The sequence below is a fragment of the Nonomuraea sp. 3N208 genome (assembly GCF_052245935.1).
Lineage (GTDB): Bacteria > Actinomycetota > Actinomycetes > Streptosporangiales > Streptosporangiaceae > Nonomuraea.
Genome location: NZ_JBQQBR010000053.1, coordinates 1 through 83,431, shown reverse-complemented (window position 1 = coordinate 83,431; position 83,431 = coordinate 1). Strand labels below are relative to the sequence as shown.

The following is an 83,431-nucleotide window of genomic DNA, read 5'->3' as shown; positions in this document are numbered from 1 at the left end:
CTGCAGCAGGAGGCCAAGGAGGAGGTGCTGACCTTCGACCGGCCCCCGTACGTGCTGGACTACCACAACCCGCTGCAGACCGACCTGCTCCGCAACGGCGTGCGCTACCGCACCATCTACGTGCCGGAGGCGTTCGACCACACCGGGGCGCTCGACGAGGTGGGCAGCCTCATCAGGGCGGGCGAGGAGGCGCGGATCCTGCCCTCGCTGCCGTTCAAGATGGCGCTCGTCGACCGGTGGCGGGCGGTGGTGCCGCTGCACATGGACCCGCCGCTGACGCGCGGCGTGCTGATCAGAGGAACCACCATGGTCGTGGCGCTGGTGGAGCTGTTCGAGCGCCTGTGGCGAGAGGCCCTGCCGGTGCGCCCCGAGCTGTGGTCGCACGACAGCTCGCCGGAGCCCGCCCAGGAGGAGCCGGGGACGGACCTCGGCCTCGACGACCGCAGGCTGCTGGCACTGCTGGCGGCCGGGCTCAAGGACGACGCCATCGCCCGCCAGCTCGGCACCAGCCCGCGCAGCCTCCGCCGCCGCCTGCGTCACCTCCTCGACGAGCTGAACGCCGAGACCCGCTTCCAGGCCGGTGCCCAGGCCAGCCGTCGGGGTCTCGTCTGACCGCCCCGGTGCCGGCCCCCGTGCTCAGGGACGCAGGGTCGCGTACAGCTCCATGGTGCGGTGGGCGATGCGTTCCCAGGAGAAGTGCTCGACGGCCCTGGCGCGGCCCGCCTTCCCCATCGCGGCGGCCCGGTCCGGATCCGCCAGCAGGGTGTTGACACGGTCGGCCAGGTCGGCGGCGAAACGGTCCGGGTCGTGCGGCGTGCCGTCGGCGCCCTGATCGATCGGCACCAGCAGCCCCGTCTCGCCGTCGGCCACCACCTCGGGGATGCCGCCGGTGGCCGTCGCGACCACGGCCGTCTCGCAGGCCATGGCCTCCAGGTTCACGATCCCCATCGGCTCGTAGACCGACGGGCACACGAACACCGTCGCGTGCGTCAGCAGCTGGATCACCTCGGGCTTGGGCAACATCTCCTGGATCCAGAGGACGCCGTTGCGGTCGAGGTCGCGGACCAGCTGCGTCACCTCGGCCGCGATCTCCGTCGTGTCGGGTGCGCCCGCGCACAACACGAGCTGGGCGTCGGGGTCGAAGGAGCCGGCCGCGTGCAGGAGGTGGATCAGGCCCTTCTGGCGGGTGATGCGGCCCACGAAGACGACGTACGGCCGGCTCGGGTCGACGCCGTGCTTCCACAGGACGTCCCTGCCCGGGTCGGGGGCGTACTCGGCGGTGTCGATGCCGTTGTGGATGACGCTGACCTTCTCCGGCGGGATCTCGGGGTAAGCGGCCAGGACGTCACGGCGCATGCCCTCCGAGACCGCGATCACCGCGTCGGCGGCGGCCAGCGCGGTGCGCTCGGCCCACGACGAGATCGTGTAGCCGCCGCCGAGCTGCTCGGCCTTCCACGGCCGCAGCGGCTCCAGGCTGTGCGTGGTGACCACGTGCGGGATGCCGTGCAACATCTTGGCGACATGCCCGGCGAAGTTGGCGTACCAGGTGTGGGAGTGCACGACGTCGGCGCCCCCGCAGGCGGCGGCCATTTCCAGATCGACGCCGAGCACCTGCAGGGCCGCGTTGGCGTCCTGCAGCCCGCCCGGCACCCGGTAGGCGGCGACGCCGGGCTCGTCGCGGTCGGCGCCGAAGCAGCGCACCCGTACATCGGCGAGCTTACGCAGCTCTCTGGCCAGGTATTCCATGTGCACACCGGCGCCGCCGTACACCTCCGGCGGGTACTCCCTGCTGAGCAGATCAACACGCATGAGACGACCTTACGGTCAACGTGAGCATAGGGAACACAATCGACGAGCCCAGGGTCGGTAACCCCGCGCCGGGCCATTGAGCGGCAAATCGGGACACGAAGGAAGTACACCGTGCCGGGATTCGTCGATAGATCGGCCATTTGAGGGTAGCGTCTCGGGCATGAGGTCCCGGAGGGTGCTTGCGGTTGTGCTGGCAGGTGGAGAGGGTAAGAGGCTCATGCCGCTCACGGCGGATCGGGCGAAACCGGCGGTGCCGTTCGGGGGGATATATCGGCTCATAGATTTCGTGTTGTCGAACCTGGCGAACGGCGGGTTCCTGAAGATCGTCGTCCTGACCCAGTACAAGAACCACAGCCTGGACCGGCACGTCTCGCGTACCTGGCGGCTGTCGGCGATGCTGGGCAACTACGTCACGCCGGTGCCGGCGCAGCAGCGGCTCGGGCCGCGGTGGTTCTCCGGGTCCGCGGACGCGCTGTTCCAGAACCTCAACCTGATCTACGACGAGATGCCCGAGCACGTGATCGTGTTCGGGGCCGACCACATCTACCGCATGGATCCGCGGCAGATGGTCGAGCAGCACGAGGACTCCGGCGCCGACGTCACGGTGGCCGCGATCAGGCAGCCGCTGTCGCTGGCCGACCAGTTCGGCGTGATCGAGACCGACCCCCAGGGGCGCAGGATCGTCGCGTTCAGGGAGAAGCCCAAGGACGCGGTGGGGCTGGCGGACTCGCCCGACGAGGTGTTCGCCTCCATGGGCAACTACGTGTTCAAGACGCAGTCGATGATCGACGCGCTGCGAGAGGACGCGCTCGACCCGACCAGCAAGCACGACCTGGGCGGAAACATCATCCCGATGCTGGTCAAGTCGGGCGGCGCTGACGTGTACGACTTCGCCAATAACATCGTCCCGGGGTCGAGCGAGCGCGATCGGGGCTACTGGCGTGACGTGGGGACGCTGGACGCGTACTACGAGGCCCACATGGATCTCATCTCGGCGCACCCGGTGTTCAACCTGTACAACGACAAGTGGCCGATCTTCACCGGGCACGACCCGCTGCCGCCCGCCAAGTTCGTGCACAACGACGGTGATCGCGTGGGGCGGGCGATCGACTCGCTGGTGTCCCCCGGCGTGATCGTCTCCGGCGGCACGGCGATCAGGTCGGTCCTCTCCCCCAGGGTGGTGCTGCACTCGCACGCGCGGGTGGAGGACTCGGTGCTGATGGAGAACGTCAAGGTCGGGCGGGGCGCGATCGTGCGCAAGGCGATCATCGACAAGAACGTGGTGATCCCTGACGGGGCGCGGATCGGGTTCGACCTCGAGTACGACCGCACCCGGTTCGCGCTGACGCGGGGCGGGGTCGTGGTCATCGGCAAGAATGAGATCGTCGACCGGTAGTCGCGGGGTGCCCACGCTCAATCACTCTACGCAATCAGTCCTGTAACGTGCTGTAACGCCACGCGCAGAGCAGTGCCTCGCGTTGCGGAGGTTGTCGCACAAGATCGCGAGATATGGGCGGTTTGGTGCGGTATAGCCATCGGCTATGACGGCAGGTCTTGGACCTGGCGGCCGCCTGGCCAGGATCATCGTCGGCGTGAGCACGAAACCCTTCCTGTCTTTGATCATTGCCCTGGTGCTGGCGGTGAGCGCCTGCGGGGGCGCGCCCGAGTCCGCCGCGCCCACTCCCCCGGCGACGGCCACAGCCTCCCCCGTCGTCGTGGTGGCGGCCGCGCAGGCGTACGTGGCCGCCGTGAACGCCCGCGACCTGGACGCGCTCGTCGGGTCCTTCGCCGCCGACGCCGAGATCGTCGACGTCAGCCGCAGCATCCGCGGCCACGACGCGATCCGGACCTGGGCGGACAATGAGGTGATCGGCGGCACCCTGCGTGTCGTCTCCGTCGTGGAGAACCGAGCCGACGGGCAGAAACTCCTGGTCCACTGGGCTCCGGCGGGCTCCGGCGGATGGCAGGCGCACTACGACTTCACCGTCGGCCGTGGCCGCATCGTCAAGGCCGACCTCCAGTACGCCTGATCCGTCCTTCTGCCGATTGGGTCTTGATGCGGCCGTTGTTCGGGATCACGCTGAACGACAGGAGGCAGTGACATGTCGCACCCGCTCGGAGTCAGCCGCCCAGATCTCGAAGTCACCGACCTGCCCACGCCGGAGGAGGTCTTCAAGGTCTCCAAAATCGGCACCAAGGAACTCTTCAAGTACGCCGTCGGCCCCAGCCTGATCGCGCTCGGCATCTCGATCGGAAGCGGCGAGTGGCTGCTGGGCCCGCTGAGCGTCGGCCAGTACGGATTCGTCGGCGTCGGCTGGGTCATCCTGGTGTCGGCGCTGCTGCAGACCTTCTACAACGTCGAGTGCTCCCGGTACGTCCTCGCCACGGGCGAGACGCCGGTGGTCGGCTGGGGGCGGGTGCCGCCGGGCTGGCCGCTCTGGGTGCCGCTCTCCGTGTTCATCGTGATCTTCGCGTTCATCGCGGGCGGCTGGGCCGCGTCGGCGGGGCAGGGCGTGTACGCGCTGGTCCACGGCGTGCCCCCGGCGGCCGGGGACGCGGAGCCGCGCTGGTGGGCCATCGGCCTGCTGGTGCTGGTGTTCCTCATCACCGCCGCCGCGCGCCGCATCAGCCGCACGCTGGAGCTGGCGAACTGGGTGCTGGTCGGGACGATCCTGATCGCCCTGCTGGCCGTCGACCTGCTCGTGGTGCCGTTCAGCCAGTGGTGGGAGGGCATCCGCGGCTTCGTCACCCCCGCCGCCCCGCCCGCCGGGATCACCGCGACCCAGCTCGGCGCCCTGGCCGGCTTCACGGCGTTGGCGTCAGGACTCAACTGGTACGTCATGGGTCACTACCGTGACAAGGGCTATGGCATGGGCCACCGCGTCGGCTACATTTCGGGCCTGCGCGGCGAGCGGCGGCCGATCCTGGCGAGCGGCGTCACCTTCCCCGACGACGAGCGCAACCGGGGCCTGTGGCGCCGGTGGTACCGGCTGCTCATGGTGGACATGTGGGGCGTGTTCTTCGTCGGCGCCATCCTCGGCATGCTGCTCCCCACCATCCTCATGGCCCAGGCGGTGCAGATGTCGGGCGAGCGGCCGACACGCGCCAACGTCCCGACGTTCGTGGCCAGCGCGCTGGGCGGCGAGTACGGGCGCACGGTGTTCTACGTCGCACTGGTGGTGGGCGTGCTGATCCTGTTCTCCACGCAGCTCGGCATCTTCGAGGCGATGGTGCGGGTGACGACGGACGCCGCCAACGCCACCAGCCCCCGCCTGCGCCGGCTGATCGAGGGCGACCCGCGCAGGTTCTACTACCCGTTCATGCTCCTGCTGCTGGTGATCATCTCGATCATCATCTTCCAGTCGCTGCCGGTGGGGCTGGTGGAGTGGTCGGCCAACATGTCCAACCTGGGGGCGCTGTTCTATCCGTTCCTGCTGATGTATCTCAACAGCAAGCTCCCGCGCCCGGCGCGCCCCCGGCCGTGGCATTACGTCATCCTCGTCCTGAACTTCCTGTTCTTCGGATTCTTCTTCGTCAACTTCATCGCCGACTTCGTCGGCGACCCGCTGGTGACCTTCTGAGATCAGCTGATCAGGAAGACGTCGCCGTTGCCCAGTGCGGCGCCTCCGGTGGGGGCGCCGTACGTCAGGCCGGAGATCGCCACCCGGCCCGCGGAGGTCGTGGCGGCGTACAGGTTCGGCTCGGCGAAGGGGTCGACGGCGTCGTCCCTGGCGGTGCCGAGCTGGGCGGCGGCGCGCTGCGTGCCCCGGCCGTCCAGGCGGGCGGTCAGCACGTCCGCGCCGCCCGCCGGCACCTCGATCCGGCCGCGCGTGTAGCCCACGACCTCCACCTCGCCGCCCGGCAGCGCCGTCACGGCGGCGCCTTCGTCGGCGGCCGGGGTGGCGAGCGCGTGGTCCCAGCGGCGGCGGCCCTGGGCGGTGTAGGCCACCGTGTACGCGTCGCCGGCGGCAGCTCCCGTGGCCACGGCCAGGCCGGCGGTGGTGACGGTCACCGCGTTGAGCCGGTCGTCACCGGAACCGCCGGCGGTCGTGGCCCACGTCCTGCCGCCGTCGGCGGCGGCGAAGGCAGCGAGCCAGCCGTCGAGGCCGCCGAGCGCGCTCGTGCCGGGCAGGGCCGCGGTGGCACTGCCGGCGACGTAGAGGGTCGTGGCGTCCGCCGCGACGCCGTACGCCTTGTCCTCGCCCGCGCCGCCGTACTGCCTGAGCCAGGACAGCTCGCCCGCTGGAGTGAGCCTGGCGACGATGGCGTCCTTGTCGCCGTTGTTCGGCCCGTCCAGGGAGCCCCTGGTGTAGCCCGCCACGTAGGCGCCGCCGTCGGGCGCGGCGGCCAGCCCGTAAAGGCGGTCGGCGGCGTCCGGCGCGCCGAACTGGGTGATCCACCGGACCGTGCCGTCGGGACCGAGCCTGGCGACGAACGCGTCGTCGGCCGCGTTGCCCGGGTGCCGGCCGTCGAGGTCGCCCTTGGTGTAGCCGGCCGTGAGCACGCCGCCGTCGGGCAACGGCGCGACACCGTACAGGCGCTCGTCCGCCGGGGTGCCGAACTGCCTGGTCCAGCCGCCGATCCGGGTCACCACGGCATCGAGCCGGCCGGTGGAGGGCTGGCCCGCCGCGTACCCGATGGTCAGGGCCCCGTCCGGGTGGGCCGCGACGCCGCCCGCCCAGTCGGTGGCGGCCGTGCCGTGCAGCGGGGCGGGCAGGCCGGTCGGGGGTGTGACGCTCAGCCCGGGGCCGAGCTCGGCCATGGCCTGCTCGAAGGCCGGCGTCCAGACCGACCAGTCATGGCCCCCGTCCATGACGCGTAGCTGCGCGGAGATCGCGGGCGCCCGCCTGGCGGCGTTGTAGAGCGCGGCGGACTCGAAGTCCAGGTCGTGGCGGGCATCGGCGGGGTCGGGGTTGGCGTACTCGTCGTCGCCGACGGCCACGAACAGCCGCACCGGCAGGTCGGGGTTCAGGCCGGGCAGCAGCGCCGGATAGGCGAGTTCGCGGTAGACGTCGTCGGAGAACTTCTCCTCCCCTCGCCCGAAGGCGCCGTAGTCGCGGGTGGAGGAGTCGGACGGCGGCATCGGCGTGTAGACGGCCGGGCTCAGCACGGCGGCGGCGCTGAACACGTCCTGGTGGGCGAGCGCGAACCGCAGCGCGCCCGCACCGCCCATCGAATAGCCGCCGACCAGGCGGGCCTCCCGGATCGGCGCCGTACGGTACGTGGCGTCCACGTGGGCCACCAGGTCGCGGGTGAGGGCCGTCTCCACCGGACGTCCTGGCAGGTCGGCGCCGGTGTAGCGGGAGTCGACGTACCAGTTGCCGCGCTCGCTCCACGGCGCGTCCGGCATGACGGCGATGACCGGCGGGATGCGCTTGGTGCGGATCATGTCGTCGAGGACGGTCTTGACGCGGGTCCACGCCTGCATGGTGTCGCCGCGGCCGTGGAGCAGGTAGAGGACCGGGTGGCGGGCGGTGCCGCGGTCGTAGCCGTACGGGAGGTAGGCGGTGTAGGCGATGCGCTCCCCGTCCAGTGCGGGGGAAGGCGCGGAGCCCGTGGTGAGCGTACCGGCCGCGCGGATGTCCGTCTCGCCGGGGACGGCGAAGAGGCAGAGCGCGGTGAGGGCGGCCAGCGTGGCGGCGCCGAGGCGGCGGGGTAAGAGCATCGACCGCTCCTGTAAACGTTTACGGAAGGCACCTTGTGGTGTTTCGGGAGAGTTTCCAGGGAGGGGTGTTGCGATGTCAACCAAGGCGACTCGATAGGTTGGAGCGTCATGCGTGTGCACATCGACGCCGTAGCCACAGTCCGGCGGCCGGCCGACGACAGGGGCGGAGGCCGGGGCGGCGTCGGGCGCGGCGATGTCTGAGGGCTGTCGCGGCGTCGGGGGCGGCGATGTCTGAAGGCGGCCGCGGGAGGCGGGTGACCGCCGTGTTGCTGGCTCACGCCGCCGTCACGCAGGTCATCACGTTCGTGCTGCGTCCCACCATGTCGTACCGGGCGATCGAGCTCGACGTGCCCGCGGCGCTGCTCGGCCTGCTGGGCGCGAGCTTCGCGATCGCACCGCTGCTGCTGGCGCTGCCCGCCGGGCACGCCGCCGACCGGTACGGCGAGCGGCGCCTGGCCGTGGCGGGGGCGCTGCTGCTGACCGCCGCCAGCGTCGCCTTCCTGGCGATCGGGCACACCGTACCGGGCCTGCTCGCGGCCGGGGTCCTGCTGGGCACCGGGCATCTGGGCTGCGTGATCGCCCAGCAGGCGCTCGTGGCCAACACCACCCGGCGCGGCGGCCACGACACCGCCTTCGGCCATTACACCTTCGCCGCCTCGCTGGGCCAGGCCGCCGGTCCTGTGCTGATGGCGGCGTTCGGCGGGGAGCGGGCGATCCCGGACACCGATCGCATCTTCGCCTGGTCGTGCGGTCTGGCCGTGCTGCTCGTCGTGTTGTCGGCGCTGCTGGCCCGCAGCCCGCGCGCGGCGGGCGGGGACCGGGCGGAGGGAGGCAGCGTACGTTCCTTGCTGCGCCTGCCCGGCCTGGCGCACGCCCTGGTGACGAGTTGCGTGGTCCTGGCCGCGCTCGACATCACCATCGTGTACCTGCCCGCGTTCGGCACCGAGCGCGGCCTCACCTCTGGCACCGTCGGCCTGCTGCTGACCCTCCGGGGCGTGGCTTCGATGGCCTCGCGCTTCTTCCTCGGCCGCCTGTCGCGGGCCGTCGGCCGGCGCAGGCTGCTGGTGACCAGCACGGTCGCGGCGGCCGCGGCGCTGCTGGTCATCCCCGTGCCCATGCCGCTGTGGTCCCTGGCGTTCGTGCTGCTGGCGCTGGGGTTCGGGCTCGGGGTCGGGCAGCCGCTGACCATGTCGTGGCTGGCCGAGTCCGCGCCCGCGGGACTGCGTGGGCGGGCGATGTCGCTGCGCCTGGTCGGGAACCGCACCGGGCAGGTGCTCCTGCCCGGCCTGGCCGGGCTGGTGGCAGCCGGCATGGGCGCCGCCGGAGTGCTCCTCGTCACCGCGCTGGGGCTCGGCTGGGCGGGCGTGGCCGCCAGGCGGCTGCCCGTCGACCCGTGACCCGCGTGCTGCCGACTCCTTATGCCCTCAGAACGGTGACCTGCCGCCCCGCCGGGGTGCGGTCCTGATCGAACCTGACCCGCTCCTCCATCGGGGCTGCCTCGGGACGGCGATCGAAGATCACCAGATAGCCTGTGTCGAGATCGAGCCGGTCCAGATAGCGATCGAGCTGCGCGAGCCCCTCTTCTGCCGGATCCCGCTGGCCAGGCCGCCACACCGTGGCTTTGCTCTCCTCGTTCGAAGATCATTTGTGTGCCGCCGACCTCAACGAACGATGATCAGATCGAGTTCCTGACGCGGTCGACGAAGCAGCGCATGTGGTCGCGGAGCAGCTCGGCGGCCTGGTCGGCGGCGCCGGACGCGGCGGCCTGAAGGATGGCGCGGTGCTCGTCGGCCTCGCGCTCCCAGCTCGGCACGTGACCCCAGGCGGCGGCCGAGATCAGCGCGGTCTGGTCGCGCAGGGAGTCGAGAGTGCTGACGAGCAGGGGGTTGCCGCAGCCGGCGTACAGGGCGCGGTGGAAGTCGCGGTTGGCCAGGCTGCGCTCGGCGCGGTCGGCGGATCCGTCGGCGCGGCGCAGCGCCTCGGCGGCGGCGGTGAGGTCGGCGCCGTGCCGGACGGTGCGGGCGACCGCCTCGGGCTCCAGCAGCAGGCGCAGGTCGTAGACGGACTCCATCAGCGCGGCGTCGACCGTGCGGACCGACGCGCCCTTGTACTCGCTCATGGTGACCAGGCCCGCGCCGGCGAGGGTCTTGAGCGCCTCGCGTACGGGCGTCTTCGACACGCCGAGCTGCTGGGCCAGGTCCGTCTCGACGAGGGGCCGACCTGGTTCGAGGGCGCCGGTCAGGATGGCGTGCTTGATCGCCTCCAGGACGACCGCGCTCCGGGAGGACATCACTCGGGGCTGCCCGGCGAAGACACTCATAAGAGCCAAGATATCGGATATCGCATCTCGTATATGACCCGAAGTTACGTTACAGTCTCGTGAAATGGGATTCCGGACATCCCACCCAAGGAAGCCGTCCGGTGTGATCCGCGGCCGCGGACCACACCGGCGTGGCGGCTCCGCAACACTCGTCCGGACCGGGCGGAATCCCCGGTGACGCCGTTGGCGCGGCGTCGCTGGGACCTTGATCCGCCTGTCCGGCGTGCCACTGCACTGACCTGCAGCATGGAGCTCGAATGCAGTCTAACTCCGCCCTGCCCGCCGAAGCCGCGCCCGCGACGGCGCGGCGTGCCCGCTCACGCCTGCGCTGGACGATCATCGCGATGTCGGCGGCCGGGCTCACGATCGCCTACCTCGACCGGTCCGCCCTCAGCGTCGCCAGCACGTACATGCAGGACGACCTGGGCTTCGACCAGACCATGAAAGGGGTCCTGCTCTCCTCGTTCTTCTGGACCTACGCCATCTTCCAGCTGCCCTCCGGCTGGCTCCTCGACCGTTTCGGCCCCCGCGTCGTCTACCCGATCGCCGTCGTGTGGTGGTCGTTGTGGACGGCCGCGACCGCGCTGGCGCGCGGCTTCGGCTCGCTGCTGGTGTGCCGGCTCGGCCTCGGCATGGGCGAGGCGCCCGTGCAGCCGGCCAACATCAAAGTGGTCTCCGCCTGGTTCCCGCGTAAGGAACGCGCCCTGGCCTCCAGCCTGTTCGACACCGGCCAGCAGATCGGCGTCGCCCTGTCCGTGCCGGTCGTCACGGCGTTGATCGCGGCCTTCGGCTGGCGGGTGGCGTTCGTCGTGATCGGCGCGATCGGGCTGGTGTGGGTGGTCGGCTGGCTGATGATCTACCGGTCGCCGCGGGAGCATCCGCGCATGTCCCAGGCCGAGCTCGACTACATCGAGGGGGGCGACGCCGCCGTGCCGGAGACCGGGCCGAAGATGCGGTGGCGTGAGCTGCTGCGGTACTCCACGGTGTGGGGGCTGGTGCTCGGCTACATCTGCCGCTCGGCCAACGGTGCGTTCTTCCTGACCTGGTATCCGAGCTATCTCGTCGAGGACCGCGGCTTCACGATCCTGGAGCTCGGCGTGTTCGGCTCGATCCCGGCGCTGCTCGGCGTGGGCGCCACGATCGCGGGCGGCGCGTTCTCCGACTGGCTGGTACGGCGGGGCGTGCCGATCTCCCGCGCCCGAAAGCTGCCCATCATCACCGGCATGCTGCTGGCCTCCACGATCGCGCTGACCACGTTCGTGGACGGCAACGTGGCCGTCATGGTCCTTCTGTCGGTCAGCAACTGCGCCCATTCCTTCGCCGGCGCCGCCATCCTCAGCCTGCCGGCCGAGGTGGCCCCCGCGCCGTCCGTGGTCGGCTCGGTAGCGGGCTTCCAGAACTTCGGCTCGCAGATCGGCAACATCATCAGCCCGATCCTCATCGGCTTCTTCCTGACGCTGACCGGCGGCTCCTACACCGGCCCCATGCTGTTCGCCGGGGCGATGGCGATCCTGGGCACGCTCATCTACGGATTCGTGGTGAAGATCCGGCCGCTGAACGAGACCGTCCCCGCAGAGAGCAGAGGCTGACCGATGCGTTCCCTGACCGAGCGGCTGCAGGACGTCGTGGCCGTGACAGTGACCCCGTTCGACGCGGACGGCGCCGTCGACCTCGACACGAACGCCAAGCTGGTCCGGAGGCTGATCGAGGCGGGCGTGAACGTGATCACCCCGAACGGCAACACCGGCGAGTTCTACGCCCTGACCCCCGCCGAACGGCGCCAGGTCCTCGAGTCCACGGTGGCCGCGGCCGGCGAGGACGCCGCCGTGCTGGCCGGAGTCGGGCTGGACGCCGGCTCGGCGATCGAGTCCGCCAGGCACGCCCGCGACCTCGGGGTGCGGATGGTGATGGTGCACCAGCCCGTGCACCCGTACCTGTCGGCGGATGGCTGGGTGGCCTACCACCGGCAGATCGCCGACGCCGTGCCCGACGTGGGCGTCGTCCCCTACCTCCGCTCGCCGCGGATCAGCGGGGCCGAGCTGCGACTGCTGGGCGAGGCGTGCCCGAACGTGATCGGCGTCAAGTACGCCGTGCCCGACCCGGTGCGGTTCGCCTCCGTCGCCCGGGTCGCCGGGCTCGACCGGTTCGCCTGGTTGTGCGGGCTCGCCGAGCCGTACACGCCCGCGTACTGGGCGGTCGGCGCTCGCGGGTTCACCTCCGGCCTGGTCACCGCGGCGCCGCGGCTGACGCTCCGGATGCGCGACGCGCTGCGTGCCGGCGACTACCCGGACGCCATGCAGGTGTGGGAGCTGATCAGGCGGTTCGAGGAGCTGCGGGCGGCGGACGCCTCGGCCGACAACGTCTCGGTCGTCAAGGAGGCCCTGGCGCAGCTCGGTCTGTGCCGCCGCGACGTGCGGCCGCCCAGCAGGGCGCTGCCCGGCGCGGTCCGTGAGGAGGTGGCCTCCATCCTGGCCGCCTGGGCGTCGTCTGAAGGAGCAGCATGAAGATCACCGCGTTGCGCACGTACATGCAGCGGGTAGACGAGCGGCCACGGCTGCTGGTGAAGATCGAGACCGATGAGGGGCTGTCCGGCTGGGGCGAGGCCTACAACCACGGGCCCGACCACGCGCTGATCCCGGTGCTCGAGTACATGTTCCAGCAGATCCAGGGCGTGGATCCGCGACGCGTCGAATACGTGGTGCGCCGTCTGCTCCAGGAGGCCCGCTTCCCTCCTGGCGCGATCGGGCTGGCCGCGATCGCCGCCATCGACCAGGCGTTGTGGGATATTTCGGGCAAGGCGGCCGGGCTGCCCGTGTACATGCTGCTGGGCGGGAACGTGCGCGACCGCGTCCCCGTCTACTGCGGCGTCTACACCGCGCCCGACCCGGCCGCGTGCCGCGACCTGACGCAGGAGCTGAACGAGCGGTACGGGTTCACGGCGTTCAAGCTCAGCCCGTACCGCCGGGATCTGTATGCGGGGCGCTGGGGCAACGTGTGCAAGGAGGCGGCCGACTACTTCGCGGAGATCCGGGCGATTCATCCGCCGGAGTGGGAGTTCGCCTTCGAGGCGCATGCGCGGATCTTCGAGCCGCGGCAGGCGGTCCAACTCGGGAACGCGCTGGCACCGTACGACCCGTTGTGGTTCGAGGAGCCGATCCGGCCCGAGTACATCCCCGCCTGGGGCCACCTGCGTTCCCAGCTTGACGTGCCGCTGGCCACCGGGGAGTCGCTGTTCCTGCCGCAGGACTTCCTGGCGCTGCTGACGGCCGGGGGCGCGGACATCGTGCAGCCGGACGTGTGCGTGGTGGGCGGGCTGGCGCAGATGCGCAGGATCGCCGCCATCGCCGAGGCCCACTTCGTGAGCGTGGCCCCGCACAACCCGATGGGGCCGCTGGCGACGGCGGTGAACGCGCACTTCGGCGCCACGCATCACGGGCTGAAGCTGGTCGAGTACAAGCCGTGCGAGACGACCTGGTGCCCGGACCCGTACCTGCCGGTCGACGGCTACCTGGAGCTGCGGCCCGACCGGCCCGGCTGGGGTGTGGAGATCGACGAGTCGGCGCTGGAGACGGACGACTACGTGCGGTGGGAGCGGGTCCTGCCCATCCGGCCCGACGGCTCCACCGGGTACGTCTAGGGCACCACTCGAAGCGCTCGGTGTGCAGGCGCTCGCGCGGGACGCCGTGCGAGCGCAGGTCCGCGGCCATCCGGGCGGTCAAGGACGCGGACGATATTTCGGTCAGGTCTCGGGAGGGGCGCTCCAAGGCCGTTGCTCGGCTGGTGGATAGGGCATGCCGGCCGAATTCGGTTGCCTGGGTCGGCGGGTCAGGAGCAGCACGAATCCGCTGACAGCAGCGGCGATCAGCCCCACGACCAAAGGAAGTACCGTGATGAGGTATCCCCACCTCCACGACAACGCGCTCGACAGCCCTTGATTGATGAGCGGGCCAAGAATCAGGGCGAGGACACCAAGACCTGCCAGTATCGCGACCACCGCGCCCCAGCCGCGGCCCGCCCGCCGCGCGAATGCCACCGTCGCCCCCACCACGCCACCGGCACCGAGCCCGCTCAGCACCCGGCCGGTCAGATAAATTCCGGCGTCGGGGGCGAGCGCGTTCAGCAGCACACCGACGATCATGAAGGCGATGGCCGCCGTACCCACTGTCGTCAGCAAACGTCCACCCAGGACAACACCGAGCGCCCCACCCGCTGCCGCGCTGACTAGGTACGCAACGAGAATCGTGAGCAGGGCGGTTTGGCTGGACAAAGCCAGATCTAACTGCAGAGCAAGCCGCGCTGCGGGCCCGAACGGCATCGTCAGCAGGTACAGACCGGTAAGCGCAGCGATTCCTGGGCCGATCAACGCCCATGCCGGTCGCTCCCCGCCCGACGGGGCGGCATTCCTCTGCGGTTGATGATCGTGCATGGGGATCAGTTTGCATCGGGCTTGACTGCCTCGTCCATCCCGCTGCAAGGAGGAATACCGAACGCGGAGTGGGACCCCTTCCTCGGCCACTTCGAAACGCAAGCTGTCCACCGGCACCTGCGCCCGCGCCTTCGGCACCCCTGCATCCACGAACATGCCCCGTTGACTGAACGAAGCGCGCTGATTGTGCAGCGGGCTGCCGGGCACCTACACCGCCCGCCTGCAGAACGGCTTCACCTACGCCGCGCTGTTCAACCGGGGTGAGGAGACGGGGCGCCCGACTTCGACGCGCTCAGCCCGCGCATCAACGAGCGGATCGGCGAGGTGACCACCTGGCCGACCACGGACCTGTTCCCGCGCTACTTCTGACCGCCGAGCCTGACGGTCTCGGGCAGGGCGCCGTTCCAGGCGGGGCCGTGGACGTAGGCCAGGTCGGCCTCCATGCGGGCGGCGACGTCCTGGAGCGCCGGCAGGACGTCGCGCACCAGGTCGGCGGGGGTGGCGCGGCTGGCGTGCGTGGCGACGTTCACGGCCGCCACCACTCGCCCGGCCCGGTCCCTGATGGGCACCGCGAGTGAGCGCACGCCCTCCTCCAGCTCCTGGTCGACCAGGGCGTACCCGTCCGCGGCGGCCTGCCGCACCACCGCCTTGAGCTCGGCGGTGGTGGTGATGGTGTGCCGGGACAGCGGTCTGGGGGTGATGGCGTCCAGCCGCTCCTCCGGCTGGCCGGCCAGGAGCACCCGCCCCATCGAGGTCGCGTACGCGGGGAAGCGGGTGCCGACGGTGATGTCGACGCTCATGATGCGCTGGGTCGGCACGCGGGCCAGGTAGACGATGTCGTCACCCGACAACACGGCCACCGAGGCCGACTCGTGGACGCGGGCCACCAGGTCGGACAGGTGCGGCTGCACGACGGCGCGGAAGGCGCGCCCGGACAGGTGGGCGTACCCGAGTTCGAGGACCTTGGGCAGCAGCACGAAGCGGGAGCCGTCGGCGGCCACGTAGCCGAGCCGTTCCAGCGTCTGGATCGCGCGGCGCGCGGTCGCCCGGGGCTGCCCGGTGGCCCTGGCCGCGTCGGCCAGGGTCGAGCCGCCCGGCGCCGTGCCGAGTGACACCAGCACGGCCAGGCCGCGGGCCAGCGACTGCAGGTAGCCGGCGCCCAGCTCCTTCTTGGCGGCCCGCGAGACGTCCTCGGCTTCGACGTCCCTGCGCGGCTCGCGGGCCGGCCGGGCCAGCGCCGCCTCCATCTCGGCGACCGTCTTGAGCAGCCGCGGCAGGGCGTGCTCGCGCAGCCCGGCGGCGGTGTGCCTGCTGGTGTGGCTGACCACGCTGACCGCGCAGACCGGCGTGCCGTCCCGGTCCCGTACGGGCACCGCGACCGCCACCAGGCCCGGCTCGACGAGCTGGTCGTCCTCGGCCCACGACCCCGGCGGACCGAGCAGCGCGAGCCCGGCCGCGCACCGGTCGGCGGGCAGCAGGTCCCCGACCCGGAAGGCCACGGACATGGTGCGCCGCCGGGTGAACTGGCCGATGAAGCGCACCGCGTCGCCGTCCGGCACGGCCAGCGACACCGACTCGTCCAGGTCCTCGGCCAGCCGCTCGGCGAGCGGGGACAACACGTCACGCAGGCCGCCGCAGGCCAGGTACGCCTCCCCCAGCTCCATCAGCCGCGGCGCGAGCCGCACCTCCCGCTCTTCGAGGCGTACGTAGCCGAGGTGGGCGAAGGTGGCAAGCACGCGGTCCACCGTGGACCTGGCCAGGCCGGTCGCGCGGACCAGGTCCGTGGGACCCAGGCGGCGGCGCGGGTCGCAGGCCAGCACGCGCAGCACGGCCAGGCCGCGTTCCAGGGTTCCGGCCGGTTCCATCGCCCACCCCTCGAGATCCTTTGACAGGAGCGCCTCTCATTACAGATACTCGACCGCACAATAGTGGACAAAAGTTCACTATGCGAACACTCCCTCCGGTGAATGGAGCGTCGTGCGGAGAGACAAAGTGGTCGCGACCGCCGAGGAGGCGCTGGCCGGCGTGCGTGACGGCGCGTCGTTCGCGGTCGGCGGCTTCGGGCTGAGCGGCATCCCCAACGTGTTGATCCAGGCCCTCTACAACACCGGGGTGACCGGCGTCGCCGTGGTGTCGAACAACTGCGGCGTCGACGGCGGCGGCCTCGGCGTGCTGCTGGCGGCCGGGCGCATCGCCCGGGTGACGGCGTCGTACATCGGCGAGAACAAGGAGTTCGCCCGCCAGTACCTCGGGGGCGAGCTGGAGGTGGAGCTGACCCCGCAGGGCAGCCTCGCCGAACGGCTGCGCGCGGGCGGCAGCGGCATCCCCGCGTTCTACACCCCGGCCGGGGTCGGCACCCCGGTGGCCGACGGCGGCCTGCCGCTGCGCCACAACGCGGACGGCTCGATCGCGGTCGCCTCGCCTCCCAAGGAGGTGCGCGAGTTCGACGGCCGTCCGTACGTGCTCGAGCACGGCATCACGACGGACTTCGCGCTGGTGCGGGCGGCGAAGGGCGACCGGTACGGCAACCTGGTCTTCAGCAAGGCCTCCAGGAACTTCAACCCGCTCGCCGCCATGGCGGGGCGGGTCACGATCGCCGAGGTCGAAGAGCTGACCGAGCTGGACCCGGACGAGGTGCACCTGCCCGGCGTCTTCGTCCAGCGGGTGCTCGAGCTCACCCCCGAGCAGGCCGCCGACAAGGGCATCGAGCGGCGCACAATTTCCGCATCTTCGACACGAGGGACCGTGCGCTCATGAGCTGGACGCGTGACGAGATGGTGGCCCGCGCGGCGGCCGAGCTGCGTGACGGCGACTACGTGAACCTGGGCATCGGCCTGCCCACCCGCATCCCGTCGTTCCTGCCCGCCGACGTGGACGTGATCCTGCACTCGGAGAACGGCATCCTCGGCGTCGGCCCCTACCCGGCCGAGGACGAGGTCGACCCCGACCTGATCAACGCGGGCAAGGAGACGGTGACCGTACGGGACGGGGCTGCGTTCTTCGACTCGTCGCTGTCGTTCGGCATGATCCGCGGCGGGCACATCGACGTGGCGGTGCTGGGCGCGATGCAGGTCTCGGCCGGCGGCGACCTGGCCAACTGGATGGTTCCGGGGAAGCTGGTCAAGGGTATGGGCGGGGCGATGGACCTGGTCCACGGCGCGCGCAAGGTCATCGTGATCATGGACCACACCGCCAAGGACGGCGCACCGAAGATCGTCAAGGAGTGCTCGCTGCCGCTCACCGGCAAGGCGTGCGTACATCGGATCATCACCGACCTCGGCGTGCTCGACGTCACCGAGGACGGGCTGCGGCTGGTGGAGACGGCGCCGGGCGTGAGCGTGGAAGAGCTGCGGGACCGTACGGAAGCCGAGGTGCTGACATGAACACCGTCTACATCGTGGACGCCGTCCGCACGCCCTTCGGCCGGCACGGCGGGGCGTTGTCCGGCATCCGCCCGGACGACCTGGCCGCGCACGTCGTCGCGGCGATCGCCGAGCGCAACGACGTGGCGGCCCCGGATGAGGTGATCTTCGGCAACGCCAACGGCGCGGGCGAGGAGAACCGCAACGTCGCCCGCATGGCCGCGTTGCTGGCCGGCCTGCCGGTCACCACCCCGGGCGCGACCGTGAACCGGCTGTGCGGCTCCGGCATGGAGGCCGTGATCCAGGCGTACCGGATGATCGCGCTCGGCGACGCGTCCACCGTGATCGCCGGTGGCGTGGAGTCCATGACCCGCGCCCCCTGGGTGCTGCCCAAGCCGGACCGGGCCTTCCCGGCGGGCGGGCAGGAGCTGGTGTCCACCACGCTCGGCTGGCGGCTGGTCAACCCGAAGATGCCGGCCGAACACACGGTGCCGCTCGGCGAGGGCGCCGAGCTGATCGCCGACAAGCACGGCATCACACGGGCGGAGCAGGACGCGTACGCGCTGGCCAGCCACCAGAAGGCGGCCAAGGCGTCCTTCGACCGCGAGATCGTCCCGATCGGGGACGTGACCAGGGACGAGGGCATCCGCGAGGACACCTCACTGGAGAAGCTCGCCCGCCTCAAGCCGGTCTTCCGCAAGGACGGCACGGTCACCGCGGGCAACTCCTCCCCGCTCAACGACGGCGCGGCGGCGTTGCTGCTCACCGACGAAGCGGGGCTGCGCGGCCGCGAGCCGCTGGCGCGGATCACCGCGGGCGCCGCCAGCGCGCTCGAACCACGCTACTTCGGCCTGGGGCCGGTCGAAGCCGCGCAGAAGGCCCTGGCCAAGGCGGGCAAGACGCTCGGCGACCTGGACACGGTCGAGCTCAACGAGGCCTTCGCCGCCCAGGTGCTCGGCTGCCTGGCCGAGCTGCCCGATCTCGACCCCGCCATCGTCAACCCGAGCGGCGGGGCGATCGCGCTCGGCCACCCCCTCGGCGCCTCCGGCGCCCGCGTCACCGGCACAGTGGCGCACCGCCTGGCGGCGGCCGGCTCCGGCACCGGCCTGGCTTGTCTCTGCATCGGCGTCGGCCAGGGCCTGGCCGTCGTGCTCGAAAGGTAGGCGCAATGACCCCACCCCTCACCCAAGCGGACATAGACCGCGAGATCGCCGAGCTGCACAAGGCCGGCGACGGCCAGGCGGCGAACCACCCGCCGCGGGACTTCGCCCCCTACCGCAGCAGCGTGCTGCGCCACCCCAAGCAGCCGCTGATCGCGGTGAAGGACCCGGAGGCGGCCGAGCTGGCCGGGCCCGTCTTCGGCGTCACCGACGTCACCGCGCTCGACGCGGACCTGACCAAGCAGCACCTCGGCGAGCCGCTCGGCGAGCGGATCACCGTGCAGGGCCGGGTGCTCGACCGCACCGGGCGGCCGGTACGCGGCCAGCTGGTGGAGGTCTGGCAGGCCAACGCCTCCGGCCGGTACCTGCACCAGCGTGACGACCATCCCGCCCCGCTGGACCCCAACTTCACCGGGGTCGGCCGGTGCCTGACCGACGACGAAGGTCGCTACGCGTTCACCACGATCAAGCCGGGCGCGTACCCGTGGCGTAACCACGTCAACGCCTGGCGGCCCGCGCACATCCACTTCTCGGTGTTCGGCACGGCCTTCACACAGCGGCTGGTCACGCAGATGTACTTCCCCAACGATCCCCTGTTCGCCTACGACCCGGTGTTGCAGTCGGTGACGGACGAGCGCGCCAGGCAGCGGCTCGTGTCCGCCTACGATCACGACCTGTCCGTGCCCGAGTGGTCCCTGGGCTACCGGTGGGACATCGTGCTGGACGGCCCGGCGGCGACCTGGATGGAGGAGGGCCGATGAACCCGACGCCTTCGCAGACCGTGGGCCCGTTCTACGGCTACGCGCTGCCGTTCCCCGGCGGCGGCGACGTGGCCCCGCTGAACGACGGGGGCGGGATCACCGTCCACGGGTACGTGTACGACGGCGCGAGCGATCCGGTGCCGGACGCGCTGCTGGAATTCTGGCAGGCCGGCCCGTCCGGCGACCTGAGCGGCGCGCCGGGGACACTGCGGCGCGACCCGGTGACCGGGGCCGTCATCGGACGGCACGGGCTGGACTTCACCGGGTTCGGCCGGGTGCCGACCGACGCCGACGGCAGGTACGCGCTGCACACCCTCCCGCCCGGCAACGGCTACATCAGCGTGTGCGTGTTCGCCCGCGGCCTGCTCCACCACCTGTACACGCGCATCTACTTCGGCCAGGACGCCTTCCTCGACGAGCTGCCGCCGCACCGGCGGGAGACGCTGGTCGCGGTGCCGGAGCGCGAGGGCGTCTACCGGTTCGACATCCACCTGCAGGGCGAGAAGGAGACGGTCTTCCTTGACTTCGGGTGACGTGCCCGGCGCGGACCTCGGGCTGCTGTCGCCGATGCGGGGCGCGGCCGAGGAGACCGGTGACGTCGCCTTCCTGCAGGCCATGCTGGATGCCGAGGCGGCGCTGGCGCGGGCGCAGGCGGCGCTCGGGCTGGTGCCGCGGGAGGCGGCCGAGGCCGTGGCGGCCGCCGCGCGGGTCTCGGCGTTCGACCTGCCCGGGCTGGTCGAACGGGCTCGCTCCGGTGGCAATCCGGTCATTCCGCTGGTGGCGGACCTCCGCAAGGCCGCGGAGCCGTACGGCGCGTCCGTCCATCGGGGCGCGACCAGCCAGGACATCGTCGACACGGCGATCATGCTGGTCGCGTACCGCACGCTGGGCGCGGTCCTGGCGGACCTCGACCGGGTCGTGGCCGTGCTCGCCCGGCTGGCGGCCGAGCACCGCGACACCCCGATGGCCGCGCGGACGCTCACCCAGCAGGCGGTCCCGACGACGTTCGGGCTCAAGGTGGCGGGATGGCGCCTGCTGGCCGCCGACGCCCGCGCCCGCCTGCGCGCTGCCCGCGCCCTGCTGCCGGCTCAGCTCGGCGGCGCGGCCGGCACCCTGGCGGCCTTCCACCCCGGCCCAGGAACGGCCGGGCCTTCAGGCCCGCCGCAGGACGACAACGCGGCCGGCGGCGGTGGCGCGGCGGGCGGCGATGTCGGGATATTGCTCGTAGCTCGGTTCGCAGCTGAGACAGGGCTGGCCGAGCCGCGGCTGCCGTGGCACGTGTTGCGGACGCCCGTCGCCGATCTCGCCGGGTCGCTGGCGTTCACGGCCGGGGCGCTGGGCAAGATGGCGGCCGATGTGCTCGTCCTGTCGCGTACCGAGATCGGCGAGTTGTCCGAGGGCGTCGGCGGTGGATCGTCGTCCATGCCGCACAAGCACAACCCGGTCAGATCCACGATGATCGCCGCCGCGGCCCGCCAGCTGCCCTCGCTGGCCGCCGTCCTGTACGGCTCGCTCACCGCCGAGGACGAGCGCCCGTCCGGTGCCTGGCACGCGGAATGGCAGCCGCTGCGCGAGGCGCTGCGTCTGGTGGCGGGAGCCGCCCGTGACGCCGCCGAACTGGTCGCGGACCTGCGCGTACACCCGGACCGCATGCGCGCCAACCTGACCCTGTCCGGCTCGGCGGGCTCGGCACGGGCCCTCGTCGACCGGGCACTCGAGGAGGAATGACGATGTTGCAGCACCGGCTGGACGGCCCGGAGAACGGGGAGCCGCTGATCCTGGGCCCGTCGCTGGGCACGTCCGTGCGGGTGTGGGAGCCGCAGGTGGCCGCGCTCGCGCGGACGTTCCGGGTGCTCAGATTCGACCTGCCGGGCCATGGCGGTTCCCCGGCGACCGCCCTGAGCTCGATCGACGACCTGGCGCGCATGGTGCTGGAGGTCGCCGACGCGCGCGGCTTCGACGGCTTCCACTACGCGGGCATCTCCATCGGCGGCGCGATCGGCGCCACCCTGGCGCTCGGCCACCCCGACCGGGTCCGGTCGCTGGCGATGATCTGCTCCTCCGCCAGGTTCGGCGAGCCGCAGGCGTGGCGGGACCGGGCGCGGCTGGTCCGTGCCGAGGGCATGGGGCCGCTGCCGGAGGCCACGGCCAAGCGCTGGTTCGCCGGACTTGCCGACCAGGCCCTGCTCGACGACCTGGCAGCCACCGACCCCGAGGGGTACGCGGCCTGCTGCGACGCCCTGTCGGCCTACGACCTACGCGACTCGCTGACCGCGATCAAGGCCCCCACCCTGATCGTGGCCGGACGGGACGACCCGGCGACGCCGCCCGCCCACGCCAGGCAACTGGCCGACGGCATTCCCGGCGCCACGCTCGTCGAGATCGCCGGCGCCGCGCACCTGGCCAACGTCGACCAGCCCGGACGCGTCACGGCCGCGCTCCTCGCCCACCTGCCCGCCGTGCCCGGCATGCGGGTACGCCGGGAGGTGCTCGGTGACGCGCACGTGGACCGGGCGATCGCCCGCACCACCCCGTTCACCAGGGACTTCCAGGACTTCATCACCCGCTACGCCTGGGGCGAGATCTGGACCAGGCCGGGCCTGGACCGGCGTACCCGCAGCTGCGTGACGCTCACCGCGCTCGTCGCGCACGGCCACCTGGAGGAGCTGGCCATGCACGTACGCGCGGCGCTCCGCAACGGGCTGACCCCGGACGAGATCGGCGAGGTGCTCCTGCAGACAGCCGTCTACTGCGGCGTGCCCGCGGCCAACGCCGCCTTCGCCGTCGCCCAACGGGTCCTGGCCGAGGCCGACGCCGGAGGAGCGTAGCAGCGGTGGCCAGAGCATGAACACAACGTAAGCAATTCGCTCCATACCTGCGTGTATCCTGCCCATATGGGGGGTTTGGAGCTGCTTTTCCGTTCACGGTTCGTGAGCGCGAGGAAGGGCTGAGGCGGTGCGGGAGGAGGCCGCCTCATATTCCGGCTCGTCGCATTTGGACGAGCTGTTGATCGACGCCGTCGCCGGCACGGGAGCCCACATCGGCGCCGTCTATCTTCTGGCGGAGGACGGCCAGGTGCTGCTGATGGACGCGCAGGTGGGCATGCCCGCGCGGGCCGCTCGCACGTGGGCCAGGATCAGGACGAACGACCTGATGCCGGTCGCCGCGGCGGTGCGCGACCGGCACATGATCTGGCTGTCCGACCGCGAGCACATGGCCCGCGCGTTCCCCGCGGCGGCGCTCGCGCTGCCCTACCATTACGCGGCGGCGATCTCCCCGATCCGCACCGGGGACACCGTCTGGGGCGGGCTCGTCCTGCTGTTGCCGTCCGGCCCCGCGACCATGCTCAGCCGGCGCCTGCGTTCCATCATCGACGCGACCTGCGCCCGGATCGGGGAGGTGCTCCGGGAGGCGGCCGACGAAGGCCGTCCGATCACCCCTGGGCCTAGACCTCGGGTTCTGGATCCCCGTCTCATGCACGCGGCGGAACCGAACGGGCAACTGGTGGCCATGGAGTGCCTCAACCGGCTCCCCGAGGGATATTGCTCGCTGGACGTGGAGGGCCGCGTGACCTTCCTCACCACGTCGGCCGCGGACCTGCTCGGAATCTGCTCGTCCGAGCTGCTCGGCGAACGCCTGTGGAAGGCGCTGCCCTGGAGCCCGATCTTCGAGGACTGCCACCGTGCCGCGGTCTTCAGCCGGCAGGTCACCTCGTTCGCCGCCCGCAACCAGGCCGGACGGCCGCTGTCCTTCCGGCTCTTCCCCGGCCTGACCGGCATCACGGTACGCATCACGCCCGACAAGGCGGACCACGGCCTCGCCCGCCACGTGCCGGAGACCGGGGCGGACCGGCCCACCCAGGTGATCGCGCTGCACGAGATGCTGCACCTGGCGACCACCCTCGCCCGGGCGGTGACCGCCCAGGAGGTGGTCGACCTCGTCGCCGACCACGTCATGCCCGTCTACAACGTGCAGGCCCTGGCCATCCTCACCTCAGGAGCCGGCAGGCTGCGCGTGGCCGCCTCCCGGGGGTACAGCCGGCAGGCCGTCGAGGAGTTCGACGGCCGTCAGATGATTCCGCCGGCCCTCGAGCGGCACCCGTTCGAAGCCGGCCAGCCGGCCTTCTTCTCCTCCTGGGACGAGCTACGTGGGACCTACCCGGACGCCATCCGCTCCGATGACATGTCCGCCTGGGCGTTCCTGCCGCTGATCACGTCCGGACGCCCCATTGGCACCTGCGTCCTGGCCTACGACCGCCCCCACCGCTTCAGCACCGACGAGCGCGCCACGCTGACCGCGCTCGCCGGGCTGATCGCGCAGGCGTTCGAGCGGGCCCGGCTCTACGACGTCAAGCACCAGCTCGCCCAGTGCCTGCAGTCGAGCCTGCTGCCGCGCACCCTGCCCGAGGTGCCCGGCCTGGAGCTGGCCGCCCGGTACGTGCCCGCCAATCCCGGCATGGACATCGGCGGTGACTTCTACGACCTGATCCGGCTGAGCGACACCATGGCGGCCGCGGTCATCGGCGACGTCCAGGGCCACGACGTCACCGCCGCCGCGCTCATGGGGCAGGTGCGCACCGCCATCCGCGCCCACGCCACCGCCGGCGCCAACCCCGGCGAGGTGCTCGCGCACACCAACCGGCTGCTCATCGAGCTGGCCCCGGACCGGTTCACCAGCTGCCTGTACGTCAGCCTCGACCTGGAGCGGCACACCGCCTGCCTGGCCAGCGCGGGTCACCTGCCGCCGCTGCTCGGCCGGCCGGGCATGGCCGCGCAGATCATCGACACGTCGCCGGGACTGCTGCTCGGCATCGACCCGGAGGCCGAGTACGCCACCACGGAGCTCGACCTGCCGCCCGGCTCCGTGCTGACCCTCTACACCGACGGTCTCATCGAGCAGCCGGGCCTCGACCTGGGCAAATCGATCGCGGACCTGGCCGAGCGCTTCACCCCGATCCCCGGCCTGTCCCTGCACGACCTGGCGGACTCCCTCATCGAGGAGGCCCTCGTGGACCAGCGTGCGGACGACATCGCGGTGCTGCTCCTGCGTGACACCACCCACGAGGTCAGCGCGCGGGCGTGACGCGGAGCACCGCCGTGCGCGACGACAGCGACATGATGCGGCGGGAGCCGACCCGGAGCCTCATTCGCGGGTGCGGAGGCCTCCGGCGAGCACGGCGACCGGGGCGATGACCAGCAGGAGGGCGAGCGCGGCGTAGCCGTGGGCGAGGGTGGCGACCGTGGCGACGGCGGCGACCAGGAGCGGGCCGCCCGCGTCGCCCAGCTCGCGGCCGAGCTCGGCCGTTCCCATGGTCTGGCCGAGGCGCTCCTGCGGGGTGGAGGCCGCCAGGGCGGCGAAGCCCAGCGGGGTGATCAGTCCGGTGCCCGCCCCGATGAGCACGGCCGACGCCAGCACTCCCGCCAGCCCAGGCACCATCGCCATGGCCAGGCCGGCGGCGGTGATCGCGAGACCGGCGGCGAGGCCCGCACGGGTGGTGATCCGGCCGGCGTCCAGGGCCCGTCCGGCGGCCGGTTGCACAGCGGCGGCGCAGGCGGCCAGCACGGACACCGCGGCCCCGGTGGCGACGGGGCCCAGGCCGGCGGCCGCACCGGAGACCGGCAGGAAGCCGACGCCGACCGACAGCGCGGCGGTGGCGGCGGCCAGCGCGGCCGTGGGCTGCCAGAACGTCCGCTCGGCCAGGCGGCGCGCGAGGTCCAGCACGGTCTGGCGGGTCCTGGGCAGTGGCGGCACCCGGGGCACGGCGAGCGCGGCCCACACCGCGACGGCCGCCGCGAGCACCGCCATCACCGCGAACAGCAGCCGTAGCCCGCCCGCCCACACCAGCACGCCGCCGAGCAGCGGGCCCAGCGTGTAGCCGATGCTCTTGTAGAAGCCGTAGCCGCCGAACGCGCGGCCGTGCGTGCCGGCCGGGTTGAGCCTGGCGACCAGGGCGGAGGCCGACGGGGAGAACGCGGAGGCGGCGGCGCCCTGGCCGAGCCGGGCCGCCCACAGCCCGCCTGGGTTGTCGGCGAGCGCGTACACGGCCGAGGCGCAGGCGAAGGCGACCAGCCCGCCCACCAGCACCGGGCGGGCGCCGATCCGGTCGGCCAGGGTGCCGAACACCGGCTTGAGCAGCACCTCGGCGCCGTCGTACAGCGCCAGCAGGCCGCCCAGGACCAGCAGCGACGTCACCGCGTCCGGCGAGGAACCGCCGAGGCTGGCCGCGACGCCGTGCGCGCCGAACGCGGTGGTGAAGCCGGCCGCGTACAGCGGCCACATCCGCCCGCGCGGCGTGACCGGCGCCTGCGCGTCAGGCGCCGTCATCCGCGCCCGCCCGACGACGGCGTCCGCCGGTGGCGGCCAGGTGTTCGTGCACTCATTCCGGCGCTCCCGGCGTCTGGTGGAGGGCGGCGAAGACGCGTTCGGCGTAGTCCTCGCAGGCCGCCGTGCACGCCTTCAGCCGCTGGGCGGCCTGTTGGGCCTCCGGGGTGCCGAACACGTCGCGTGCGGTCAGGGCGCGGTGCCAGCGCCGCAGCCGCTCCAGCGACTGCTCCTCCTCTTCCAGCTCCGCCAGCGTGAACTTGGCCTGCCGGATCTCCTTGGCCAGCTCCTCCTCGTATTTGCCGCAGTCGGCGAGGAACTCGGCCCAGTCGTCCCGGCGGGCGGCCGCGAACATGGCCTGCAGGCGCTCGGAGTCGGCCGGCGTGCGACCGGCCGCCTCCAGCACCACCGCCTCTCCCCCGGCCGTGCCGGCGAGCTCCACGGCACGTGCCAGCCCGTCGGCGAAGACCGGCACGTCGGGCACCGTCCAGGCGCCCAGCCCCAGGGACACGGCTCCGAGCCTGCGCAGCTCCCGCCACAACGCGACCCGGTGCCGCGACGGACCGGCGGGCAGCCGGACGAGGAGCACCACCCACTGCGTTGTCACACTAGCGAATGTAGCAGCCGTTACATCGAGCTTGCTAGACCGTGTCGGCGATGTGGTTGGCGGCGACGTAGCCGAAGGTCATGGCGGGTCCGAGGGTCGAGCCCGAGCCGGCGTAGCTGTGGCCCATGACGGCGGCGCTGGCGTTGCCGGCGGCGTACAGGCCGGCGATGACCGAGCCGTCCGCCCGCAGCACGCGCGCCCGCGCGTCCGTGACCATCCCGCCCTTCGTCCCGAGATCGCCCGGTACGATCTTGAACGCGTAGAACGGCGGCAGCCACAGGGGCGCCAGGCAGGGGTTCGGCTTGACACCCGGGTCGGCGTAGTAACGGTCGTAGGCGCTGTCGCCGCGGTGGAAGTCGAGGTCCTTCCCGGTCGTCGCGAATCCGTTGAAGCGCGTGACCGTGCCGCGCAACGCCGCCGCCGGCACGCCGATCTGCTGCGCCAGCTGCTCGATCGTCCAGGCCTTGTACACGGCGCCGCTGTCGTACCAGGAGGCGGGCAGCGGCAGGAGCGGGGCGACGTCCTTGAACAGGTAACGGTTGCGGTACTGCTGGTCGACGATCAGCCAGGACGGGATGTGCTGGTCGGCGGGGGTGTTGCGGTCGTACATGACGTGCACGACGTCGCTGTAGGGCGCGCCCTCGTTGACGAAGCGCACGCCGTCGCCGTTGACGATGATGCTGCCGGGCAGCGTGCGCTCGGCCAGGCAGAAGTACGGCTGGCCAGGCAGCGGGATGGCGGGCCCCCACCAGGCGTCGTCCATCAGCCCGAGCGCCGCCCCGGCACGCTCGCCGGCCTCGATGCCGTCGCCGGTGTTCTCCTTGGCGCCGACGGTCCAGCTCGTCCCGATGGGCTGGCGCTGGAACTCGGCCCGCATGGCAGCACTGTGCTCGAACCCGCCCGAGCCGACGATGACGCCGCGGGTAGCCCTGACCAGGGTCTCGGTACCGTTCCTCGACACCACCACGCCGGTCGCGCGCCCGCCCTCGAGGTGGAGGCCGGTGAGCGGGGTGTTGAGCCACACCGGCACCCCGGCCGCCAGCAGCCCGGCACGCAGTCCGGCGGCCAGGGCCTGGCCCATGGTCAGCGGTTTCTCGCCGCGCAGCGCGGCCTCGGTGCCCCGCAGCAGGCATTCGGCGGCGACCGCCGTGCCCTTCGCGTTGACGGCGGCCAGCGTCAGCCACTTGTAGTCGGCGCTGAAGACGACCATGCCGGCCGGGCTGGGGATGTATGGGGCGTTCAGCCGGTCCAGTTCGGCGCCCAGGATGCGGCCGTTGAGCTGGGCGGGCTCGATGGAGCGCCCGTTCGGCATGCCGCCGGGGAACTCCGGATAGTAGTCGGAGTAGCCCTCCATGAACCTGAACCGCAGCGGGCTGTTGCGCATCACGAGCGAGATCATGGCCGGACCTGCCGCGAGGAACGCCTGCTGCCGTTCGACCGGCACGTCGTCGCCGACCACCCGGGCGAGGTAGGCGGCGGCCTTGGCGGGGGTGTCCGGCACCCCGGCGGCCAGGATGACCTCGTTGTTCGGGATCCAGATCCCGGCGCCGGACCGGGCGGCCGACCCGCCGAAGGTCGGCGCCTTCTCCACCACGACCGTGCGCAGGCCGCGCTTGGCCGCGGTCAGCGCCGCGGTCATGCCCGCGGCGCCGGCCCCCACCACGACGACGTCGTACTCGATCTCGGCCCGGGCCGGGGCGGCGCCCAGCGCCGCGCCCGTCACCAGCGCGCCGCCGGCGACGGCGGCCCCACGCAGCAGCGTGCGCCGGCTGGGGCCCCCGGGGGCAGGGTTGGTGTGCGTCGCATCGGCCATGGCGAGTCGATCCCTTCGCTTGTGGGGCGTTCACATGGCGTACGAAAGAAGGCCATGGGGCGCTGGGGCCCCGGCCGTGATCGCCATCTGAAGGATCACACCGCATCGTGATCGAAGCAAGCGCTTGGGCAATACTCAGTGAGCCGGACGGACGGAAAGGGCGTGGCGGAAGACGTTCCGCGGGTCCCAGCGGGCCTTCACGCGCTGCAGGCGGGCGTAGTTGTCCCCGTAGTAGATCGTGGACCAGGGCACGCCGGAGGTGTTCCACGCGGGGTCGGCGTGGTCGATGTCCGGGTAGTTGATGTAGGCGCCGCCGCAGTCGCCCCCGGGCACGGGCACGCCGCCCGTCGCCGCGAACGTCCGCTGGTGCAGCCGGCGCACCCATTCCAGGTGGGCCTCGCCGTCCTGACTCTCGTCCCACGTGACCAGGTGGAGCGCCTTCAGGATGGACTGGCGTTCCACGGTGGCGGTCGCGGCCGACGTCACCGTGTTGACCTGCCCGCCGTACGACAGGAGCCACAACACGCCGTTCGAGGAGACGTCGCCGGCCTGGTGGAGGGCGTCGAAAGCCACGTCGGCCTGCTCGTCGGTGAACGGCTTGCGCAGGTAGGCGGACTTGCCCTTGTAGCGGCCCGACTCCGCCTCGGCGCCGAGCGACAGCGTACGCACCGCCTGGAACCACGGCTCGCGCGTGATCGGCGACACGTACACCTCGGGGGTGACGCCGTCGGCCACGGCGGCGAAGTGGTCCCGCAGCACCCGCTCCGCGTCCGGCACGGAAGCGTCGATCTGGGCGGGCAGGATCATGCCGCCGGGGTCGTCGCCCGCCTGGCGGCCGGGGATGAGCAGGGAGCCCCAGAGCGAGGCCTGCGGGCTCCCCGGGGTGCTGTTGCGCTGGTGCCATTCGGCGTAGTTACGCAGCAGCATGCGGAACGGTTCCCTGGTCATGCCCGCCCACGACCAGGCGGCCAGGCCGGACAACACCTCGGCGGGCGGCTTGGGCAGGAGCTTGGCCGGGTCACCGCCCCGGGCGGCCGGGTCGCGCATCCAGTAGCGGGTGACGATGCCGAAGTTGCCGCCGCCCCCGCCTGTGTGCGCCCACCACAGGTCGTGGTTCGGGTCGGCCGGGTTCCTGGTCGCCACCACGGCGCGGGCCCGGCCTGTGCGGTCGACCACCACGACCTCCACGGCGTGCAGGTAGTCGACCGTGAGGCCGTGGCGGCGCGACAGCGGGCCGTACCCGCCGCCCGCGATGTGCCCCCCGGCGGCCACGCCCCCGCATTGGCCGCCGGGGATGGTGACGCCCCACCCCAGGTAGAGCGTGCGATACGCCTGCATGAGCGTGGCGCCGGCCTCGATGGCGAACGCGGTGCGCTCGTGGTCGAAATACACCTCGGACATCTCGCACATGTCGATCACGACCTGGGCGCCGTCACCGACGAAGTCCTCGTAGCAATGGCCGCCGCTGCGGACGGTGACGCGGCGGCCGGCGCGGACCGCCTCGTTGACGGCCGCGACGACCTGCTCCGTGGAGCCGACCACGTGGAAGTAGTCGGGTTGGGGGCGGAAACGCTGGTTCGTCCTGCGTACCGCCAGGTCGTCGTAGCGGGGGTCGGCGGGGCGCACGACGACGGGGCCTAAAGGCGGCCCACCGGTCGACTCCGCCGGCGTCCCTGATCCCGTGAGCTCCGCCGTCATCGCCGCGCCGCCGAGCGCGACCGTGCCGCCGAGAAATCCACGGCGTGTGACCTTGCCCATGATCCACTCCCCCTGCCGTTCGTCCGCCAATCTGCGTCTTCGACGCTAGGAGCGCGGACGCGGCCGGAGAATGCATCCAGATGTACGCGAGGGTGGAGGTAACTCCACCACTACGCCCTGCCGGCCGGTCCTGTCGCGGCCACATCAGGAAACGACGACGGTCATGTCCGAATCCAGCCAGACAGCCCGGGATCCTGGCCACGATGCTCTGGTCTCGGAAGCGCACCGGCGAAAGGGAGATCATCATGAGTGACCAGGCGGCCCTGTTCCGCGACTTGCACCGCAGTGGAGCGGTGCTGGTGTTGCCCAACGCCTGGGACGCCGCCTCCGCGGCCGTGATCGAGGCCGGGGCGGTCGGCGTCAACCTGGAGGACTCTGGCGGGGCGCCCCTGCTTTCGCCGAAGGATCAGGCACGGCGCATCGTCGAGGCACGGGCGGCGGCCGATGCCGCCGGCGTCGACGTGTTCATCAACGCCCGCACCGACGTCTACCTGGTCGGCATCCCAGGGGACCAGCCGGCCGAGGTGGAGGAGCGGGCGCGGGTCTACGCCGATGCCGGCGCGGACGGGCTCTTCGTGCCGGGTCTGCTCGATCTGGACGTCATCGCCCGACTGGCCGGCGGGCCGCTGCCGCTGAACGTGATGGCCGGGCCCGGCGCGCCGGCCGTGGCCGAGCTGGCGGCGGCCGGGGTCGCGCGGGTCAGCGTCGGCTCCGCGATCGCCCAGTCCGCGTACGCGTGCGCCGCGCGAGCGGCCGCCGAGCTGCTGGGCGCCGGCACGTACGACACGCTCGCGGACGGTCTCGACTACGGCGGGCTCAACGCCGCGCTGTCTACTTGAGCCCGTAGGTGTGGACCACGATGCCCGAGTTGAACCGCGTCGTGCCGAGAAGGTTCAGGTGAGTGAGGTCCAGGCCGTCCAGCAGCCGCTCGCCGCCGCCCGCGATGGTGGGGAACACCCAGAAGTGGAACTCGTCGACCAGCTTGTTGTCGATCAGTGTGCGGTCGAGCCGGCCGGTCCCGAACTTCAGGATGTTCTCCCCCGGCTGCCGCTTCAGCTCGGCCACCGCCGTGGCGACGTCGCCTTCGATCAGGGTGCCGTTCCAGGCGCTCGCCTCCTTCAGCGAGTACGGCCGGCCCCAGACGTGCGGGTCGCTGATGACGCCGTCGAGGGTGACGAACGTCGACTCGATGAGCTTCCTCATGGCAGATCTCCTTCACCTTGCGGTCGTGCTTCCTGGGCACAACTGGCCGGTGCTGCTTACGGATTCCTGCTCATGCGCTTAAGGTCGCGCCGCCGGCCGGCCGGGAGCATGACTCAGAGCGCGAAGGCGGCCAGCACCGCCTGTCCGATCTGCCGCTGCACGGGATCGGAGTCCGGGCCGAACATGCGCTCGTCCACCTCGGCCACCGCCTGCTTGGCCCGCTCCAGCAGGCGGGCCCCCTCGGGCGTGACCTCGATCGCCGAGGCGGAGCCCGCGCGGGCGGTGTGATCGTGCACCAGTCCCGCGCCGACCAGCGCCTTCACCGCGGTGTGCACGCTCTGCACCGTGGTGCCCGACATCCGGGCCAGGTCGCTGAACGACACCCCGGGCACCACGGCGATGTGGCCGAGCAGCCCGAGCCTGCTGACGGTGAGCTCCAGCGGCGCGAGAGCGGCGTTGAGCTCGGTCTCGATGCGGCGGGCCAGCGTCAGCAGGATGATCGAGGGGCTCGTCACAGGCGGGGCGGGACGGTCGTTACTCACCTCCTTAGTCTCCCCCACCGAACCATGCGGCCCGTCAGCGCGGATCGCGGCGCAGGGGGTGGTCGGGCGGCACCTGGACCAGGACGATGCGGTGGCCGTCGGGGTCCGCGATCCACGACTCGACGAGCCCCCACGGCTCCAGGCGGGCCTCCCGCAGCACGGTGACGCCCGCCTGGCGCAGGCGTTCCTCCTCGCCTGCCACATCGCGTACCTGCAGCCAGAGCGACACACCCGGGCTGGCCCCGTCCTCACAGTGCCCCGACAGCTCCAGGAATCCCTGGCCCAGGAAGAACACCGTCCCCGGCTGGTCGGCCGGGCCGAACTCGCGATAGACGGCCAGGCCGAGTGTCTCGGCGTAGAAGCGGCGGCTGCGCACGAGATCGTTCGGACGCAGCAGCACGCGGCTGCTCAGCACTTCCATGCCGCACCTGTTCCCCGGCAGACCACCGAAGACGCACGGCCCGGCTCGTCATTGCACCACCTCGAGGTAGTCCAGGTTCGGCTTGCCGCCGGCGGTGTTGGCAGTGATCCGCACCGTGTTGGCGCCCGAGCGCAGGGTGACGGGCACGGTGGCGGTCGCCCACGTGGCCCAGGCGCCGGTGCCGTTGAAGGGCTGGTCGGCGGCGACCGTGGCGCCGTTGACGGTGATCGTCGCGGGGCGGCCGATGGTGGTGCCGTTGGCGTACCGGATCCTGAGGGTGGCCGCTCCGGCGGCGCCGTTGACGGTCCACTCGACGTACGAGCCCGCCGCGTTGTCGCCGTTGACGAAGCCCGTACCGGAGTATCCCGCGTGGTTGGACTCGACCACGCCCTGCGAGATCGTGGCGTTCTCCGCCTCGTACCGCGTGACGCCCCCGCCGCCGCCCGGGACGGCCTTGTACGACCTGAGTCTCGTCAGCAGCAGGTGGCAGTCCTGCAGCGAGCCCGACGTGTCGCCCAGCGACCGATAGATCCCCCACTTAGGGCGCACCCGGTCACCGAGGAACGTGTCCACGCCCGTCGTCGTCGCGTCCACCACCGTGGTGCCGCCGTTCCTGACGACCCACCGGACCGCGCCGGCCGAGCCGTCGCCGATCTTGATCTCGTAGTCGATGTCGATCCACTTGTTGTGCAGCGGCTCCAGGTCGGTCCGCCCGACCAGGATGTTCGGCTCGAAGATCTTGTGCTCGATGGTCTGCCTGCCGTCCACCCGGCGCAGCGAGGTGACCGTGATCGGCGACGTTCCCGAACCGGGCATCTTGGTCTGGAAGATGTGGGTGAAGGTCGTGGTGGCCTTGAGCGTGCTCGGGATGTACATCGAGTAGGTGACCCGCCATAACTCGCCCGTCCGCCAGGACAGGTAACTGCTGCTGGAGGTACGGTTGCCGGTCACCTCGTGCCGCTGCCGGTCCGTGCTGGTGTCACGGTCGACCATGTGCATGGTGAAGCGGTAGTTGTCGCCGTCGGGGCGGATGTGGGGCGCGCCCGCCGGGTGGGAGTCGGCGCGGTCGTCCTCGATGGTCTCCCACGCCCCCATGCCGTTGGCCGACGCCGACGGCGACCACATCAGCTGCCACGTCATCCCGGACGGGAGCAGGGTGGGCGCCGCGAACGCGGGACGCGCCGGCAGGAGCGGCACGGCGGCGACCGCGCCGAGGAGGAGTCCGAAGCGGCGCCGGGACAAGGGTTGTGTCATGTGGTCACTTCCTGGGGTGATTACTGGATGGTGGAGCGGCGGATCGTGTCGGCGGAGCCGTCGCCGTTGTTGTCGGAGTTGGTGGAGCCGAACCAGATGGCGGCGGCGCCGGGCACCTTCTCGACCGCGCGGAGCCTGCCGTAGGTGCCGTTGAAGTAGGAGTTGACCGTCGTGACGTTCTCGCCGTTGAGCACGATGCGCCACAGCCGCTGGCCGCGCAGCGCCGCCATGAAGACGGTGTTGCCGACGATGGCGATGCCGCTCGGGGAGGCCTCGGCGACGCCCCAGGTGTACTTGGGGTTGGTCATGCCGGACACGCTGCAGGTGCCCTCGCAGGTGGGCCAGCCGTAGTTGCGGCCCGGCAGGATGAGGTTGAGCTCGTCGCGTGAGGAGTTGCCCAGCTCCGACGACCACAGCCGGCCGGCCGAGTCCCAGGCCAGGCCCTGCGGGTTGCGATGGCCGTAGCTGTAGACGCGGGTGCCGAACGGGTTGCCCGGCGCGGCGGCGCCGGTCCTGGTGATGCGCAGGATCTTGCCGTTGAGCGAGTCCAGGTCCGGGGCGTTGCTCGACTGCTGGGCATCGCCGGTGGCGACGTAGAGATAGCCGTCGGGGCCGAACCTGATCCGTCCGCCGTTGTGGTAGCGGTTCTTGTCGATGCCCTGCAGGACACTGGCGTAGCCGCTGAGCGTGGTGCCGTTGAAGCTCATCTTGGCGATGCGGTTGCCCTCGGAGGCGGTGTGCATGAAGAACACGTCCTGGTCGGTGGTGCCGTTCCAGGTGGGCGAGAAGTCCAGGCCCATCAGGCCGCCCTCGCCGTTGGTCGTCTGCGTGTTGGGGACGGTCCCGACCTGCGTCTTCGTGCCGGAGGTGGTCACCTTGAAGACCCGGAACGTGTCCCGCTCAGTCACCAGCGCGTACGTCCCGTCCGGCGCCCAGGAGATGTCCCACGGGACGTCCCAGCCGCCGGCGACATTGGTCGGCGGCTGCGGCACCGTGCCGCAGGTGCTGGTGGTGAACGACGCGGACGGCGCGCTCGGCATGGACAGCTGGTTGGCGCTGTCGCGCGCCACGACGTGCACCTGGTAGGTGCGGGCGCATTCCAGCGGCACCGTGGCCGTGGTCGCGGGCGGGGTCCCGGTGACGGTGGCCAGCACGGCGTTGGTGGCGTGGTCGCGGACCAGGTAGGCGCGCACGCCGTTGTCGTCGGTGGAGGCTGCCCAGGTCACGGTCGCGGAGGTGGCCTGCACGCCGCTGACCGTCGGCTGCCCGGGTGGCGAGGGCGGGTCGTCGGCGGGGGCGGGCAGCGTGCGGCAGTTCGCCTCGGGGCTGCTCAGCGACACGTTGCCGGAGGCGTCCCGGGCGAACACCGACAGCTGGTAGCCGAAGTCGGGGGTGAGCCCGGTCAGCCGGTGCGGTGGCGCGGTCGCGGTCGCGATCTGCTGGCCCTGGTGGTAGATGTCGTACGCCACCACGCCGATGTTGTCGGTGGCCGGCGGCCAGTCCAGCGTCAGGGCGTTGTGCGCGATGGCCGAGCAGACCGGCTGCCCTGGCGAGGTGGGCTTCTCGGTGTCGCCGGCGCCGGTGACGCGCAGCCGGTCGAGGTTCGGCCCGCCGCCTTCGGTGGTGGCCGTGGCCCGGACCGTGTTGGCGCCCGCGGTCAGCGGCGCGTCCAGGGTGACCTCCTGCCAAGTGGCCCAGGCACCGGTGCTCGGGAAGGACCGGGCGGTGGCCACGGCGGTGCCGTTGACGGTGATGGTCATGGGCCGGTCGGCGGTGGTGCCGTTGGCGTAGCGGAAGGTCAGGGTCTGGGTGCCGGCCGCGGCGGCGCTGACGGAGAACTCGACGTACGAGCCGGTCACGTTGGCGTAGTTGACGAAGCCCGAGCCGGTGAACCCGGCGTGGTTCGACTCGACGACGCCTTGGGAGATCGTCGCCGTCTCCGCCTGGTAGTCGGTGAACGCGCCGGCCGGGACGTCGGCGTCGAGGTAGTCGAAGTTGGGGTTGCCTCCCGCGGTCGTGGCGGTGGCCCTGACCTTGTTCGCGCCCGCGACGACCGGCGCGGTCAGCGTGACCGTGGCCCAGGTGGCCCAGCTCGCGGTGGCGGGGAAGGACCGGCTCGCCGCCACGGTCGTGCCGTTGACCGAGATGTCGCTGGGGCGGTCCGCGCCGGTGCCGTTGGCGTAGCGGAAGGCCAGCGTGGCGGTGCCGGCGCCGGGCGCGGTGATCGTCCATTCGATGGAGGAGCCGGCGACGTTGGTGCCGTTGACGAAGCCGGTGCCGGAATAGCCGGCGTGGTTCGACTCCACGGCTCCTTGGGAGATCGTCGCGTTCTCGGCCTCGTACCTTGTCGGCGCCGCGGCGGCGGGGAGGGCGGCCATTCCCATGATGAGTAAGCAGGCGATGGCGCAGGCCCGGGACTTGCTGAAGTTCATCGGGCGCTCCTGGCTGAGAGTGATGCCTTGGGTAAGAGATTGGAGCTTTAGAACGTGTTCCCACAAACAGCCACAGGCGTCAACACCTGGAACGCACCATTCTTTAGGAAAGTTTCCTAACCCGGATCCGATGGGCGCACGTGAGCCGCCCGCGTTACCCGCAGGGTGGCGCGGGCGGCGTCATTGGCCTCGTCAGAGCCCGGAAACAGACATGGGATGTCTCAGCACTCCCTACACCACGTCCGTGCCGGCCACCCTGCGAGCAGGGGCCAACACCATCAAGATCCACAACGATACGGCCGCAGCCCCGGACCTGGACCGCCTCTCTCTGGGCTGAGGCGTTAAACGGGGAAAAATGGCCGCTTTCGTCACGTTCCAATTCAATTCTTGAGGAAGTTAATTAGTGCTACGATTGCCGCCATGCATCCTCGGCTCACCACCACCCGCGCTGAGGCCACCGTCTTCACCATGGTGCTCACCCAAGGTCCGGTGACCCGAGTGGAGATCGCCAGGCGCAGCGGCCTGTCGTCGGCCGCCGTGACCAAGGCCGCCCGCCCGTTCATCGACGCAGGTTACCTGGAGGAGCTGGAGGCCACCGAGCGTACGGCGCCCGGCGCCGGACGGCCGGCCAGCCCGCTGACGATCAGGGCGAACCGGGAGTTCTTCGCCGGCGTGAAGATCACCGATGACGAGCTCATCGGCGTCATCACCGACCTGCGGGCCAAGCCCCTGGTGTCGGCGCACCGCCGCCTGACGACCACGTCGCCCGAGGGCGTGGTCGAGGCGCTGGCCGAGCTGGTCGCCGCCCTGCGGGCGGACGATCCGGCCTACGACGAGCGCTGCCATTGGCTGGGCCTGGCCGTGTCGGGGGACGTGGACAAGGCGCTCGGCCTGGTGCGGTACTCCCCCTTTCTGGGCTGGCGGCAGGTCCCGCTGGCGCGGCTGGCCGGCGCGGCGACGGGACTCAACGTCACGGTCGAGAACGATGTCAGGTCGCTCACCGTGGCCGAGCAGTGGTTCGGCGACGGCGTGGGGGCGTCGTCGTTCGCGCTGGTCACGGTGGGGGCCGGCATCGGCTGCGGGCTGGTGGCCAACGACCGGGTGGTGGCCGGCTCGCACGGCGTGGCCGGGGAGATCGGCCACATCCCGGTGGGCGGTGAGGAGCCTGAGTGCCACTGCGGCGGGCGCGGTTGCGTGGAGGCCATCGCCGGGACCGCGCCCATCGTGGCCGCCGTACGCGCGGCCACCGGCGACGCGTCGCTGACCATCGACGCGGCCATCGACGTCGCCCACGCGGGGAACACGGCGGCGCGGGAGGTCTTCGCCCGGGCGGGGCACGCCATCGGGCTGGGCATCGCGGCGATGGCCAATCTGTTCGGGCCCGAGCGGATCATCGTGACCGGTGACGTACAGGGGCTCGCGGCGTACGACCTGTTCGAGGAGCAGATCAACCGGTCGTTCGCCAGCCAGGCGTTCGGCGCGGCGGCCGACTGCCGTCTGCTGCTGCGGCCGCGGACGTTCGAGCAGTGGGCGCGCGGCGCGGCCGCGGTCGCCATCCAGACCCTCTTCACCTCCCAGGAGCGCTGATTTGACCGCCGCCCCCGGCATCTGGCAGCCGCACGACGGAAAGCCGCGACACGAGCCGGAGGAGGTGCGCTTCCAGGCGGCCGGCCTCACCTTCACCTGCACGGCCACCCCGACCCCGGCCACACCACCAACCTCCACCGGCGACCCGGCCCCTGCGTCGGCCCCCAATCCCACTACCGTCGCCACCCTCGAGCCGACTGCAAGCGACACGGGCGGGGTGGCCGGTGCTGCGAGCGCCGCCACCGTCCCCGCCTCGGGCCTCGCTGCACCGGAGCCGGGCGACGCAGCCGGGGTCTTGGGGAGCGGTGCGGGCGGTGGGGTGAGGTGGGCGGTTACCGAGACCGCTCCAGGCGTGCTGGAGGTGCGGGTCACGCCCGAGGGGGCGGCCACGGTGCGGGTGGCGTGGCGCGTGCCGTGCGTGGACGCGAGCGCGTTCTGGGCCGCCGACGGGGGCGAGCATCGCGGGTTGCCGCCGTTCTGGCGGCGTCCCCGCACCGCGGCCCTGGAGAAGAACGCCCCGGTCGGGTGCCTGGTGGGGACCGGTGACGCGGCCGTGTGCACGTACGCGGCCGGCGAGGTCGTCAGGCCCGTACGCAGTCGGACGGGAGTCGTGGAGGAGACCGGCGAGTTCGGGTTCTGGGTGGAGCACGAGGCCGAACCGGGGAACGGACTCGTGCTGCGGCTCGACCTCACCCGGCGGCACTTCGCACAGACGCTGGCCGAGGTGGCCGAATGGTGGGGCGCGCGGCACGGCCTGGGCCGGGACGTCCCACGGGCGGCGCGGATGCCCGCCTACTCCACCTGGTACGCCATGCAGCAGCACGTCGACGCCGCGAGCGTGGAGCGGCAGGCGGCGCCGGCGGCCGAGCTCGGCTGCGAGGCGATCATCGTGGACGACGGCTGGCACAGCGACGACCGGGGGCGGGGTTACGGGTACGTCGGCGAGTGGGAGCCGTCACCCACCGCCTTTCCTGATATTTCGGGACATGTGGCTAAGGTCCGCAGTGAAGGGCTCGCGTACCTGCTCTGGTACGCCCTGCCGTTCGTCGGCCGCCACACCGCGCTCTGGGACCGCGTGCGGCCGTACACGCTGGCCTACAAGGAGCACATGAACGCCGCCATCGTCGACCCTCGCTACCCCGCCATCCGTGACCTGCTCGCCGAGCAGCTCACGCGGGCGGTCACGGAGTGGGGCATGGACGGGCTGAAGATCGACTTCATCGACCAGTTCGCGGTCGAGGACCCGCCGCCGCCGGGCCCCGAGGCCGACTGCGCCACCGTGAACGAGGGCGTGCGCAGGCTCCTCGCGCAGCTGCCTGGGGACTGCCTGGTCGAGCTGCGCCAGCCGTACGTGAGCCCGGGCCTGTGGCCGTACGCCACGATGATCCGCGCCTCCGACTGCCCGCTCAGCCCCGCGCACAACCGGCAGCGCACCGTGGACCTGCGCCTGATCGCCGGCCCGCTGGCGGTGCACGCCGACATGCTGATGTGGCACCCGGACGAGAGCCCGCAGCGGGTCGCCACGCAGCTGATCAACGTGTTGTTCGCGGTCCCGCAGATCTCGGTGGATCTGACCGCGCTGTCGCCGGCGCAGGAGGAGGCGCTGCGGTTCTGGTTGTCGTTCTTCAGGGAGCACGCCGAGGTGCTCCAGCGGGGCCGGTTCGAGCCTGCCCGGCCGGACCTGGCCTACCCGCAGGTGACGGCGCGTTCCGGGGACACGGTCATCACCGCCAGGTACGCGCCGATGCCCGTCCACGTCCCCGAGGCCGGCATGTTGTGGCTGGCCAATGGCGACGCCTCCGCCGACGTGCTGCTCCAGGTCGCCTCGCCGGGCAGGGCCCGGGCCACCGTGGTCGACTGCCGGGGCCGCACCGAAGGCGACGAGCTGGTGGACCTCGCCCCCGGGCTGGTGGAGGTCACCGTGCCCGAGGGCGGGCTGTTGCGGTTGGAGCGGGAGGATCAGGCGGGGCGCAGCCGGTCCCGCAGCTGGGCCTCGTAGAGTGAGGGCGGGAAGAGGCCGGGCTGACCGGCGCCCTCGATGTAGCCAGCGGGCTGCTGGAAGGGCCCGTCGCCGGTGACCGTCCCGCGACAGCCGATCGCGTAGTTCTGTGCGGTCGGCGGCTTCTGCACGATGAGCCTGCTGGTGGCGACGTCGCAGTTCCAGGCCACCGAGTGGGCCGCGGACCAGCCGTGCGAGGTGCCGTAGCGGCCGCGGTTGTACAGGCCGAGCGTGTAGCCGTAGTGCGGGTCCACGTCCCGGTGGCCGTCGAACAGCAGGGCCTGTGACCAGCGGCGGTGGCCCTCGCTGGAGTTGAGCGCGTATTCGGCGGTGCCGCGCAGGAACACCACACCGGAGACCGTGCTGTGGCCGTTGGAGACGAAGGCGTGCCTGGCCTTGTAGGCGTAGCAGTCGCGGAAGAGCACCTGCTGGGAGTACACGTAGGTGTTGAAGTTGTAGCGCCTGCTGCCGGTCACGATGCTGACCGGGTCGATGGCCCGGCAGTTCTCGACCGTGGCCCGGGTGGTCTCCTGGGTGGCGACGCCGGCCTGGGTGAAGTGCAGCATGGTGCAGTCGCGTACCCATGAGTCCTCGGTACGCAGCAGGACGATCGCGTTGTAGGCGTGGTCCTCGTCCTGCTCGGGATCGCCGTGGTATTCGATGTCCACGCGCAGCCGTTCCACGCCCACGTGGGTGACGAGCCCGGCCCGGTCCCACTTGTAGAGGAAGGAGGTGGCGTGGGCGCGGTTGAGGTGGTTGAAGACCGGCACGTCGATCGTGACGACGTTCCCGGACACGTCGCGGACGTAGCGGTTGTAGACGATGGGGTGCTCGCCGACCTTCCAGGGCGGCCCCACGTCGTGGCCGCCGTAGTCGATGGCCTTGAGCCACTCCTCGGTGCAGGGGTGGGTGATGACGATGTTGTCGCCAGGGCGCAGCGCCCCCGGGTTCGCCACCTCGAACGCGCGCGACCCCACCTGCACGAACCCGGTGGTGATCTCGGTACGGGTGCCCGGGACCTCGCCCGTCCAGCCGCCGCCCGCGACCCCGCCGGCCACGATCACGTTGCGGTCCTTGGGGTTGTTCCCGGTCGCCTTGACGATCGTGTTGCTCGACGGGTCCTCGCCGTCGCCGACGCCGCGTAACACGGTGCCGCTCGCCCGCACGTACAACGTGCCCGCCACCGGGTACACGCCGGGCAGCAGCAGCAACGCGCCGCGGCGGGCGCGCGGCAGGGCCCCGATCGCGTCGAGCGCCGCCTGGATGTGGGCGGTGTTGTCACCCTCGACCGGCCGGATCGTCCTGACGACCGGCACGTGCGGGATCGGCCGCTCGCCGTTGCGGTAGCCGGCGTGGCTGAAGTCGGGGACGCGGTTGGCTTCGGCGTCCTGCTCGTAGGCGAGCCGCCCCTGCCCGTCGTAGTGAACTAGCCGGGACTGCCAGGGCGGTGTGGCGGCGGCGGGGCGCGCGCCGGCCGCCGCGGTCAGCGCCAGCGCGCCTCCCGCGGTCAGCACGGCGCGCCTGCTGAGGTCATGTGCCATGGGGGTCCCTTACTTGATGACGATCTTGTCGAGCTCGGGCGAGCGGGCGGTGTGGCTGTAGAAGCGGACCGTGTTGACCCCGGCCACCAGGTCCACCGGCACGGTCGTGGTCGTGACCGTGTCCTTGGTCCCGGTCATGGGCACCTGGATCGCGTCGCCGCCGTTGACGCTGACCGCGTACGTCTGGGAGCCGTCCACCAGCGCGTGCACGGTCATCTGCCTGGCCCCGGTGGTCTCCGACAGCACGCCCTTGACCACGGCGTAGTCGTAGACGTTGCCGCCGATGAGGATCACCTTCCGCCCACCGGAGCACACGGCGCAGTAGGCGGGTTCTGCCGCGCCCTCCCAGACGTTGCCGACCCGCTCGGCCTCGTACGTGCCGGGGCTCCGGTCCGGCGGCGGCAGCGTGATCGGTGGCGTCGCGGGCCCGAGCTGCTCCGCCTTGAGGTCCTTGACCAGCAGGTACGTCTCCTGCAGCCCGGCGCTCCTGATGCTGCGGTAGATGCCCCACTTGGGCCGGTTGTACTGCTCCGGCGTCCACCACAGGTCGATGTTCTCCACCTTCTGGTCAACGATGGTCCGCGACCCGTCCCGCAACACCCATCGCATGTAGCCGTCGTCGGCGGACTTGAGCTCGATGGTGACGCTCACCCACTTGTTCTGGATCGGCTCCAGATCGGCGGTGGCGAAGTCGTGGGACTTGTTGTCCTCCAGCGTCCAGTAGCGGGCCGCGATCTTCGGCACGCCGTTGACGACCGGCAGCGACACCTGCGCGACCGGGGTGCCGATGTCGGACGTCTTCAGCTGCCAGATGTGGGTGAAGCTGGTGGTCGCGTCAAGCGTGTCGGGAATGTACATCTGGTACGTGATCCGCCACGTCTCGTCCTTACGCATCTCCAGCGCCCGGCCGTCGGCGGCCCGCATGCCGCGTACCTCGTTCCGCATGCGGTCGGAGCCGTCGCGGTCCTCCAGGTGCGCGTCGAACCGCCAGGCGTTGCCCTGGACGTAAACGTGCGGCTGGCCCTCCGGGTGGGAGCCGCGCCGGTCGTCTTCCAGCGCCTCGAACGCGTTCACGCCGTGCCGCCACGGGCTCGGATTCCACCGGGTCTCCCAGCGCGGCTCCCCTGCCCCGGCTCCAGCCTGGGCCGGCGGCGCGGCGGCGAGGAGCAGCGCGAGCGCCGAGAGCGCGCCGGCCAGGCGCAGGCTCCTCATCAGGACGTCACCCCACTGCCGGTGAGCTGAAAGGCCCGGAGGTTCCTGATCAGCAGGTAGGTGTCCTGGAGGCCGGCGCTGTTGATGCTGCGGTAGATCCCCCACTTGGGCCGCAGGTACTCGTCGTCGCCCCGCCACAGGTCGGTGTCGTCCATGCGCCGGTCGACGAGCGTGGTGGCACCGTCCTTGAGCGTCCAGCGCAGGTAGCCGCTGTCGGCGGCCTTGAACTCGAAGGTGGTGTCGAGCCACTTGCCCTGGATGGGGCCGAGGTTCGTGCTGCCCACCTCGTGGGTCTGCTCGGCCTCGTCCCAGTAGCGGACGTTGATCTTCGGGGTGCCGCCGGAGACCGGCAGCGACATCGTGTAGAGCGGCGCGCCGGAGCCGGGCGTCTTCATCTGGGCGATGTGGGTGAAGCTGGTGGTGGCGTCCAGCGTGTCGGGAATGTACATCTGGTAGGAGATCCGCCAGGTCTGATTCTTCAGGATCTTCAGGTACGAGCTGCTGCTCGTGCGCATGCCCTTGACCTCGTTGCGCTGCCTGTCGGAGCCGTCGCGGTCCTGGGTGTGCATGTCGAAGCGGTAGGCGTTGCCGGAGACGTAGATGTGCGTGACGCCGGGATGGGAGTCGGCGCGGTCGTCCTCGATGCCCTCGAACGCCTCGGCCACGGTCTCGTTCGGCGCGGTGGGGTTCCAGCGCAGCGTCCACGCGGCGGCCGTCGCGGGCGAGGCGGGTAACGCGACCGCCGTGAGTGCCAGGGCGGCTAAGACGCCGCCCGCTCGTCTGGTCGTCATGAGAGTGCTCTCCTGAGGTGAAGGGTGAATCCGCCGTTCAGGGCGACGGCGAGGTCGAGCTTGCCCCCGGCCGGAACCGTGACGGTCTCGACCGCGATCCGGTCACCGGGGGCGTCCTGGTAGATCTCGGCCGTCCACTCCCCTTCGTCGAGGAAGTTGAGCGGCACGGTGAGCGTGCGGGCCTCACCGGACACGCCGGCGCCGACGTACCACTCGCCGCCGCTCCTCCTGGCCAGCACGATGTGATCGGCGGGGTCGCCGGACACCAGCCGCGTGTCGTCCCACGCGACCGGCACGGTGGACAGCAGCCGCAGCGCCTCCGGCCTGGCCTGGTAGGCCTCGATGGAGTCGGCGAAGTGCTGGATCCCGGACTCGAAGAGCACCGACAGGGCGAGCTCGAACCCGGCCGAGATGGCGCGCACCGCGGTGAACGTGCACGGCGTGAAGTCCATCGGGCCCTGCACGTTGCGGGTGAACGCGAGGGACAGGTAGTGGGTGGCCGGGTAGAGCGGTTCCTTGCCGGGCTTCGGCTTGATCCATTCGGCGCCCTTGACCGCCTCGGCGGTCATGAACTGCGGCCAGGTGCGCTCGGTGCCGCGCGGGATCGTGCCGCCGTGGAAGACCACCATGAGCTCCAGCCGGGCGGTCGCGGCGAGGATGGCGTCGAACCAGCGCATCCGGTCCTGGCCGTCCGACTCGGTGAAGTCGATCTTCACGCCGACGGCGCCCCACTCCTTCCATAGCGCGAGCTTCTCGCGGTGCTCCAGCTCGGTGTCGACGTGCTGCCAGTGCGACCAGAGCCACACGCCGACGCCGTGGTCGCGGGCGTAGGCGATGAGGTCGGGCATCCACTCCTTGTTCCAGCCGGCGTCCGCCAGCAGGTACGGCCAGCCGTTCGCGGCGGCGAAGTCCACCCAGCGCTTCTGGGCCTCCAGGTCCCGCGTGGAGGGCCCGTCGGACCACCACGACCAGGCGGCGGCTCCGGGCCGGATCCAGGACGTGTCCTCGACCTCGGACGGTGCGGCGAGGCTGGTGACCAGGTCGCTCTCGACGATGGTGGCCAGGTCGCCGACGATCGTCGTGCGCCACGGGGTGACGAGCGGGCTGGCCGCGGTCACGTACGGGTCCGGCAGGTCGAGGCGGAAGGCGCGGCCGTCGAAGCGCAGGCGGGAGCCGGCGTATCCGGCGTCCAGGTTCGACTCGGTGATCAGCAGCCAGGCGTCGCCGGCCTGGAAGAGCGACGGGTAGCCGTACAGGATGGGCTCGGCGCCGGCCACCGTGGTGTGCCGGTGGATCTCCTCGTAGTCGCAGCGCCCGTTCTCGTACGGCAGCAGGACCGCGCGAGCGTCACCCGGCACGACGTACTCCGAGATCTCCTCCACCACGGTCACCGGGCCGGTCCAGGGAATCACGTAGCGGTAGGCCACGCCGTGGTCGCCGACCCGGATCTGCAGGTCGAGCCGGTGCCCGCCCGTGGTGAACGACAACGTCCATTCGCCGGCCGTGTACCGGTGCTCGCGCCGTTTCCCGGTCACCGTCCGGTAGGACTCCTCGACCTGCCGCTCTGACATCCCGGCCGGGACGAGGCCCGTGCTCAGGTCCGCGTGGGCGGTGCGGACTCCGAGCCTGGACGACTCGAGCACGACCCGCCCGGCGTGCCGCAACTCCAGCGTGAGCTCGCCCCCCGGAGACAGGTCGAGCACCGCCTTCAGATCCCCGTCGCTGAACGTCCAATTCGGCACGTGACCCTCCATGGAGAAAGAGATAGGAGGAGTCGATCGCGTCCTGCAGCCCGGCGACGGCCGTTCCCGCTCCGGCCACGCAAGGTGCCCGACTCTCCTCACATTGCGCAAGAGCCTAGGTTGCGACGGGTTTCAATTCAATTCTTGACGAAGTTAATTAGTCGGTCTACGGTACGGCCATGCCTCACGGAAAGTCGCCAGACGACCGCACCACTCCGGCTATACATCCGACCTCTACCGCCCGGCTGGCGGAGTTCCGTGAGCAACGGTTCGGGTTGTTCATCCACTGGGGCCTCTATGCGCTCGCCGCCCGCCACGAGTGGGTCAAGCAGCGTGAGCGGCTCACGGACGAGCAGTATCAGCCCTACTTCGACCACTTCGACCCCGACCTGTTCGACCCGGACGCGTGGGCGGAGGCGGCGGCCGGCGCGGGCATGCGCTACATGGTGCTGACGACCAAGCACCACGACGGTTTCTGCCTGTGGGACTCGGCCTACACCGACTACTCGGTCGCGAACACGCCGTACGGCAAGGACCTCGTCGGCCCGATCGTGGAGGCCTTCCGCGCCCGCGGGCTCGGGGTGGGCTTCTACCACTCGCTGATCGATTGGCACCACCCGCACTTCCCGATCGACGGCCTGCACCCGGCGTACGTCGAGGGCGCGTCCCCCGATGACCGAAACATCGAGAAATACCAGTCGTATTTGCACAACCAGGTCGAAGAGCTGCTTACCCGCTATGGCCGAATCGACACGATGTGGTTTGACTTCTCCTACTCGAAGCGGGTCAGGAACGGCAAGCGCACGCCCGGTGGCAAGGGAGCGGCGGACTGGCGTTCGGAGGAGCTGGCGGCCATGGTCCGCAGGCTGCAGCCGGACACCCTGATCAACGACCGCCTGGAGATCCCCGGCGACTTCACCACGCCCGAGCAGTTCCAGCCGCCCGCCTCGCCGGCCGAGGCGTGGGAGGCCTGCCAGACGCTCAACGGCAGCTGGGGCTACGACCGCGACAACCTCGACTACAAGCCGGTGGACCTGCTCGTGCGGATGCTGGTCGACACCGTCTCCAAGAACGGCAACCTGCTGCTCAACGTGGGACCCAACGGGCGCGGCGCGTTCGACCCGCGTGCGCTGGAGACGCTGCGCGGCATCGGCGAGTGGACGCGGCTGCACGGCCGGTCAATCTACGGCGCCGGGCCGAGCACGTACGAGGCGCCGGAGGACTGCCGTTACACCCAGCGCGGCGACCGGCTCTACGTGCACCTGTTCGCCTGGCCGTACAAGCATCTGCACCTGCCAGGCCTGGCGGGCAAGGTGCGGTACGCGCAGTTGCTCAACGACGCCTCGGAGATCCGCGTCCTGGTCACCGACCCGGCCGTGGACAGCGGGCACACGAAGCTGGGCGCGCTGCCGCCCGGCACCCTGACCCTGCAGCTCCCGGTGCAGCGCCCCGACGTGGCCGTGCCGGTGATCGAGCTCTTCCTGTGAAAGGCCCACCCCCATGGAGATGAACCGTCGGCAGATGCTGGCCCTGGCGGTGGCGGCCGCAGCGCTGTCCGCCTGCGGCGACAGCCGCCAGCAGAAGCAGGCCGCGGCCCCGGTCAAGTCCGGTGCGCAGGTGATCGACCCGAACCGCCCCAGCAGCGACGCCTGGCCGTTCGAGGAGGCCGAGCAGCTCAACAACTCGCTGACCTGGCCGAAGACGAACGTGGCCGACCCGGCGTCCAAGGTCGTGATCACGGTGGCGCTCACCACGGACGCCGTCACCGAGGTCCGCAACGCGCAGTTCGACTTCTTCTTCAAGAAGCGGCACCCGAACATCGAGATCAAGCGCGAGTCCGCGCCCTTCGACCAGTTCCTCACGAAGTACATGGCGCAGGCGGCCGGCGGCACGCTGCCCGACGTGCTCTACAACCACTACTCCTGGACGCAGAACCTCATCGCCAACAAGGTCCTGCAGTCGCTGGACGACTACATCGCCAAGACGCCCGAGTTCGACATGGACGACATCCCGCAGCCCGGGCTCGCCTACTTCAAGCGGGACGGCGCCCTGTACGGGCTGCCCACCGACATGGCGCCCAAGCTGCTCTTCTACAACAAGGACCTGTTCGACAAGGCCGGGCTGAAATACCCGGACGAGAGCTGGACGTTCGACCAGGTCTTCGAGACGGCCAGGAAGACGACCAGCGGGTCGGGCGTGGACAAGGTCTACGGGTTCACGCCGATGCCGAAGCCGGCGCCCGACCTGAGCCCCGTGTACCTGATGCCGTTCGGCGGCCGCTTCCTGGACGAGACCGAGTCCAAGGTGCTGATCACCGAGCCGAACGCCAGTCAAGTCATGGGCCGCTGGCTGGACCTGCTGGTCAAGGACAAGGCGGTGCCGAGCCTGGCCGAGATGCAGGCGCTGGAGAAGGTCGATCCGTTCAGGGCCGGGCACGCGGCCATGACGATCAACGGCGCGTGGATCATGCTGGAGCTGTCCAAGCTGAAGGATCTCAAGTGGGGCGTCACGGAGGTGCCCAAGGGGCCGGAGGGCCGCACGACCCCGGCCGTGGGCAGCGCGCTGGTGATGGCGTCCTCGTCCCAGAACAAGGACGCCGCCTGGATCTACATGCACGAATACCTGTCGGCCTCCGGCTACAAGTTCCGCCGGATCGCCGCCCCGGCCCGTCAGTCGGCGTGGGAGGACAACGCCCAGGCGCTCGGCATCCCGGCGGACTCGGCCGACCTGGTCAAGAAGGTCATGGCCGACTACGCCTCCGGCGACGGCGTGCTGCGGCTGCCGGCCAACAAGAAGGTCGTGGACACCGCCCTGCCGATCTGGGAGCGGGCGCAGCTCGGCAAGATCAACCTGGCTGACGCGCTGAAGGAGATCGCCGACAAGGTCACCCCCGTGCTGAGCGAGAACAAGATCGCATGACTGCCGTCAGTCCGCTGGCGCGTCGGGAGGCCCGGCGTTTCCACCTGTTCGTCTCGCCGTGGCTGATCGGGTTCGTGCTGTTCAGCGCGGGCCCGATCCTCGCCGCCGTGGTCCTGAGCTTCATGCAGTGGAACCTGCTGCAGACGCCGACGTGGGTGGGGTTCGGCAACTACGTGCGCATGTTCAACGATCCCGAGTTCTGGGAGTCGATCGAGAACACCGTGCAGTACGGCCTGGGCTCGGTGGCGCTCGGCGTGACGTTCACGTTCCTGCTGGCATTGCTGCTCAACCAGCCGCTGCGCTTCCAGGGCCTGTTCCGCACGGTGATGTACCTGCCGTCGGTGGTGTCGGGCCTCGCCACCGCGCTGCTGTGGCTGAACATCCTGCACCCCGACTACGGGCTGATCAACAAGGTGCTGGCATCGGTCGGCATCCAGGGGCCCGGCTGGCTCGCCTCCCAGGAGTGGGCCATCCCCGGGCTGGTGCTGATGAGCGTGTGGGGCGCGGGCAACACCATCGTCATCTACCTGGCCGGCCTGCAGGGCATCCCGAAGACGTTGTACGAGGCGGCGGAGATCGACGGGGCCGGCTGGTGGCGCAGGTTCTGGAGCGTGACCGTGCCGATGATGTCGCCGGTCATCTTCTTCAACGTGGTGACGGGGTTCATCGCCGCACTCCAGAGCTACGTGCTCATCCTCGTCATGACCGAAGGCGGTCCCGGCAACGCGACCATGGTGCTGGGGCTCTACATCTACCGGCACGCCTTCGTCTACTTCGACATGGGGTACGCGGCCACGCTGTCGTGGGCCATGTTCGTGCTGGTCATCGTCGTGACCGCGATCCAGTTCAGCCTGGCCAGGCGCTGGGTGCACTACGAGTTCAAGTGAGGTCCCCGATGCTCCTCGAGACCGCGGCCCGGCCCGCGCGTACGAAGCCGGGCCCGTCCCTGACGTCCGATCAGGCCGAGCGCATCAGGCGGATCCGGCGTAGCGGGGCGTACATCCTGCTGATCATCAGCTCGGCGGTGTTCCTGCTGCCGTTCCTGTGGATGCTGACCACCTCGCTCAAGTCCGACGCCGACAACCTCGCCTTCCCGCCGCAATGGTTCCCGGACTCCTTCCACTTCGAGAACTATGTCAAGGGCTGGTCGGGGTCGCTGCCGTTCACCAGGTTCCTGCTGAACACGATCCTGATCACCGCGCTGTCCATGATCGGGAACCTCATCTCGTGCATCCTGCCCGCCTACGCCTTCGCGCGGATGCGGGCGCGGGCGGCCGGCATCATGTTCACGGCGTTGCTGGCCACGATGATGATCCCGCGTGAGATCACGCTGGTGCCGAAGTTCATCATGTTCTCGAAGCTCGGCTGGGTGGACACGTATCTGCCGCTGATCGTGCCGGAGTTCTTCGGCGTGGCGCTCTACATCTTCCTGCTGCGGCAGTTCTTCACCACGATCCCGCAGGAGCTCATCGACGCCGCCCGCATCGACGGGGCCTCGGAGCTGCGCATCCTGTGGACCGTCATGCTGCCGCTGGCCAAGCCGGCGATCGCGGCGATCTGCCTGTTCTCCTTCGTCGGCAACTGGAACCAGTATCTGGAGAACACCATCTACCTGCGCTCGGTGGAGAAGCTCACGCTCGCGCAGGGTCTGGGCATGTTCAACGGCCAGTTCGTCACCCAGTACAACCAGATGATGGCCGTCGCGATCATGTCGATGCTGCCCATCCTCGTCATCTTTTTCCTGGCCCAGAAGACGTTCATCCGGGGTGTCACGCTCACGGGTATCGCAGGAAGGTAATCGTTGATCGACGTTAAGGAAAGGTACGAACGTCAGCCGTACCGTAGGTGCGGCCGCAGCGGACTGCTCCTGCCTGCCGTGTCGCTCGGCTTGTGGCACAACTTCGGCGAGGGCAAGCCGGTCGAGAGCCAGCGTGCGATCCTGCACAAGGCGCTGGACCTGGGCATCACCCATTTCGACATCGCCGACCGCTACGGGCCGCCGTTCGGCGCCGCCGAAGCCACCTTTGGCCGGATCTTCCCGAAGGCGCTGCGGGACGAGGTCGTCGTCACCACCAAGGGCTTCAACCCCATGTGGGACGGCCCCTATGGCTACGGCGGGTCCCGCAAGCACCTGCTGGCCACGCTCGATCGTTCGCTGGCCCGGCTCGGCCTCGACTACGTCGACATCTTCTACCTGCATCGGGATGGCGAGGAGACGCCGCTGGAGGAGACGGCGGCCACGCTGGACCACATGGTCCGCACCGGTCGCACCCTGTACGTCGGGGTCTCCAACTTCTCTCCCGAGCGGACGGCTGAGATGGCCGGCCTGCTGCGCGGCCTCGGCACCCCGCTGCTGGTGCACCAGCCGTCCTACTCGCTGCTCAACCGGCGCATCGAGGAGTCCCTGCTCGATGTGCTGGAGCAGGAAGGCGTCGGCTGCGTGGTCTACTCGCCGCTGGCCCAGGGCCTGCTGACCGACCGCTACCTCGACGGCATCCCCGCCGACTCCCGCGCCGCCGAAGGGCGCTTCCTCACCCCCGACCGGGTCACCCCGCAGGTGCTGACGTTCGTCCGGGCACTGTCCGCGATCGCCGCCGCCCGCGGCCAGAGCGTCGCGCAGCTCGCGCTGGCCTGGGCGCTGCGCGACCGGCGCATCACCTCCGTGCTGGTCGGCGCCTCCAGCCCCGAGCAACTGGAGGCCAATGTGGCGGCCGTGGACCGGCTCGACTTCACCGACGACGAGCTCACCGCCATCGACCAAGCCGCGAAGGAGGCGGACGTAGATGCGTAGGAGCACGCTGACGGCCATGGGAGCCGGTGTGTCGCTGCCCGGGTACCGGGTGGAGTCGGGCGGGATCTCCACACTGCCGCCCGGCCGGATCAGCCATGCCATGGGCCGGCACACCCACCCAGACCCGGAGATCTTCCTCATTCTCTCCGGCACCGGCAAGATCCACATAGACGGCGAAACCTCGGATTTCGCCGGAGGTGACGTGCTCATCGTCGAGGCCGGCGAGGACCATCACCTGGAGGCGGTCTCCGAGGTCGTCACCACCTGGCTGCACCTGGAGCCCGCGTGACGTCCCCCGTCCCGCTCCCCCGCGTGGGCCTGGGCGGGGGTCCCCTCGGCAATTACCTCCACCCCATCTCCGACGACGAGGCCCAGGCCGTGCTGGACACGGCCTGGGAGGCCGGCATCCGCTACTACGACACCGCCCCCTTCTACGGGCTGGGCCTGTCGGAGCAGCGCATGGGTCGCGCACTGGGCGAGCGCCCACGTTCGGAGTTCGTCCTGTCGACCAAGGTCGGACGGCTCGTGCGGCCGGGGCCCGGCGACAACGGCGGCTTCGCCGTGCCCGGCGACCGCCACATCACGTGGGACTTCACCCGTGACGGGGTCCTGCGCAGCGTCGAGGAGTCCCTGGACCGCCTGGGCCTCGGCCACGTCGACATCCTCTTCATCCACGATCCCGACCACCATTGGCCTCAGGCGCTCGACGAGGCCTATCCCGCTCTGGCGGATCTGCGTTCGCAGGGCGTCGTCCGGGCGATCGGCGTGGGCATGAACCAGTCGCCCATGCTGGTGGACTTCGTCAAGCACACCGACCTGGACCTGCTGCTGGCCGCCAACCAGGCCACACTCCTGCGCCGCACGGCCTTCGCCGATCTCCTCCCGCTCTGCGCGGACCGCGGCATCCCCGTCATCGCGGCGAGTCTCTTCCACCGCGGGCTCCTGGCCGCCGCCGAACCGCCCGGCGACGCTCCCGCCGAGGTCCACGCCCTGGCCGCGGCGTGCGCCCGGCATGACGTGCCGTTGCCGGCGGCGGCCCTGCAGTTCCCGCTGCGGCACCCGGCCGTGAGCACGGTCCTCGTGGGCGCCCACTCCCCCGCCCATGTCACCGCCAACCTTCAGGCCCTGGACCGCCCCGTCCCCGTCGCCCTCTGGGACGAGCTCGGCTGATCTCGCGCTGGGACCCTGATCTTCAGGCCGCCTGAAGCTTGGGCTAAGCTTCAGAGAAACTGAAGGTTGGAGGAGTTCCCATGGATCATGTCCTGCTGTCGATACACGTGCTCGCCAGCATCGTGTTCGTCGGCGGCTCGGCCGTCGCCGCGAGCCTGTTTCCCCGCTACGCGCCGCTCGCCCCGGCCGCGGGCCCGCCAGGCGAGCCGAGTCCGGCCGCGGGCCCGCCGGGTGAGCGGAGTCCGGCCGTGGCTGCCTTGCTGCACCGCATCACCGGCGGGTACGCCGCCTTCGGCCTCGTCGTCCCGGTCGCCGGGATCGCGCTGGCCCTCGTCCAGGGCCGGATGGGCGAGATCTGGATCAACGTCGCCATGGTCCTCACCATCGTGGCGGGCGGCCTGCTGGCCACGCAGATCCACCCGCGCCAGCGCAAGGCGCTCAGCACGCCCGATGACGGCCGGCGGCTGCGGACGTTGTCGATGCTCGCGGGCGTCTACAACCTGATGTGGGCGATCGTCGTCGTCCTCATGATCGTCCGCCCGGGCGCGGTGGCGGACGCGTGATCGGCAGGGCGGTGAGGCCGGGGTCCTGGCAGGGCGGGTGAACCGGCGGGGACGGCCCTGCGTACCCCTCGTATGCGGTGGAAGACGGTGTATGCCGGGTTCGCGGTCGGCGTGGGTGTCGTGGTGCTGGTCGCGGTGCTGCGGTTCGGCGGAGGCGCGGGCGCGCCGGCGATCCCCGGCCTGCCCACGGCGGGCCCGCTGACCGACTGGGGGCTGCCGCTGACGCGGCTCATCCACGTCGTGTGCGGGGTCGCCTGCGTGGGCACGCTGCTGGCCGCCTTGCTGGCCCCCGCCGGGTCGGCGGAGCCGGCGCGATGCCTGCGCGCGGCCGGCTGGTGGGCGCTGGGCTGGGCGTTCACCACGCTGCTGAGCTACGTGCTGACATTGTCGAGCTTCATCCCGATGCCGGTGGCGGAGCTCCTCGCCACGCCCGGCCGGCTGAACATCGGCACGCTGCTCCCGCAGACCCAGGCTCTGCTGGTCACGCTGGGCGTGACCTTCGTGGTGGCGGCGGCCACGTTCGCACGGCGGCTGCCCCGGTGGATCCCGCTGGCGATCGCCGTGTTCGGGATGCTGCCACCCGCCTACGTCGGCCATGCGGCCTCGGCCGCCGACCACGACCTCGCGGTGTCCGCGCTGATGGCGCATCTCGTGGCGGCGTCGTTGTGGGCCGGCGGCCTGGGCGCGCTGCTCATTCACTTCCGCCGCTCGGCCGATCTGCCGGTGGTGCTGCCCAGGTTCAGCACGATCGCCTTGTGCTGCTTCGCCGCGGTGGCCTTCTCCGGGCTGGCCGGCGCGTGGATACGGCTGGGTGCGCCGGCCGATCTGTGGCGGACCCCGTACGGACTGCTCCTGCTGGCCAAGGTGGCCACGCTGGCGGTGCTCGGCTGGTTCGGCTGGAACCACCGCCGCCGCACCGTCATGGGCGTGGCCGACCGCGGGGTACGCGGCACGTTCGTCCGCCTCGCGGCGGGCGAGGTTGGCGTGATGGCGGCGGCGATGGGGCTGGCCGTCGGCCTGGCCCGCACCCCGCCGCCGCCGGGCGGAGAGGTCGCGGGCCACGGCGATCCCGTACTCGAATACGATCTGGCGCCCTTCTCCCCCGCGGCGCTGATCAGCGAGGTGCGCCCCGACGCACTGATCATCCTGCTTCTGGCGCTGCCCGCGGCCGGGTATCTGGCCGGCCTGCGCAGGGTCCCGGCGTGGCCGTCCGGCCGCACGTTCGCCTGGTACGCCGGGCTGGCGCTGGCCGCGCTGGTCCTGGTTGGCGGGGTGGGCGGCTACGCGCGGGCCATGCTGTCGGTGCAGGCGCTGCAGCACGTCGTGCTCGCCGTCGTCGTTCCGCTGCTGCTGTGCGCGGGCGCGCCGCTCACCCTGGCGGGCAGGACCGTCACGGCCGTCACCCGGCCGGGCGTCCTCATGATCGCCTATCCGGTGCCGTTCCTGCTGCTGTACGCGACGGGGTGGCTGCCCTGGTCGCTGGCCGGGTATGCCGCGCACCTGGTCACCGGGGCGTTGTTCCTCGGGCTCGGGCTCGCGGTGTCGTGGGTGCTGGCCGACGCCGACCCGCTGCCCGTGCCGTTCCCGTGGATCGCGCGGGTCCGGCTGCTGGCGGTGGTGGTCGGCGTACACCTCGTCGTCGGGGCGTACCTGCTCGTGGAGCCGCCGGTGGCGGCGGACTGGTTCGCCGCCGCGGCCCCGCCGGGTGCGCCGGCACTCCTCGCCGACCAGCGCCTGGCGGGGGCCGTTTACCTGCTCGTGCCGCTGCTCGCGCTCACGCCGGTGGCGGTGCGGCTGGCCGCGCAGGCGCGCGCGTCTCAGATGGCGTCACGCTGAAGGGGACAGGTCATGCAGTGGGTGCCGCCGCGCCCCTTGCCGAGTTCGAAGCCCTCGATCTCGAGGACCTCGACACCGTGCTCGCGGAGCTTCCGGTTGGTGAACTGGTTCTTGTGGTAGCCGACGACCACGCCTGGTGACAGGGCGAAGAAGTTGTTCCCCGAGTCCCATTGTTCCCTGGCCTGCTGGTAGTCGTCGCCGCCGGTGGGGACGATGTCCAGCTCGGTCAGGCGCAGCGACTCCCGCAGGGCGGTCAGGAGATCGCGGTCGCGGTGCACCTCCAGGGTGCCGCTCTTGTCGCCGGGGCGCAGCGAATAGGTGGTGGCGGCCTCGAGGAACGGCGGGTAGGCGCTGGCCTTGTCGACGTCCAGGAACGTGAAGACGGTGTCCAGGTGCATGTAGGAGCGGGATTTCGGGATGTCCACGGCGATCACCCGCTCGGCCGCCCCGGCGTTGAACAACGACAGCGCGATGTGCTCGATGGTGCGCGGGTTGGTGCGTTCGCTGATGCCGACGGCCACCGTCTTGTGGCCGATGGGCATCATGTCGCCGCCTTCCATCGCGGCCGCGCCGTAGGACTCCTCGTGGAACCGCTCGTCCTCGCCGCCGTACGGGTACCAGTAGGAGAGGTCCTTCTCGGCGAACATGGGGTGGTGGTGGTAGATGGTGGACTGGTTAATCGTCTCCAGCAGGCGGGCGTGGTAGAACATCGGGTTCAGCGAGAGGCCGCCGTACAACCAGGCCGCGGGGTCACGCTGGTACAACGAGTTGGGCAGCGGCGGCAGGATGAACTCCCGCGGGTCGGCCGAGGCCGCGACCAGGGAGGAGCCGTCCAGGTCGGCGATGCCGAACTCCTCCTTCGACAGCCCGCCGATCAGGTGGGTGGCGAGCTTGTCGCCGCTCCATCCGGCCAGCGTCTCGCGGACGACGTCGACGAGGGCCGGGCCGACGGTCAGGTGGGTGACGGCCTGCTCGATGGCGTGCTGCTTGGCGTCGAAGCTCGCGTCCAGCGCCTGGGCGAGGAGATCGTGATGGTAGAACACCTCGACGCCGCGCTCGCGCATCATCTGGACGAACGCGTCGTGCTCGACCTGGGCCTGCTCCACCCACAGGATGTCGTCGAACAGCAGCACGTCCTTGTTGCCCGGGGTCAGCCGGCGCAGGCTGAGGTCCGGCCGGTGGACGATGACCTTGCGCAGCGTCCCCACCTCGGAGTGGACGCCGAAAGGCTGGTCGTTCATGCTCTCTCCTTCACGGGCTAGATGGTGAGCCATCCCATGACCAGGCCGGCGAGGGCGATGACAGCCCCGATGACGGTGATGGCGAACAGGACGAATTCCGCGGGGGAGAACACGCGCATGCCGTGCTCACGCCTGGTGAGCACGAACAGGATCGTGCCTGGGGCGTAGATGATGCAGGACAGCAGCAGGAACTTCAGGCCGGCCGCGACGATGAGGAACGCGGTATAGAACGTGGCGAGGGCCGCGATCGCCAGGTCCTTGCGCCGGCCCCGGAGGTCGGTGTCGTAGGTCTCGCCGATGACCGCGAGCCGCAGCGCGTAGCCGGCGGCCAGCAGGTAGGGGATCAGGGACAGCGCGCTGGTGAGCTCGAGGGTGAAGGTGAAGGCGTCGTCGGAGAAGATCGTGACGGCCAGCACGCAGGTGATGAGCACGCTGGTCATCACCAGCGCGGCGACCGGCACGGCCTGATTGTTCTCGCGGGTGAGGAAGGCGGGCATGTCGTGGTCCTTGGCGGCCACGAACAACACCTCCGCCGCCATGAGCGTCCAGGCCAGGTACGCGCCCAGCACCGACACGATCAGCCCGATCGAGATGAAGGTAGCCCCCCACGGCCCCACCACCGACTCCAGCACGCCGGCCATCGACGGCTGGCGCAGACCGGCCATCTCCTGCTGCCCAAGCGCGCCGTACGACAGGATGGTCACGGAGGCGAACAAGGCCAGCACGCCCAGGAAGCCGAGCACGGTCGCGCGTCCCACGTCGGCGCGCCGGCGCGCGTACCGGGAGTAGACGCTGGCCCCCTCCACCCCGAGGAACACGAACACCGTCGCCAGCATGGTGGCCCTGACCTGCTCGAACAGCCCTTCGGGGCCGCCATACAGGTTCGCCGTGAACACCTCGCTCTTGACCGAGACCACCAGGATCACCACGAACGTCAGGATGGGCAGCACCTTCGCGACCGTGACGATCTGGTTGATCGTCGCGGCTTCCTTGACGCCGCGCAGGATCATGAAGTGGAAGGCCCACACGCCGAGCGCGGACACGACCACCGCCACCAGCGTGGCGCCTTCGCCGAAGGCGGGGACGACCGCGCCGAGGGTGGACTTGATCAGCACCCAGTAGGAGACGTTGCCGACGCAGGCGCTGGCCCAGTAGCCGAACGCGGAGAAGAACCCGGGGAACTGGCCGAACCCGGCCTTGGCGTAGGCGTACACGCCGGCGTCCAGTTGCGGCTTGCGCACGGCCAGCGTCTGGAACACCAGGGCCAGCATGAGCATGCCCACCCCGGCGATCAGCCACGCGACCAGCGCGCCGAAGACGCCTGTGGCCTGGCCGAAGTTACGCGGCAGGGAGAACACTCCGGCGCCGACCATGGACCCGACGACCATCGCGGTCAGTACCGGCAGCGACATCTTGCGTACGGCCTCGGTCTGCGTGGTCACGATCGCGACGTACCCGGCCACATACGACGAGAGGGTCCGTCAACCGTCAAATTCCGCTCTTGCTTCGTGCGCTATCTTGAAAGCCCGCAGACGCCGCTTATGAGGTGGACCTTTCGTGACGGATGACTCCCCCCTGCCGGACCCGGAGCTGCTCGCCAGGATCGACACCACCCGGCCGCACCAGGCCAGGGTCTGGAACTACTGGCTGGGCGGGAAGGACAACTACCTGGTCGACAGGGAGCTGGCCGCCAAGCTCAAGGACGCCTATCCCGGCATGGAGGACATCGCCCGGCACGCCCGGGCGTTCCTGGGGCGAGCCGTCCGGTTCCTCGCCGGCGAGGCGGGCATCCGGCAGTTCCTGGACATCGGCACCGGCCTGCCGACCGTGGACAACACGCACGAGGTGGCCCAGCAGGTGGATCCGGCCAGCCGGATCGTGTACGTCGACAACGACCCCCTCGTGCTGGTGCACGCCCGCGCCCTGCTCGCCAGCGACCCCCGCGGCGCGTGCGACTACATCGAGGCCGATGTGCGCGACCCGGACGCCATCGTGGCGGCCGCGGGCAAGACGCTGGACTTCTCCCAGCCGACGGCGCTCATGCTCCTGGGCGTGATGGGCACCATCATGGCGGACGATCAGGCGTACGCGCTGGTGAAGCAGCTGATGGGCGCCTTGCCGTCCGGCAGCTTCCTGGTGTTCGAGGACGGCACCAACGTCGTCGAGCCGGAGGCGGCGGCCGAAGCCGAGCGGCTGCGTGACCGGGGCGAGGCCTACCAGTACCGGCTGCGCACCCCGGCCGGGATCACCCGGTTCTTCGACGGGCTGGAGCTGGTGGAGCCGGGCGTCGTGTCCGTTTCCCGCTGGCGGGTGGAGTCGGACGTGTTCGGCCTGCCCGCCGAGGTGGACGCGTTCTGCGGCGTCGCCCGCAAACCCTGACGCGGCCCGCTTCCACCCCCGTGGGAAGCGGGCCACGCGGCGGTCAGGCCGGGCGGAAGGAGCTGTCGGCCCGGAACACCGCCGTGTCCAGCGCCTTGTCCAGGCGCAGCCGATCGCCGCTGTGGCGGACGAACCGTCGCGGGTAGTTGACCGACTCCAGCCGCACCGACCCGGCGACCGTGCCCTGGCGGGCATGAAAGGTCGCGTCGCGCTTGAACAACGCGGTGCCGTCGTTGGCGTCGAACCTGATCAGGAAGTTCTTGTGCCGCAGGTAGCGGCCTTCCGCGTCGACGAGGGAGTAGCCCTTCGGGTCGGCCAGCCCGGGCACCACCCGGAGGGTGACCGCGTCCGCGCCCAACCGGGCCGACTCCGTGATGTACGTCTTCGGGTCGTTGACCGACTCGAACGTCCGCGACACCCCCGTTGCCAGGAGCCCGCCCCCGTTCCCGTTGGCGGCGGTCGCGCGGGTGAAGGTGAGCGTGCCGAAGCCGAGGTGATCGTACTGGCTGCCGCCGTAGTCACCGCCGCCCCCTTCGGGGGCGACCCGCTTGCTGTACGCCTGGATGCTCGGCACGTCCAGCCCGCGACGCACGCCGTAGTGGTTGTAGATCATCGCCCAGAACGGACCGGCGTGGCCGCGCCCGGCGGCGGAGATCACGGTCTGCTCGCGGGGGGCGCACGTGGTGCCGTGCTTCCACTTGTACGTGGTGAACGGCACGGTCTCGCCCAAGTTGTACTTGGCGACGTACTCGGCGCCCTTCATGAACCGGTTGCCGGCGTAGCCGTACAGGTCGATGCCCTGGTTCCAGGCCATCTCGCAGAACACGCCCATCCAGCCGACGCCGACGGTGCTGTGCCCCTGGTCGCGGCCGCTCTCCTGCCACTGGCCGAGCGTGCCGCCCTCGTGCAGGAACGGCACCGCGTTCATGATGGAGCCGTTGCCCTTGCCGTGCTTGAAGTAGTCCACGGCCTGCTCGATCTTGGCCTGGTCGTCGCAGAGGATGCCGATGGCCAGGATGGAGGCCATGGTGCAGAGGTCCCAGTTGGCCCAGTAGTTGCTGATGCAGGCGCCGTTGTGCTCCTTGAGGAAGCGATCGTTCATCGGGTAGAAGACCGTGAGCAGCATCTTCTTGAAACGCGCGAGGTCGAAGCCGGGGTAGCCGCGCATGATCTCCGCGGCGTTGGCGAACTGCCAGCCCATGATCCCACCGGCCAGGTAGCGATCGGCGTTGCCGTTCACCGTCTTGAGCGTGGCCGACCAGGTGTTGAGGATGTCGCGGGCGGCGTCGCCGTGGGCCTTGTCGCCGCTGATCTTCCAGCGCAGCGCGTTCTGGTAGGCGGCGGCGATGTCGATGGAGGCCTGGACGCTGTTCGCGCCCGTGCCGCCTCTGACGATCGTTTCGAGCGGGCGCGGCTTCCAGGTGCTCTTGGAACGGCCGTTGGCCACCAGCCGGTCCCAGCCGGCCTTCCATGGCTGGGCTCCGGCGTTCACCTGGGCCCGCATCCGGTCGAAGTCAGCCTGGGTGTGCAGCATGCCGGGGTGCTTGAGCGCCGTGGCGGCGCCCGCGGGGCCGGGCAGCGCGGGCAGCACCGCGGCGCCGGCGCCCACGGTCACGGCCGCCTTCAGCAGGCTCCGGCGGGATGGCTCCGGGGTCATACCAATCCTTTCCCAGGGGTCACTTACGTCACAGGAGAGGCCCGGCGGACATCGCGGATAACACAAAATCGGTTATCGGCTCGTCGAAACCTGACTGCGCTGCGGGACCAGGCCCGGATCCGCGGGTTGTCTCCTGGTGACGTACTGCGGGACGGGGGCACGATCGTCACCGGTGTCGCGGGTCAGGCCGTAGCGCACGATGCCCTTGGGCGGGTCGGGCGCGGCCGAGATGTCGGCCCAGACCTCGGCCCAGGTCTTGGGCGCGACGGTGAGGTCGATGTCGGTGCCGCTCTCGTTGTTGTGGAAGGTGACGCCGCCGTCGAGGTAGTAGAACTCGTTCTGCCACATCTGCTGGTGGCCCGGGGGCAGCCGCAGGTAGCCGGTCTCGTCGGAGCCCATCCAGGTGGCGCCCGACGCTTGGGCGTCGTCCATCCTGCGCCCGCCGCCCGAGGCGACGTGGAAGAGCTTGCCTTTCAGCCCGGTCCAGGTCGCGGGCACGAAGGGGCCGACCCGGTTGCGGTAGAGGATGCCCCAGCGGACCTGGATGTAGCCGCGTCCGGTGATGGTGATGTAGTCGCCCCGGTGGGTGATCGAAGGGGCTCCGCCGTAGCGGGAGTAGCCGTGTTTTCCGCCGATCGTCACCGTCCCGTCGCGGCGCCGGGGCAGCGGGGCCGGCGGGCGATTCTTGGGCGGGGCCTGGTCCGCCGTGTCGACGGTGCGCCCGTACAGACCGGCCTGACGGCTTCGCGTCGGCGTCGCCTTCGGGCTGAGCGGACGCGCGGAGACCGCGGGCGCCGACGGGGCGGGTGAGCGCGGGGCGGTCGCGGGCGATGACGTGGCGACCACCGGCGCGGCCCGCCCGGGGGGCGGATCATCCGGCCGGATGGTCTGGACGACCACCGCTCCCCCGGCGATCAGTGTCGCGCCGGCGGCGACCACGACGGGTTTGGCCGCCAGTAGGGAGCCGGCCGCCGCCTTGCCCTTGGCCAGCAGGCCGCCCTTCAGCACCGGTACGGCGGCGGTGCGGGCGAGCTCGATCAGGCCGATCGCGGTGCCCGCGGGCACGGCCACCAGTCCGATCCCGGCCAGCAGCCGGTCCGCCGGCACCAGGTCGGACGTCTGAGCGGTGCACACCGGGCACTCGCGCACGTGCCGGAACAGCCGCTTGCGCCAGAGGTCGGACGGCACGCCGTCCCAGGTCACCGCCGCCGCGGCCAGCTCCGGGCAGGTGGCGGTGAGCGCGCGCACTACGGCGCGGGCGCTCTCCAGGCGGCGCTTGGTGCGCTGCACGCGGACGGCGGCGTGCTGCTCGTTCGTTTCGAGCCCGGCGGCCAGTTCGGCCCGGGTGAGCTCCCCAGCGACCTCCAGCCACCAGAGCGTGAGCACCTCGCGATCGTCGGCGTCGAGCCAGCGGGCCGCCTCCGCGGTCTCCCTGCGCTGCCCGGACAGGCCCAGCCGGGTGATCGTGACCGCGGCGAAGTCGGCGCCCGGGTCCGCCAGGCCCAGGGCCTCGTCGAGGGCGGACAGGGTGATGGCGGTGGCCCGCCGCCACTCCCGCACCTGGTTCATCGCGATGGCGACCAGCCACGAGCGGAAGCTCTCCGGATCGCGCAGCCCGGCCAGGCCGGTCACGACCCGGGCCATCGTCTCCTGGACGACGTCGTCCACGTCCGGATGGCCGTTCATGGCGCGGCCGGCGATGTTGTACACGAGCGGCAGGTGGCTTCTGACCAGCTCGTCGACGGCGCCGCGATCCCCGGCCCGGGCCGCGAGCACCGTTTCGACCTCGTACGTCGGCCGTGCGTACATCCATCACCCCGATCCGGAGCCTCCGTAGCTCCGGAAAGGAGACGGGAGAGTCACCGCGCGCATAACACAAAGCATGAATTGTTGCATTTGTCGCTTATGATCGGGTGCGGCCGGGCTCGTCGCATGGGTCCTACGAGAGCGGCCGGGGCAGGTACGCCTGCCACGTGCCGGGCCGTGCCTCCGGCAGCGGCCTCCACTCCCAGTCCTGCAGGAACGGCGCGGCGGTCTGCCGGCCTCTGTCGACGGCGACCACGTGTTTGCCCGCGCTCTGGGCGGCGCGTATCGGGGCGGGCGCCGCTGACTGCTGCGGCCAGCGCAGGATCGTGTACGACTCGCAGCCCACCCGGTAGGCGATCATCGCCGCGTGCTCGCCGTACACCAGGCAGGGCGGACGCAGGTCCAGGGCGCTCAACGCGCGCGCGACCTCGACGTCTGCCTGGCGTTTGGCCAGCCGCGGGGCGACGACCTTGTCCAGCGTGAGCCCCTGCAGGGTGAACTGGGCGAGCAAGCCCGCGGCCACGAGGCAGGAAAGGGCACGTCGCGGCCGGTGGTCCAGCAGCCGGAGCACGCCGTACGCGATCGGGAGCGCCAGCAGCGCGTACGCCGGAAGCAGGAAGCGGGGCGCCGCGTATCCGACCAGGACGACGTAGGGGACGCCCATCAGCAGGCCGGCGAGGGCCGGCACTGCGCAGAAGGCCAGGTGTCCACGCCGCCGGGCCGCGTACAGGCCCAGGAGCACGAGGACGGGGATCACGCTTCCCCACAGCAGCCAGGGCAGCGGGACGGGCCCGCAGTGCGCGGGAGGGCGGCAGAGCAGGGGGCCGTTGAGGGCGCGGGCGTGTTCGAGTAGGGAGACGTGCAGGCCGGTCTCGTTCGCCGCGCCGGCGGCCTGCCAGCGGGCGGCGAGCCCGCCGAAGCGTGCGTACGCCTCGACGATCCAGTCAGCCCAGCCCACGACCAGGCCCGCGGCCAGAGCGGCGCCGATGGTGACCCGCCGCCACGCCGGCCGGGCGAGTGCCAGCGCGAGCGCGAGCACGAGCCACAGGCTGTCGGGCGGCCGCAGCAGGGCCACCGCGGCCACGCTCAGCGCCAGCCCGATCACCGGGCCACGCCCGCTGTCCGGCCGCACGCACCGCAGGAAGCAGCCGACGGCGGCCACCGCGCCGAAGGCGACCCACAGGTTCGGCATGGCCTGGCCGCCGTAGAACAGCGACAACCACAAGGACGCGAACAGCAGGGCGGCGAGCGGCGCCATGGCCCCGGCACGCACCCGCAACCAGGTCCCGAACGACACGTACAGCGCCAGGGCGGACAGCAGGCAGAGGTAGACCCGCAACGCCTCCGTCGAGGAGGTGACCAGCACCACCGGAGCGACCAGCAAGGTGATCCCCCGGGCGCGGGGCGCGATGAACTCGGCCGCAGGCGCCCGCGGATCCACTTGGCTGACATAGATCGACTCGTCCCACCCCAGACCCATCCCGGGGGTGACGACGATCAGTTGCACGATCCCATAGCAGCAGGCCACCAGGATCAGCAGCGCCCGCCACGGATCGGCGCGCCACCACGACGTGTTCGATGCCACCGGATCTTCTTAGCGCGGGCCGCCCGGAGCGGCGAGCGACCCCACGACAACTTGCCGGAAGGCATGCACACCCGTGAAGCTCCTGAGCTCGCCGAGTGCGTTCCAAGTCGCCCACCATTGCTCCCCAAGTGGCACTACCTACCGTGGCACGCGAAACAAGCGGTCTTGAGAGGGGAGGGCGTGGTGAAACACGTCTACAAGGTCTTGGCCTACCTGGTCGCGATCGAGGTGGCCATCCAGGCGGCGGTCATGGTCTGGGGTGACGCCGGGCTCGGCAAGTGGGTCGAGGGGGGCGGCGTGGTCGACAAGACGCTCGCCGAGAGCGGCGAGGCGCCGTTCCCCGAGTTCATCGGCCTCATCATCCACGGCATCAACGGGATGATCGCCATCCCGGTCATCGCGCTGCTCCTGCTGATCACCTCGTTCTGGGCGAAGGTCCCCGGCGCCGTGAACGCGGCCGGCCTGGTGCTCCTGCTCGTCGTTCTGCAGGTCACGTTCGGCATCGTCGGCCACAGCATTCCGCTGGTGGGCGCCGTGCACGGCCTCAACGCGCTGCTGCTGTTCACCACCGCGCTCTACGCCGCACGTCGTGGCGCGGCCGTGAGCGCTCCTGAACCGCAGCTCGCCGCTCGCGGCTGACGGCACGTCCCATGCATCGCATCAGCCGGAGCGGTGGCCGCGTCCGCCTCGCCGTCGCGTGCGCCGCGACCATGGCCGTGCTCGGGCCGCTGATCTGGTTCTGGCAGGACAGCCTGCTGCCGGAGACGTACTCGGTCATGGACATGGGGTTCGCGGACTACGGGGGCGGGCGGCGCGGCGCCATGGAGCATTCGGGAGGAGGCGCATCCGCCCACGGGGGACACGCGGGGCACGCGGGAGCCGGGCGGGATGTCACCCGGCTGATCGCCGATCCGGACCGCCGCGCCGACGTCGCGGTGACCATGGTCGCCCGCAAGCAGCGCTTTCAGCTGCCCTCGGGCCGCGCGTTCGACGGATACACGCTCAACGGCCAGTCGCCCGGACCGGTCATCAAGGCCACCAAGGGGCAACTGGTGCAGGTTCGGCTGATCAACGAGTCGGTGCCGGGCGGCGTCACGCTGCACTGGCACGGCGTCGACGTGCCCAACACCGCGGACGGCGTCGCCGGTGTCACGCAGGACGCGGTCGGCATCGGCAAGGAGTTCACCTACCGGTTCGTCGCCGACCAGGCCGGCACCTTCTGGTACCACTCGCACCAGATGTCGCACGAGCAGGTACGTGGGGGCCTGCTCGGGGCGCTGGTGGTCACGCCGGCGGCACAGGAGAAGACCGCCGACGTCGTGGCGCTGGTGCACCTGTACAAGGGGGTGCGCACCGTCAACGGGCGCGAGGGCGACGTCCCCGTCCAGGCGCCGCCCGGGACGCGGGTGCGGGTACGAGTGATCAACACCGAGTATGGCCTCATGCCGGTGTGGGTGGGCGGTGCGCCGTACCGGCTGGCCGCCGTCGACGGCACGGAGATCAACGGGGCCGCGCCGGTCCGGGACAAGGCCGTGGCGGTGGTCGCCGGAGGACGCGCCGACCTCGAGGTGATCATGCCCCGGGACGGCTCGCCGGTCCGGATCCACCTCGGCGGCCCGGCCGGCGTGGTGCTCGGCTCGGCGTCGTCCACGGCGCCCCCGGTCCCCCGGCCGGCGGCGACGCTGGACCTGCTCACGTACGGCACTCCGGCGCGGCTGGCCTTCGATCCCGGCAAGCCCGATCGGCGGTTCGCCTACGACATGGGGCGCCGCCCCGGCTTCCTCGACGGAGTCCCCGGGTTGTGGTGGACGATCAACGGCCACCTCTACCCCGACGTGCCGATGTTCCATGTGGCCGAAGGCGACGTGGTGCGGATGCGCATCTCCAACGACAGCGGCGAGACCCACCCCATGCACCTGCACGGCCACCACGCGGTGGTGCTCAGCCGCGACGGCGTGCCCGCCACCGGGAGCCCGTGGTGGGTGGACTCCCTCGAGGTCGGCGTCGGCGAGTCGTACGAGATCGCCTTCGTCGCCGACAACCCCGGCGTCTGGATGGACCACTGCCACAACCTGCCCCACGCCTCGGAAGGCCTCACCGCCCACCTGATGTACGAGGGAGTCACCACGCCGTTCACCGTAGGAGGCCCCGCCGCCAACGAGCCGGAGTGAGCCGTCGGAAGATCTGCGCACCACGGCCCGCCTTCGAGAACCGGTCGCCGCCAACTCTCGTCAGGAACCCGCATGAGGTGAGGCCAGGACGTCGGCGAGAGTGGTGCCACTCAGCAGGCGGTCCTCATGGTCGTGCAGTTCGGCCCAGATCTCGGCCAGCGGCGCCGCCGCCTGCGGCAAGGGCCGGCCGGCCGGCTCGACCCCTTCGGTGACGCGGATGACGTCGGCGAGCGCGATCTCCGCGGCGGAGCGGGCCAGCCAGTAGCCGCCCTCCGGGCCGGGCTCGGTGCGTACGGCCCTCATGCGGAGGCCTGCTCCTCCTCGGCGGTCCGGATTTGCAGTTCGGTTTCGATCGCCTCGACGGACTCGGCGGCCTTGTCGCGGCGGTATTCGCGGACGGAGTAGGCGATGGCGCCGGCCCAGACCAGGGCGATGGCGATGTAGGCGATGGTCTGCACGCCGCCGGAGGCGTCGATCCAGTCACTGCGCAGCAGGGTCCGCACGTTGGTCAGGATGATCACGCCGCCCACGGCCGAGCCGAGGATGCGCGGCGGGATGTGGCGGACCAGCCAGGCCGCGATCGGCGCGGCGATGACGCCGCCGAGCAGCAGGACGGCGACCCAGGCGAAGTCGATGTTCTCCGAGCCGATGCCGACGAAGAAGCCGACGCTGGCGGCGACCGCGACCAGGAACTCGCTGGCGTCGACGGAGCCGATCACCTTGCGCGGCTGCAGCCGGCCGCTGGCCAGGATGGCAGGGGTGCCGACCGGGCCCCAGCCGCCGCCACCGGTGGCGTCGACGAAGCCGGCCAGCACGCCGAGCGGGGCCAGGAAGCGCTTGCGCAGCGGCTTGCCCAGGTTGCCGCGCGGCAGCCCGAAAGCGGTGAAGCGGACCAGGATGTACGCGCCCAGCGTCAGCAGGACGATCGACATGACCGGGGCGGCGACCTCGGTGGACAGGCTCGACAGGAACGTCGCCCCGGCGAAGGCGCCGAAGGCGCCCGGGACGCCGATCTTGGCGACGACCTTCCAGTCCACGTTGCCGAAGCGCGAGTGGGAGATGCCCGAGGCGAGCGTGGTGCCGATCTCGGCCAGGTGCACGGTGGCCGAGGCCGCGGCCGCGTTGGTGCCGACGGCCAGCAGCAGCGTGCTGGAGGTGACGCCGTAGGCCATGCCGAGGCTGCCATCAACGAGTTGGGCCGCGAAACCGACGAGCCCGAGCAGGATGAGCGCTCGCACGATCTCCCCTTTCTCTACTTTTTAAGTAGGAATAATCATTAATGGAACTCCGCGGTCCCGTCAAGGGGGTGGCTCGCCTTTCTTGCCTTCTGGTCAGCGCAGGGTCACATGGCCGCGAGGGGTGTCGATGACGGCACGCAGCGCCGTTTCCGGTCCTCGGGAGACATCGAGCCGCACGTCCAGGGCGGCCAGGTCGCGCCGATACGCGTCCGGATCCGGGTGCACGGCGGAGAGGGACAGCAGGCTCACGAGGGGCAGGCCAGAAGAGGCGGGGTGAGGTGTGTCACCCCAGTCGATGAGGAAAGGCACCGGCCTGAGCGTCGCCGGGTCGTCCCACCGGGTGAGCCGCCACTCCAGCAGCACGCCTGCCGGCGTGCGCCGGGACAGGGGCCGGACGTCGCCGGGGTCGTAGCCCCGCTCGCGTGCCTGCTTCACCGCCCTGTCGATGTCGTCAGGGTGTACGGCCCAGCCGACCAGACGAGGGGCGGTGAGGGTCTCCAGGCCGAACGCCCGCGGCCGCACGGATGCCTCCGGATCGGGCCCGATGATCTCCAGGTAGGCGGTGGGGCCGAAGCTGACGAGATAGTTCGCGGTGCCTCCGGGATGGCTGCCGCCGGGCACGGGGTGGATGCCGGTGCGCTCGGCGAATTGGGCGACCGCGGCGGCGAGGTCAGGGACCGCGTAGACGAGGTGGTCGAGGCGGGTTGTGATGTCGCCGAGTCCGCGACGAGATTCGGTCATCGGTCCTCCTGGGGAGTGGGCTCGCCGAGCGAGAGCATGAGCCGGTTGGCCCAGTTGAAGAAGGCCGCGGCCTGAAGGGTGTCGCTGATGGCCAGGTCGTCGAGCCCGGCGGCACGCAGGGCCGCGATGTGCTCGGGGCCGAGCTGCTCCGGGGTGGCGGCGAGCGCCACCGCGGCGTCGATGACCGCCCGCCACCTGCCGTCCTGCGGCGCGCCGACACCCTCGTCCAGCAGGCGCTGCACGTCCTCGGGACGCTTGGCGTGGTGACTGGCGAAGCGAGCGTGCACGGAGGCGCAGAACACACATCCGTTGCGGCGGGAGGTGGCCGTGGCGGCCAGCTCGCGTTCGGCGCGCGGCAGCCCTCCGTCGGCGTTGTAGAAGATGTCGACGTCGGTCTTCGTACGGGCGTGCAGGATGTCCGGGTCGCGGGCGAGCAGCAGGAAGTACGGTGAGGCGGCGCGGGCCTTGTCCACCAGCGCCTCGTAGTGGGCGTCGGTCAGCTCTTCCTCGGTCAGGGGCGCCAGCCACGGCCGCCAGCCGAGGCGGTCCTGGGTGAAGCCGGTCATGAGACCTCCTTCGCCGGTCTCATGACCAAGGTGCTGTGCATATTGATGACCTCGACAAGCTCGGTCATGAAGTGAGTCCTTCCCGCTTGAGCAGCCGCAGGCCGGCGATCACCCGTACCTGGAAGCTGAGGAATGCGATGAGCTGCGACAACGTGACGATGCCCGTGGTGCTCCAGCCCGCGTGGGCCAGCGCGTCCAGATGGTCCTGGCGGGCCTCGCGGGGCCGGAACACGAGCAGGTGGGCGTGCTCTAACGCGGAGGCCAGGCGCGTGCCGAGCGCGTCCGGCTCGCGCGCCCGGTAGCGCAGCCCTTCGTCGCTCTCCGCCGCCAGGACCGTGCCGGCCGGGTAGACACCGTAGGGCCCGGTGGTGCTGCCCTCCTCGATCTCCGTATCGACGGCCTTCAGGAGGCCGGGCGCGAGCTCGGCGAGACGGTCGGCGTAGAAGCGCGCTACCGCGGCGTCCTGGTGCAGGCCGGTGACGAAGGCCGCGATCGCGCCGCGTTCGACGAGCGTGACCTCGCCTTCGTCGTCCGGGGTGAAGAGCGCGTCGTAGCTGCGCTGGGCGTGCTCCCGGGCGCCGGGACGGCGCTCGCGCAGCCGGTCGAGCGGGGAGCCGGGAGTGATTCCCGCCAGATGGTCGATGACGTCGATGATCATTTCGTGCTCACTTCAATGGACAGGGCAGGGGCGACCTCGGTCGCCAGCAGCTCGACCGAGCGGAGGATGAGCGGGTGCGGCGGGTCGACCGAGTGCGCCTGGAAGACCAGGTCGGTGACCCGCTGCAGGGTGGGGTCGGCCTGCAGGCTTTCGATGACGTCCTCCGGAGTGCCGAGGTGCACGTCGAAGGCCGCGATGCGATGGTCGAGATCGTTGTCGGGCAGCTCGAAGGGCAACCTGCCCCGGCCGAGGCCCAGCTCGGCGTAACGCAGCGCCTCGGCCCTGCTGTCGGCGACGAACGCTGTGCGCGAGGCCACGATGCGCGGCGTCGCGCCGGGCGGCAGGTTCTCGTAGTAGGCGTCGACGATCGGCAGCTGGAGGTCGGCCAGCGTGGCCTGCGGGTTGCCGGCGGGCCGGGGCTGTGTGCGCGACAACATCAGCCCGTTGCCCGCCCGGCCCGCCCTGGCCCCGCCCGCCACCGAGAACGTCGCCTCCCAGATGGCGCTCAGCAGCCGGTGCGCCGGCGGGTAGAGCCGGTTGCCGCCCCCGAGGTCCTCCCCCGACCAGGCCCGGACCAGCACCTCCAGGTGCTCGGCGTACAAGGCGGCGCGGCCGGCGCTGTCGTGCCCGAACGGCCCGAACGCCGACGGGGTGCCCCCGCCGCCCACGCCCACCTCCAGCCGGCCGCCGGTCAGCAGGTCCAGCACGGCGGCGTCCTCGGCCACCCGCACCGGATGCTCGAGCGGCAGCGTGATGATGCCGGTGCCGAGCCGGATGCGGCTGGTCCTGGCGGCGACGTGGGCCAGGAACACCAGCGGCGCCGGCAGCCCGCCCTCGTCGCCGTCGAAGTGGTGCTGCGCCACCCACGCCGTGTCGAACCCGAAGGCCTCCGCGTGCTCGATCTGCTCGGCGGCCAGCCGGTACCGCTCCCCCGGCGGCACGTCGTCGAGCAGCCGGGTGAAGAAGCCGAGCCTCATCGCACCCGCTCCGGGATCGCGGCCAGCAGCTCGCGGGTGTAGTCGTGCCTCGGCTCAGTGAAGACCTGCCGGGTCGTTCCGGTTTCCACAATGCGTCCTTTGCTCATGACGGAGATGGTGTGCGAGATCTGGCGCACGACGGCCAGATCGTGCGAGATGAACAGGTAAGTGAGCCCCAGGTCGCGCTGGAGCTGTTCGAGCAGGTCGAGGATCTGTGCCTGCACGGTGACGTCGAGGGCCGAGACCGCCTCGTCCAGCACGATCACGGCGGGGTCCGCGGCCAGCGCGCGGGCGATGGCCACCCGCTGCCGCTGCCCGCCGGACAACTCGCGCGGCCGGCGCGCCAGCACGTCCTTCGGCAGCGCCACCCGATCCAGCAGGTCGGCGACCCGAGCGTGGCGGGCGGCCCGATCGCCGAGCTTGAAGTTCCGCAGCGGCTCCTCCACGATCTCCCCGATGGACTGGCGCGGGTCGAGCGACCCGTACGGGTTCTGGTAGACGAGTTGCACGTGCCTCCGGAAACCGCGGTCGTCCGGCGCCCCGGTGATGTCCACCGTTCCCGACGTCGGCATGGCGAACCGCACGACCATCCTGGCCGTGGTGGTCTTGCCCGAGCCGGACTCGCCCACCAGCGCGTGCGTGGTGCCGCGCGCCACCTCGAAGGAGACCCCGTCGACGGCCCGGAACGGGCGCCGCCCCATGCGGAACTCCTTGACCAGGTCGCGGACCACGATCGCGGGCCCTGCCGCCGGCTGGGCCTCAGGAGGATCCAGGAACGGCCGCGCCGACAGGGCGGGAGCGTCGTTCAGCAGCCGCTTGGTGTAGTCGGCTTCCGGGGCGGCCAGCAGGGCGGCGGTCGGCCCCTGCTCGACGACGCGGCCGTCCTTCATGACGACCAGGCGGTCGGAACGGCCGGCGGCCACGCCCAGGTCGTGGGTGACCAGCAGCACGGCGGTGCCGTACTCGGCACGCAGGTCGTCGATGAGGTCCAGGATGCGCCGCTGCACTGTGACGTCGAGCGCGCTGGTGGGCTCGTCGGCGATGATGAGCCGGGGTCGCAATGCGATCGCGATGGCGATCAGCACGCGCTGGCGCATGCCGCCGGACAGCTCGTGGGGGTACTGTCGAGCACGGACCTCGGGGTCGGGCAGGCCGACGCGGGCGAGCAGGTCGAGCACGCGATGGCGGATCGAACGGCGGTCACCCTGACCGTGGATGCGCAACACCTCGCCGATCTGGGCGCCGACGGTCTTGACCGGGTCCAGGGAGTTGGCGGGATCCTGCGGGATCAGGCCGATCTGCGAGCCGCGTACGGACCTCAGCCGGCGCGCGGTCCAGCCGGCCAGGTCGGCCTCGCCGAACAGGATCCGGCCCGCGTCCAGGGTGGCGTTGCCCGGCAGCAAGCCGATGATCGCGTGTGCCGTGGTGGACTTGCCCGATCCCGACTCGCCGACGACGGCCAGGACCTCCCCCGGCTCGATCGCGAAGGACACACCGGCCACTGCTCGCCTGCCGTCGTACGAGACCGCCAGGTCGCGGATGTCGAGCAAACTCATGCCCGTTCCCTTCCGATCGAGCGGCTGATGCGGCCGGCGGCGAGCACCACCGCGACCACCACCGCGCCGGGCAGCGTGGTCAGCCACCACGAGGTGGCGAGGTAGTTGCGTCCCTCGGAGATGAGCAGTCCCCATTCCGGGGTGGGGGGCTCGGCGCCGTACCCGAGGAAGCCGAGTGTCGAGATGGCGAGGATGGCCGCGCCGAACTGCAGGGCGGCGAGGGCGATGACGGGGCCGAGCGAGTTCGGCAACACGTGCCGCCACAACACGGCCGGGAACCTGCCGCCGCTGCCGAACGCGGCCTCCACGTAGTCGGCTCGCCGGACCCGCACCACCTCGGCGCGGGCCAGCCGGGCGAAGGCCGCCACCGAGCCGACGCCCACCGCGATCGCCACGTTCACTGTGCCGGGACCGAGCAGGATGATCACGGTCAGGGCCAGCAGCAGACCGGGCACCGACAGCAGCACGTCCACGACCCGCATGACCGCCGCGTCGGCGACTCCGCCGGCCGCGCCGGCCAGCAGCCCGAGCAGCGTGCCGAGGACCAGGCCCACGGCCACGGCCACGAGCGCTCCCGACAGCGAGTGCACGGAGCCGTGCACCACCCGGGCGAACACATCGCGCCCGACGGCGTCGGTGCCGAACAGGTGCTCCGCGCTCGGCGCCTGGAGCTTCTCGGCCGGCACGCCGGCGATCGGGTCGTAGCCGGTGAACACGCCGGGCAGGACCGCCCAGAGCAGCACGAGCCCGATCACCGCCCACGCGAGAACCGGCCCGCCCTTCACGCGACCGGCCGGCACGCGGCCCGCCTTCACACCCGCGCCCTTCACGACGCCGCCTTCAGCCGCGGGTCGAGGATCGGGAACAACACGTCCACCACCAGGTTGACCAGCACGAACACGGCCGCGGCGAGCACGACCACGGCGAGCATGACCGGCGTGTCCTGCGCGCCCACGGCCTGCTCGGTGAGCCTGCCGATGCCGGCCCGGCCGAAGACCGTCTCGGTCACGACCGAGCCCGCGATCAATTCGCCGAACGTCAGCCCGGCCACGGTCAACGTCGGCAACACGGCGTTGTGGGCCACGTGCCGCCACAGGATCCACCACCGGGTCGCGCCCTTGGCCTCGATGACCGGCACGAACGGCTGCGCGTACACCTGGTCGATGCTCCTGGCGAGCACCTGCGCGATGGGCGCCGAGATCGGCACGGCCAGCGTCAGGACCGGAAGGATCAGCTGCTGCACGTCACCGCCGCCGATCACCGGCACCAGCTTCAGCCGGAACGAGAAGACCTGGATCAGCAGGATGCCCAGCCAGAACGCGGGCACCGAGATGAACAACGACGGCACCGACAGCAGCGCGCCCCGCAACCACGAGGTCGCGCTGTAGCTCGCCGCGACGGCGATCACCACGGCGATCAGCATCGCGAGCACGAACGCGGCCGAGGCCAGCCGGGCCGTCTCGGGCAGCGCCTCGGCCAGCCGGTCGATTACGGGGGTGCCGGTGTCGATCGAGTAGCCGAAGGCGCCGGTCAGGAAGCCGAGCAGGGTCTGGGCGTAGTCGGCGATCGGGGAGCCGCCGGCGTAGTAGGCGCGGATCTCGGCGATCTGCTGCGGCGACAGGCCGAGCTCCGGGTTCTGGAACTTGATCAGGATGGAGTCGCCAGGCAGCAGCTGCAGGAGCACGTAGCTCGCCGTGAAGGCGGCCCACAACACGAGCGCCGCCTGCCCCGCCCGCGACAGGAGGTACCTCGTCACTGCTGCGACTTCCACGTCGAGTAGAACGAGGGCCTGGCGACCGCCTCGAAGGCCACTCCCTGGACGTGCGGCGCGGCGCCGTACACCTGGGGCTCCTCGAACAGCGGGATCGCGTAGCCCTGGTCGATGACATACCGCTGGATCTCGGCGACCTTGGCGTTGCGCTTGGCCACGTCGGGCTCGGCGGACTCCTCTTCCAGCAGCCGGTCCAGCTCCTCGTCCTTGGAGAGGATGACGTCGCGGTTCTGGCTGTGGAAGTGACTCTTGATCACATCCTGGTCGGCGCGGCCGACCATGCCGTGCTGGATGGCGGTCTTCTCGGCGTTCTTGATGTCCACGGCCTGCGTGCCTGCGTCCGCGGGGCGGATCTCCAGCTTCACGCCGAGCTTGGCCCACTGCTGGGCGACGAGCTCGAGCGTCTGCTTCGACAGCGGTTGCGGGCCGGAGACGAACACGCCGAGCTGCAGCCTCGTGCCGTCCTTGACGCGGAGACCGTCGGCGCCGCGGGTCCAGCCGGCCTGGTCGAGCAGGGCATTGGCCCTGGCGGGGTCATAGGTGAGCTCCTTGGACAGGTCCACGTACCCCTGGGCGAGGTGGCTGAGCACGGAGGTGGCGACCGGGTAGCTCTCGGTGAACAGGGTGTCGACGACCTCCTTGGCGTTCGTGCCCGCCTGCAGCGCCTGGCGGACGTCGGGGTCCTTCAGGATGCCGTTGGCCGGCCGCAGGTAGAGGCCGTTGTTCACGCCGCGGGTGGGCTCGGCGTAGATCTGGAAGCCGGCGTCCTTGACGGTCTGCTCGTCGTACGCCTGGACGTAGCGCACCATATCGGCCTGGCCGGAGGTCAGCGCGCCGACGCGCACGTTGTCCTCCGGCGTCACAATGATCTTGATTTCGTCCAGGTAAGGGCGCCCCTGGTGCTTGGAGGACGGCGGCGCCCAGTTGTAGTCCTTGCGCGCGGCCAGGCCGACCTCCTTGTCGACGATCTGGTTCTTGAGGGTGAAGGGGCCCGAGCCGACGACGTTCTTCAGCTGGCACTGCTGCTCGTACGGCAACGCGAGCGTCTTCTTGGACACCAGCCCCGCCCCGATGACCGACGTGCCCTGTAGGAAGCCGGGCGAGGACTTCTTGAAGTGGAACTTCACCGTGAGCGGGCCGACGATCTCGCTGCGCTCGTAGTTGTTGACGAACTCCGCGACGGGCAGCTTGAGCTTGGGGTCGCCCAGGCCGTAAACGTCGAAGTTGGCCGCCACGGCGGCGGCGTCCAGCGGGCTGCCGTCACTGAAGGTCACGCCGTCGCGCAGGTGGAAGGTGTATGCGGTGGCGTCCTCGTTGACCTCCCACTTCGTGGCTATCCACGGCTCGATCTCGAGCGTCTCGGGGTTCTGCCAGGTCAGCTTGTCGGTGATCTGGTTGAGGATGCCGCCGTTGGGATAGAAGCCGGCGGCGGGCAGGTAGAGGCAGGTCGGGGGCTGATGCTCCAGATAGATCAGCGTGCCGCCGTAGACCGGTTTGCCGTCACCTTGCGCCGTTCTGGCAGTGCCCCCGTCGCCACAGGCGCCGAGGAGGCCCACGACGGTGAGCATGACGGCGGTGAACAGCGGTCTGGATCGAGACATGGGGGTTCTGCCCTTCATGAACGTTCAGATACCAAAGCCAGAATAACCTACCTGAATAGTAGATTTTATGCGAGATCAACCCCGGGGCCGGGCGATCAAGGGGTGACGCGCACCGTCCGCGTCAATCGCCCCATTCAATCCTGCGTAACCGCCTTTATTGGGGAATCTCCCTAAGTTAGCGGCGAGCGCGACAACCGTGATCTTCTGATCGCCGGGGGGAAGACGCGTGAGAGCACGGTTGCGCCGATCGCTGCGGACGCGGCTGGCGCTGCTCGCCAGCATCTCCATGGTGCTGCTGAACATCGTCGTCAGCGCTTTCGTGCTGTACGGCACCCGGGACGACGCCACCGACATCCGGACGCTCGAGGTGTCCGGCAAAGCCCTGCGCGTGCTCATGCTGGTCAAGAAGTACGAGTTGCCCCGGCTGCTGGAACCGAACGGGCTCGACGGCATCCAAGTGATCGACCCGGCCGGGCATCCGGTCACCTGGACGCCGAACCTGGCCGGCGCGCCCCGCCAGACCACCGCGATCCCCCGCCCGGACCAGGCCAACGACGACGCGCAGCTCTGCGACCTGCCTGCCTTTCCCGGCCAATGCAAGATCGTGGCCGCCTTGCGCGCGTACCAGCCGGACGGCACCTGGGTCATCTACGCCTTCGAACCGACGGTGCCCTGGTACGTCAGCCCACACGTGCTCCTGTTCCTGATCGGCGTGACGGCCGGGCTGGCCACGGTGACCTGGATCGGGGTGTCTCGGGTCGTGGACCGGACCCTCGCACCGGTGAGCAGCATCACGAAGAGGCTGGCCGAGATCACCGCGGGCGGCGGCGGGATGCGGGTTCCCGTGCCGGAGACCGACGACAAGCTCAGGGCCCTGGCCGAGACCGCCAACGAGACGCTGGAGCGGCTGGAGGCGGCGATGCGGCAGCAGGAGATCGCGATGGAGCGGCAGCGCAGGTTCGCCGGCGACGCCTCGCACGACCTGCGCAGCCCGATCACCGCGATGCGCGCCCAGGTCGAGGAGGCGATGCTCTACCCCGAGGACACCGACTGGCAGGCGACGGGCACGGAGGTGCTCGCCAGCCTGGACCGGCTCCAGGCCATCGTCTCGGACCTGCTCACGCTGACCAAGCTGGACGCCGGCGCCCCGAGCCGCCGCGAGCCCGTGGACCTGGGCGAGCTGGTCGTCAGCGAGACCGCCAGGCCGCGCACCAAGCGCGTCGTCACCGACGCGCAAGGCGGCGTGCTCGTCATGGGAGACCGGTTGCAGCTGGTCCGCCTGCTGACGAACCTGCTGGACAACGCCGAGCGGCACGCCGAGACGCGAATCGACGTGACGGTGCGGCAGGAGGACGGGGAGGCCGTCCTCGAGGTGCTCGACGACGGCGCGGGCATCGCCCCCGACCAGCGCGAAATCGTGTTCGAGCGCTTCGCCCGACTGGACGACGCGCGTAGCCGCGACATCGGCGGCACCGGGCTCGGCCTGCCGATCGCCCGCGAGATCGCGGGGGCCCACCAGGGCACACTGACCGTCGAGGATTCCGACACCGGCGCTCGGTTCGTGCTGCGCATTCCCGGCTCGGGGTGACCGAGCCCGCTCCGCTTCGGCACAGAACAGGCATCGCACTGCATAGGACCGGTCGAGACCAGGTCAGCACTCGTCCCTGCGGTGTCGAGCCGTCCCTGGCCCTTCTTTGGTCCGCCGCTATAACGGAGCAGCATCGCTCATGATCGTGAGGGCCGGGAGATCACGTTGATGACCAACATAGGACGAATGGCCACCGTCGCCGGCCTGCTCGCCGCCTTGTGCGTGCCGGAGCAGGCAGTCGCCGAACCTGATCGGCCCCCTATCGGGGCGGCGCCTCGGCCGGTGTTGAGCCTGGAGCTGGACGGCGATTCACTCTCCCTCCGGGACGCGTTCGCGATCCTCGACGGCCGTCCGGTCTCCGCCCAGCTCGCGCCGGACGTGCGGGCGAACCTGGTCACCACGCGGGCGGGAGCGCTGAAGGCCCTGGCCAACCAGCGGGTGTACGGCTGGAACCAGGCGCTCGGGCCACTGAAGGACCGTCCGCTCTCACCCGAGGAGGCAGAGCAGTTCCAGCGCAACGTCCTGCGGTCACACGCCGCGGGCGTCGGCGAGCCGCTGCCCGACGACGTGGTCAGGCTGGCCCTGATCCTCAAGGCGAACCAGATGGCCAGGGGGAAGGTCGGGGTACGGCCCGAGGTGCCCCAGCGGCTGCTGGACATGGTCAACGCAGGCGTCGTGCCGCGGATGCCGCAGATCGGCTCGCTGGGCACCGGGGACCTGCAGCCGCAGGCGGCGGCCGGGCTGGCGGCGATCGGCGAGAACGCGCCGGTGCGTTACCAGGGCGTCGAGGGGCCGGCCTCCGAGCTGCTGCCGAAGGCCGGGCTGGCCAGGGACTTCACCCTCCAGGCCGGGGAAGCGCTGCCGATCGTCAGCGGCAGCACGGTGCTGGCCGCCACCCTGCTGCACGCCGTGTACCGGGCCACCGTGCTCGCCGACCAGGCGGAGGGCGCCTTCGCCCTGTTCATGGAGGCGACCAGGGCCGAACAGGGATCGCTCGACGCGCGTACCCACAAGGAACGCCACATCCCCGAGGAGGACGCGGTCGCCGCGCGGCTGCGCGAGATGGTGGCGGGCTCGGGCTGGATGACGGAGGAAGGACGCAAACGCCTCGACCCGGCGAACTACGAGCCGCGCATCCAGGACGCGGTGTCGGTACGGGCGGCGCCGCACATCATGGCCGGACTGCGGCACGAGCTCGCCGACGCGCGCCAGACTCTGGTACGGGAGGCCAACTCGTCGAACTCCAACCCGCTGATCTTCAAGCGGGATGGAGGGCCGGAGTACGAGTTCGTGATGGGCGGCAACTGGGACGGCTCCGTCATGGGACATCTCGCCGACACCCTGAACGCGGAGATCGCCGACATCGGAGTGTTGTCGCAGGAACTGTCGGGACGGCTGCTGTCGCCCCGGTGGAGCTACGGCCTTCCGGCGAACCTCGCCGGTGGCACGGTCGGGCTGAACTCCGGGATGGTGCAGGTGCAGACGGTGGCCGCGGCGTTGGTCCCGGAGATGCAGGTCAGGGCCACGCCTGCGGGGACGCTGTCCCGGCCGGTCAAGGACGGGCAGGAGGACCACAACACGATGGCGATGGCCTCGGTCCGGCATTTGCACGAGAACCTCGACCGGCTGGAAATCGTCCTGGCGGTCCAGTATCTGATGGCGGCCCAAGGCATCGACCTCATCGCCCAGAAGATGACGGGCCTGCCGCTCGGCGCTGTCACGCGGGACCTGCACGCGGAGATCAGAAGGTACGTCACCCCCCTGGGCGACGACCGCTATCTGACCCCTGACCTGGAGCGGGCCATCTGGCTGGTCCGCGCCGGGCAGCTGAAGCCGTCCGTGTCCGGCGCTTGATCGCGATCCGGCCTCGATCCCGAAAACCCGGTCTGAACTGCTCCTATCCTGGCGGCCAGTGCGCCGTGCACAGGCGGTGCCGCGCACTGGTGCGCGAGCTGCGCACCAGGCCGACCGCCCGCCCGGCACACCACGAGTGATCAGCCCTTGAAGGCGCCGTCCATGATCCCGGCCACCATCCGCCTGCCGACGAAGATGAACAACACCAGCAAGGGCAGCGTGGCCAGGAACGAGCCGGACATGGCGAGCCCGAGGTCGATGTCGAAGCTGTTCTGCAGCGCCTTGATGGCGATCTGCGCGGTGTACATCTCGGGCGACTTCAGCACGATGAACGGCCACAGGAAGTCGTTCCACGCGGTGACGAAGCCGAGCAGGCCGAGCACGAACGCGGCCGGGCGGACCAGCGGGAACGCGATGCGCCAGAAGATCTGCCAGGTGGTCGCCCCGTCGATGCGGGCGGCCTGGAGGATCTCGTCGCTGATCGTGGCACCGATGTGCTGACGCATCCAGAAGATGCCGAACGCGCTGGCCAGGCCGGGCACGATGAGCGCCTGCAGGGTGTCCACCCAGTTCAGGTTGGATATGATCATGTACTGCGGGATGACCGCGAGCTGCGTCGGCACGGTCATGGTCAGCACCACGATCAGGAACAACATGTTGCGGCCGCGGAAGCTCAGCTTGGCGAAGGCGAAGCCGGCCAGCGAGCAGAGCACCGCGTGCCCGACCCCGATGGCCCCGGCCACGATGAGGCTGTTGACCATCGAGCTGACGAACGGCACCGTCTCGAGGACCAGCCCGGCCAGGTGGAAGAAGTTGCCGCCGGGCACGATCTCGGGCGGCATCTGGGTGGCGGTCGCGCTGTCGGTGCTGGCGACCACGAACATCCAGTACAGCGGGAACAGGCAGGCGAAAACGGCCAGGCCGAGGAGGAGATAGGTCCACCAGCGGACGCGGTTGGCCTTGTTCATCAGCGCTCCGGGCGGACGCGGGTGGACAGGAGGTAGTTGAGCGTGGCGAAGATGATGATCAGGACGAACAACGCCACGCCGATGGCGGCGCCGTAGCCGAACTGGAACTGGCCGAAGCCCTGCTCGTACAGGAAGAGTGCGAGCGTCTGGCACTGGCGGACCGGCCCGCAGGTCACCGCCGAGATCCGGGAGATGAGCAGCGGCTCGGTGAAGATCTGCAGCCCGCCGATCGTGGAGGTTACGATCGTGAACACGATGACCGGCCGCAGGGACGGGATGGAGATGTGGCGGAACTGCTTCCAGCTGCCCGCGCCGTCGACCGCCGCGGCCTCGTACAGCGCGCGCGGGATCGCCTGCAGCGAGGCCAGATACAGCAGGGTCGTGTAGCCGAACCAGCGCCAGGTGACCATCGCCGCGATGAGCAGGTGGCTGCCCCACACCGACTGCTTGAAGTCGATCGGCTCCACCCCCACCAGCCCGAGCAACCAGTTGAGCAGGCCGTAGTCGCGGTCGAACATCTGGGCGAAGACGATAGCGGTGGCCGCGACCGAGGTGATGTACGGCACCAGCATCGACATCCGGAGGAACACCGCGAACCGCAGCCGGGCGTGGTTGAGAAGGTGCGCCAGAACCAGCGCCAGCAGCAGCTGCGGCACGGTCGACCACAGCCAGATGCTGATGGTGTTCCAGGCGGCGTTCCAGAACCGGGCGTCGTCGAGCAGGCGGGTGAAGTTGTCCAGGCCGATGAAGACGTGCTCGCCGATCGGGTTCCAGTCGAACAGCGCCACGTAGAACGTGAACAGCAGCGGCACCAGGCCGAACACCGCGAAGATCAGGAAGAACGGCGCGATGTAGGCGTACGGGGCGACGCGCTCGCGGATGCTCTGCCGGACCCGGGTGGTGACCGCGGGCGGCGTACCTGCCGCCCGCGACGTGCTGAGAGTCGTCGTCACGCCGGTCCTACTTACCGATGGCGGTCTTGATGTTGGCCAGCGCCGCGTCCCATGCCTTGGCGGCGTCGCCCTTGCCCTGCTCCACGTTCTCGAGCGCGTTCAGGAACTCCTGACCGATGGCGGCGCTGTCCGTGCCGATGTGGAATGGCTTGAGCCCAAGCAGCGAGTTGGTGTAGATCGTCCCGGTCGGCGCGTCGGAGAAGAACGAGTCCTTGTGCCCGGTCAGCTTCGGGTCCTTGTAGACCGACGGGGTGGTGGGCAGCGACCCCGAGTCGACGAAGTGCTCCAGCTGGCTCTGCGGCGACTGTGTCTTGGTGATGTAGTCCCAGGCGGCCTTCGGGTTCTTGGCGCCCTTGGGGATGGCCAGGTAGCTGCCGCCCCAGTTGCCCGCTCCGCCGGGAATGGCGGCGATGTCCCACTTGCCCTTGGTGTCGGGGGCGTTCCGCTCGATCTGTCCCAGCAACCATGCCGGCGCGGAGACCACCGCGAACTGGCCCTTGCCTATGCCCGCGCTCCAGCCGTCGGAGAACGAGCTCTGCTTGGCCGTGATCCCGGACTGCGCCGCCTTGATCGCCAGGTCGAAGGCGGTCTTGACCTGGGGGCTTGTGCTGTAGACGACGTTGCCCGAGGGATCGTAGTACTTCATCGGCCCCTGGTTGACCGCCTGGTAGAACACGCTGGTGGCGGCGTTGTCGACGAACGCCTTCCCGGTGGCCGCGGTGTACTTCTTGCCCGTCTCGATGAAGGCGTCCCACGTCGGCCAGAGCTTGCCCACCTCCTCCCGGTCCGTCGGCAGCCCGGCCTCCTTGAACAGGTCATGGCGGTACGCCACCGCCATGCCGCCCACGTCCGTCGGAATGCCGATGATCTCGCCGCCCTTGGCGGTGCTCTGGCTCATCACCCAGTCCAGGTAATCGCCCTTGATCTTGTCCGCGCCGAGCTGCCGCAGGTCGTGGAAGTTCTGCGGCTGCTGCACGAACTTGGGCAGGTCGTCACCCTGGATGAGGACGAGGTCCGGCACCTTGCCGCCGGCCAGCGCCGTGGTCAGGGCCTGTGCCGTCTCCGTGGAGCCTCCCACCTCGGTCAGCTTGACCTGCACACCCGGGTTGTCCTTCTGGTACTTATCGACCGACGTCTTCTGATCGATCCCGGTGAACGACCAGAACTCGAACGACTTGCCGTCGCCTGACGGCGGGGCCGAGGTGCTGCTGCCACCGCCTCCACAGGCGGATGCGGTCAGGGCGATGGCCGCGGCGAGCACGACCGGTGTGGCGATGCGGATCTTCACGGGGGGACCTCTAAAGTTTCGTATTTAATTCCGATCGTTAACCCGGGACTGTAGGGGGATGTTCCGAAATCCGTCAAGAACTGTCGCGTAAGCCAGCGAAACAACAAAGGCCAGACTCCGAAAGCGTCCCGGTTAGACTGCGGCCATGACCGCGACCGAAGAGCCGTCCGCCGGCGACGGCGCTCCATCCCAGCCGCTCACCATCGCGCAGCTCGCCGAGCTGGCCGGGGTGTCCACGGCAACCGTCTCCAAGGTCGTGAACGGTCGCAGCGAGGTCGCGCCCGAGACCCGCGCCCTCATCGAACGGCTCATCCGCGAGTACGGCTACCGCCCGCAACGGCGGCGGGCCAGCCCGGCTCCGCTGGTGGAGCTGGTCTTCCACGCCCTGGAGGGCGACTACCCGGTGGAGATCGCCAAGGGCGTCGAGCAGGTGGTCCGCGAGCACCGTCTGGCCGTCGTCCTGTCGGAGCTGCAACACCGCCACACCCCCGGCAAGGGCTGGATCGAGGCCGTGCTGAGCCGCCGCCCCACCGGCGTGATCGCGGTGTTCGCCGACCTGACGAAGGAGCAGCGCGACCAGCTCGCCACGCGCGGCGTCCCCCTGGTCCTGCTCGATCCGTCAGGCGATCCAGGGCAGCAGGTGCCCACGGTGGGCGCGAGCAACTGGAACGGCGGGCTGGCGGCGACGCGGCACCTGCTCGACCTCGGACACCGGCGCATCGCCATCATCACCGGCCCTGACTACGCGCTGTCCAGCCGCGCCCGCCTCGACGGCTACCGCACCGCCCTGGACATGGCCGGGGTGCCCGTCGATCCGGTCCTGATCGGCCGAGGCGACTTCGTCACCGAGGGCGGCCTGGCCCAGGCGCACCGGCTGCTGCGCCTGCCCGACCCGCCTACCGCCGTCTTCGCCTGCAACGACGGACAGGCCCTGGGCGTCTACCGCGCGGCCCACCAGCTCGGGCTGCGCATCCCGCACGACCTGAGCGTGGTCGGCTTCGACGACCTGCCCTCGACGCAGTGGATGACCCCGCCGCTGACCACGATCCGCCAGCCGCTCACCGAGATGGCCGCCACCGCCACGACCATGCTGCTCAAGCTCGCCCAGGGCGAGCCGCTGGCGCAGCCCCGCATCGAGCTCGGCACCGAGCTCATCGTCCGGGAAAGCACCACGAACCCTTCTCGTTGACCGAAAGTTTCGGGAAACTTCCCGTACGTAAGGCGGCGGATCCGCCGCCGCTCATCCCCTCCGCCTTCCTCTCAAGGGACCGCCACCGAAGTGTGGCGGGTGCCGGAGGCGCGGCGCCTCCCCCGTCAGCCGGATGCCGGCGATCCGAGGTCGCTGCTCCTCAGGACCGCGTTCTCCAGATGATGGCGGACCGCCGCGGCGGCACGGTAGATGTTCGCCACCACCGCCACGCGCTCGTGGCGGACCGGCGCGCTACGGCGTCATACTCTCACCCTCCTCTCATCGGCCCCGGCGCACGATGGCCACCGGCACGGCACCCCCGACGCCGGGCCGAAGGAGGTCCCCGCCATGGCTCTGGCCCTCATCGAACAGGCACGCGGACTCGACCGCGACCAGCGCAACTCCTTCCTGGCCGCCTTCCTCGGCTGGACGATGGACGCCTTCGACTACTTCATCGTCGTCCTCGTCTACGCCGAGATCGGCAAGGAGTTCGGCGTATCGCTCACCCAGATGGCCTTTCTCACCACCGTGACGCTCGCGATGCGCCCGCTCGGCGCGTTCCTGTTCGGCCGCTGGGCCGACGCCTCAGGACGCAGACGGCCGCTCATGGTCGACGTCGCCTTCTACTCCGTGGTCGGCTTCGCCTGCGCCTTCGCCCCCAACTACACCGTCCTGCTGATCCTGCGGCTGCTGTACGGCATCGGCATGGGCGGCGAATGGGGGCTCGGCGCCGCCCTGGCGATGGAGAAGATGCCCACCGGCAAGCGCGGCTTCTTCTCCGGCGTGCTGCAGCAGGGTTATGCCGTCGGCTACCTGCTGGCCGCCGTCGTCTTCCTGGTCATCAACCCCCTCTGGGGCTGGCGCGGCATGTTCGCCTTCAGTCTGCTGCCCGCCCTGGTGTCGCTCTTCATCCGCGCCCGCGTCCACGAGAGCGAAGCCTGGGAACGGACCCACGAACGCCTCACCCGTACCCGCACCTCGCTTCGCTCGGTCTTCCTCAACCCTCAGGTGCTTCGGCGGTTCCTCTACCTCGTCCTGCTCATGACCGCGTTCAACTGGATGAGCCACGGCACCCAGGACATCTACCCGACCTTCCTCAAGGACGGCAAGGGCTTCACCGGCACCGAGGCCATCACGGTGGCCATCGTCTACAACCTCGGCGCCATCCTCGGCGGCACCCTCCTCGGCGGGCTGTCGGAGCGGTTCGGCCGCCGGCGCACCATCATGACCGCTGTCCTCGCCGCCCTGCCCATCGTCCCGCTGTTCGCCTTCGCGCCCACCCTGGCCACCCTCGCCCTCGGCGCGTTCCTCATGCAGTTCCTCATTCAGGGCGCCTGGGGCGTCATCCCCGCGCACCTGACCGAACTGAGCCCCGACGAGATCCGCGGTTTCTTCCCCGGCGTCACCTACCAGCTCGGCAACCTCCTGGCGGCCTTCAACCTGCCCATCCAGCAGGCGCTGGCCCACTCCCACGGCTATCCGTTCGCCCTGGCGGTCACTGTGATCCCGGTGCTGCTCCTGGTCGCGGTGCTCACCGGGCTCGGCCACGAGGCCCGCGGCATCACGTTCGGTGCCGGCCAGGCCACGGCGTCCGTCCCGGCCTCTCCGGCCTGAGCGTCGCCGGTGACGACTCCGGCTC

71 protein-coding genes and 1 pseudogene are annotated in these 83,431 nt (G+C 70.7%); 35 read left to right on the top strand and 37 right to left on the bottom strand.

Annotation, left to right across the window (positions count from 1 at the left end):
• Positions 1-612, top strand: a pseudogene (locus ACTWPT_RS50570) (helix-turn-helix transcriptional regulator); the annotation flags it as partial.
• Between the two features lie 24 nt (positions 613-636).
• Here the strand turns inward: ACTWPT_RS50570 and glgA are convergent.
• Positions 637-1,809, bottom strand: coding sequence for a glycogen synthase (gene glgA, locus ACTWPT_RS50565; RefSeq protein ID WP_443184725.1), 1,173 nt, complete (start codon positions 1,807-1,809; stop codon positions 637-639).
• A 160-nt stretch (positions 1,810-1,969) separates the two neighbouring features.
• Here glgA and glgC point away from each other — a divergent pair, with 160 nt between their 5' ends.
• From glgC to ACTWPT_RS50550, 3 genes are all read left to right on the top strand, one after another.
• Entirely contained in the window at positions 1,970-3,205 is a 1,236-nt protein-coding gene (glgC, locus tag ACTWPT_RS50560; RefSeq protein WP_443184724.1) for a glucose-1-phosphate adenylyltransferase, read from the top strand.
• A 196-nt stretch (positions 3,206-3,401) separates the two neighbouring features.
• Positions 3,402-3,839, top strand: a complete 438-nt coding sequence (locus ACTWPT_RS50555; protein WP_443184723.1) for a nuclear transport factor 2 family protein — start codon at positions 3,402-3,404, stop codon at positions 3,837-3,839.
• Positions 3,840-3,911: 72 nt separating this feature from the next.
• The gene (locus tag ACTWPT_RS50550; RefSeq protein ID WP_443184722.1) at positions 3,912-5,390 is read left to right on the top strand and encodes an Nramp family divalent metal transporter; all 1,479 of its coding nucleotides are present in this window, start codon (positions 3,912-3,914) and stop codon (positions 5,388-5,390) included.
• A gap of 2 nt (positions 5,391-5,392) precedes the next feature.
• Here ACTWPT_RS50550 and ACTWPT_RS50545 read toward each other — a convergent pair whose 3' ends face one another.
• Entirely contained in the window at positions 5,393-7,474 is a 2,082-nt protein-coding gene (locus tag ACTWPT_RS50545) for an alpha/beta hydrolase-fold protein (protein WP_443184721.1), read from the bottom strand.
• 254 nt (positions 7,475-7,728) lie between these two features.
• Here ACTWPT_RS50545 and ACTWPT_RS50540 point away from each other — a divergent pair, with 254 nt between their 5' ends.
• Positions 7,729-8,871 carry an MFS transporter gene (locus ACTWPT_RS50540; RefSeq protein ID WP_443184720.1) on the top strand — a complete coding sequence of 381 codons (1,143 nt, stop codon included), beginning with the start codon at positions 7,729-7,731 and terminating at the stop codon, positions 8,869-8,871.
• Between the two features lie 19 nt (positions 8,872-8,890).
• Here the strand turns inward: ACTWPT_RS50540 and ACTWPT_RS50535 are convergent, their stop codons facing one another.
• Positions 8,891-9,088 (bottom strand): hypothetical protein, encoded by a 198-nt coding sequence (locus ACTWPT_RS50535; RefSeq protein WP_443184719.1) that lies wholly within the window; start codon positions 9,086-9,088, stop codon positions 8,891-8,893.
• Between the two features lie 61 nt (positions 9,089-9,149).
• Positions 9,150-9,794 (bottom strand): GntR family transcriptional regulator, encoded by a 645-nt coding sequence (locus tag ACTWPT_RS50530; RefSeq protein WP_443184718.1) that lies wholly within the window; start codon positions 9,792-9,794, stop codon positions 9,150-9,152.
• 257 nt (positions 9,795-10,051) lie between these two features.
• Between ACTWPT_RS50530 and ACTWPT_RS50525 the strand changes: the two genes are divergently transcribed.
• From ACTWPT_RS50525 to ACTWPT_RS50515, 3 genes are read left to right on the top strand one after another with little or no spacing between them, the layout of a single operon-like run.
• Complete coding sequence (locus ACTWPT_RS50525; RefSeq protein ID WP_443184717.1) at positions 10,052-11,383, top strand: MFS transporter; 1,332 nt, start codon at positions 10,052-10,054, stop codon at positions 11,381-11,383.
• Between the two features lie 3 nt (positions 11,384-11,386).
• Positions 11,387-12,298 carry a dihydrodipicolinate synthase family protein gene (locus ACTWPT_RS50520; RefSeq protein WP_443184716.1) on the top strand — a complete coding sequence of 304 codons (912 nt, stop codon included), beginning with the start codon at positions 11,387-11,389 and terminating at the stop codon, positions 12,296-12,298.
• Positions 12,295-13,431, top strand: coding sequence for a mandelate racemase/muconate lactonizing enzyme family protein (locus tag ACTWPT_RS50515; protein ID WP_443184715.1), 1,137 nt, complete (start codon positions 12,295-12,297; stop codon positions 13,429-13,431). Before ACTWPT_RS50520 ends, ACTWPT_RS50515 begins: the two co-directional genes overlap by 4 nt.
• 102 nt (positions 13,432-13,533) lie before the next feature.
• Here ACTWPT_RS50515 and ACTWPT_RS50510 read toward each other — a convergent pair whose 3' ends face one another.
• Both ACTWPT_RS50510 and ACTWPT_RS50505 read right to left on the bottom strand, forming a co-directional pair.
• Entirely contained in the window at positions 13,534-14,220 is a 687-nt protein-coding gene (locus ACTWPT_RS50510; protein WP_443184714.1) for an MFS transporter, read from the bottom strand.
• Between the two features lie 359 nt (positions 14,221-14,579).
• Positions 14,580-16,085: an IclR family transcriptional regulator domain-containing protein gene (locus ACTWPT_RS50505; RefSeq protein WP_443184713.1), complete on the bottom strand. Its 1,506-nt coding sequence runs from the start codon at positions 16,083-16,085 to the stop codon at positions 14,580-14,582.
• 112 nt (positions 16,086-16,197) lie between these two features.
• On the opposite strand from ACTWPT_RS50505, the gene ACTWPT_RS50500 reads away from it, so the two are divergent.
• The 8 genes from ACTWPT_RS50500 to ACTWPT_RS50465 all read left to right on the top strand — a co-directional run bounded on the left by ACTWPT_RS50500 (position 16,198) and on the right by ACTWPT_RS50465 (position 24,585).
• Positions 16,198-16,977, top strand: a complete 780-nt coding sequence (locus ACTWPT_RS50500; RefSeq protein ID WP_443184712.1) for a CoA transferase subunit A — start codon at positions 16,198-16,200, stop codon at positions 16,975-16,977.
• Complete coding sequence (locus ACTWPT_RS50495; RefSeq protein WP_443184711.1) at positions 16,974-17,603, top strand: CoA transferase subunit B; 630 nt, start codon at positions 16,974-16,976, stop codon at positions 17,601-17,603. Before ACTWPT_RS50500 ends, ACTWPT_RS50495 begins: the two co-directional genes overlap by 4 nt.
• Positions 17,600-18,745 (top strand): thiolase family protein, encoded by a 1,146-nt coding sequence (locus ACTWPT_RS50490; protein ID WP_443184710.1) that lies wholly within the window; start codon positions 17,600-17,602, stop codon positions 18,743-18,745. Before ACTWPT_RS50495 ends, ACTWPT_RS50490 begins: the two co-directional genes overlap by 4 nt.
• A 5-nt stretch (positions 18,746-18,750) precedes the next feature.
• The gene (pcaH, locus tag ACTWPT_RS50485) at positions 18,751-19,503 is read left to right on the top strand and encodes a protocatechuate 3,4-dioxygenase subunit beta (RefSeq protein ID WP_443184709.1); all 753 of its coding nucleotides are present in this window, start codon (positions 18,751-18,753) and stop codon (positions 19,501-19,503) included.
• Positions 19,500-20,036, top strand: coding sequence for a protocatechuate 3,4-dioxygenase subunit alpha (pcaG, locus tag ACTWPT_RS50480; RefSeq protein WP_443184708.1), 537 nt, complete (start codon positions 19,500-19,502; stop codon positions 20,034-20,036). The genes pcaH and pcaG overlap by 4 nt, the downstream gene beginning before the upstream one ends.
• Complete coding sequence (locus ACTWPT_RS50475) at positions 20,023-21,231, top strand: lyase family protein (protein ID WP_443184707.1); 1,209 nt, start codon at positions 20,023-20,025, stop codon at positions 21,229-21,231. Before pcaG ends, ACTWPT_RS50475 begins: the two co-directional genes overlap by 14 nt.
• Before the next feature lie 2 nt (positions 21,232-21,233).
• A complete protein-coding gene (gene pcaDC / locus ACTWPT_RS50470; RefSeq protein ID WP_443184726.1) occupies positions 21,234-22,331 on the top strand; it encodes a bifunctional 3-oxoadipate enol-lactonase/4-carboxymuconolactone decarboxylase PcaDC in 1,098 nt (365 codons plus the stop codon).
• 127 nt (positions 22,332-22,458) lie between these two features.
• Positions 22,459-24,585 carry a SpoIIE family protein phosphatase gene (locus ACTWPT_RS50465; protein WP_443184706.1) on the top strand — a complete coding sequence of 709 codons (2,127 nt, stop codon included), beginning with the start codon at positions 22,459-22,461 and terminating at the stop codon, positions 24,583-24,585.
• Positions 24,586-24,645: 60 nt separating this feature from the next.
• On the opposite strand, the gene ACTWPT_RS50460 is transcribed toward ACTWPT_RS50465, so the two are convergent.
• The 4 genes from ACTWPT_RS50460 to ACTWPT_RS50445 all read right to left on the bottom strand — a co-directional run bounded on the left by ACTWPT_RS50460 (position 24,646) and on the right by ACTWPT_RS50445 (position 30,002).
• Positions 24,646-25,827, bottom strand: coding sequence for an MFS transporter (locus tag ACTWPT_RS50460; protein WP_443184705.1), 1,182 nt, complete (start codon positions 25,825-25,827; stop codon positions 24,646-24,648).
• Between the two features lie 52 nt (positions 25,828-25,879).
• Entirely contained in the window at positions 25,880-26,431 is a 552-nt protein-coding gene (locus ACTWPT_RS50455) for a Chromate resistance protein ChrB (RefSeq protein ID WP_443184704.1), read from the bottom strand.
• A 34-nt stretch (positions 26,432-26,465) separates the two neighbouring features.
• Positions 26,466-28,244 (bottom strand): 3-oxosteroid 1-dehydrogenase, encoded by a 1,779-nt coding sequence (gene kstD, locus ACTWPT_RS50450; protein WP_443184703.1) that lies wholly within the window; start codon positions 28,242-28,244, stop codon positions 26,466-26,468.
• A 135-nt stretch (positions 28,245-28,379) separates the two neighbouring features.
• A complete protein-coding gene (locus tag ACTWPT_RS50445) occupies positions 28,380-30,002 on the bottom strand; it encodes an FAD-binding oxidoreductase (RefSeq protein ID WP_443184702.1) in 1,623 nt (540 codons plus the stop codon).
• A gap of 245 nt (positions 30,003-30,247) precedes the next feature.
• Here ACTWPT_RS50445 and ACTWPT_RS50440 point away from each other — a divergent pair, with 245 nt between their 5' ends.
• Positions 30,248-30,841, top strand: coding sequence for an isocitrate lyase/phosphoenolpyruvate mutase family protein (locus ACTWPT_RS50440; protein ID WP_443184701.1), 594 nt, complete (start codon positions 30,248-30,250; stop codon positions 30,839-30,841).
• Here ACTWPT_RS50440 and ACTWPT_RS50435 read toward each other — a convergent pair.
• From ACTWPT_RS50435 to ACTWPT_RS50415, 5 genes are all read right to left on the bottom strand, one after another.
• Positions 30,834-31,205 carry a dihydrofolate reductase family protein gene (locus ACTWPT_RS50435; RefSeq protein WP_443184700.1) on the bottom strand — a complete coding sequence of 124 codons (372 nt, stop codon included), beginning with the start codon at positions 31,203-31,205 and terminating at the stop codon, positions 30,834-30,836. The two genes, ACTWPT_RS50440 and ACTWPT_RS50435, sit on opposite strands and share 8 nt — an antisense overlap.
• 113 nt (positions 31,206-31,318) lie before the next feature.
• Positions 31,319-31,747 (bottom strand): MarR family winged helix-turn-helix transcriptional regulator, encoded by a 429-nt coding sequence (locus ACTWPT_RS50430; protein WP_443184699.1) that lies wholly within the window; start codon positions 31,745-31,747, stop codon positions 31,319-31,321.
• A 34-nt stretch (positions 31,748-31,781) separates the two neighbouring features.
• Positions 31,782-32,168, bottom strand: coding sequence for a VOC family protein (locus tag ACTWPT_RS50425; protein ID WP_443184698.1), 387 nt, complete (start codon positions 32,166-32,168; stop codon positions 31,782-31,784).
• Between the two features lie 48 nt (positions 32,169-32,216).
• The gene (locus ACTWPT_RS50420) at positions 32,217-33,422 is read right to left on the bottom strand and encodes a carbohydrate-binding protein (RefSeq protein WP_443184697.1); all 1,206 of its coding nucleotides are present in this window, start codon (positions 33,420-33,422) and stop codon (positions 32,217-32,219) included.
• 20 nt (positions 33,423-33,442) lie between these two features.
• Positions 33,443-35,854: a PQQ-dependent sugar dehydrogenase gene (locus ACTWPT_RS50415; RefSeq protein ID WP_443184696.1), complete on the bottom strand. Its 2,412-nt coding sequence runs from the start codon at positions 35,852-35,854 to the stop codon at positions 33,443-33,445.
• Between the two features lie 420 nt (positions 35,855-36,274).
• On the opposite strand from ACTWPT_RS50415, the gene ACTWPT_RS50410 reads away from it, so the two are divergent.
• On the top strand, positions 36,275-37,441 hold the full coding sequence (locus ACTWPT_RS50410) for an ROK family transcriptional regulator (protein ID WP_443184695.1): 1,167 nt from the start codon (positions 36,275-36,277) through the stop codon (positions 37,439-37,441).
• A 1-nt stretch (position 37,442) separates the two neighbouring features.
• Complete coding sequence (locus ACTWPT_RS50405) at positions 37,443-39,440, top strand: glycoside hydrolase family 36 protein (RefSeq protein ID WP_443184694.1); 1,998 nt, start codon at positions 37,443-37,445, stop codon at positions 39,438-39,440.
• Here the strand turns inward: ACTWPT_RS50405 and ACTWPT_RS50400 are convergent.
• The 4 genes from ACTWPT_RS50400 to ACTWPT_RS50385 are packed head-to-tail and all read right to left on the bottom strand — an operon-like array spanning position 39,401 to position 44,726.
• Positions 39,401-40,981 carry a hypothetical protein gene (locus tag ACTWPT_RS50400; protein WP_443184693.1) on the bottom strand — a complete coding sequence of 527 codons (1,581 nt, stop codon included), beginning with the start codon at positions 40,979-40,981 and terminating at the stop codon, positions 39,401-39,403. The genes ACTWPT_RS50405 and ACTWPT_RS50400 overlap by 40 nt on opposite strands.
• A gap of 9 nt (positions 40,982-40,990) precedes the next feature.
• The gene (locus ACTWPT_RS50395; RefSeq protein ID WP_443184692.1) at positions 40,991-42,193 is read right to left on the bottom strand and encodes a hypothetical protein; all 1,203 of its coding nucleotides are present in this window, start codon (positions 42,191-42,193) and stop codon (positions 40,991-40,993) included.
• A complete protein-coding gene (locus ACTWPT_RS50390) occupies positions 42,193-42,984 on the bottom strand; it encodes a hypothetical protein (RefSeq protein WP_443184691.1) in 792 nt (263 codons plus the stop codon). Before ACTWPT_RS50390 ends, ACTWPT_RS50395 begins: the two co-directional genes overlap by 1 nt.
• Positions 42,981-44,726, bottom strand: a complete 1,746-nt coding sequence (locus tag ACTWPT_RS50385; protein ID WP_443184690.1) for a glycoside hydrolase family 97 catalytic domain-containing protein — start codon at positions 44,724-44,726, stop codon at positions 42,981-42,983. Before ACTWPT_RS50385 ends, ACTWPT_RS50390 begins: the two co-directional genes overlap by 4 nt.
• Positions 44,727-44,905: 179 nt before the next feature.
• Here ACTWPT_RS50385 and ACTWPT_RS50380 point away from each other — a divergent pair, with 179 nt between their 5' ends.
• The 9 genes from ACTWPT_RS50380 to ACTWPT_RS50340 all read left to right on the top strand — a co-directional run bounded on the left by ACTWPT_RS50380 (position 44,906) and on the right by ACTWPT_RS50340 (position 54,005).
• Entirely contained in the window at positions 44,906-46,213 is a 1,308-nt protein-coding gene (locus ACTWPT_RS50380) for an alpha-L-fucosidase (protein ID WP_443184689.1), read from the top strand.
• Positions 46,214-46,232: 19 nt separating this feature from the next.
• Complete coding sequence (locus ACTWPT_RS50375; protein ID WP_443184688.1) at positions 46,233-47,645, top strand: ABC transporter substrate-binding protein; 1,413 nt, start codon at positions 46,233-46,235, stop codon at positions 47,643-47,645.
• Positions 47,642-48,532: a carbohydrate ABC transporter permease gene (locus tag ACTWPT_RS50370; RefSeq protein ID WP_433008787.1), complete on the top strand. Its 891-nt coding sequence runs from the start codon at positions 47,642-47,644 to the stop codon at positions 48,530-48,532. Before ACTWPT_RS50375 ends, ACTWPT_RS50370 begins: the two co-directional genes overlap by 4 nt.
• 8 nt (positions 48,533-48,540) lie before the next feature.
• A complete protein-coding gene (locus ACTWPT_RS50365) occupies positions 48,541-49,443 on the top strand; it encodes a carbohydrate ABC transporter permease (RefSeq protein ID WP_443184687.1) in 903 nt (300 codons plus the stop codon).
• Between the two features lie 3 nt (positions 49,444-49,446).
• Positions 49,447-50,436, top strand: a complete 990-nt coding sequence (locus ACTWPT_RS50360) for an aldo/keto reductase (RefSeq protein ID WP_443184686.1) — start codon at positions 49,447-49,449, stop codon at positions 50,434-50,436.
• Complete coding sequence (locus tag ACTWPT_RS50355; protein WP_443184685.1) at positions 50,429-50,725, top strand: cupin domain-containing protein; 297 nt, start codon at positions 50,429-50,431, stop codon at positions 50,723-50,725. The genes ACTWPT_RS50360 and ACTWPT_RS50355 overlap by 8 nt, the downstream gene beginning before the upstream one ends.
• A complete protein-coding gene (locus ACTWPT_RS50350) occupies positions 50,722-51,606 on the top strand; it encodes an aldo/keto reductase (RefSeq protein ID WP_443184684.1) in 885 nt (294 codons plus the stop codon). Before ACTWPT_RS50355 ends, ACTWPT_RS50350 begins: the two co-directional genes overlap by 4 nt.
• An 80-nt stretch (positions 51,607-51,686) precedes the next feature.
• Positions 51,687-52,169, top strand: a complete 483-nt coding sequence (locus tag ACTWPT_RS50345; protein ID WP_443184683.1) for a hypothetical protein — start codon at positions 51,687-51,689, stop codon at positions 52,167-52,169.
• Positions 52,170-52,241: 72 nt separating this feature from the next.
• Positions 52,242-54,005: a cytochrome c oxidase assembly protein gene (locus ACTWPT_RS50340; protein WP_443184682.1), complete on the top strand. Its 1,764-nt coding sequence runs from the start codon at positions 52,242-52,244 to the stop codon at positions 54,003-54,005.
• Here the strand turns inward: ACTWPT_RS50340 and ACTWPT_RS50335 are convergent.
• Together ACTWPT_RS50335 and ACTWPT_RS50330 are read right to left on the bottom strand one after the other, a co-directional pair.
• On the bottom strand, positions 53,987-55,246 hold the full coding sequence (locus ACTWPT_RS50335) for an arginine deiminase (protein WP_443184681.1): 1,260 nt from the start codon (positions 55,244-55,246) through the stop codon (positions 53,987-53,989). The two genes, ACTWPT_RS50340 and ACTWPT_RS50335, sit on opposite strands and share 19 nt — an antisense overlap.
• A gap of 17 nt (positions 55,247-55,263) precedes the next feature.
• Complete coding sequence (locus ACTWPT_RS50330) at positions 55,264-56,688, bottom strand: basic amino acid/polyamine antiporter (RefSeq protein WP_443184680.1); 1,425 nt, start codon at positions 56,686-56,688, stop codon at positions 55,264-55,266.
• A 115-nt stretch (positions 56,689-56,803) separates the two neighbouring features.
• Between ACTWPT_RS50330 and ACTWPT_RS50325 the strand changes: the two genes are divergently transcribed.
• The gene (locus tag ACTWPT_RS50325; protein ID WP_443184679.1) at positions 56,804-57,625 is read left to right on the top strand and encodes an SAM-dependent methyltransferase; all 822 of its coding nucleotides are present in this window, start codon (positions 56,804-56,806) and stop codon (positions 57,623-57,625) included.
• A 43-nt stretch (positions 57,626-57,668) separates the two neighbouring features.
• On the opposite strand, the gene ACTWPT_RS50320 is transcribed toward ACTWPT_RS50325, so the two are convergent.
• The 3 genes from ACTWPT_RS50320 to ACTWPT_RS50310 all read right to left on the bottom strand — a co-directional run bounded on the left by ACTWPT_RS50320 (position 57,669) and on the right by ACTWPT_RS50310 (position 62,673).
• Entirely contained in the window at positions 57,669-59,282 is a 1,614-nt protein-coding gene (locus tag ACTWPT_RS50320) for an AbfB domain-containing protein (protein ID WP_443184678.1), read from the bottom strand.
• A gap of 72 nt (positions 59,283-59,354) precedes the next feature.
• Positions 59,355-61,091 (bottom strand): sigma-70 family RNA polymerase sigma factor, encoded by a 1,737-nt coding sequence (locus ACTWPT_RS50315; RefSeq protein WP_443184677.1) that lies wholly within the window; start codon positions 61,089-61,091, stop codon positions 59,355-59,357.
• Between the two features lie 130 nt (positions 61,092-61,221).
• Positions 61,222-62,673 carry a hypothetical protein gene (locus ACTWPT_RS50310; RefSeq protein WP_443184676.1) on the bottom strand — a complete coding sequence of 484 codons (1,452 nt, stop codon included), beginning with the start codon at positions 62,671-62,673 and terminating at the stop codon, positions 61,222-61,224.
• A 183-nt stretch (positions 62,674-62,856) separates the two neighbouring features.
• Between ACTWPT_RS50310 and ACTWPT_RS50305 the strand changes: the two genes are divergently transcribed.
• Both ACTWPT_RS50305 and ACTWPT_RS50300 read left to right on the top strand, forming a co-directional pair.
• Entirely contained in the window at positions 62,857-63,312 is a 456-nt protein-coding gene (locus tag ACTWPT_RS50305; RefSeq protein WP_443184675.1) for a hypothetical protein, read from the top strand.
• Between the two features lie 11 nt (positions 63,313-63,323).
• Complete coding sequence (locus tag ACTWPT_RS50300; protein WP_443184674.1) at positions 63,324-64,844, top strand: multicopper oxidase family protein; 1,521 nt, start codon at positions 63,324-63,326, stop codon at positions 64,842-64,844.
• Between the two features lie 60 nt (positions 64,845-64,904).
• Here ACTWPT_RS50300 and ACTWPT_RS50295 read toward each other — a convergent pair whose 3' ends face one another.
• The 10 genes from ACTWPT_RS50295 to ACTWPT_RS50250 form a co-directional block, all read right to left on the bottom strand.
• Positions 64,905-65,147, bottom strand: a complete 243-nt coding sequence (locus tag ACTWPT_RS50295; protein WP_443184673.1) for an RrF2 family transcriptional regulator — start codon at positions 65,145-65,147, stop codon at positions 64,905-64,907.
• Positions 65,144-66,082: a sulfite exporter TauE/SafE family protein gene (locus ACTWPT_RS50290; protein ID WP_443184672.1), complete on the bottom strand. Its 939-nt coding sequence runs from the start codon at positions 66,080-66,082 to the stop codon at positions 65,144-65,146. Before ACTWPT_RS50290 ends, ACTWPT_RS50295 begins: the two co-directional genes overlap by 4 nt.
• Positions 66,083-66,175: 93 nt before the next feature.
• Positions 66,176-66,823, bottom strand: coding sequence for a VOC family protein (locus ACTWPT_RS50285; RefSeq protein WP_443184671.1), 648 nt, complete (start codon positions 66,821-66,823; stop codon positions 66,176-66,178).
• Positions 66,820-67,389: an alkylhydroperoxidase domain protein gene (locus ACTWPT_RS50280; protein ID WP_443184670.1), complete on the bottom strand. Its 570-nt coding sequence runs from the start codon at positions 67,387-67,389 to the stop codon at positions 66,820-66,822. Before ACTWPT_RS50280 ends, ACTWPT_RS50285 begins: the two co-directional genes overlap by 4 nt.
• 64 nt (positions 67,390-67,453) lie before the next feature.
• Positions 67,454-68,047 (bottom strand): CMD domain protein, encoded by a 594-nt coding sequence (locus ACTWPT_RS50275; protein WP_443184669.1) that lies wholly within the window; start codon positions 68,045-68,047, stop codon positions 67,454-67,456.
• Positions 68,044-69,024, bottom strand: coding sequence for a putative FMN-dependent luciferase-like monooxygenase (locus ACTWPT_RS50270; protein WP_443184668.1), 981 nt, complete (start codon positions 69,022-69,024; stop codon positions 68,044-68,046). Before ACTWPT_RS50270 ends, ACTWPT_RS50275 begins: the two co-directional genes overlap by 4 nt.
• Positions 69,021-70,580, bottom strand: a complete 1,560-nt coding sequence (locus ACTWPT_RS50265) for a dipeptide ABC transporter ATP-binding protein (protein ID WP_443184667.1) — start codon at positions 70,578-70,580, stop codon at positions 69,021-69,023. Before ACTWPT_RS50265 ends, ACTWPT_RS50270 begins: the two co-directional genes overlap by 4 nt.
• A complete protein-coding gene (locus tag ACTWPT_RS50260; protein WP_443184666.1) occupies positions 70,577-71,410 on the bottom strand; it encodes an ABC transporter permease in 834 nt (277 codons plus the stop codon). Before ACTWPT_RS50260 ends, ACTWPT_RS50265 begins: the two co-directional genes overlap by 4 nt.
• Positions 71,407-72,336 (bottom strand): ABC transporter permease, encoded by a 930-nt coding sequence (locus ACTWPT_RS50255; protein ID WP_443184665.1) that lies wholly within the window; start codon positions 72,334-72,336, stop codon positions 71,407-71,409. Before ACTWPT_RS50255 ends, ACTWPT_RS50260 begins: the two co-directional genes overlap by 4 nt.
• Entirely contained in the window at positions 72,333-73,952 is a 1,620-nt protein-coding gene (locus ACTWPT_RS50250) for a TIGR04028 family ABC transporter substrate-binding protein (RefSeq protein WP_443184664.1), read from the bottom strand. Before ACTWPT_RS50250 ends, ACTWPT_RS50255 begins: the two co-directional genes overlap by 4 nt.
• 226 nt (positions 73,953-74,178) lie before the next feature.
• Here ACTWPT_RS50250 and ACTWPT_RS50245 point away from each other — a divergent pair, with 226 nt between their 5' ends.
• Both ACTWPT_RS50245 and ACTWPT_RS50240 read left to right on the top strand, forming a co-directional pair.
• The gene (locus ACTWPT_RS50245; protein WP_443184663.1) at positions 74,179-75,540 is read left to right on the top strand and encodes a sensor histidine kinase; all 1,362 of its coding nucleotides are present in this window, start codon (positions 74,179-74,181) and stop codon (positions 75,538-75,540) included.
• Between the two features lie 186 nt (positions 75,541-75,726).
• Positions 75,727-77,394: an HAL/PAL/TAL family ammonia-lyase gene (locus tag ACTWPT_RS50240; RefSeq protein ID WP_443184662.1), complete on the top strand. Its 1,668-nt coding sequence runs from the start codon at positions 75,727-75,729 to the stop codon at positions 77,392-77,394.
• Positions 77,395-77,534: 140 nt separating this feature from the next.
• On the opposite strand, the gene ACTWPT_RS50235 is transcribed toward ACTWPT_RS50240, so the two are convergent.
• The 3 genes from ACTWPT_RS50235 to ACTWPT_RS50225 are packed head-to-tail and all read right to left on the bottom strand — an operon-like array spanning position 77,535 to position 80,603.
• Complete coding sequence (locus ACTWPT_RS50235) at positions 77,535-78,362, bottom strand: carbohydrate ABC transporter permease (RefSeq protein ID WP_443184661.1); 828 nt, start codon at positions 78,360-78,362, stop codon at positions 77,535-77,537.
• The gene (locus ACTWPT_RS50230) at positions 78,362-79,315 is read right to left on the bottom strand and encodes a carbohydrate ABC transporter permease (RefSeq protein ID WP_443184660.1); all 954 of its coding nucleotides are present in this window, start codon (positions 79,313-79,315) and stop codon (positions 78,362-78,364) included. The genes ACTWPT_RS50235 and ACTWPT_RS50230 overlap by 1 nt, the downstream gene beginning before the upstream one ends.
• 7 nt (positions 79,316-79,322) lie before the next feature.
• On the bottom strand, positions 79,323-80,603 hold the full coding sequence (locus ACTWPT_RS50225) for an ABC transporter substrate-binding protein (RefSeq protein ID WP_443184659.1): 1,281 nt from the start codon (positions 80,601-80,603) through the stop codon (positions 79,323-79,325).
• Between the two features lie 145 nt (positions 80,604-80,748).
• On the opposite strand from ACTWPT_RS50225, the gene ACTWPT_RS50220 reads away from it, so the two are divergent.
• Both ACTWPT_RS50220 and ACTWPT_RS50215 read left to right on the top strand, forming a co-directional pair.
• The gene (locus ACTWPT_RS50220) at positions 80,749-81,792 is read left to right on the top strand and encodes a LacI family DNA-binding transcriptional regulator (protein WP_443184658.1); all 1,044 of its coding nucleotides are present in this window, start codon (positions 80,749-80,751) and stop codon (positions 81,790-81,792) included.
• A 348-nt stretch (positions 81,793-82,140) separates the two neighbouring features.
• A complete protein-coding gene (locus ACTWPT_RS50215) occupies positions 82,141-83,406 on the top strand; it encodes an MFS transporter (RefSeq protein WP_443184657.1) in 1,266 nt (421 codons plus the stop codon).
• The last annotated feature ends 25 nt before the right edge of the window (positions 83,407-83,431 follow it).

Excerpts from the sequence above, each read along its gene's own strand:
- glgA (WP_443184725.1), bottom strand. The coding sequence starts at position 1,809 with ATGCGTGTTGATCTGCTCAGCAGGGAGTACCCGCCGGAGGTGTACGGC.
- glgC (WP_443184724.1), top strand. The coding sequence starts at position 1,970 with ATGAGGTCCCGGAGGGTGCTTGCGGTTGTGCTGGCAGGTGGAGAGGGT.
- ACTWPT_RS50550 (WP_443184722.1), top strand. The coding sequence starts at position 3,912 with ATGTCGCACCCGCTCGGAGTCAGCCGCCCAGATCTCGAAGTCACCGAC.
- ACTWPT_RS50545 (WP_443184721.1), bottom strand. The coding sequence starts at position 7,474 with ATGCTCTTACCCCGCCGCCTCGGCGCCGCCACGCTGGCCGCCCTCACC.
- ACTWPT_RS50530 (WP_443184718.1), bottom strand. The coding sequence starts at position 9,794 with ATGAGTGTCTTCGCCGGGCAGCCCCGAGTGATGTCCTCCCGGAGCGCG.
- ACTWPT_RS50525 (WP_443184717.1), top strand. The coding sequence starts at position 10,052 with ATGCAGTCTAACTCCGCCCTGCCCGCCGAAGCCGCGCCCGCGACGGCG.
- ACTWPT_RS50520 (WP_443184716.1), top strand. The coding sequence starts at position 11,387 with ATGCGTTCCCTGACCGAGCGGCTGCAGGACGTCGTGGCCGTGACAGTG.
- ACTWPT_RS50515 (WP_443184715.1), top strand. The coding sequence starts at position 12,295 with ATGAAGATCACCGCGTTGCGCACGTACATGCAGCGGGTAGACGAGCGG.
- ACTWPT_RS50510 (WP_443184714.1), bottom strand. The coding sequence starts at position 14,220 with ATGCACGATCATCAACCGCAGAGGAATGCCGCCCCGTCGGGCGGGGAG.
- ACTWPT_RS50505 (WP_443184713.1), bottom strand. The coding sequence starts at position 16,085 with ATGGAACCGGCCGGAACCCTGGAACGCGGCCTGGCCGTGCTGCGCGTG.
- ACTWPT_RS50495 (WP_443184711.1), top strand. The coding sequence starts at position 16,974 with ATGAGCTGGACGCGTGACGAGATGGTGGCCCGCGCGGCGGCCGAGCTG.
- ACTWPT_RS50490 (WP_443184710.1), top strand. The coding sequence starts at position 17,600 with ATGAACACCGTCTACATCGTGGACGCCGTCCGCACGCCCTTCGGCCGG.
- pcaH (WP_443184709.1), top strand. The coding sequence starts at position 18,751 with ATGACCCCACCCCTCACCCAAGCGGACATAGACCGCGAGATCGCCGAG.
- pcaG (WP_443184708.1), top strand. The coding sequence starts at position 19,500 with ATGAACCCGACGCCTTCGCAGACCGTGGGCCCGTTCTACGGCTACGCG.
- pcaDC (WP_443184726.1), top strand. The coding sequence starts at position 21,234 with ATGTTGCAGCACCGGCTGGACGGCCCGGAGAACGGGGAGCCGCTGATC.
- ACTWPT_RS50460 (WP_443184705.1), bottom strand. The coding sequence starts at position 25,827 with ATGACGGCGCCTGACGCGCAGGCGCCGGTCACGCCGCGCGGGCGGATG.
- kstD (WP_443184703.1), bottom strand. The coding sequence starts at position 28,244 with ATGGCCGATGCGACGCACACCAACCCTGCCCCCGGGGGCCCCAGCCGG.
- ACTWPT_RS50445 (WP_443184702.1), bottom strand. The coding sequence starts at position 30,002 with ATGGGCAAGGTCACACGCCGTGGATTTCTCGGCGGCACGGTCGCGCTC.
- ACTWPT_RS50440 (WP_443184701.1), top strand. The coding sequence starts at position 30,248 with ATGAGTGACCAGGCGGCCCTGTTCCGCGACTTGCACCGCAGTGGAGCG.
- ACTWPT_RS50435 (WP_443184700.1), bottom strand. The coding sequence starts at position 31,205 with ATGAGGAAGCTCATCGAGTCGACGTTCGTCACCCTCGACGGCGTCATC.
- ACTWPT_RS50425 (WP_443184698.1), bottom strand. The coding sequence starts at position 32,168 with ATGGAAGTGCTGAGCAGCCGCGTGCTGCTGCGTCCGAACGATCTCGTG.
- ACTWPT_RS50420 (WP_443184697.1), bottom strand. The coding sequence starts at position 33,422 with ATGACACAACCCTTGTCCCGGCGCCGCTTCGGACTCCTCCTCGGCGCG.
- ACTWPT_RS50415 (WP_443184696.1), bottom strand. The coding sequence starts at position 35,854 with ATGAACTTCAGCAAGTCCCGGGCCTGCGCCATCGCCTGCTTACTCATC.
- ACTWPT_RS50410 (WP_443184695.1), top strand. The coding sequence starts at position 36,275 with ATGCATCCTCGGCTCACCACCACCCGCGCTGAGGCCACCGTCTTCACC.
- ACTWPT_RS50400 (WP_443184693.1), bottom strand. The coding sequence starts at position 40,981 with ATGGCACATGACCTCAGCAGGCGCGCCGTGCTGACCGCGGGAGGCGCG.
- ACTWPT_RS50395 (WP_443184692.1), bottom strand. The coding sequence starts at position 42,193 with ATGAGGAGCCTGCGCCTGGCCGGCGCGCTCTCGGCGCTCGCGCTGCTC.
- ACTWPT_RS50390 (WP_443184691.1), bottom strand. The coding sequence starts at position 42,984 with ATGACGACCAGACGAGCGGGCGGCGTCTTAGCCGCCCTGGCACTCACG.
- ACTWPT_RS50380 (WP_443184689.1), top strand. The coding sequence starts at position 44,906 with ATGCCTCACGGAAAGTCGCCAGACGACCGCACCACTCCGGCTATACAT.
- ACTWPT_RS50375 (WP_443184688.1), top strand. The coding sequence starts at position 46,233 with ATGAACCGTCGGCAGATGCTGGCCCTGGCGGTGGCGGCCGCAGCGCTG.
- ACTWPT_RS50370 (WP_433008787.1), top strand. The coding sequence starts at position 47,642 with ATGACTGCCGTCAGTCCGCTGGCGCGTCGGGAGGCCCGGCGTTTCCAC.
- ACTWPT_RS50365 (WP_443184687.1), top strand. The coding sequence starts at position 48,541 with ATGCTCCTCGAGACCGCGGCCCGGCCCGCGCGTACGAAGCCGGGCCCG.
- ACTWPT_RS50355 (WP_443184685.1), top strand. The coding sequence starts at position 50,429 with ATGCGTAGGAGCACGCTGACGGCCATGGGAGCCGGTGTGTCGCTGCCC.
- ACTWPT_RS50345 (WP_443184683.1), top strand. The coding sequence starts at position 51,687 with ATGGATCATGTCCTGCTGTCGATACACGTGCTCGCCAGCATCGTGTTC.
- ACTWPT_RS50340 (WP_443184682.1), top strand. The coding sequence starts at position 52,242 with ATGCGGTGGAAGACGGTGTATGCCGGGTTCGCGGTCGGCGTGGGTGTC.
- ACTWPT_RS50335 (WP_443184681.1), bottom strand. The coding sequence starts at position 55,246 with ATGAACGACCAGCCTTTCGGCGTCCACTCCGAGGTGGGGACGCTGCGC.
- ACTWPT_RS50320 (WP_443184678.1), bottom strand. The coding sequence starts at position 59,282 with ATGACCCCGGAGCCATCCCGCCGGAGCCTGCTGAAGGCGGCCGTGACC.
- ACTWPT_RS50315 (WP_443184677.1), bottom strand. The coding sequence starts at position 61,091 with ATGTACGCACGGCCGACGTACGAGGTCGAAACGGTGCTCGCGGCCCGG.
- ACTWPT_RS50300 (WP_443184674.1), top strand. The coding sequence starts at position 63,324 with ATGCATCGCATCAGCCGGAGCGGTGGCCGCGTCCGCCTCGCCGTCGCG.
- ACTWPT_RS50295 (WP_443184673.1), bottom strand. The coding sequence starts at position 65,147 with ATGAGGGCCGTACGCACCGAGCCCGGCCCGGAGGGCGGCTACTGGCTG.
- ACTWPT_RS50285 (WP_443184671.1), bottom strand. The coding sequence starts at position 66,823 with ATGACCGAATCTCGTCGCGGACTCGGCGACATCACAACCCGCCTCGAC.
- ACTWPT_RS50280 (WP_443184670.1), bottom strand. The coding sequence starts at position 67,389 with ATGACCGGCTTCACCCAGGACCGCCTCGGCTGGCGGCCGTGGCTGGCG.
- ACTWPT_RS50275 (WP_443184669.1), bottom strand. The coding sequence starts at position 68,047 with ATGATCATCGACGTCATCGACCATCTGGCGGGAATCACTCCCGGCTCC.
- ACTWPT_RS50270 (WP_443184668.1), bottom strand. The coding sequence starts at position 69,024 with ATGAGGCTCGGCTTCTTCACCCGGCTGCTCGACGACGTGCCGCCGGGG.
- ACTWPT_RS50265 (WP_443184667.1), bottom strand. The coding sequence starts at position 70,580 with ATGAGTTTGCTCGACATCCGCGACCTGGCGGTCTCGTACGACGGCAGG.
- ACTWPT_RS50250 (WP_443184664.1), bottom strand. The coding sequence starts at position 73,952 with ATGTCTCGATCCAGACCGCTGTTCACCGCCGTCATGCTCACCGTCGTG.
- ACTWPT_RS50240 (WP_443184662.1), top strand. The coding sequence starts at position 75,727 with ATGGCCACCGTCGCCGGCCTGCTCGCCGCCTTGTGCGTGCCGGAGCAG.
- ACTWPT_RS50235 (WP_443184661.1), bottom strand. The coding sequence starts at position 78,362 with ATGAACAAGGCCAACCGCGTCCGCTGGTGGACCTATCTCCTCCTCGGC.
- ACTWPT_RS50220 (WP_443184658.1), top strand. The coding sequence starts at position 80,749 with ATGACCGCGACCGAAGAGCCGTCCGCCGGCGACGGCGCTCCATCCCAG.
- ACTWPT_RS50215 (WP_443184657.1), top strand. The coding sequence starts at position 82,141 with ATGGCTCTGGCCCTCATCGAACAGGCACGCGGACTCGACCGCGACCAG.